Genomic DNA, 115,343 nt, shown 5'->3' with positions numbered 1-115,343 from the left:
CGTGGACAAGGCCTCCCCCGACCTGACCATGGTGGTGCACTTGACCTCCCCGGATCAGCGCTACGACATGCTGTACCTGTCCAACTACGCCTTGCTCAATGTGAAGGATGAGTTGGCGCGTCTGGGCGGTGTGGGTGACGTGCAACTGTTCGGTATGGGCGACTACTCCCTGCGTGTTTGGCTGGACCCGAACAAGACCGCTTCGCGCAACCTGACGGCCACTGACGTGGTGACGGCAATCCGTGAGCAGAACCGCCAAGTCGCCGCCGGTGCCCTGGGTGCACAACCTGCCCCGACCGCCACTGCGTTCCAGTTGTCGGTGAACACCCAAGGTCGCCTGGTGACCGAGGAAGAGTTCGAGAACATCATTATTCGCTCCGGCGATAACGGTGAAATCACCCGCCTCAAAGACATCGCACGGGTGGAGCTGGGCTCCAGCCAATACGCCCTGCGTTCGTTGCTGAACAACCAGCCGGCCGTGGCGATCCCGATCTTCCAGCGCCCTGGCTCCAACGCGATCGAGATCTCCAACGAAGTGCGCGGCAAAATGGAGGAGCTGAAAAAGAGCTTCCCGCAAGGCATGGACTACAGCATCGTCTATGACCCGACCATCTTCGTGCGCGGCTCCATCGAAGCGGTGGTGCACACCCTGTTCGAAGCGTTGATCCTGGTGGTGCTGGTGGTGATCCTGTTCCTGCAGACCTGGCGCGCCTCGATCATTCCCTTGGTGGCGGTGCCGGTATCGTTGATCGGTACGTTTGCGGTGATGCACCTGTTCGGCTTCTCGCTCAACGCGCTGTCGCTGTTCGGCCTGGTATTGGCGATCGGTATCGTGGTGGACGACGCCATCGTGGTGGTGGAGAACGTCGAGCGGAACATCGAGCTGGGATTGGAACCGTTCCCGGCCACTGAAAAAGCCATGAGCGAAGTGACCGGCCCGATCATCGCCACCGCGTTGGTGCTGTGTGCGGTGTTCGTGCCTGCGGCCTTCATCAGCGGCTTGACCGGGCAGTTCTATAAGCAGTTCGCCTTGACCATTGCGATCTCGACGGTGATCTCGGCGTTCAACTCACTGACCCTGTCCCCTGCCCTGGCTGCGGTATTGCTCAAGAGCCACAACGCGCCGAAGGATGGTTTCTCCAAGTTCCTCGACAAGTTGCTGGGCGGCTGGTTGTTCAAACCGTTCAACCGCTTCTTTGACAAGGCCAGCCATGGTTATGTCGGCACCGTGCGCCGCGTGATCCGTGGCAGTGGTATTGCGCTGTTCCTGTACGCCGGCCTGATGGTCCTGACCTGGCTGGGCTTTGCCCACACCCCGACCGGTTTCGTACCGGCCCAGGATAAGCAATACCTGGTGGCCTTCGCCCAATTGCCGGACGCCGCAAGCCTGGACCGCACCGAAGACGTGATCAAGCGCATGTCCGACATCGCGCTGAAACAGCCGGGCGTGGAAGCCGCCGTGGCCTTCCCAGGCCTGTCGATCAACGGTTTCACCAACAGCCCGAACAGCGGCATCGTGTTCGTGACCTTGAAACCGTTCGACGAGCGTAAAGACCCGAGCATGTCTGCCGGAGCGATTGCCGGTGCACTGAACGGCAAGTACAGCAGCATCCAGGAAGCCTACATGGCGATCTTCCCACCGCCGCCGGTACAGGGCCTGGGTACGATTGGTGGTTTCCGCCTGCAGATCGAAGACCGTGGCAACCTGGGTTACGACGAGCTGTACAAAGAAGTGCAGAACATCATCACCAAGAGCCGCACCACGCCGGAACTGTTCGGCCTGTTCACCAGCTACACGGTCAACGTGCCCCAGGTCGATGCCGCCATCGACCGTGAAAAGGCCAAGACCCACGGCGTGGCGATCAGCGACATCTTCGACACCCTGCAGATCTACTTGGGCTCGTTGTATGCCAACGACTTCAACCGCTTCGGCCGGACCTACCAGGTCAACGTGCAGGCTGAGCAGCAGTTCCGCCTGGACGAAGACCAGATCGGCCAGTTGAAAGTGCGCAACAACAAAGGCGAGATGATCCCGCTGGCGACCTTCATCAAGGTCAGCGACACCTCCGGGCCGGACCGCGTGATGCACTACAACGGCTTCATCACCGCAGAAATCAACGGCAACGCTGCACCGGGCTACAGCTCGGGCCAGGCTGAAGCGGCGATCGAGAAACTGCTGAAAGAAGAACTGCCCAACGGCATGACCTACGAGTGGACCGACCTGACTTATCAGCAAATCCTCTCGGGCAACACCGCACTGTTCGTGTTCCCGCTCTGCGTACTGCTGGCGTTCCTGGTACTGGCCGCCCAATACGAAAGCTGGAGCCTGCCATTGGCGGTGATCCTGATCGTACCGATGACCCTGCTGTCGGCGATTACCGGGGTGATCATCTCGGGTGGCGACAACAACATTTTCACCCAGATCGGCTTGATCGTACTGGTGGGCCTGGCGTGTAAGAACGCGATTCTGATCGTCGAGTTCGCCAAGGACAAACAGGCAGAAGGCCTCGACCCGCTCGCTGCGGTACTGGAAGCCTGCCGTCTGCGTCTGCGGCCGATCCTGATGACCTCGTTCGCCTTCATCATGGGTGTGGTGCCACTGGTGTTGTCCAGCGGTGCGGGTGCCGAGATGCGTCATGCCATGGGCGTGGCGGTGTTCTCCGGGATGATCGGTGTGACCTTCTTCGGTCTGTTGCTGACGCCAGTGTTCTACGTACTGATCCGTCGCTATGTGGAGCGCCAAGAGGCACGCAAAGCGGCCAAGGCCTTGAAGCTGGAGACACAGCAATGAGTGTGAAAGTATTCCTGCCGAGCTTGCTGGTACTGGCACTGAGCGCCTGTGCCGTAGGCCCGGACTACAAAGCCCAGACCCCGGAGGCGGCCAACATCACGGCCGCTGCCGATGCCAAGCAGTATGACCACGCCAAGTTCGAAGGCATCTGGTGGCAGCAGTTCGAAGACCCGACCCTCAACCAGTTGGTGACCCAGTCGCTGCAGGGCAACCGTGATCTACGCGTCGCCTTTGCCCGCCTGCGGGCGGCCCGTGCGATCCGCGATGACGCCAGCAATGACGCCATGCCGACCATCACCAGCCGGGTCAGCAGTGACCAGGGCAAAGGCCAGATCCCGGGCCAGACCACTAGCCGCGTCAAGACCGAGCGTTACGACCTCGGCCTGGACATGGCCTGGGAACTGGACCTGTTCGGCCGCATCCAGCGCAACCTGGAAGCCACCGACGCCGACCAGCAAGCCGCCGAGGCTGACTTGTACCAGCTGCAAGTCACCATGATTGCCGAACTGGTGGACGCCTATGGCCAATTGCGTGGCGTGCAACTGCGTGAACGCATTGCCCTGGACAACCTGAAGAACCAGCAGGAATCGCGCACCATCACGGTCAGCCTGCGGGATGCCGGTGTGGGCGACCAACTCGACGTGGAGCGTGCCGACGCACGCCTCGCGGCAGTCGAAGCCAGCGTGCCGCAACTACAGGCCGAACAAGTGCGCGAGCGTAACCGCATCGCCACCCTCCTCGGCCAGCGTCCGGACAAGCTGACCGTCGACCTGGGCCCTAAAGACCTGCCGGCGATTGCCAAGGCGTTGCCGATCGGCGATCCAGGGCAACTGCTGCAACGTCGCCCGGACATCCTCAGCGCCGAACGCAAACTGGCCGCCGCCACCGCGCGTATCGGCGTGGCCAAGGCCGACCTGTTCCCACGGGTCAGCCTCAGCGGCTTCCTCGGCTTCACCGCTGGGCGTGGTTCGCAGATCGGCTCGTCCGCCGCGAATGCCTGGGCCCTGGGCCCAAGCATCACCTGGGCAGCCTTCGACCTGGGCAGCGTGCGCGCCCGTTTGCGCGGCGCCGATGCCGAGGCAGATGGCGCCCTGGCAACCTACGAGCAGCAAGTGTTGTTGGCGCTGGAAGAGTCCGAGAACGCCTTCAGCGACTACGGCAAGCGCCAGCAACGTTTGGTTTCTCTGATTCGCCAAAGCGAATCCAGCCGCGCCGCCGCCGACCTGGCCGCGATCCGCTATCGCGAAGGCACCGTGGACTTCCTGGTATTGCTCGACGCGCAACGTGAACGCCTGGCCGCCGAAGACTCCCAGGCCCAGGCCGAAGTGGACTTGTATCGCGGCATTGTCGCGATCTACAAGGCGTTGGGCGGTGGCTGGCAGCCGGATACGGTGGTCGCCAGCGCCAAGTGATGTAAAGAGCTCCTTTGGTTGGTCGCATCCAGCCAATTTTTTGCCCCGTGATCCATTCGGTCACGGGGCTTTTTTTGGTCCTTGATTAACCAGCTTCACCCAGAATCAAACTCCGGTAATGCCCTGGATTCGACCCCGCCCACTTACGAAACGCCTTATAAAACGAACTCGTATCAGCAAACCCCAGCCGCGCCGCAATCTCGGCAAAGCTGATCTGCGGCTCCGCCAACCACACAATCGCCAATTCCTTACGCACGCTGTCCTTGAGCCCCTGATAGGTCTGCCCTTCTTCTGCCAGGCGACGGCGCAAGGTTGAGGCCGAGATGCACAGGCTGACCGCGAGGCCTTCGGTTTCCGGCCAGGTTTCGGGGGGCATTTGGCGTAAATCGTGTTTGATCCGCGTGGCGAAGCTGTCGGGGTCGCGGTACTTGACCAGGATATTAGCCGGTGCATGGGCCAGGAAACGCTTGAGTTCTTCCGGGGTGCGCTTGATCGGCAGGTCCAGGCAGTCGGCAGAGAAGATCATCCGCGTGCGGGGTCGGTCGAAACGCAGGTTGTCGGAAAACATCACCTGGTAGTCGTGACAGAATTCCGGCTTTGCGCAGCGCAGCTCAATCGCCAGGATTGGAATCCGTCGCCCTGCCAACCAGCACGCGACACCGTGGACGATCATCCAGTAAGTGAAGTAAGTGAAGGCCCGATTAGGTTCAGCCTCGGGCTCGACCAATACGATCTCCGCCAGACTTTGTTGACGCACCAACTCAGCGGGCAGTCGCTCCAGCATCAGTGACAGGAACTCCAGCCCGGCCTCCAGGGCGGTGGCAAGCGTTGGCTGCGCCATTGCAGCGCGGCAGAGAAACGCCAGGCTGCCGGACCTGAGCTTGCGCGGGTCCATACCGAAGAACTCATCATCGGTGCGCCGTGCCAAAAGACGCCACAGCCGTGCGTAGGTGGTGGCCGAAACCCGCGCGGCAGGCTCGGCCAGCCACTGCGGGTCAATCCCGGCTTTGTGCAGCACTTCGGCACTCGTCGCCCCAGGCGCGCAGCTTTGCAGCAAGGCTTCGCGCACAAGGTGAATAGAGATGGTGTCTTTTTCCGACATGGTGGACCGCGTATCCAGAGCTGCGCAAAGAATGGCACGCATCATAAGGGCGGATGCGCTTTGCCACCACCGTTCAGCCACTGTTCAGCAAACGTCAAGAATTGTTGTTTAGCAATGAGTATCATTATGTTACAACTTAGCACCCTATCTAGTTGTCACGCGGTGCCGAATGCTCGTTCCTTTCCTCATCATGCTGCGCGAAGGCATTGAAGCCGCATTGATCGTTGGCATTATCGCCAGCTACCTGCAACAGACCGGCCGTGGCCAGTGGATGCCGGCCGTATGGATCGGTGTATTTCTCGCCGCCGCACTGGCCCTGTTGGTCGGTGGTGGCCTGGAACTGGTCAGCGCCGAGTTCCCGCAAAAACAACAGGAATTGTTCGAAGGCATCGTCGGCCTGGTCGCCGTGGGCATCCTCAGCTCCATGGTGTTCTGGATGCGCAAGGTGGCGCGTTCCATCAAGCATTCCCTGCACGAATCTCTCGATCACGCGTTGGCCGGTTCCAAGCACCAGGTCACCGCGCTGATCCTCATGGTGTTTTTCGCCGTGGCCCGCGAAGGCCTGGAAACCGTGTTCTTCCTGCTGGCCGTGTTCCAACAGAGTGAAGGCCCAGGCGCGCCGATTGGCGCCCTGCTCGGCTTGATCCTGGCGATCATCGTCGGTTTCCTGATCTACACCGGCAGCATGCGCCTGAACCTGGGCGCGTTTTTCCGCTGGACCGGCTTGTTTATCCTCGTGGTGGCCGCCGGCATCCTGGCCAATTCGGTGCAAGCCCTGCACGAAGCGGGGGTATGGAATCACCTGCAAACCGTGCTGTTCGACTTCAGCGCCGCGCTGCCCATGGACAGCCCGTTGGGCTCGGTGCTGGCCGGGATGTTCGGCTATCAGGAAGCGCCCACCATCAGCACCCTCGGCGCCTACCTCATTTACCTGGTGGTAGCCCTGGTAATGTTCTTCCTGCCCACCGCACCGTCCAAGCCTGCCGCCTCACCTTCTTCTGTTGCCAACCAGTAAGGACCGCCTCTTGTCCAACCCTACTCCTCAACCGTCCTCGCCACCCCGCGCCCTGCGCTGGGCCGTGGCGGGCTCGGTGGTCGTGATGATCGCCGCCGGAGGCCTGTTCTATTACGCCTCGCAACTGGCGGCCAGCAAGCGCCAGACCAACCACAATGAAATCGCCGTGACCATCCATGGCCACGCCTGCGAACCGAATGAGCTGACCGTGCCCGCCGGCCGCGCCAGCTTTCGCATCATCAACCGCTCCGACCGTGCGGTGGAATGGGAAATCCTCGACGGCGTGCTAGTGGTCGAAGAGCGCGAAAATATCGCCCCCGGCCTGAGCCAGGTGATCAACGCTAACCTGCTGCCCGGCGACTACGCGATCACCTGCGGCCTGCTGAGCAACCCGCGCGGCACCTTGCACGTAACGCCGACCGCCGAGTCCGATGAGCAAGCCAAGGCCAAGCCGTCGATGGTGGCGTTTATCGGGCCACTGTCGGAATTCCGCGTGTACCTGAGCAGCCAAGGCAGCGCATTGATCAAGGCCGTCACCGCCTTGCAACAGGCCGTCGACGCCGGCGAACTGGCCCAGGCTCAAGCGCTCTATGTTCCGGCGCGCGAGGCTTACCAACGCCTGGCCCCCGCATCGCAACGCCTGGCCGAGCTGGACAACGCGATCAACGCCCGCGCCGACTACTTTGAAAAGCGCGAGCAGGACCCGGCCTTCAGCGGCTTCCATCGCCTGGAATACAGCCTGTTCCAGCAACGCAGTCTCGATGGCTTGGCGCCGGTTGCTCAGCGCCTGCTGACCGACGTCACCACCCTCAAGCAACAACTGCTCGCCCAGTCGCTGCCGCCGGAGCAGTTGGTCAGCATTGTGGTGCGCAACCTCAACAGCCTGGCCGATGTACGTGCCATCAGCGGTGAAGAAGAGCGCTACAGCCACGTCGACCTGAATGGTTTCGCCGCCAACCTGGAGGCCGCCCACAAAGTCGTCGACCTGATGCGCCCTTTGCTGACCAAGTCTGCCGCAGACCTGCTGCCTAAAGTCGACAGCGCTCTCACGGCCTTCGACAGCCAACTCAACGAATTGAAAGTCGACGGCCAGTACCGCCGCTACGACAGCGTAACCGCCGATCAGCGCAAGCAGATCGCCGACAAGGCCAAGGCTCTGGCCGCTGCACTCGATGGAATCGACCCCGCCCTTGGCCTCTCCGGCCTGCAGTGAAGACGACCGCAAACATGAGTGATTCAGAACAATTTGACCTTACTCGCCGCCGTGTCCTGCTGGGCATGGCCGCCACCGGCGCCGCCATTGCCGGCAGCACCCTGACCTGCCCGGCCATGGCCGCCGAACAAGTCACCACCGCACCGCGCAGCGACAAGACCCAGGACCACCACGATTTTTTTGGCAAGCACCAGAGCGGTATCGTCACGCCGCGCCCAGCCTGCGGCATGCTCGTGGCGTTCGACGTACTGGCCAGTGATCGTGAAGACCTGGAGCGCCTGTTCCGCACCTTGAACGAACGCATCGCCTTCCTGATGACCGGCGGCACCGTGCCGCAAGTCGACCCGAAACTGCCGCCGACCGACTCCGGCATCCTCGGCCCGGTGGTCACGCCGGACAACCTGACCATTACCGTGTCCGTCGGAGAATCACTGTTCGATGAGCGCTTCGGCCTCACCGCAGTCAAGCCCAAGCGCCTGAGCCGCATGGTTGGCTTCCCCAACGATGCACTGGAACCGGCGCAGTGCCACGGCGACCTGAGCCTGCAATTCAGCTCCAACACGCCGGACACCAATATCCACGCCCTGCGCGACATCGTGAAGAATCTTCCGGACTTGCTGCTGGTGCGCTGGAAGCAGGAAGGCAGCGTGCCGCCCCAGGCACCGAGCAAACCCGGCGAGCCTGCGCAAAGCGCGCGCAACTTCCTGGGTTTTCGTGACGGTTCGGCCAACCCGAACTCCAACGATGCCAAGGCCATGGACCAGATTGTGTGGGTACAACCGGGCAGCGACGAACCGGCCTGGGCGGCCAACGGCAGTTATCAGGCCGTGCGCATCATCCGCAACTTCGTCGAGCGCTGGGACCGTACCCCGCTGCAAGAACAGGAGAGCATCATCGGCCGCATCAAGCCGACCGGTGCGCCCATGGACGGCGACAAAGAGACCCAGGTGCCCGACTACAGCAAGGACCCCGAAGGCAAAGTGACCAAGCTCGATGCCCACATCCGCCTGGCCAACCCGCGCACCCCGCAGACTCAGGCCAACCTGATCCTGCGCCGGCCGTTCAACTACTCCAACGGCGTCAACAAAAACGGTCAGCTGGATATGGGGCTGTTGTTCATCTGCTACCAGGCTGACCTGGAGAAAGGCTTTATCAGCGTGCAAACCCGGCTCAATGGCGAGCCCCTGGAGGAATACCTAAAGCCAGTCGGTGGCGGGTACTTCTTCACCTTGCCGGGCGTCACGGGGCCGAAGGATTTCATCGGGCGCACGCTGCTGACTGCAACGCACCCTCAAACCACTGCCCAGACCTAAAACAAACCCAGAGCGGAAATCGTCCCATGAAAAAGTCGTCTATCGCGTTGTCGTTATTGCTGACCCTTTCGCCGCTGGCAGCCTTCGCCGCTACCGCGCCGCTGGACCTGGTAGGGCCGGTGTCGGACTACAAAATCTACGTCACCGAAGAAATCGGCGAGCTGGTCACCCAGACCCAAGCCTTCACTGACGCCATCAACAAAGGCGACCTGGCCACCGCCAAGAAGCTCTATGCACCGACCCGCGTGCACTATGAGTCCATCGAGCCGATCGCCGAGCTGTTCAGCGACCTTGATGCGTCCATCGACTCCCGCGTCGACGACCACGAAAAAGGCGTGACCGCCGAAGACTTCACCGGCTTCCACCGTATCGAATACGCGCTGTTCTCGCAGAACACCACCAAGGGCCTGGAAGCGCTGACCGCCAAGCTCAACACCGACGTCAACGACCTCAAGACCCGCGTCGATGGTCTGACCTTCCCGCCTGAGAAAGTCGTGGGCGGTGCCGCAGCATTGCTGGAAGAAGTCGCCGCCACCAAGATCTCCGGCGAAGAAGACCGCTACAGCCACACCGACCTGTATGACTTCCAGGGCAATATCGACGGCGCGAAGAAAATCGTCGACCTGTTCCGTGGCCAGATCGAGAAGCAAGACAAGGCCTTCCTGGCCAAGGTCGACAAGAACTTCGCCACCGTGGACAAGATCCTGGCCAAGTACAAGACCAAGGACGGTGGTTTCGAGACCTATGACAAGGTGAAGGACAATGACCGCAAGGCCTTGGTGGGGCCAGTCAATACCCTGGCTGAAGACCTGTCGACCCTGCGTGGCAAGCTAGGCCTGAACTGACCGTCGTAGCGCTCGCCCACGCTGTCGGGCGAGCGCTACGCGGCTCAAGCGCCCAGCCTGAAATCACGCAATGGCGTACCAAACGGTTGATTCGTTTTTGGATTGATCGCGTACCAATCGCCCCCGTGTCGTTGCGCCGATACCGGCACCCCCTGATACACACCGGACGAACCGGCCGACGCAGTCGGCGCTTTAGAGTCCCATGCGCCAGCAAGCCAGAAACTTCTCAACTTCTCCTCGACGGTTATCAGATGAGGAGCCGCGTTGCCAAGCCTCGTCGCACCACTGGCCAGCAACGGTAGTTTGATCAAGCCTTTGAGCGCAGAGTTGACCAGTTGCCCATATCCATCCGCCGGGTTCATGGCTGCACTGGTGAAAAGCGCCGACGCCTTGATGAAGTTGAATGCCCGATCACCGAAGCTCTCCACGGGTTTAGCCCAGGCGACTTTTGGCGCGAGGGGATGCACTACGCTGCCCAGCTTGCGAAGGGCGCCACCCAGCGGGTTGTGCGTGATTGATCTGCCCGCGCGTATCAACGCCCGTGCCCGACCTCCCGCGCCCAGGGCCAGCCCGACCAGGTCCAGCCCCAGGTTGAACAATCCCTTGCCGATATTGCCGGTGGCAAACTCCTGGTAGGCGCCCACAAATGGCACCAGCCCGAGCAAAATTGCTTTTTCAGCCCCCAGCGCCTCGCGTTGCTTTTCCAGGGGCAAACTCCCTTTGGCCCGGGCAAGCATGGCGTCATCGGCCTCATAGAAATTGAGCTCGGCAATACGCGACGCAATACTGTGTATCTTCGACGATGCATAAGTGCCAGGTACGTAGGTTTCCAGTGCCTCACCGGCCGCAAGTGAACGGCCAGCGATAGGCCCACCGAGTTTTCCAACAATGACTTTGGACGTGCTACCAGGCTTCGCTTCAGTGCCTTTAGCGTAGGCTTCATAGTCCACGCCCAGGCTGAATCCGCCCGTAAACGCGGTCACATAAATGCCACTCAAGCCCATAGGGTTGGATTTGCCACCCGAGGCATCGCCCAATTTGAGTTGTTTTGGCAGATTGCTGCGCTTGACGATCGTGCCGTTCGCAAACACTTCGTAATAATTCACCTTGCCATCCAGTTCGGCGCGCAACAGCGTACCTTGCCGACCCCGAGTCGCAGCCCGATCTGCGGCTGTCTCCGTGGCCGGGGGCAACCCGGTTTCCCCGCGTATGCCGTACAACTGGACCGTCCCCAGCTCCAACATTTGGCGATCCTCCAATGAAAGTTCGGAGAACATCAGCTTGAGCCGCGTGGTATAGACGGTCTGGAGCGATTGTCGGTGCTCATTGACCGCTGTTTGCAGCAGGGTGTCCAGCATCGGCAACTTGCGGATTCGTGCATCCAACGCATCGCGTTTCTCTTGCGGCGCTATGACTTCATGGCTCCGCTGATAGGGAGAAGTCCGGGGACGAACCGCAGTTTGCGGCATATCGTGGGTCAGCACCCACTTACCCGTCGTCAAGTCGCCGGTCATGTACGTTTCAACCAGAGAACGCGTACGCGGCTCGGAGACGCGCATGTTCCGCAATACGTCACTGTCGGCGATCACTACCTTCATCGCTTCCAACTGGCTGGCCGTGAAATCTGGAAATACCTTTAGCAACTCCTGGATTGCCATGGCTTTGCGATCCGGCATCGCCGTCACCGCGCTCAAGGCGGTGTTAACCTCTTCGCGCTGTTTGAAAAACGCTTCGCTGGCGGTCTTGAGCGCCTCTGGAGGGTGTTCCCCGTCAATCAGCGCTGGAATGACCCCGTTGAGCACCGCCCAATCCAGCAATAATTTCATCGCATGCAGTTGCATCAATGACGCCTGCGCCTCGCTGGTAGGCGCCAGCGTGGTCAGCTCGCTGACCTGCTCTTCAGTCATTCCACGGGACGTCCCGGGCGCTATGCGATCCGCCATCGCAGCCCCCAGGCGTAGCTCCACCCATGCAGGCGTACCGACGCGGATGGATGGAGGCACATCCCTCACCAGAAACTCGGGAGCGGCCTGCGCCAGGCCGATGTGGGCCACCAGCACGGCGAGTTTTGGATCGAGCCCTTGTGTGTCTTGCAGGTGCTGTTCAACATCGCGGCGTACCGCGCTGAAGGAGCGCCCCATATTCGCGGGTTGATAAACATTGTAGCCCGCGATGAAGCCTGGCTTCGCGGGTGCCTCGGCGTCCGAGTGCAGTGCGAGCGCAGCGAGAACCAACTGTTGGCTCACCGCTTTGGGCAACGGCGAATCCATCCATATCAAGTCGCGTGCCAAGGATTCGCCAAAGGCCAAGGCGTCGCGTCCGTTCAGCAGTTTTTCCAGCTGCTCAGTAGGGTTGTCTTGCAATGCCTGCACGGATATTTCGCTGAGATCGTAAAAACCCTGAGGAACTTCGCCGCCAAAACGCTGGCTGGCGCTGGCCTTAAGGATGGCTTTATCGTCCGAAGTCAATTGGCCAGGCGACCACTCCCTTGCCATCAGCGCGGCATAATTTCCCAACGGCGGCACGGGGGGCAAGGTCGCGGTGCGTAACCACTGGACCACGTTGCGTGTCTCACCGGCGGTGCGCGGTGAACCCAACCCTTTGTGATCCAGGTACTGGCGGATATCGCAGTAAGGCGTGGAGTACAAGGCGTTCCCCCAGGTGTGGCTCAGGGTGACCAACGGGCGAAATTCCTGGTCAAGTTCGGCAACATGGGTGATGTACGCGGTGAGATCAATCCACTCCCCTGCCGGGGTCTTGTGCTCGAACCGCCCCTCGGACACACGAAACGCTTGGCCCGGCCATATCAGGTCTTTGATCAATGCCTGCACGGCCGGCGATTCACTGAAGCGTTTCAACCGGGCCTGTGCAACCTCATCTCCCGCCGCCAGTGGCGTGCTCACCGACAACTGCGCTGGCTGGGTTGACCAGTCATAAGGAGTATCGTCAGGCAGGTCCTTGACGGCGCTCTCCAATTGGTCCGCCAGGAAGGCGCGCTCATCCAGATCACCAACGGATTGCCGGACGCGCTCAAGACTGACGCTGAGCTGCTGATACTGCTGCGCAGGCATCACCAGCCCGGAGGTACGCAAGGATGCCAACAACTCATCCCGGTCCTCTGTAAAGACGGGAAGTTGCAAGCCAAAGGCCTGCAAGACCAAGGAATGGGGCACCCAGGATTCACCTGCCTGCAAGTAAGGAAGCCCCTCGTCGGCCGGGTCCAACACATCTTTGATGCTGCGCAGCCTCACGCTGGCCTGCCCCCATCTGGAGCTGTCCGTGGTGCTGAATGTTACGGCCGTACGGACACCGTCACGGTAGACATAACCGCTGATACTGTCGCGGTGCAGTGTCAAGGTAGACATTTCCAGACCTTTGCTGGCGAACCATGCCTGTAACTGCGGATGAGCCAGTACTTTTGCGTAAATGTCGAGTGCAGGCGCCAAGGAGCTGTCCGCCGGGGCTTCTACTGTGGAATAACCGCCCTCCATGGAGGCCAGCAAGCGTTTCCCCAGCGCGGTATCTGCAGATGCCCGCCCAGAGTTAGCGGGAGGTGCGGCAGGCAAGGTCCAGCCGGGCGTAGAGTGTTGTTGCTCTACGCTGCCCGACTCACGCCGTAGACGTCGCACGGGGGCCTCTGGTACGGGAGATTGAGGGCCTATCGCTTCCTCAGCAACGATGGTAGCGCCGGGATAAACAGGGATTTGGGCCGCAGGCATTCGGGTCAACGCAGGACTTGCCAACATGGGTATGTTCTCTCAATTGCACCTTAAAGGATGAAACCGTAAGTCCATGAACGGTTTAGAGAGAGTAAGAAATCTATCGGCAGCCTAGCCTCCAGACTTTTCCGGAACGATGAGAAAAACAGCTCAGAGGACTGTAGGAAGCTCATAGAATCCGGTACAACAGCCGCTCGATCCGCACCCGGCTGACCCGACGAAGAAACTTGCCGACCGCCTCTGGATAGTCCAGCAGCGTTTGCAGATCCTGGTACCCCTCGATACGCGTGGTGTGCTGGAAAATCTGCGCCAGCTCGGTGCGTCGCGGCGCCAGCCACTCGCTCTTGGGATCATCGATCAACAAGGCGTTTTCCAGGTCGAGACGGAACGCGCGCGGGTTGAGGTTGTTGCCGGTAAGCAAGGTGTAGCGCTGGTCGACCCACATCCCCTTGAGGTGGTAAGTGTTATCGCCGTCGCGCCATAGGTGCAGGTTCAACTGGCCGCTGTCGATCATCGGCTGATGGCGCTTGGCAAAGCGGCGCAGGCTGATTTCGTAGAGGTAAGGCAGCGCCGCAATGACCTTGAACGGCTCGCTGGGCGGGATGTAGAAGTCGTTGGCGGTCTTGTCGCCGACGACGATGTCGATCTTCACCCCACGCGCCAGCGCGCGGTTGATTTCGCGGGTTACCGGCAGCGGCAGGTTGAAGTACGGGGTGCAGATAGTCAGCTGATGTTGGGCGCTGGCGATCAGTTCGAGAACCACGCGGTTCAGGGGGTTGTTCTTGCCGACCCCGAGCAAAGGGCTGACTGAGAGGTGACCATTGGGCAGTTGCCCGGCCGTGGTGTCGTAAGCCGCGTGTTTCAGGCGGCTGCGCAAATCGCCGATGTCGTTGCGCAGGCTGCGGGTGGTGGGCGGATTGGGCAGGTCCAGACGATTGACCGCCTTGGACGCCACCAGGCCGTGCTCCACCAGGTGCTGCATCGAGTCGGCGAGCGCTTTGCTGTGGATCAAGTGATACCGGTCGAAGCGGTACTTGTCGAATTTGTGCAGGTACACGTTGTTCAGGCTGGCGCCGCTGTACAGCACCGTGTCGTCAATCACGAAGCCCTTGAGGTGCAACACACCGAACAACTCGCGGGTTTGCACCGGCACGCCATACACCGGCACTTCGCTGCTATGGCTTTGAGTCATCGCCTGGTACCAGGCGCTGTTACCCGGTTGCTTGCCGGCACCGATCAAGCCGCGCTGGGCGCGCAACCAGTCGACCACCACCACGATGTCCAATTCCGGCCGCGCAGCCTTGGCGGCGTGCAGGGCGTCGTAGATCTCCTGCCCCGCTTCGTCCTGCTGCAAGTACAGCGCGACGATATAGATGCGCCGGGTGGCCTGGGCAATCTTCTCCAGCAGGCAACGACGATAGGCGTCGGCACCGGACAGCACCTCAAGGGCATCGGGAGTGAGGGGGAAACCGCGCAGTTTGGGCAACAGGGAGCGTTTGAAGAACGACGGCATAAGGCTCGCAATGGGTCGAATCCGAAGAGGCCCCGAGCTTACACCATGGGGGTGCTCAGGTCTCGCTGCGGCGCATGGAAAAATTTTAATTGACCAAGAAGAACGATCGTTCTACTGTTCTCGGCATGAACGACATGACCCGTAATGACACCCGCGACATTATCCTCGACGTCACTGAAAAGTTGATCTATCGCCATGGCATCGCCGCCACCGGCATGGACTTCCTGGTGAAAACCGCCGGCGTGTCGAGAAAAAGTATTTACCGCTACTTCGCCAATAAAGACGAGCTGGTGATTGCCGCGCTGCAACGTCGCGATGAACGCTGGATGCGGTGGCTGCGCACTGAAGTGGAACGCCGCGAAGACACCGGAGAACGCCTGCTGGCGCTGTTCAGCGCGCTCAAGGACTGGTTCGGCACTGCCGACTTCCGGGGCTGCGCGTTCATCAACACCAGTGGCGAAACCGGTGATCCGCACGACCCGGTGCGCCTGCTGGCCAAGGCGCACAAACAAAAACTGTTCGAGTACGCACTTGAACTGTGTCAAGCACATGGCACCCCCGATCCCGAGCGGCAGGCCGCGCAACTGCTGATCCTGATCGATGGCGCCATTACCGTTGCCCTGGTGATGGGCGATTCAACAGCTGCCGATAATGCGCAATGCATGGCGCAAACGTTATTGGGACTTTGAACCCGCAAGTAGGCGCAACTTCCGATACATCCTTATTCATTGAGGAACTGCCCAATGTCATCGACTGTAGAAACACGTCCGCCCCTGCCGCCGTTCACGCGCGCGTCGGCCATCGAGAAAGTCCGTCTGGCCGAAGACGGCTGGAACTCCCGTGATCCGCAGCGGGTGTCCCTGGCCTACACGCTGGACACAAAATGGCGTAACCGCGCCGAATTCGCGCATAACCGCGAAGAAGCCAAAGGTTTCCTCACCCGCAAATGGGCCAAGGAACTGGACTACCGCCTGATCAAGGAGTTGTGGGCATTCACCGATAACCGCATCGCGGTGCGTTATGCCTATGAGTGGCACGACGATTCGGGCAACTGGTTCCGTTCCTACGGCAATGAAAACTGGGAATTCGACGAGAACGGCCTGATGGCTAATCGTTTTGCCTGCATCAACGATCTGCCGATCAAGGAAAGCGAGCGCAAGTTCCACTGGCCGCTGGGTCGACGCCCGGATGATCATCCGGGGTTGTCTGAACTAGGCCTATGACCCCTCCCTTGTAGGAGCCCGGCTTGCCGGCGATGACGGTATCAAACTTGCCATCGCCGGCAAGCCGGGCGCCTACGGATTGTATGGAGCGTCAATCCTGGTTCAGGCCAACTCGATACAACACGCCATCATCCTCGTCCGTCAGCACATACAAAAAGCCATCTGGCCCTTGCCGTACATCACGGATCCGCGCTTTCAATCCACCGAGCAAGCGCTCCTCGTGGATCACCTTGTCGCCATCAAACTGCAAGCGGATCAACTCCTGGCTGACCAGCGCACCGATAAACACGTTGTGCTGCCAGGGCTTGAAGCGATCCGCATCGTAAAACGCCATGCCACTGATACCCGGCGACTTTTCCCACACATGATGGGGCGGCACTGTGCCTTCCACCGTTTTGCCCTTGGCTTCGGGAATCGGTGTCAGCGAGTAGTTGATGCCGTGGGTCGCCAATGGCCAACCGTAGTTCTTGCCGCGCTCGATGATGTTGATCTCATCACCTCCGCGCGGCCCGTGTTCGTTTTCCCAGATCGTGCCACTCCAAGGATTCAGCGCCAGCCCCTGAGGGTTACGCTGGCCATAGGACCATATCTCCGGGCGCACGCCTTGCTGACCGACGAAGGGGTTGTCATCCGGCACGCGGCCGTCCGGGTAGATGCGTACGACCTTGCCTTGCAACTTGTCCAGATCCTGGGCCGTCGGGCGATCGTTGTTTTCACCCAGGGTCACGAACAGGTAGCCATCGCGGTCGAACGCCAGGCGCGAGCCGAAGTGGTTACCGGTCGACAGCTTGGGCTCCTGGCGCAAGATCACCTTGAAGTCGGTCAAGCCACTGAGGTCTGCCGCCAGGCGCCCACGGCCCACTGCTGTGCCGGCGGTACCGCCTTTGCCCCCGCCTTCCGCGTAGGACAGGTAGACCATGCGGTCCTCTTTGAAGTCCGGCGACAACACCACATCCAGCAGACCACCCTGCCCTTTGGCCCAGACTTCCGGCACGCCCTTCAGTGGCGCGGACAGCTTGCCGTCGGGGCTGACAAAGCGCAGGTGGCCAGGACGCTCGGTCACCAGGAAGCCTTGCTGGTCCGGCAAGAAGGCCACCGCCCATGGGTGGTCCAGGCCTTTGGCGATTGGCGTCGCAGTGATGCTGCCCTGTTCGCTGGGGAACTGCTGGACGTCGGCGGCGTAAATGGCCGTCAACGGCAGCAGCGTGGTGGCGCAAAGGGCGGCTAGCAGGCTTTTGCGTAGAAACATAAGGCGAGATCCTTACCGGCGATTGCCGTTGGCATCATAAGTGGGGGCTTTGGTTTCGGTGGTCGGGCGGCTGGGGGCAGCGTCGCGTTTTGGATAGCTGTTGCCGATGCCGCCGTTTTCCAGGGTCGGTGTGCGCGTGGTCGGCCCGGTCTGGATACCGCGAACGGCCGGCGCATTCGGCTGGGTGCCCTGCATGCTGTTGGGATTGGCCCGGTGGATCGGGCCGTTGTTGCCGTTGTTGTTGCCGGGCAGGTTTTGCGCCTGGGCCACAGGCATAAGGGCCAGACCCAACAACAGCGCTGCTACGTGACGCGTACAACTGTTCATGACAAAGCCTCTCTGGGGCGAGGAGTACCAGCTTTCGATAACACGCTACGCCTTGGGTTCGGCTTTCGACACTAAATAGTTTCTCATCAGGTGTAACACGATCTGTCCGCGCATCTGCTTGGGGAAACTTTTCCCACATCATCCGAGTCACCAGAACACAGCCTCTTCGTAAGGAATCGCACCTATGCCACGGGCAATCTGGAAAGGCGCCATCAGCTTTGGCCTGGTGCATATCCCGGTCTCACTGGTTTCGGCCACCTCCTCTCAAGGCGTTGACTTTGACTGGCTGGACAAGCGCAGCATGGACCCGGTGGGTTACAAGCGCATCAACAAGACCACCGGTAAAGAAGTGACAAAGGACAACATCGTCAAAGGCGTTGCGTTCGAGAAAGGCCGCTATGTGGTGCTCAGCGAAGAAGAAATCCGCTCGGCCCACCCCAAATCGACCCAGACCATCGAGATCATCGCGTTTGTCGCCAGCGACCAGATCCCGTTGCAGAACATCGATACCCCCTACTTCCTCGCACCGGACAAACGTGGCGGCAAGGTCTACGCCTTGCTAAGGGAAACCCTTAGAAAAACCCGCAAGGTCGCCCTGGCCAATGTGGTGCTGCACACCAAGCAGCACCTGGCGGCGTTGATGCCCCTGGACTCGGCGCTGGTGCTGGTGATGCTGCGCTGGCCCGCCGAGGTGCGAAGCCTGGACGAACTGGAGCTGGGCAGTGACGTGACCAAACCGAGCCTGGCCAAGGGCGAATTGGACATGGCCAAGCGCCTGGTGGACGACATGAGCGCCGACTGGCAGCCGGACGACTACCGCGACAGCTTCCAGGAAAAAATCATGGCGCTGGTCGCCAAGAAGGCCAAGGCCGGCAAGATCGAGGATGTGGAGACCAGAGACAGCGAAGAGCGCAAGTCCGCCGATGTGATCGACCTGACGGAACTGCTCAAGCGCAGCCTGGCCGGCAAACCGGCGAAAAAGCCTGCCACGAAAAAATCCACCAAGGCCTCCTGAGTCATGCCCAAGCCCCTCAGCGACTACAACCGCAAGCGTGATTTCGGCATTACCGGCGAACCCGCAGGCAACTCGCCTGCACGCACGCGCAAAGCCTCGGCGCTGTCCTTCGTGATCCAGAAGCATGACGCACGCAACCTGCACTATGACTTTCGTCTGGAACTCGACGGCGTGCTGCTCAGTTGGGCCGTGCCCAAAGGGCCGAGCCTGGATCCCAGTCAGAAGCGTCTGGCCGTTCACGTCGAAGATCATCCCCTGAGCTACGGCGGCTTTGAAGGCAGCATTCCCGCCGGTCAATACGGCGCCGGTGACGTCATCGTGTGGGACCGTGGCATTTGGCAGCCCCATGACGAACCCCGCAAGGCCTACGCGGCCGGCAAGCTCAAATTCACCCTGGTAGGCGAGAAACTCTCCGGCGACTGGGCGCTGGTGCGTACCCGCTTGAAAGGCAGCGGCGACAAGGAACAATGGCTGCTGATCAAGGAAAAGGACCAGCAGGCGCGTGCGGCCGACGACTACGATATCGTCCAGGCCCAGCCGAACAGTGTGCTCAGCGATGCCTCGGTGGGTAAACCCAAGGCTCGAGCCAAAGTCAGAAAAGCCGCCCTCCCCGAGCAATTCAATCCGCAATTGGCCACCCTGGTGGATCGCGCCCCCGAAGGTGATTGGCAATACGAGATCAAATTCGACGGCTACCGCATGCTCGCTCGCATTCACGAGGGTGAAGTGCGACTGTTTACCCGCAACGGACACGACTGGACCGACCGTCTGCCCCGCCAGGTCAAGGCCTTGCAGGCTCTGAAGCTCAAGGACAGTTGGCTGGATGGCGAGGTGGTCAGCCTCAATGGCGATGGCCTGCCGGACTTCCAGGCGCTGCAAAATGCGTTTGATATCGGCCGCAGTTTGGACATCGTTTACTACCTGTTCGACGCGCCCTTTCTCAATGGCCAGGACCAGCGCCAGACGCCGGTGGAGGATCGCCGCGCCGCCCTCAAAGTCGCGCTGGCCGCTAGCCGCAGCCAATTGCTGCGGTTTTCCGAGGCATTTACCGCGCATCATCGCGACATCTTTGAAAGCGCCTGCGACTTGGCCCTCGAAGGCGTGATCGGCAAGCGCCTGGGCAGTCCGTACGTATCCAGTCGCAATGCCGACTGGATCAAACTCAAATGCCGGTTGCGCCAGGAGTTTGTGATTGTCGGTTATACCCGCCCCCAAGGCTCACGCACGGGGTTCGGCGCGTTATTGCTGGCGGTAAATGATGAGACTGGCCTGGTGTATGCAGGCCGCGTAGGCACGGGTTTTGATCAAGCGTCGCTCAAGACTATTTATGCGCAACTCACATCGTTGGAGCGCAAGACATCGCCGCTTGAGAAACCGCTGACCAGCACCCAAGCACGTGGCGTGCATTGGGTAGCGCCCACGTTGGTCGGTGAGGTGCAGTTTGCCGAGTGGACACGCGAGGGCGTGGTCCGCCAAGCCGCGTTCGTCGGGCTGCGCACCGACAAACCCGCAGCGCAGATCGTGCATGAACAACCGCGAACGGCCAGATCCATGAAACCCGCCAAAAAGACCCGCGGTGAAGTCAACATCACCCATCCAGACCGTGTGATCGACAAACAAAGTGGTACACAAAAACAGCAACTGGCGCAGTTCTACGACAGCATCAGCCAGTGGATTCTGCCCTTTTTACGCCACCGGCCGGTGTCCCTGCTGAGAGCGCCGGAGGGTATCGAGGGCGAGCAATTCTTCCAGAAACACTCGGAGCGCCTGGCCATCCTCAACATCAAGCAACTGGAACAGGCACTTGATCCCGGCCATGCGCGGCTGATGGAAATCGACAGCGTCGGCGCCCTGATAGGCTCGGTGCAAATGGGCGGCGTAGAGTTTCATACCTGGGGCGCCACCTCGGACAAGATCGAAACCCCGGACCTGTTTGTGCTCGATCTCGACCCGGACCCAGCGTTGCCTTGGAAAACCATGCTCGAAGCCGCGCAACTGACCCTGTCGGTACTGGATGAGTTGGGGCTGCAAGCATTCGTCAAGACCAGCGGCGGCAAAGGCCTGCACCTGATCGTGCCGTTGGCGCGCCGAGACAATTGGGACACCGTAAAAGCGTTCGCCAAGGCCATCGCCCAGTTCATGACCGAGCAATTGCCGGAACGCTTTACCGCGACATCGGGGCCCAAGAACCGGGTCGGCAAGATCTTTATCGATTACCTGCGCAATGCACGGGGAGCCAGCACCGTAGCCGCGTATTCCGTGCGAGCACGGCCAGGCTTGCCGGTGTCGGTGCCGATCAGTCGTGAGGAGTTGAAGGGGTTACGCGGTGCGCAGCAATGGACAGTCGCCAATCTGCAGCAGCGCTTGGACGCTTTGAAAACGGATCCCTGGGCGGGGTATGCCAATCGACAGAAGATCAGCAAGAAGATGTGGGACAAACTGGGCGCCCATCCACCGAAGTGAAAGGCGCCCGCACAGCGAAACTCAGATCAGCAGAAAAATCGCCGCCAACCCAGCAAAGATCGCCCATTTTTCCAGGTAGTAGCGCGTACGATTGCGCTTTTTCAGCTCTTTACCACGCAGACGAATCTTGTACAGGCGCGTGAACGCGCGGTTGAGCCCACCGGTCTTGTCACCGTCATCGTTGGGCGAACCTGCAGCCGCCATCACGTTACGGCTGAACCAGCGGTTGAACGCAGCGGCCCAGCGGTACTTCATCGGGCGCTCGACGTCGCAGAACAGAATGATGCGGTTCTGCTGCGTGGTGTTTTCGGCGTAGTGGATGTAGGTCTCGTCAAACATCACCGGCTCACCGTCACGCCAGTAGTAGTTTTCGCCGTCCACGTTGATGTAGCAGCCGGGGTCATTCGGGGTATCCAGGCCCAGGTGATAGCGGTACGAACCGGCATACGGATCACGATGGCGTACCAGTTTGGAACCGGGTGGCAGTTCGGCGAACATCGCGGCCTTGATCGAACCGATGCTTTGTACCAACTCAGTGGTGCGCGGGCACAGCTTCATCGCTGACGGATGGCTGTCGCCATACCATTTCAGGTAGAAACGCTTCCAGCCGGACTTGAAGAACGAGTTGAAACCCACGTCGTTGTATTGGTCCGAGCGCTTGATCTCGCCGGCACGCATCAAGTTCTGCCCTTCTAGGCGGATTTCTTCCCAGTGTTCCTGGAGCGGGCTCAGGTCAGGGAAATCGCTGGCCGACAGATACGGCCGGCTGGGTAGCTTGGAGAAGAGGTAGAGAAAGCAGTTGATCGGCGCCAGGAAGGTCGAATGATCACTGAGCTGGCGGCCCAGCTTGTGCCGTACCCGGCCACGCAGGTGTACATACGCAATCGAGGCAACGTAGAGAACAACGATGATGAGTTTCAAGAGATTTCGTCACATGTCAGAAGAGAACAGGCTGCTCCTACGTGCCCACAACGGCCGAGGTTGAATAGCAGCACCTGAAATCACGATTCACACAATCGGCTCGACCGGCTCAGTGACAACCCGGTTCGTGGCCCTTTGCTAGTTATTTAGCCACAGGTTGTAACTAAAAGTTAACTAGGAATTGTGAAAAGCTGTCTTGTGAATGTGATGCGCAATCAGCACTCAAATGATAAAAAGGGCGCCGCTTTGGCGTCGCCATCGACGATTTATCCTTCAGCAAAATGGAATTTGTATGTCATCCCTTGCAGACCCGGACTTTCAAGCCCTCCAAGGTGCGTGGGAGCAGACGTCACTCGAAGACAGCGGCGTGCTCAACCCCATCGATGCCCACAGCGCGCCTGGCGCGATCACCACGATCAGCGGCGACTGCTTCGAAGTGAAGACTGTCAGCGGCGAGGTGTTGCTGGCAGGACGTTTTTTCCTGGACAGCAGCACCGTGCCAAAGAGCATTACCTGGATTGACTCCATGGGAGATGACGCAGGCAAACACTTGCCCGCCAGCTATCGCCTTGACGGTGATGAATTTGCATTCATTGCAGCCGACGAAGGTATGCCCAGGCCGACCATTTTCAGTACGGACCCAGGGCAAACCATGCGCACGTTCCTGCGACGCCCCTGAAAAGCCCCTCAATCGGCACGTTTGGTGGCAGTCAACGTAAAACACATCGGCAATTGCGCAGGCTGCTGCTCGTACTGGTCGTACACCTCTTCACGGTTGGAATGCGGATACTCCTGCAGGTGGCTGATCTGCAACTGTGCGCAGATCGCGGCAGTGATCACGTCGCCCAACGTGTGCACGTACCAATAAGAAGTCGGCCCAGCAACCTCGCCCTGGCCTTCGTAGACAATTGACTCCTGCAGCACAAACGGCTCGCGCTGAAAGTAGGAACTGGCCGGCAGGAAAGGGTTCGGCGCCCGTGGATCAAACACCTCCAGGAACGGATGGGTTTCATACATCACCAAGGTGCCACCTGGCTTCAAGGTGCTGGCGACATGGCGCATGAATTGCCCCACATCCGGCATCCAGCCCAACACGCCAATGGTCACCAAAGCGATATCGAAGCGCGCCTGCAACTCTTGCGGCAACTGGTGGATATCACTTTCTATGAACTCAGGGTTGTGCGGTGAGACCTCGGCCAGTTCACGGGCCTGTTGCAGAAACGCACGGGATTGATCGACGCCCACCACTGAACGCGCGCCCAGGCCATACAGCGAAAGGCTTTCGCGGCCATTGTTGCAGCACAGTTGCACCACATCCTTACCGTCCACCCCCACTTCTTGCAGCACGCCGGTCAGCGTGGGGTCCAGGCAAGAAAAGTCAGCCGCGCCGACACTGTTGAGCAACGCGCTCCAGGTGTCAGTGGTTTTGTGCAAGTTGGCGGATTGGTCCCAGGCGTTCTTGTTGCTGGCAATCGCCTGTTGAGCTGAAGGCATGTCCATTGCTTCTCTAAGTATTCACGAAAGCGGGTGTCAGAAAATAAGCCAAGTGCCCTCGGATTAAAACCCGAGAAGCGCACGAAACTTAACGCAGGCTCTACAGGTCATTAACGCAATGCGTGTTCAGCCCTTGAACGCCATCTTCGAAGACCGCGCCGTGGCCAAACACTCCGATCTGCGCAACACCTTGTCCCTGGATAGCCTGAACTTCTTCCTGGCGGATGTGCGCGACGGCCTCGGCCCCTATCTGGCCATTTATTTGCTGGCCGTACACAAATGGGACCCGGCCAGCATCGGCGTGGTCATGACCCTGGCAGGCATCGCTGCCCTACTCACCCAAGGACCGGCCGGTGCACTGATCGACCGTACCCGCAGCAAGCGCGCGGTAGTCGCATTGGCCGCCATCGTGGTGACAGGCAGCTGCCTGCTGCTGCCCTTTGTCAGTTCCTTCAGCCTGGTGGCGTTGACCCAAGCCGCCAGCGCCGTCGCCGCGTCCGTGTTCGCACCGGCCATCAGCGCGATCTCCCTGGGCATCACCGGGCCACGCGCGTTCACCCGCCGTACCGGGCGCAACGAAACCTTCAACCACGCCGGCAATGCCGTGGCGGCGCTGTTGGCCGGTGGCTTGGCTTATCTGTTTGGACCGGTGGTGGTGTTCTACCTGATGGCGTTTATGGCGGTGGCCAGCGTCATCGCGATCAGTTGCGTGTCGGCCGAAGCGATTGACCATGAAGTCGCCCGGGGTTTTGACCCGGAGCATCACACCGACCACGAACAACCCTCTGGTATCCGCGTGTTGCTCGCCAACCGCCCACTGCTGCTGTTCGCCATCTGCTGCGCTCTGTTCCACCTGGCCAACGCCGCGATGCTGCCGCTGGTCAGCCAGAAACTCTCGCAGATCAACCTGCAGATGGCTACGCCGCTGACGTCGGCATGCATCGTCGCGGCGCAATTGGTGATGGTCCCGATGGCTTGGCTAGTCGGGCTCAAGGCCGACACCTGGGGACGCAAACCCTTGCTGATGGCTGGCTTCATGATCCTGCCGCTGCGTGGCGTGCTCTACACGCTGTCCAGCGATCCGTACTGGCTGGTGGCCGTGCAGATGCTCGACGGCATCGGCGCCGGGATCTTCGGTGCGCTATTCCCGGTGATCGTCAAGGACCTGACCCAGGGCACCGGACGTTTCAACGTCAGCCTGGGCGCCCTCTCCACCGTCTTCGGCCTGGGTGCGGCATTGAGCAGCAGCCTGGCCGGTTTCGTGGTGCAACAGGCCGGCTACAACGCGGCCTTCCTGACTCTGGCCGGCGTGGCGGCGCTGGCGTTGGCGCTGCTGTGGCTGGCGATGCCGGAGACCTTGGCGAAACCATCCTTCGCCGGACATACAACTGTCGCCTGACATATGCGACAATGCGCGCCAAATTCCAACACACATCCAAAATTTTCTGCTCAGCGACCGGGTTTCGCGCCTTGATGTCGCTGTTGACGCATGCCTGAAGGCTCCTGCCGCCACGCTCGCAACCCATTGATAGGTAAAGTAATTGATCTCCACAGCTAACATCACCATGCAGTTCGGCGCCAAGCCGCTCTTCGAGAACGTCTCGGTCAAGTTCGGCGCCGGCAACCGTTATGGTTTGATCGGTGCCAACGGTTGCGGCAAGTCGACCTTCATGAAAATCCTCGGCGGCGACCTCGATCCGTCCGGCGGCCAGGTCATGCTGGAGCCGAACGTACGCTTGGGTAAACTGCGCCAGGACCAGTTCGCCTACGAAGAATTCACCGTGCTCGACACCGTGATCATGGGTCACGAAGAGCTGTGGAAGGTCAAGGCCGAGCGCGACCGCATCTACTCGCTGCCGGAAATGAGCGAAGAAGACGGCATGGCCGTGGCCGAGCTGGAAACCGAGTTCGCCGAGATGGACGGCTACACCGCCGAATCCCGTGCCGGTGAACTGCTGCTGGGCCTGGGTATCCCGTTGGAGCAACACTTCGGCCCGATGAGCGAAGTGTCCCCAGGCTGGAAACTTCGTGTATTGCTGGCCCAGGCGCTGTTCTCCGATCCTGAAGTGCTGTTGCTCGACGAACCGACCAACCACTTGGACATCAACACCATTCGCTGGCTGGAAAACATCCTGACCCAGCGTTCCAGCCTGATGATCATCATCTCTCACGACCGTCACTTCCTGAACAGCGTGTGCACCCACATGGCTGACCTGGACTACGGCGAGCTGCGCCTGTTCCCGGGCAACTACGACGAGTACATGACCGTAGCGACCCAGTCCCGCGAGCAACTGCTGTCGGACAACGCCAAGAAGAAGGCGCAGATCTCCGAACTGCAATCCTTCGTCAGCCGCTTCTCGGCCAACGCCTCGAAAGCCAAGCAGGCCACTTCCCGTGCCAAGGCGATCGACAAGATCCAGTTGGCCGAAGTCAAGCCATCGAGCCGCGTGAGCCCGTTCATCCGTTTCGAGCAGAACAAAAAGCTGCACCGTCAGGCAGTCATGGTCGAAAAAATGGCCAAAGGCTTCGACGGCAAGCCGCTGTTCAAAGACTTCAGCTTCCAGGTTGAAGCCGGCGAGCGCGTGGCGATCATCGGCCCGAACGGTATCGGCAAGACCACCCTGCTGCGTACCCTGGTCAACGAGTTGACCCCGGACGCCGGCAGCATCAAGTGGACCGACGCTGCAGAACTGGGCTACTACGCCCAGGACCATGCCCACGACTTCGAAGACGACGTGACCCTGTTCGACTGGATGGGCCAGTGGACCCAAGGCGAGCAAATGATCCGTGGCACCCTGGGTCGCATGCTGTTCTCCAACGACGAGATCCAGAAGTCGGTGAAGGTGATTTCCGGTGGTGAGCAAGGCCGCATGCTGTTCGGCAAGCTGATCCTGCAAAAGCCGAACGTGCTGATCATGGACGAACCGACCAACCACTTGGACATGGAGTCCATCGAGGCGCTGAACCTGGCGCTGGAGAACTACCCGGGCACGCTGATCTTCGTCAGCCACGACCGTGAGTTCGTATCGTCCCTGGCCACCCGCATCATCGAACTGAGCGCCACAGGCGTGATCGACTTCAGCGGCACCTATGATGATTACCTGCGTAGCCAAGGCGTGGTGTTCTAAAACACCCCTCCAATAGCTGTGGTGAGCGGGCTTGCCCCGCGCTGGGGCGCGAAGCGGCCCTAAAAAAGAACACCGCGTTCTGTCCGACAGAACGCGGTGTTTTCTATTGGGGCCGCTTCGCAGCCCAGCGCGGGGTAAGCCCGCTCACCACAGCAAGCCCGCTCCCCACAACGCGCCTGTTCATCAGACAAAGTAGTTAGCCTGCTTTCTTTTCCCTTGGGCCCTTGCCATGATGCCCTCACCGCCCGCCCGCGAACGAGTGCCCATGCCTGCCGCCACCCCCAGCTCCCTGTCGATCACCTTGCAGATCGTCTCCATCGTCTTCTATACCTTCATCGCGTTTATCTGCATCGGCCTACCGATCGCAGTGATTCCGGGCTATGTGCATGAGCAACTGGGTTTCAGCGCCGTAGTGGCCGGGGTCACGATCGGTTCGCAATACCTGGCGACCTTGCTCAGCCGACCCATGGCCGGGCGCATGTCGGACAACGTCGGCACCAAGCGCGCGATTGTGTGGGGGTTGGCGGGGATTCTAGTCAGCGGCGTGCTGACGTTCTTCGCGACATTGCTACAGAGCATGCCCACCTTGAGCCTGGGCATTCTGATCGTCGGCCGACTGTTGCTGGGCGTGGCCCAAGGGCTGATCGGCGTGGGCACCATCAGTTGGTGCATGGGCGCGGTAGGTGCCGAACACACGGCGCGCTCGATCTCCTGGAACGGCATCGCGTCCTACGGCGCCATCGCCATTGGTGCGCCGCTCGGCGTGGTGATGGTGGCTGAATACAGCTACAACAGCCTCGGCATTGCGCTGGCCGTATTGTCCGCGCTGGGCCTGGTACTGATCCGCAATAAACCCTCAGTGCCGGTAGTGCGCGGTGAGCGTTTACCGTTCTGGGCGGTGTTCGGGCGTATCGCGCCCTTTGGCGCCAGCCTGTGTCTGGCCTCCATTGGCTACGGCACCCTCACCACCTTTATTACGCTGTACTACCTCAATCGCGGCTGGGCCGGTGCGGCGTACTGCCTGACAGTGTTTGGCGTGTGCTTTATCCTGTCGCGGCTGGTGTTTATCTCTGCCATCAGCCGGTTTGGCGGCTTTCGTGCCGCAATCGCCTGCATGACCATCGAGACCCTTGGCCTGACGCTGCTATGGCTGGCGCCATCGACGGGCGTGGCGTTGATTGGCGCAGGGCTGACCGGTTTTGGCTTGTCGCTGGTGTACCCGGCGCTCGGCGTAGAAGCCATCAAGCAGGTGCCCAATAGCAGCCGTGGTGCAGGCCTGAGTGCTTACGCGGTGTTCTTTGATTTGGCCCTGGCGATTGCAGGACCGTTGATCGGCGCCGTGGCACTGAACCTCGGCTATGGTTGGATCTTCTTCTGCGCCGCGCTGTTGTCGGTGACTGCCTTGGGCGTGACCGTTCTGCTCAAGCGTCGCGCTTACTGATCTGCCGTCTGCATCCCGGCGCGGGTGGATTGGCCGAGTGTGTGGCTGAAAAATCGTCCCGCCTCGGAAATCAGGTCACGGTGAATACCTTCGCGGTCGACACCATCGGCATCGGTGCAAATCGCGGGCATGGCCGCCAACTGATCGCTGTCACACGGCGCCATGAACACGAAGTGCCCTGCCCCGGCCAATAGCTTGAAGTCCGGCGGTTCCGGCAGTTTGCGCGCCAGCGCCGCAGCGTTCTTGTCCACGGCCACCAGCTTGTCGCCGTCGCCGCTGTAGAGCAGCACCGGCACATGCACGTCGGCCAGGGTGTGACGGCCGAACATCAGGCTCAACGGAGCCATCAACATCAACGCATGAATACGCGGATCGGATTGCGGTTGCAGGTCGTCGCGGTCCACCACCAGTTCGCCTTTGGTGGTGCAGGCGTCACGGTCTTCCGGGCGTTCCTGGCAGTAGCGGCGCAGGCGGTCGAAGTCCGGCTTGGCACCCGCCAGGATCAACGCAGTTTCGCCGCCTGCTGAATAACCGATCACGCCCACCTGATCGACATTGACGAACGGCGATAGCATCGGGTCGCCCAAGGTGGCGGTGATCGCTTCGGAAATCTGGATCGGCCGGCCATACAGGTTACTCACCGTGCCCAGGCGGCTGTGGTCTTTGTAGTTGTCGCCAGGATGCAGCACTGCCACCACCACAAAGCCTTTGCGCGCCAGCGAGGTGGCCAGGTCGTGCAAGGCCAGCGGCGTGCCGGTGTTGCCGTGGGACAGCATCAGCATCGGGAAACGGCCGATGGCAATCTTGGAATCTTCCGTGGCGGCGACGCGATAGGCGCCCAGCGGTGTGCTGTGCTCAAGCCCGGTGGAGGGATAGAAGGCGATGGCCTTCATCGGCTGCAAATCCAGCGGATCAAGGAAGGTCATGCGATGGAAGCCCACACTCCAATGCGGGTGCGGCGCAGGTGCGGCGTGCACTGAAACCAGGCCACCGAGCAAGGAAAGAACCATAACAGCACAAAGACGCATCATGAGGATGTCCACCTTTGCTGCATAAAGACCGGCATGTCGGGTTGAAAAGTCCATGGTTCAAGGCGCTCGACCGGGTGATAAACCCATGCGTGCATAACCTGGGCCAAAGTAATGACAGCGGGTAAACGAAAAAACTCCGTAGTCCGATCGTTTTGAGGCGATCAGAATACAGAGTTTAGACGTCCCGTTTCAGAATGAAACGGGGAACGGCACGGTTTTACCTAAGCTTTACGCAGCCGCGAACAATTGTTCGTTGATGAGTGCGTTGGCGTCGCTCAGGGACTTGCTGCGGAACTCATCGCCATACGCCAGGCCGTGGGCGCGGACGAACTCGATGTCGGTGATGCCGAGGAAGCCCAGCAGCACTTTCAGATAATCTTCATGGGCCACGCCGGTCGCTTGGCCGGCGTGCAGGCCGCCGGACGTCGACACAACGATGACTTTCTTGTTGCCGCACAGGCCTTCGGGGCCGGCTTCGGAGTAACGGAACGTCTGGCCGGCGACGGCAATGCGGTCGATCCAGGCCTTCAGTTGAGTCGGGATGGTGAAGTTGTACATAGGGGCGGCGATGACCACCGCGTCGGCGGCGAGGAATTCAGCCAGGGTCTTGGCGCTGAGCTCAGCTTCATGTTGCTGCGCAGCGCTACGCTGATCAGCCGGAGTGCCCAGGGCGCCCAGGGTCGCGCCGGAGAAGTGGTTGAAGCCTTCGGCGGCCACGTCACGGTAGGTCACTTCCACGCCCGGCTCAGCCGCTTGCCAAGCCTTGACCACACCAGCGCTGAGCTGACGGGACGCCGAGTTGTCGCCGAGGATGCTGGAATCGATATGCAACAGTTTCATGGGGAATCTCCAGTTAGGATCGTCAGTGCCGATCAGATGGAGGTGATACTACGTATGAAACCAATAGCCGATAAGACATCTGAAATGCGATAGTTCGTCCCACTGACAGGACAATAGGCCGCCCCATGCAAGACCTCAACGACCTCTACTATTTCGCCAAAGTGGTGGAAGCCGGTGGCTTCGCCGCCGCCGGCCGGCTACTGGGGATTCCCAAGTCACGGCTGTCGCGGCGCATCGCCGAACTGGAAGAACGCCTCGGCGCGCGGCTACTGCAACGCACTACCCGTCAACTCACCCTCACCGCCGTCGGGGAGCGCTACCTGCGCCATTGCCAGGCCATGCTGCTGGAAGCGGAAATGGCCGATGAGGCGGTCGCCAGCATGTCCAGCGAGCCCCGTGGACGGCTGCGTGTCAGTTGCCCGGTGGGCATGGCCCAGCACATCCTGCCGGAATTGGTGGCTGGGTTTCTGGCGGCTCATCCCCAGGTGCAATTGGAGATGACCCTGGTCAACCGCCGTGTCGATTTGGTCGCTGAAGGCATCGATGTCGCCCTGCGGGTGCGCGAGTTGGGTGATGAGGACCCGTTGCTGGTGACCAAGCGCCTGCGCCAGGCGCAGACCGTGCTGGTGGCCAGCCCTGTGCTCATGCACGGCCGTCAGGTGACCACCCTTGAGGATCTCAAGCAGTTACCGATCCTGGGGGCACTGGAGGCGGATCGCCTGGTGCATCAACGCATCCTCGACCCCCAGGGCAACACCCACGACCTGGCGATGGAAGCACGGCTGGGTATCGACGATTTCATCGTGCGCAAGGCCAGCGCCATCATGGGTCTGGGTTTTACCGTACTGCCGATGATGTATTGCGAAGAGGAATTGGCCAGCGGCCGGTTGGTGCAACTGCTGCCGGAGTGGTCCTTGCCCGGCGGCTGGTTACAGGCGGTGTACCCGCATCGTCGTGGCGTGTTGCCAGCCATTCGTGCCTGGATCGATTATCTGGAAGAAGGTTTCAAAGGCTGCGGAGACCGCCTGCTATGAAGATGACCGAAGAACAAGTCGCCGCGTTCTGCCTAAGCCTGCCCGGCGCACGGGAGGACTATAAATGGGGCGGTGTGCGCGTATTTTCGATTGCGGGCAACAAGATGTTTGCCCTGCAGAACCTGCGGGGAGAGTCGTTGGCGTTCAAGGTCGACAAGGAGTTGTTCCTCGGCCATGTGGACCGCCCAGGCATTCACCCGGCGCCGTACCTGGCGCGGGCGCAGTGGGTCATTATGAATACGCCCTATCCGTTGGGTGCTGAGGAGTTGCGTGGGTTGTTGCGACGTTCCCACCAGCTTGTCGTCAGCAAGTTGCCCAAGCGTACGCAGGTCGGGTTGCGCCTGGACGCATAGATGTTTGGATGCGGCGCTGTGCCTGTGGGTAAGGGGCCTGACAGGCGATCGCTTTCCAACTGTTGCACAGCGGTCAAAATGTGGGAGCGGGCTTGCCCGCGTCGGTATGCCCGTAATCCGACAGGGATTTGGGCCAGCGTGTTTAACGGGGCGCCTAAGATCAAAAGCAAGATCAAGAGCCGCTCGCTCCGCATTGTGGTTAGCAATGGTTGCTACGCAGTTGTGCGGATACCTACGCCAACTAGAGGAATGACCATAGAGTGCCCCCCAGGACCAACTGATCCAGCCAGAACACCTCATGCAGCAACACAATCACCCAAAACAGCACCTGGTAAGACACCTTGCGCGTCTTGTGCCGAAACACCTGCTGGGCAATCAACGCCCCCGGCCAGCCGCCCGCCAGTTCCACGGCGTGCAGGATATTTTCCGGGGTGCGCCAACTGTCGGTGCGCGCCTTGCGCTTGTCGCTCCAGTAAAGGAAGAACGCGATCACGCTGACCACGCCATAAGCCGCCAGCGGAATCACAGTCTCGCCGCGCTGCCACACCAGCACTGAGCCCAGCAACGGCGCTGCGCACAGCAGCACGAAGATCGCCGCCTTCAGGCGGGGGTGCTGGATCATCATGCCTTGGCGGCCGCCCAGTCGATCCAACCGAACTGCCAGGTCGCCAGGATCAGCAAACCGAACGCAATGCGGTACCACGCAAACACCGCGTAGCTGTGGCTGGCAATGAATTTGAGCAAGCCCTTCACTGCGATCATCGCGAAGATGAACGAGGTCACAAAGCCAATGGCGAACACCGGCAAGTCCGCAGGCTGGAACAGGTCACGGTACTTGTAGCCCGAATACACCGCCGCACCGACCATGGTCGGCATGGCCAGGAAAAACGAGAACTCGGTGGCGGTCTTGCGCGACAGCCCAAATAGCAAGCCACCAATGATGGTCGAGCCGGAACGCGAAGTCCCTGGGATCATCGCCAGGCACTGGGTCATGCCAACCTTGAGCGCGTCTTTCCAAGTGATGTCATCGACGGTTTCGGCATGCACTTCATGCTCGCGGCGCTCCGCCCACAACATGATGACGCCACCCACCACCAACGCCGTGGCTACGGTGATCGGGTTGAACAGGTAGTGGTGAATCAGGTCGGCAAAAATCACCCCCAGCACCACCGCCGGCAGGAAGGCGATCAGCAGGTTGACGGTAAACCGCTGGGCCTTGCGCTGGGTCGGCAGGCCGCTGACCACTTCGAAAATCTTGCCGCGAAACTCCCACACCACCGCCAGGATCGCGCCCAGCTGGATAATGATGTTGAACGCATTGAAGCGATCGCCGGTAAAGTCGAGCAAGTCGGCGACGATGATCTGGTGGCCGGTGCTGGAAATGGGCAGGAACTCGGTCAGCCCCTCCACAACGCCAAGAATCAAAGCCTGTATGGCGGTCCAAAAATCCATGCTTCCCCCAAAGGTCTTGCGCTATGGCAAGCCTCGTTAATCTTTTTAATGGTTCACTGACGACAAGACGCGGTGTTGAGTTTCAACCCCGACCTGCAAAAATCTTGTGAAAAATCAGACAGTACTCAGGTTTTCCGAATACAGGCCGAAAGCCTATCAGACAAGGCGGAAAAGTCGATGCAGCACCCACAATTATAAAAGCACGGAGTGACAGGACGATGAACAGTTTGCGCAATATGTCGATCAGCCGGCGCCTGTGGCTGATCCTGATAGTCGCCGTGCTGATGCTGCTGGCCTTGGGTTTGCTGATGCTCAAGCAGATTCATGACGACCTGTACCAGGCCAAGAGCCAGCAGACCCAGCACGTGGTCCAGACCGCCAGTGGGATCCTGACGTTTTATCATGGCCTCGAAACCACGGGCGTGATGACCCGTGAAGCCGCCCAGAAGCAAGCCTTGAGCGCCGTGCGTGGCTTGCGTTACGACCATGACGACTATTTCTGGATCAATGACCTCACGCCCGTGATGATCATGCACCCGGCCAACCCCAAGCTCGACGGCCAGAACCTCTCGGCCATCCGTGACCCTGACGGGTTTGCCGTGTTCAACGAGTTCGTGATCCTCGCCAAGGCCAAGGGCGCCGGCATCGTCAACTATCGTTGGCCAAAACCGGGCGCCGAAGCGCCGGTGGCCAAGACCTCGTATATCCAACTGTTCGAACCGTGGGGCTGGATCATCGGCTCCGGTGTGTACGTCGACAATGTGCAGGCCGAGTTCAGCGGCCAGGTCTGGAAAGCCTCGTTCATCGGCCTGGGGATCGCACTGGTGATGGCACTGCTGGTATCACTGATCGCCCGCAGTATTGTGCGGCCGTTGCAGGACGCGGTGAACGCCATGGGTAACATCGCCAGCGGCGAAAGCGACCTGACCCGCAGCCTCGATACCCACGGTCAGGACGAAGTCACCCAACTGTCCCGGCATTTCAACAGCTTCACCGCCAAGCTGCGCCAGGTGGTGAGCCAATTGCAGGTGTGCGCCAATGCACTGGGCCAGTCTTCCCAAGAACTGGGCAGCAACGCGACCCAGGCCCATGACCGCAGCCAGCAACAATCCCAGCAGATGGAACTGGTGGCCACCGCCATCAACGAAGTCACCTACGGCGTGCAGGACGTGGCCAAGAACGCCGAACACGCCGCCAGCGAAATGCGCGACGCCCAGGCTCAGGCGCAGCAAGGCCAAGTGAATATCGACGGCAGCCTGCAGCAGATTGACCAGCTCTCTAGCACCATCAGCCAGGCAGTGGAAGTGATTCGCACCCTGTCTGCGGAAAGTACCCAGATCGGCAGCGTGCTTGAAGTGATCCGCTCGATTGCCGACCAGACCAACCTGCTGGCCCTCAACGCCGCGATTGAAGCAGCCCGCGCCGGTGAACAAGGACGTGGCTTCGCCGTGGTGGCCGATGAAGTGCGGCTTTTGGCCCAGCGCACGCAAAAATCCACTGCCGAAATCCAGGTCATGATCGAACGCCTGCAAGGCCACTCGGAAGCCGCGGTCAAGGTGATCAGCGACAGTCACAGCGCCTCGCAACTGACCATCGAACAAGCCGGCCAGGCCGGGGCCAGCCTGACCGCCATCGGCCAGGCGCTGCGCAACCTCAACGGCCTCAATGCCTCGATTGCCAGCGCCACCCTGCAACAGGCCCACGTGGTGGAGGACATCAACCAAAACGTCACCCAAGCCGCGGGCTTGTCCCACAGCACGGCGTTGGCGGCAGAACAGTCGAGTGTGGCGAGTGCGCATTTACGTGGCCTGAGCGAACAACTCGACGGCCTGCTGCGCCAATTCAAGGTCTGACCCTGTGGTGGGCGGGCTTGTGGTGGCAAGGCTTGTTATGGTCTGTGGTGAGCGGGCTTGCCCGCTCACCACAACCACAGCAGTTAATTCCTACGCCAATCTTCTTTGGTTACAATCACCGCCCTCTTGCACTCTCCCAAGGAACCACCATGTCCGGGCTTGAACTGTTCGCCGCCGCCCTCGGGGTGATTGCCGTGTGGCTGACCGTCAAGCAAAACCCCTGGTGCTGGCCCATCGGCCTGGTGATGGTGTTGCTCTACACTTGGGTGTTTTTCGACGTAAAACTCTATTCCGACATGCTGTTGCAGGTGGTCTATGCCGCCTTGCAAGTCTACGGCTGGTGGCAGTGGACACGTGCCGGCGAGGTCAAGCAAGGGCGTCAGGTCAGCAGCCTCGGCGTGCCAGCGATCATGGCCAGCCTGGCGGTGGGCGCAGTTGGCAGCCTGTTGCTCGGCGCCGCTATGGCGCACTGGACGGATGCCGCCCAGCCCTGGCTCGACGCCGCCCTCACCGGCTTCAGCCTGGTGGCGCAGATGTGGATGGCGCAGAAACGCGTGCAGTGCTGGCCACTGTGGATCGCCGTGGATGTGATCTTCGTCGGACTGTTTCTCTACAAAGGTCTCTACCTTACCGCCGCGCTCTACGCGCTGTTCACCGTGATTGCCGTGCAAGGCTGGCGCGAATGGCGCGCCGACCCGGCGTTGCACGCATGAAGGTGGTGGTACTGGCGGGCCCCGAATCCAGCGGAAAAAGCTGGCTGGCGGCGGAACTGCAGGCGCATTTCGGCGGGTTGATGGTGGGTGAATACGTGCGTTATTTCATCGATCACCACCAACGCGACACCACCCTGGCCGACATCCCGGCCATCGCCCGTGGCCAACTGGCCTGGGAAGATGCCGCCCGCGCCCAGCGGCCAGAACTGTTGATCCTCGATACCCATCTGTTGACCAACAAGCTCTGGAGCCAGACCCTGTTCGGCGACTACCCGACCTGGCTCGACAGCGAACTGCTGGCCCGTCATTACGACCTGCACCTGTTGTTGTCACCGGATGATGTGGAGTGGACGGCCGACGGCCAGCGCTGCCAGCCGCAACTGGCGGATCGCCAGACGTTTTTCCAGCAAAGCCTCGCGTGGATGCAGCAGCATCTGCAGGCAGTCGTGGTGATCAAGGGGAATTGGGAAGAACGCCGAGTCGCGGCCTTCAAGTCCGTAGAAGAATTATTGTAGTGAGCGGGCTTGTCCCGCGCTGGGGGGCGAAGCCGCCCTAAAACCAAACACCGCGTTCTGACTGGCAGACCGCGGTGTTTTTATTGGGGCCGCTACGCAACCCAACGCGGGACAAGCCCGCTCACTACAGCGGTGCTCAGTAGCCCAGGGACAGACCCGTGTTGCGACGCGGGTCATTCGCGCCGTAGAAGCGGTTTTTACCGACAGGCTTGCCATCCAGGGACGGCGCACCGACCAGGATCGCCGCCAGGTGGTTGGCATCCTGAGGCCCGGCAAACTTGTGGCCCCAGCTTTCAAGGATCTTCTGGGTGTCCGGGCTCACCGCAAAGGTTTCGAGGTTGGTGGTTTCCGGCATCCATTGCTGGTGGAAACGCGGCGCATCCACGGCTTCCTGGATGTTCATCTTGTAGTCGATGACATTCAGGATGGTCAGCAAGGTCGCGGTAATGATGCGACTGCCACCCGGCGTACCGACCACCATCACGGCCTTGCCGTCCTTGGTCACGATGGTCGGGCTCATCGACGACAGCGGCGCCTTGCCTGGAGCGATGGCGTTGGCTTCACCCTGGACCAGGCCGTACATGTTCGGCACGCCGACCTTGACGGTGAAGTCGTCCATTTCATCGTTGAGGATCACCCCGGTCTTGCTCGCCATTACGCCCGCACCGAACCAGTCGTTGAGGGTGTAGGTGACCGAGACCGCGTTGCCCCACTTATCGACGATGGAATAGTGGGTGGTGTTATTGCCTTCATGGGGCGACACGCCCGGCTTGATCGCCTGGGAGTCACCGGCTTTTTGCGGTTCGATGGCGTCGCGCAGTTTCGCCGCGTAGTTTTTGTCCAGCAGGTGCTCGATCGGGTTCTTCACGAAGTCCGGGTCGCCGAGGTAGCTGTTGCGGTCCACGTAGGCGTGGCGCATGGCTTCAATCTGGTAGTGCAGGCCCTGGGCCGAGTGATAGCCGAGGTCGGCCATCGGGTAACCTTCGAGGATATTCATGATCTGGCAGATCACTACGCCGCCGGAGCTTGGAGGCGGTGCCGAGACCACGTGGTAGCCACGGTAGTCGCACTCGATGGGCGCCAGTTCGCGGGTTTTGTACTTGTCGAGGTCAGCCTGGGTGATGATGCCTTTGCCGGCCTGGCTGGAATCGACCAGGGCCTTGGCCACCCAGCCTTTATAGAAGCCGTCGCTGCCCTTGGCCGAAATTTCCTTGAGGGTTTTGGCCAGGTCTTTCTGCACCAGCTTCTGGCCGACCTGCATCGGCTGGCCGTTGTGCAAGAAGATCCCGCGCATGTCCTTGTCTTTTTCGAACTCGCCGGTGGCGGTGTGCAACAGGTCGATATCGCCCTGCTCCAGCTCGAAGCCGTTCTCCGCCAGTTTGATCGCCGGGGCGATGACTTGGGCGCGCTTGAGGGTCCCGTATTTGCTCAGGGCCAGTTCCATGCCCGAGACGGTGCCGGGCACACCAACGGCCAGGTGGCCCTTGGCGCTGAGGCCCTCAATGACATTGCCGTCTTTGTCCAGGTACATGTTGGCGGTGGCCGCCAGCGGGGCTTTCTCGCGGAAGTCGAGGAAGGTCTTGCGCCCGTCCGCCAGTTGCACGGTCATAAAGCCACCGCCGCCCAGGTTACCCGCCGCCGGGTACACCACGGCCAGTGCGTAGCCCACGGCCACCGCCGCATCGACCGCATTGCCGCCGGCCTTGAGCACATCCACGCCGACATGAGTTGCCAAATGCTGAGCCGTCACCACCATGCCATTTTCACCGGCCACCGGGGCCTGCGAAGCGGCGTGTACACCACTGACCGTCAACACCAGGGCGGTGGCAATCAGGGTACGGCTGAAGGGTTGGTATTTCATCCATGGCTACTCTAGTTATTGAGACGCACCAAAATAGCCCTTCGCGAATTTAATCCCCAGCGCAATGGCGTTTTTATTACAGAACTTGTCGGTCATAGAACGGACGCGAAAAAGCCCATGCTATATTTCGCGCCCAGACTGTCTTGCAAGGCCCCTTTGACATGGCGATCAAGAAGACCGGCATCCGCGCCCAACAGGCCGACCAGACCCGCGCGCGCATCCTCCAGGCGGCGGTCAAGGTGTTCACCCGCGACGGTTATTCCGGCGGGCGCGTCGACACCATCTCGAAGGAAGCCGACTCCAACGACCGCATGCTTTATTACTATTTCGGCAGCAAGGAACACCTGTTCGTCTGCGTGCTGGAGCACATCTACGAGCAATTCAACAAAGCCGAAAGCAAGCTCAAGCTGAACCTCGACGCACCGGAGCAGGCCCTGCGTGACTTGGTGGCGTTTATCTGGAACTACTACGTCAAGCACCCGGAATTCGTAGCGATCCTGAGCATCGAGAACCTGCATCAGGGCAAACATGCCCAGCAGTCTGGCGAGATGCGCAGGTTGTCGGGGGAAGCCGTGGGCGTGCTTAAGCCGATCATCGAAGCCGGCCAGGCCCAGGGCATGTTTCGCCAGGATGTGGACCTCAAGCACGTGTACTTGATGATTGCTTCGCTGTGCTACTTCTATAACTCCAACCGGCACACGCTGAGTTCGTTTCTTGGGGAAGACCTGTCGGACAAGGGGCAGCAGCAGGATTGGCTGTGGTTTATCAGTGATTTGGTGGTGCGTGGGGTCACCCCACCCTCCGACAGCAACGCAGCCTCTCTGTAGGAGCCCGGCTTGCCGGCGATGGGGCCGTCAAACTTAACGCCCGATCAAAGGACGCCATCGCCGGCAAGCCAGGCTCCTACAAGGTTAATGCGTACCGGGGTTGGCGCGCAGGTGGGCAACCTTCTGTTCCAGACCCTTCCACTGTGGCGCATTCGGCGCGAACTTGCCGCGCAGGTACGCCGCCAAATCCGCCACCTGGCTATTCGACAAACTGTCCTTGAACCCCGGCATATACCCCAGATCCTTGGTCGCCGGCGTGCTGATACCTTGCAAAATTACTTTGATCAAATTATCCGGCTGATCACTGTGCACATTGGTATTGGTTGCCAACGACGGGCTTACCCCAAACAATTTCGGCCCCAGGCCGTCGGCATGGCAGGCCTTGCATGATCCCTCGAACACCCGCCGGCCATTGGGATTTGGAACGGTAGCGGCAGCGGCCACCTGGGCCTCGGCCGCCGCTTCGCTGTTAAGTGACGCCAGGTACACCGCCATCGCACGAATGTCCGCCTTGGGCAATTTCGCCAACTCACTCACCACCGGCCCCATCGGGCCTGCGGCCACCCCGTGGGCATCGGAATAGCCGGTGCTCAGGTAAGTAAACAATTGGTCTTCGGTCCACGGCGTCGGCGCCTTCGACAGCCCCGTCAACGCCGGCGCCTCCCAGCCATCGACCCTGCCGCCCGCCAGGAACGCCTTACCGCCCTTCTCCGCCCCCATCAGGTTGCGCGGTGAATGGCACGCGGCGCAGTGGCCCAGGCCGTTGACCAGATAATTACCGCGATTCCATTGCTCACCGCGTTCAGGCTGCGGCGTGATTTCACCACGCCGCAAATTCAGGGCATTCCAGCCCGCCATCAACGGTCGCAGATTGAACGGAAAGCGCATCGCATTCGGCGTCGGCGCCCGGCTCACCGGGGCCTGGGACATCAAATAGGCATACAGTGCCTGCATGTCCGCGTCATTGATATTGCGAAACGCCGTATAGGGAAACGCCGGATACAGATTGCGCCCGTCACGACCAATGCCGTCCCGCATCGCCCGCTCGAACGCCGGGTAGGACCAAGCGCCGATGCCCGTCTGCACATCCGGCGTGATATTGCTGCTGTACAGCGTGCCGAACGGCGTCTGCATCGCCAGCCCACCGGCATTGGTCGCGCCACCGGGGGCCGTGTGGCACACCGCGCAGTCGCCCACCGCCGCCAACAACCGCCCGCGCTCCAAGGTGGCCTTGGACCAAGTGCCGGCGCTGGGGGGTGCAATTGGCGCGATTTCACTGTGGAACGGCCAGGCCGTCGCCAGCAACGCACCCAACGTGGCGAACAGTGCACCAAACCACCACTTGCGGCGTTTCTCCGGCGACTTGGCAGGCTCGCCCAAGCTGTCCGCGTTCAATGCCGCCAGCACCCGCTCCGGGGTGATCGGCAGTTCGCGAAAGCGGATGCCGGTGGCGTCATAGATCGCATTGGCAATCGCCGCCGCACTGGGTACCGACGCCGACTCACCGGCACCCATGGGTGGCTGGTCCTGGCGCGGCATCATCATCACGTCGATCTTTGGCACTTCGGGGAAGGTCAGGATCGGATAACCGCCCCACTCCTTGCTCGCCACCGTCGACTCTTCAAAGGTCACCCGCTCCTTCAACACACGGCTGGTGGACTGGATCACATTGCCGTGGATCTGGTGCTGCACCCCGGCCGGGTTGATCATCATCCCCGAGTCATGCCCGATCACCACGCGGGTCACCGACACATCGCCGGTCTGTTTGTCGATGGCCACATCCGCTACCCACGCCGCCCAGGCCGCACCGAAACCAGGGAATTTGCTATGGATATAGCGCGCATAGGCGAAGCCACGGCCACGCAACAGGTGATCCTCGTTCGCGGTTTGCATCGGCGCCGTGCGCGGCACCCAGTTGGCGCGTTCGGCGGTGGATTTCACCAGGTCAATGGCGCGCTCGTCCTTGAGGTAACGCAGCCGGTATTCCACCGGGTCGACGCCGGCGGCGAAAGCCAGTTCGTCGATGTAGGACTCGTGGGCAAAGGTGTTAGGCAAGGCCGACACGCCGCGCATCCACGAGGCGCGCACGATGGGCGCCATGTCGTTGATGGTCACGCGAAGGTTGTCGATGTCATAGGGCGGGATCGAGGTGCGGTCGCCCATCTCGAACATCGCCGCCACCGGCTCGACGCGGCCGGTCAGCAACAGCGCCAGGGTCGGCGCGCCATTGGAGGGGTAGCTGGTTTCAAAGTCGTAGGCGGCGATGCTGCCATCGGCGTTGAGGCCGCCGTCGACATCCATCAGTTGCGCCGTGCCCTTTGGCTCCCACAGGTGTTCCTGCTCGCGGGTCAATTGCACGCGAACCGGCTTGCCCACCGCACGGGACAGCAGCAAGGCATCGGCGCAGACGTCATCCGCGCAATTGCGCCCATAACAACCGGCGGCCTCCATGCGTATCACATCGATCAGCGCTTCATCGCACTCCAGCAGCCATGCCAGGTCGGCCCTCAGCAGGTGCGGATTCTGGCTGCCTGACCACACCCGGCTGCCGGCTGGCGAATAATCCGCCACGCCGCAGGAGGGACCGATCGAACCGTGCATCTGGTACGGCCAGAGATAACTGCGCGGCATGCGCTGGCTGGCGCCTGCCAGGGCTTCGTCGACTTTGCCCTGGTCAAGCACGGTGCGGCGTACGCGGGGATTGTCGCGGATCGCCTGTTCGACATTGCTCATGTCCGGTAACGCGTGGTGCCAGGGTTTCCAGTGCACCTGCAACTCGCTGGCAGCCTTGACGGCCTGCTCTTCACGCAGCGCCACCACGCCGACAAAATCCCGGATCACCACCACCGCAACGATACCGGGGATATGCGCGATAGACGCTTCATCCACACTCAACAAGCTGTTGCCGACAAAGTCGCCGCAATCAAGCCCTGCATACGGCGGGCGAATCACCCGGCCATGCAGCATGCCCGGCACGCGCATGTCATGCACATACGTCAGCTCGCCAGTGGCTTTGCCGGGGATGTCCACCCGAGCGGCGCCCTTGCCCACCAGGCGATAGTCCTCGATGGCCTTCAGTGGTGCATCACCGCTGATGCGCAGTTGGTCATGCTGGCCGCTGACCAGTTCGGCATATGTCGTGGAGCGCCCATCTGCCGCGTAAATGACGCCGGCGTCGACCTTCAGACTGGCCGTGCTCACACCCAGGCGCCCCGCCGCCCGCGCCAACAGGAACCGCCGCGCTTCGGCTGCGGCATTACGCAGGGGCACTGCGGATATTTGCAAAGTTGCGCTGGCGATGGTCGCCCCTTGGTTGGGCACACGCTCGGTGTCGCCGAGCACCATCTTCACCTGCTCCATCGCCAGGTCGAGCTCTTCGGCGACGATCTGCGCCAACGACGTGCGAATGCCGGTGCCCAGGTCCACATGGCCATTGAACGCGTACACCAGACCATCATCGTTTACCGCAATAAACAGCCCAAGTTCCTTGGGTTTCACAGTGGGCGAGCCGCCCTTGGCCACCGGCCCCGAAGGCGGCAACACATCATCGACGATCAACAAAACGCCAGCCTTGGCCAGCCACTGGTCACGGGTAAGGGGGGTGTCGGTCATGGTCATCAATCCACGGTCATCAGGCGGGCCGCACGCAGCACGGCGCGCAGGATTTCGATATGGGTGCCGCAACGGCAGAGGTTGCCCGACAGCTCGTTGCGCACCTCGGCTTCGCTGGGGTTGGGGTTACGGTCGAGCAAGGCCTTGGTGGTCATGATCATGCCGTTGAGGCAGTAGCCACATTGCGCGGCCTGCTCGTCGATAAAGGCTTGTTGCACCGGGTGCGGCGCCTGGCGCGTGCCCAGGCCTTCCAGGGTGACAATCTCGCGGCCTGCGGCACCCGACAACGGAAACACACAGGAACGGGCCGCCACTCCATCGATGATCACGGTGCACGCACCGCACTCCCCCAGGCCGCAGCCGTATTTGGGGCCATTGAGTTCCAGGTCATTGCGCAGCACCAGCAACAGCGGCGTGTCCGCCATGGCGCTGACGTCGCTTTTTTGCCCATTGACCTCAAGCGTTACCGTGATGTGCTGGCTGATCATTCGCTTCGCCCGTAACAGTTGGTGAAGTAGGCACTACATCAAATAGTCAAAAAAAAGCGTCGTGGACCTGGGGTCTCACGACACACTTGATGGATGAAGTGGCTACTACATGAACTCAGAGCAAGATCGATGCCAAAGGGGGGGATGGGCGGGCTTGTTGTGGTGATTGGGCTTGTTGTGGTGAGCGGGCTTGCCCCGCGCTGGGGCGCGAAGCGTCCCTGAAACCAGGCACCGCAAATCATCTGGAAGGACGCGGTGGCATTATTGGGGCGGCTGCGCCACCCAGCGCGGGGCAAGCCCGCTCACTACAACAAGTCTCCTGCAACAATTATTCCTGCGGGTCGTCGATCATTTTGCGCAACAGGAACAGCACCGCAACCCGTTCTGCCGGGTTGAGATTGCTCAGGGTCAATTCGCTGATCTGCGCGGCGCGCGGCGCAGTCTGGGCGACCAGTTCGGCGCCTGCCGGGGACAGGTCGACCACCACTTTGCGCTTGTCCTGCGGGTCCGGTTCCAGGCTGATCAGTTCCTTGGCCTTGAGTCGCTCGACGATGCCACGAATGGTCGCCTGGTCCACGGCCGTCGCCTTGACCAGCTCGGTCAGCGAACTTGCACCGTGATCGCGCAACGCGCACAGGGTGACGAACTGCACGGCGGTGAGCTGGGAGTCGCCGACATTCTGCTGAAAGATCGCCAAGTGGCGCTGGTAGGCCTTGCGCAACAGGTGGCCGACTTGTTCAGAAAAGACGTAGGAATCTGGCACGGCGGGGCTCGGTGGGTGACTGACAATGGGGAGGCATGATAACGGGATGTGCCGCAAACACCTACCCATGTAGGAGCCGGCTTGCCGGCGATGAGGCTCTTGAATCTTGCGCTAGGCTCAGGGACGCCATCGCCGGCAAGCCGGCTCCTACAGGGGGATGTCAGCGGGCCAGGGAGGCTGGCGGCGCAACCACATCACCGGCGATGACCACCGCCTCATCATCCAGGTACACGTCGCAATTACGCAGCGGAATATCCATATGGCACGGCGTCTTGCGCGTCCCGCCCACTTCGGTATTCGGCCCGGTGGAGAACAGGAAATTGCCATAGAACGCCCGTGCGTCCATGCACATGCCGTCGTTCTTGTCATGCAAGCCCATCGCCGTCCACTGCGCCCGTGGCTGCAGGCCCCAGCCGATATGGGAGATGCCGTACACCTCAGGGTCGTTGAAGTACTTCATGTAGTCACGCAGGTACTCGGCCTCGAATCCCCCGTGGATCTTGGTGATGAAGCCCTTCTCGATCTCCAGGGTGATCTTCTCGCGGGTGTAGGTCTTGAACGGCAGCAGGATGTCGCCGATGTCCAGCACCAGCGCGCCTTCGGCGGTTTCTTCGTTGGGCCAGGAGAACAGGAAACCACTCGGCCAATGATCCCAGCGCCCCGGCTCATCGGCAAAACCGTATTCGGTCACCGACGGGTACTGCCCCAAGGCGGCGCGGAAGTCACTGCCGGCGCGGGATTTCACGTGGATCGAACGGGCCTTTTTCAGCAACTGCTCGGCCGCCAGCACGCGCACTTTGTCTTCTTCGGTCGGCAGCATGCGCGCCAGCACTTCCGGCGGCTCCACCGCCAGCAGAATGCGCGTGCCGGTCTTGAGGATCTGCTCCTGCTCCGGCGAGTGCAGCAGCATCATGGTGTCGACGATCAGGTCGGCGGCCTCCAGGGCACGCTGGGCGGCGATATTGCCGGTAAGCGCGGTGTCGCCGCAGTAGGCGGTCATGTCGTTGCCCATCGCCCTGGGATGATTGAACGACGGCAACTCCACCGCATACACCTTGGCCCCCAGGCGCTGCGCAGCGTCCATCGCGGCACGCACGGTGCGCGGGTCGGAGTAATGGCTCTTGAGCACGGCAACGCTCTGGGTCGGGTCGACCTTGGACAGCGTCAACACGTGTTCAAACATCTGGGTCAGTTCGCAATCGCTTACCGGCATTTTCCTGTCTCCTGTGGGCCTGCACCAAGTTCAGGCACTGCGCTTCACTCTAGTGCATTTTTATAGCGTATACGCCATTTCATAACGATAAGACCCGAATTATCGGCAGACTGCAAGCGGCACACAAAAACGTTACCTATCGAAACAAACCCAGCATTTACTAATCACAACACGTTACACAGGACAAATACGGCCAAAAAATAAATTTGCAAACACAGGCTTCCCATTTCAAAAAATGAGCGTATACACTTTAAAAACCTTGCGGACAGACACCGCCAAAAATCAAAAAGAGAGAGGAATACGCCCCATGGGAAGCACTCAGAAAATCGCCATCGTCGGCGCAGGCCTGGGCGGAGCCGCCGCGGCCACCCTGTTGCAGCAAGCCGGCTTCGACGTGGACGTCTACGAGCAGGCGCCGGAGTTTTCCCGATTGGGCGCAGGGATCCACATGGGCCCCAACATCATGAAAATCTTCCGCCGCATGGGCATCGAAAAGCAGCTGGACCTGATGGGCTCGCACCCCGAGCACTGGTTCAGCCGTTGCGGCGAAAGCGGTGACTACCTCTCGCGCATCCCGCTCACCGGCTACGGCGCCTCCTACATCACCGTGCACCGTGGCGACCTGCATGCGCTGCAGATGTCCACCCTCAAGCCCGGCACCTTGCACTTCAACAAGCGCCTGGAAACCCTTGAAGAAACCGACACCCAGGTGCGCCTGACCTTCGCTGACGGCCAGGTGACCTACGCCGACATCGTGATCGGTGCCGACGGCATCAACTCCAAGATCCGCGAAGAACTGCTCGGTGTGGAAAAACCGCTGTACAGCGGCTGGGTCGCACACCGTGCGCTGATCCGGGGTGACCAGCTCGCCAAGTACGACCTGAAGTTCGAAGACTGCATCAAGTGGTGGACCGAAGACCGCCACATGATGGTCTACTACACCACCGGCAAGCGCGACGAGTACTACTACGTGACCGGTGTGCCCCATGCCGAATGGGACTTCCAGGGCGCGTTCGTCGACAGCAGCCGCGAAGAGATGTTCGACGCCTTCAAGGGCTACCATCCCACCGTCCAGGCCCTGATCGAGTCCACAGAAAGCGTGACCAAATGGCCGCTGCGCAACCGCAACCCGCTGCCGTTGTGGAGCCGTGGCCGCCTGGTACTCCTCGGCGATGCCTGCCACCCGATGAAACCGCACATGGCCCAGGGCGCCGGCATGGCCATCGAAGACGCCGCCATGCTCACCCGTTGCCTGCAGGAAACCGGCATCAGCGACTACCGCACCGCGTTCCAGCTCTACGAAGCCAACCGCAAGGAGCGCGCATCCCGCGTGCAGGCCGTGTCCAACGCCAACACCTGGCTGCGCACCCAGGAAGATCCGGCCTGGGTCTACGGCTATGACCTGTACGCCCAGGAACTCAAATCAGGAGTGGCCGCGTGAGCACTTTTCTCTATGGCGGCAACGTGCAGGCCAACGGCATTCGCCAACACTACCTGCGTTACGGCGGCAAAGGCCCGGCGCTGATCCTGATCCCCGGCATCACCAGCCCGGCCATCACCTGGGGCTTTGTCGCCGAGCGCCTCGGCGCGCAGTTCGACACCTATGTGCTGGATGTGCGCGGTCGCGGCCTGTCTTCGACCGGTCCCGAGCTGGATTACAGCGCGGACGCCTGCGCCGAGGACATCGCTGCCTTTGCCAACGCATTGAACCTGGACAGCTACCACCTGATGGGCCACTCCATGGGTGCACGCTTTGCCGTGCGCAGTGCAGTCAAACACCCTCAAGGCGTGAAGCGCGTGGTGCTGATCGACCCACCGGTCTCCGGCCCGGGCCGACGTGAATACCCGAGCAAGCTGCAGTGGTACCTCGATTCGATCCGCCAATCCCTGGTGGGTATGGACGCGGAGGCGATGCGCGCCTTCTGCGCCACCTGGACCCAGGAACAACTGCAACTGCGCGCCGAATGGCTGCACACCTGCTACGAGCCCGCCATCGTGCGTGCCTTCAATGACTTCCACGAAGTGGATTTCCATCAGGACCTGCCCCACCTCAAGGCCCCGGCCCTGTTGATGGTGGCCGGGCGCGGCGGCGTGATCCTCGATGAGGACATTGCCGAGATTCAGGCGCTGCAGCCGAGCATCCAAGTCGCCCGCGTGCCGAACGCCGGCCACATGATCCCGTGGGATGACCTCGACGGCTTCTTCATCGCCCTCGGCGACTTCCTCACACAATAAGAACGGAGACCACCATGCAGAAGCCTTACCGCATCGGCCAGATCGTGCCGAGCTCCAACACCACCATGGAAACCGAGATCCCGGCGATGCTCACCGCGCGCCAGGCGATTCGCCCCGAGCGCTTCACCTTTCACTCCAGCCGCATGCGCATGAAGCAAGTGCGCAAGGAAGAACTGGCGGCCATGGACGGCGAATCCGACCGTTGCGCCGTCGAGCTGTCCGACGCCAAAGTCGATGTGCTGGGTTATGCGTGCCTGGTGGCGATCATGGCCATGGGCTTGGGCTACCACCGCAACTCCGAACAGCGCTTGCGCAAAGCTACTGCCGACAACGACGCCAACGCGCCCGTGATCACCAGCGCCGGCGCGTTGATCGAAGGCCTCAAAGTGATGGGCGCCAAGCGCATCGCCATCGTCGCGCCGTACATGAAACCGCTGACTGAGCTGGTGGTGAACTACATCCGTGAAGAAGGCTTTGAAGTCGTCGATTGGCGAGCCCTGGAGATCCCCGACAACCTTGAAGTAGCCCGCCACGACCCGGCCAACCTGCCAGCCATCGTCGCCGGCATGAACCTGGAAGGCGTCGACGTGATCGTGCTGTCGGCCTGCGTGCAAATGCAGTCGCTGCCGGTAGTGGCCAAGGTCGAGGCACAAACCGGCAAACCGGTGCTGACCGCCGCCATTGCCACCACCTACGCGATGCTTAAGGCATTGGACCTGGAGCCCATCGTGCCAGGCGCCGGCGCCCTGCTTTCCGGTGCTTATTAACGGGAGCGGAAAGTCCCTTTGTGGTGAGCGGGCTTCTGTGGTGAGCGAGCTTGCTCGCGCTGGAGTGCGAAGCGCTCCCGGCTTTTTAGGGGCTGCTGCGCAGCCCAGCGCGGGGCAAGCCCGCTCACCACAAAAAAGAGCGCTCACGACGGACATGAATGAGGGGTTGAAAGATGAGTGAACAATCCGCCGACGCCAACTACCAGGGCGTGTGGGGCAACCGCATCGGCTTTGGCAAAAAGGCCGCACTGCTGATGATCGACTTCATGCAGGGCTACACCACCGAAGGCGCGCCGCTGTTCGCGCCCGGCGTGGTCACGGCCGTGGCGCAAAGCGTCGAGCTGCTCGCCACCGCACGCCAACACGGGATTGCGGTAGTCCACACCAATATCCGCTACCATCCCGGCCATTTCGTCGATGGCGGGATCTGGGTGAAAAAAGCCCCGGTGATGAAAGACATGGTCGAAGGCAACCCACTCGCGGCCTTCTGTGCCGAGGTGTTGCCGCTGGCCGAGGAAGTCGTCATTACCAAACAGTACGCCAGTGCGTTTTTCGGCAGCAGCCTGGCGCCGATGCTGCATGCCCAGGGCATCGACACCGTCGTGCTGGCCGGCTGTTCCACCAGCGGTTGCATCCGCGCCACGGCGGTGGATGCGGTGCAGCACGGGTTTCGCACCATCGTCGTGCGCGAATGCGTCGGCGATCGACACCCGGCGCCCCATGAGGCCAACCTGTTCGATATCGACAGCAAGTATGGCGACGTGGTGAGTAAGCAGGAGGCAATGCGTAAGTTCAGGGAGCAATAAGGATTCATGAGAACCGTGCCAAAGAGCACGGTCTTGAAAAAACTGAGCGTCCACTTTGGAATGCAATCCAATGTGGGAGCGGGCTTGCTCGCTCCCACACTTGATCACCTCCAGCAGGACCGACTCAGTCTTCTGACACTGCCTTTGGAAGTCGCTTCTACAGCACTCCGAAGTGCTGGAACAAAAGCGGCTGTATAAAAACCATAAGTCACCGCCAGGAGACACCCAATGCCCATTGCGAATGCAGCGCCCGCGACCACGGTCGCAGACCCCGTCAACACGCTTTACCACAAGATCACCTGGAAGCTGATTCCCTTCCTGTGCTTCTGCTACCTGGCCGCCTACCTGGACCGCATCAACATCGGCTTCGCCAAGTTGCAGATGCTCGACCAGTTGCAGTTCAGCGAAACCGCGTTCGGCCTCGGCGCCGGGCTGTTCTTTGTCGGCTATATCATCTTTGAGGTCCCAAGCAACCTGATTCTGGAGCGGGTCGGCGCGAAGATCTGGATCGCGCGGATCATGATCACTTGGGGCCTGCTCTCTGCCTGCACCATGCTGGTCACCTCCACGACCCAGTTCTACATCCTGCGTTTCCTGCTCGGCGCCGCCGAGGCGGGCTTTCTGCCGGGCGTGCTGTACTACCTGACCACCTGGTTTCCCACCCACCGACGCGGGCGCATCATTGCGTTGTTCATGATCGGCCTGCCGCTCTCCAGCGTGATCGGCGGCCCGCTGTCCGGCTGGATCATGGGCCACTTCGACCATGTCGGCGGCCTGCGTGGCTGGCAGTGGCTGTTCCTGATCGAAGCAGTGCCGAGCGTACTGCTTGGCGTGCTGACCTTCTGGGCCTTGCCCAACACCTACCAGCAAGCCAAATGGCTGTCGGACGAGGAAAAGGCCCTGCTGGAAACCGAGTTGCGCAAGGACGACGCCGACGGCACCGCCAGCAAGCACAGTTTCCGTGACGGCTTCTTCAACCTCAAGGTCTGGATGCTTGGCGGTATCGACTTCTCGATCCTGCTCAGCGCCTACGCCATGGGCTTCTGGATGCCGACGTTCATCCGCAACGCCGGGGTCACCGACACCTTCCATATCGGCGTCCTCACTGCACTACCGAGCGTCGCCGCCCTGCTCGGCATGCTGCTGATCGGCGCCAGCTCCGACAAGCACCGCGAACGCCGCTGGCACATCATCGTGCCGTTTTTCATCGGCGCGGCGGCCATGGCCACGAGCACGTTCTTCACCCATAACGTGGCGGCCACGGTAGCGCTGTTTGCGATTGCTTCGGCGGCGATCATCGGCGCGGTGCCGGTGTTCTTCAGCCTGCCGGCGACCTTTCTCAAAGGCACCGCGGCGGCCACCGGCTTTGCCTTGGCCTGTTCGGTGGCGAATATCGCAGGCTTGGTGAGCAACTCGTTGATGGGCGTTGCGATCGACGTCACAGGCAGCAGCGCGGGTGCCTTGTGGTTTTTCGCCGGCTGCCTGATCCTCAGCAGCTTCCTGGTCATCGCCTTGCCGGCGAAACTGGTGAACCGTTAACAACAGTAATTTTCGGATGAATCACCATGCAAGGTTTCCTGAAAAGCTGCGCACTGCTTGTTGCCGTCGCCCTGTGTGCCGCCACCGCCCAGGCCGCGGAGAAAGTCATTTTTGATACCGACTTCAACGTGCTCAACGATGACGGCCAGGCCTTCATCATGCTCGCCCAGCTCCACGCGCAAAAACGCATCGAACTGCTGGGCATGACCCTGGTCAGCGGCAACGCCTGGGTCGACCAGGAGCAGGTCGATGCACTAAAGGCCGTGGAACGCATGGGCGTGGAGAAAGAGGTCGGCGTCTACTCCGGCGCCGCCTACCCGCTGCTGCATGACTACGCCACCTACGAGGCGGAAAAGGCGCTGTTCGGCTCCGGCTGGCCGGGGGCATTCAAGACCCCCCGTCCTACTTCGCCCAAGCAGTTGATCGCACCACCCGATGGCCTGGCGACACACACCCAATTGCGCAAGGAAACCGCCGCGCAGTTCATCGTCGACAGCGTGCGCGCCAACCCGCACCAGGTAACAATTCTGGCCGTGGGGCCGCTGACCAACATCGCCCTGGCGATACGTTCGGCGCCGGATATCGTGCCGTTGATCAAGCGCATTGTGTACATGGGCGGTGCCCTGGAGATTCCGGGCAACACCACGCCAGCGGCGGAATTCAACTGGTGGTTCGACCCGGAGGCCGCGAAGATCGTATTGCGCTCGCCGATCGAACACGTGATTTTCCCCAATGATGTGTGCGAGAAAGTCACCTTCGACAAAACGGTGTACCAGCGCGTGATTGCCCAGAAAGGCGCGATTGCCGATCTGTACAAGCACGAGTTCGGCCCCTTGTTCGACAAGGACCCGAGCTACCACAGCTTTACCTGGGACAGCTTGCCGGCGCTGTATCTGGTCAATCCGGGTATCGTCACCGAATCACGGGAACTGTGGGTGGATGTGGATGCCACCTTTGGCGCCGACTACGGCCGCGCACTGGGCTACCAGAAAGGCGCCCCTGTGGGCACGCAGAAAGCCAAGGTGGTGTTCGGCGTGGACCAGAAGAAATTCTGGGATGGCTACGTCAACCTGGTGACCTTGCCAACGCCGGTCAAGCACTGACCGGCCAAGCGCTCCCACGCAAGGTGGGAGCGCTTTTTCTGCCTCAACCCGCTAGCGCAAACCCGCGATGGGTTGCCGCGGTTGCCGGAGGTGACGTATTGCCTTTGGGTTTGGCCGAATACGGCGAATCCGATTGCCAGGAAGGCTTATGATTTGATTCGGGGGAGTCGGGGAGTGGTGTGAAGCAAAGGCAAACGCGGTTTCTGTAGGAGCTGGCTTGCCTGCGATGGTCGTTAACGATGACGCGGGAAACCAGAATGAACGCGGCGTTCTCACGTTTTTCGCCGGCAAGCCGGCTCCTACAGTGAACAGCGTATCCACGATGCGAAGCGAGTCGCTTTTGATCTTGATCTTAGGCGCCCCGTCAAACACGCTGGCCGAACGCAGGCTTGAGTCCGTGGGTAACCCGGCAGGACGCCGGGTTAGCCGCGCTGGGCCAAGGATGGCCCATCGCGGCGGCCCACGGATTCAAGCCGGAGTGAGGGCACACCGAGCCTAGGCGAGGTGCCGAGTGTTGGGGCGAAGCGTTTTTGGTTACTTTTTGCGCTCTTCAAAAAGTGACCCGCTGTAAGAGCGGAACCAATAGCAGCCGTGACCGCAGCAACGGATATGTACTCAACAATAACCCCCACGCACGACACACTCCCTGATCATGCCCCAACCCACGTGTCCAATCATGCCCCTGTCCCTAACCAACCATACCCACAACAATGGCATATCCCTCACCACACAAAGCCCCCCCACCATGAATGACCACACCGAATTCGTCCACCTGGCATCCGACGCCGACCTCATCGCCAGCTTCCCAGTCATGCACCAACTGCGCCCTCACCTCACCGACGCCACCGCATTCGCCGAACAAATCCACCGCCAACGGCAAAACGGCTATCACCTGCTGGCAGCAAAAGAGCACGGCAAGGTAATAGGCCTGGCCGGCTATCGCTTGACCGAAAACACCCTGTATGGCCGCTTCATCTACGTGGATGACCTGGTGATAGACGCCACGCAACAACGACGCCGCCTGGGCGAACAACTGCTGGACCGCGTACGCGAAGAAACCCGCGCCCGAGGCTACCGCTGGCTGGTACTGGACACCGGCATGCACATGGCCCTGGCCCAACGCTTCTATTTCCGCCAGGGCCTGTTGCCCCTGGGCATGCACTTTTCCCAGGACCTGAGCCAATGACCCGCGCCCTGCTCCTCAGTTTCAGCCCCCACGGCAAAGCCGCGCAGACCTTCAATCTGGCCCGCGCCTTGTTGCGCGACCTGGCCCCCGACGCCGAGGTGACCGAGCGTGACTACGGCGCCCAGGCACTGCCGCCCTTGACCCGTGAATATGCCAACGCGCTGACCACCCCCGGCGCAATCACCAGCAGCGCCACGGCACTCTCGGAACAGTTGATCGTCGAATTGGAAGCCTGTGACCTGCTGATCCTATGCACCCCCGTGCATAATTTCACCGTGCCGGCGGCACTCAAGGCCTGGATCGACCATGTGGTGCGCATCCAGCGCAGTTTTACGGTGAATGAACAGTTCGCCAAAGTCGGCTTGCTGCAGGACCGGCGCACCTTTGTCCTGGTCAGTTCAGGAAACGCCCGCAAGGGCCATGAGCCGGACTTCCTGACCCCGTACATGAGCGCCATCCTGTCGACGGTGGGCATCCACTCGGTGGATTTCGTCTACCTGCCGGCCATGGTGCGCGGTGAAGAAGCGGTCAACCGCGCCCTGGAACAGGCGCACCGGCAACTCGCGGTGGCAATCAGCTCTGGCCTATAAAAATAATGGCGCTAGAATCAGCGCCATTCTTGCGCCTGACTTCCTGATACGAGCCCCCCATGAGCTTTGATTTCGACACGATCCACCCCCGCCTCGGCACCGGCAGCACCAAGTGGAACCGCTACCCGCAAGACGTGTTGCCGATGTGGATCGCCGACATGGACATCGCCGCCCCGCCCGCCGTCCTGCAAGCCCTGCACGCGCGCCTCGACCAGCAGGTGCTGGGCTACAGCGTCGCCGGGCCGGATGTGCGCGAGGCGATCATCGCCGACCTGTGGGCCAAGTACGCCTGGCGTGTGCAACCGGATGAGCTGCTGTTTCTGCCCGGCGTCGAGCCCGGCTTCAATATGGCGCTGCACGCGTTTGTCCAGCCGGGCCAGGCCGTGGTGCTGCAAACCCCCAACTACCGGCCGATTCGCCTGGCACCGGGCCACTGGAACCTGCCGCGCATCGAAGTACCGTTCGAGCTGTTGAACGACGAATACCTGACGCCAATGCCCGCGATGCGCCAGGCGCTCAACGGCGCTGGCGCGCTGTTGCTGAGCAACCCGCATAACCCCATCGGCAAAGTCTTCCCTCGCGAAGAACTGCTGGCCGTGGCCAACGCCTGCCTGGAACACGGCGCGCTGATCATCTCCGACGAGATCCATGCCGAACTGTGCTTCGACGGCCGCCGTCACATTCCCACCGCCAGCCTCAGCCCCGAGATCGCCCAGCGCACCATTACCCTGATGTCGGCGAGCAAGGCCTACAACGTCGCCGGCCTGAAGACCTGCTTCGCGGTGATCCAGAACGCCGAGATCCGCGAGCGCTTCAACAATGCCCGTTGCGGCATGGTCGACAGCGTCAGCCCCCTGGGCCTGGAAGCCACCCGCGCGGCCTACAGCCAGTGCAGTGACTGGCTCGACGCGCTGATGCAGTACCTGCAAAGCAACCGTGACTACCTGCTCGACGCCGTGCAAACCCGCCTGCCTGGTGTGGTGATGCACGCGCCACAAGGCACCTACCTGGCTTGGCTGGATTGCAGCGCCCTGGGTCTGGATGACCCGCAGCAGTTCTTCCTGGAGCAAGCCAAGGTCGGCTTGAGCGCCGGTATCGAGTTCGGTGACGACAGCCAGCAATTCGTGCGCCTGAACTTCGGCTGCCCACGGGCCATGCTGGAAGAAGGCCTGCACCGCATGGAGCGTGCCCTGCGTAACCGTCAGGCCTAATTCACAACTTTTCGCAACGAGTGCCGAACCCCTGCTGTTACTGTTTTTGCCGACCGCCACAATCGGCTACAGCAGGAGTTCCATGGCATGACGACCCAGCCCCTCGATCGCTCGTCCGACCCCAAAGCCCTTCCCCGCACGCCGCCCAAGTCCGGCGCGCAGTTCCATGTGCTGCTCAAGAACAGCGCCAATAACAAGAAGGTAGAGGCCCACGACAAGACGCCGTCCGGGTTGGATGCCAGTAAGAAGGACGGCTACGAACTGGCCGCCAAGGATGCAACACCACCTCCTGCCCTCGCCGACTACAAGGCCATCGGCCCACCCGATGAAGTCGGCCCGGGGCTGATTCGTTATGAGACCCAGGACGGCAAGAAAGTCATCGTCAGCGAGCAAGACAGCCCCGAGTTGTTCAAGCAGGTCAGTACCGACTTCAAATCCCTCTCCGGCGTGGTCGCCAGCCAGAATGCCGGCTACCAGAGCCTCGGCGCCGACGGCAGCGCCCCGGCGAAGCTCGCGGACTACAAATCCCTCGGCCCACCCGATGAAACCGGCCCGGGGGTGATCCGCTACGAGACCCAGGACGGTACCAAGGTCGTCATCAGCCAGCGCGACAACCCCGAGGCGTTCCAGAAAGCCAAGGACGCCTATGCCAGCTTCACCGGCCTGTCCAGCAGCGAAGACGCCGGCTACAAGCGCGCCAGCGACAATGAAGTGTGGCCACCCTACGGCGGCACGGCGGTTGGCCCGGTCGATGAAGTCGGTCCGGGGCTGATCCGCTTCGAAAGCAATGGCCAAAAAATGGTGGTAGCCCGCGACGACAACCCCAAACTGTTCGACTACCTGGCCGGCCTGCACGAGGTCTACACCGACCCTGGCAAGAAAGCCGTGGTGGAAGGCGAGCTGAACAACGGTGCAGTGCTGGCCGACGCCAATACGCCGGTGCCGGGCCTCAAGGATTACAAGAATTTCAACTGGAACAACGACCAGAAAGACAACCTCCTCACCTACGAACTGCATGACGGCACCAAGGTTGTGGTATCGGCCGACGTCAGCCCCGAGCTGTTCAAAAGCGTCGCCACCGCCAATGACACCTGGGCCAAGATCCACACCAGCGAAGGCGAAGGCTACAAGCTGGCCGGGCCGAATGACTTCCTGAAGAACACCGACATCACCTTCGGCTCCCCGGATGAACTGGGCGACGGCCTGATCCGCTATGAAACCAGCGAAGGCAAGGTCATCGTTTCCAAGGAACTCAGCCCGCAGCTCTACGACGACGTGGCGGCCAAGTGGGAAGCCTGGAGCGCCAGCTCGGTGGACGACACCCGCGCCAAGCACAACCTGCCCAAGGCCGATGAGCTGGATGTGCTGAACCTCGACACAGGCGTGCATGCCGATGAGAAGGACGACAAGTCGCCCACCCTCAGCGTCAGCGAGTTGGCCACCACCCAACTGATCGACACCTACCGTGAAGGCGTGAAAAACGGCTCGATCCCTAAAGACGACCCGCGTGCCAAGCTGGTCCGGGCCCTCGAAGCCCAGGCGGCCTATCAGAACGGCCACGGCATCACCGGCTACGAAGAGGCCAAGCGCCCGTTCAACACCACCTGGCGCGAGTTCGATGACAAGCAGACCGAGCTGACCTCGGCCGACATGCACGACATCATCGACGGCAAGGCCGTGCAAAAGCAGATCGGCGAGCTGTTCAACGACCCGACCGTGCAGGCTGATTACAAGTCGAAAATGGACGAGGCGATCAACAAGCTGCCGAACAAGGACGAGATCAAGCAGAAGCTGCTGGACCTCACTTCCAACCCGGATTACGTGCTGTACCTCAAGGACCTGCAGAGCCAGGGCAAGACCTACGAGGCGCAGAAAGACCTCAGCGACACCCTGACGTCGTTGTCGCTGTTCGACCCGGAAGCCGCGAGCAAAGCTGCGCAGAACATCCAGGCCGATGGTTTGACCACCGACCTCAATGCGATCCTGTCGGACCCGAGCAAGATCTCCGACGAGAACAAGGAACTGGCGACCAAGGACCTGTTCGGCCTGCTCAAAGGCGTGCTCAAGGGCAACGTGCTGGACTTGCCGCGCCGCACCCAGGAAACCCTGGAAAAATTCCTCAACGAGGGCCTGCAAGGCAAGGAAAAATCCGCCGCCGTCACCAAGGCCCTGGAAGAGCTGGGTGCCGTGTACCAGAAAAACGGTGCGATCAGCGAAGCCGACCTGAAAACCGCCTTGAGCAAACCCTACATTCCGGTGGCCGATCGCGGCATGCTCGGCGAGGTGTTCAACACCCTCAACAGCAAGGGCATCCTCGGTTCCCTGGGTGCCGGTGTGAGCCTGTTCTCCGGGATTTACCAACTGGTGGGCAAAGGCGGCAAGCTCGGTGAAACCCCGGCGCAACGCATGACCATCGCCAAGGACTTCCTGAGCTTTGCCGGCGGCTCCAGCCACTTCGTGCGCCTGGGCGACAAGATCGGCGAAGCCTTGGGCAAAGGTGGGCTGGTGGACTTTCTGGGGCTGGACAAGACGCTGCCTGAGATCTGGGGCAAGACCGGCATGCAGGAGCCGAACTTCGAGTTTCGCGTCAGTGAATTGCCCTCCGACGTCAAATCCAAGATCGCCACTGCCCTCGATGCTGTGCCGGACAGCCAATACGACGGCATCGCCAAGATGTTCGGCGACGGCGACAAGGCCGTCACCGAGGCCACCGAAGGCCTGGCCACGCACTTGGATGACGGCCTCGCGGCTGCGGGCGCGGCCAAGCTGGGCGCGTCCAAATCGGCGAAGATCGCCGGGTCCGTGATCAAGGTACTCGGCCCCGCCACGGACATTGCCGGCGGCTTTGCCGACATCGTGTTGGGTGCGCTGGCGATCAAGAGCGGCGTGAAGGATAAGGATCCCCTGGCCCAGGCGGCCGGTGGCCTGCAAGTGGCCGGCGGTGCATTCGGTGCCTCGGCGGGCGTGCTGGGGGCTGCGGCGCTGTTTGGCGCGGGCACGGCGGCGGCGTTGACCGGGCCGTTGTTCCTGGTGGGTGTGGTGTTGGCGGTGGTCGGCGGGATCATTGGCTACTTCGTCGACCACAACAAAAAGCAGAAGGCTACCGAGAAGGAAAACGACTGGTACCGCGACCTGGCCGGCGACGGTCTATTGCAGGACAACTGGGCTGACAAGGTCGAATACGCCCACTACGAGATCCACCATTACGGTGGCCGTGACGCGCCGACCGACGACAGTATCTTCCGTTTCCAGCAGTCGGAATGGGAACACTTCGACGAGACCCCGCAAAAAGGCGGCTCGTCGAGCAATCGGCTGGATGGGGGCTTGCACAAGGATTACAAAGACCCGAACGAGAAACCGAAGAATCTGCCCAGCGATGCCCCGCCGGAAAGACCGCAGCCTCATCCACCCGGCGGTTCAGGCCCGAAAATAGCCTGAGTGTACGCAAAGCAAAATGTGGGAGCGGGCTTGCTCGCGAATGCGGAGTGTCAGTCGGTGCATTCATCACTGATATAGCGCTTTCGCGAGCAAGCCCGCTCCCACATTGGGATTGGGTTCACAGTTTGGCGATGGACACTTCGGTGGACTTCACAAAGGCAATCACTTCACTGCCCACTTTCAATTCCAAGTCACGCACCGAGCGGGTGGTGATCACCGAAGTGACAATGCCTGACGCGGTCTGCACGTCGATTTCCGACACCACTTCCCCCAGCAGGATTTCCTTGATCACGCCCTTGAACTGGTTGCGCACGTTGATCGCTTTAATGGTCATGTCGGCTTTCCTTTTGGCTGTTGGGTCAATCCGCACGAATGCGCAGGCCCTCAAAATGCGCCATCGACGCGAATATTAAAAGGAATATATAACTCTTTATTTATTCGATACAGATATATAAGAACTGTTGCCCAGCCAACAGTGCTTCAACAATCTGCTCTCTGCCACCACAGCATTCAGCCCCTACACCCCCGCAAATACGCCTTCCAGGCACATGGCACAGAGACTGCATATTCCTATAAAGCATGATGGAACATGCAAACCAAATTTTCTGAATATAAGAAAAGCCTTCTCTCAACGCCTTGCCGGAGCTGTTCCATGAAAGCCTTCACCCAACGCTTATTCGGCGCCTGCGCCCTCGCACTGTGCCTGCCAACCCTGGTCCACGCCGCCGACACCGATCCCGCCGAAGTCAACCTCGACTACGCCTATTACTCGCCCGTGAGCCTGGTGCTCAAGCACTTCGGCTGGCTGGAACAAGCCTTGCCGCAATCCAAGGTGGGCTGGGTGTTGAGCCAGGGCAGCAACCGTTCGCTGGAGTACCTCAACAGTGGCGGTGTGGACTTTGCCTCGTCGGCCAGCCTGTCGGCAGTACTGAGTCGCGCCAACGGCAGCCCGATCAAATCGGTGTACGTGTACAGCCGCGCCGAATGGACCGCGTTGGTGGTGCGCAAAGACTCGCCGCTCAACAGCGTCACCGACCTCAAGGGCAAGAAAATCGCCGCCACCAAAGGCACCGACCCGTACCTCTTCACCCTGCGCAGCCTGCAACAGGCCGGGCTGAAAAAGGACGACGTAGAACTGGTGCACCTGCAACATCCGGACGGCCGCACTGCGCTGGAAAAAGGTGACGTGGACGCCTGGGCCGGTCTGGACCCGCACATGGCCGCCAGTGAAATCCAGGCCGGTTCGCGCCTGCTGTACCGCAATAAAGACTTCAACAGCTACGGCGTGGTCAGCGTCACCGAGAAGTTCGCCAAGGCGCATCCGCAGACCATCACCAAGGTGCTCGGCGCCTATGAAAAGGCTCGGGATTGGGCGGTGAAGCACCCGGGTGAATTCGCCAAACTGCTGGCCGACGAGTCCGGCCTGCCGCTGGAAGTGGCCAAGCTGCAACTCTCGCGCACCGACCTGAGCACGCCGTTCCTGAGCAGCAAGGATGTAGTGGCGTCGAAGGCGGCCGCGCCGATCCTGGTGTCCGAAGAACTGGTGCGCAAAGGCGTGAATGTGGACCAGGTGATCGACCAGTTGATCGACACCTCGTTCGGCCATTAAGGAGCCCGTGATGACCAGCAAAACCCAAGCATTGCCCCTTGCCGCACCGGTGGTGATCAACCGCAGCGCTTGGCCGCGGCGGCTCAAGGGCCTGGTGTTGCCGGTGCTGATCCTGCTGGTGCTGGAGGTGGTGGTGCGCGTGGGTTGGCTGCCGTCGTACCAGATGCCGGCACCCAGCGAGATCGCGGTGACCCTCACCGACCTGGCCGAAGGCGCATTGTGGAAACACATCAGCGCCAGCCTCGGCCGGGTGCTGCTGGGCTTCGCCATTGGCGCCAGCCTGGCCTTGGTGTTTGCCGCCTGGGTCGGCTTGAGTCGTGAGGCGGAGGCCTACCTCGAACCGACCTTTGCAGGGCTACGTTCGATCCCGAGCCTGGCTTGGGTACCGCTGTTGCTGCTGTGGCTGGGCATCGACGAAACGTCGAAGATTGTGCTGATCGCGATTGGCGCATTTTTTCCGGTGTACCTCAACGGCGTCGCGGCCATTCGTGATATCGACCGCAAGCTGGTGGAAGTCGGGCAAATGTACGGTTTCAGCCGGCGGCGGCTGGTGCGTCGAATCCTGCTGCCCGCCGCGCTGCCGGGCCTGTTCACCGGGTTGCGCAGTGGCTTGAGCCTGGCCTGGATGTTCCTGGTGGCGGCTGAGTTGATTGCGGCCACTAAGGGGCTGGGTTACCTGCTCAGTGATGGGCGGGAAACCTCGCGGCCGGATATCGTGCTGGCGGCGATTATCGTGTTGGCACTGTTGGGCAAGGTCAGCGATGGCCTGCTTGCGACGTTGGAGAGGCGTTGCCTGGCCTGGCGCGACACGTTCCAGGGAGCAGGACAATGAGCGTAAAACCGCTGTTGGATATTCACGTCGCGCGTAAAAGTTTCACCAGCACCACCGTGTTGAAAGACGTGCGCCTGGTGCTGCAACCACGCGAAGCCGTGAGCCTGCTCGGGCCAAGCGGCTGCGGCAAAAGCACCTTGCTGCGCATCGTCGCCGGCCTGGAACAGGACTTCCAGGGCGAACTGCGCAGCCCCGATGGCGAAGTAGCCTTTGTGTTCCAGGAACCCCGGCTGATGCCCTGGCTCACGGTGGAACAGAACATCGGCTTCAGCGATGACAGCCACTACGACAAGGCCTGGGTCGCGCAGTTGATCGAGGAAGTCGGCCTGAAGGGTTTTGCCCAGGCGCTGCCCAAGGCGTTGTCCGGCGGCATGGCGCAACGGGTAGCGATTGCGCGGGGCCTGTATTCACGGCCGCAGGTGTTACTGCTGGATGAGCCGTTCAGCGCAGTCGATGCGTTTACCCGGATGAAGCTGCAGGATTTGCTGCTGCAACTGGCCGAACATCATGCCATCGCCTTGTTGCTGGTGACCCATGATGTGGACGAGGCACTGTACCTGAGTGACCGGGTGCTGGTGATGGACAACCGACCGAGCAGCATTCGCCAGGAATTGGCGGTGAACCTGCCGCACCCGCGTGACCGGCGTGATCCGTTGCTGGCGCAGCTCAAGGCGCAATCCCTGACTGAGCTGCAACGTGCCCACGTGATCTAGACGACCTTGCGCAAGGTCACCCAATACCGCGTCCGCGCCTGCACCTCCAGCCCCAGGGTCGAGGCCAGCAGGTTGAGGATGCGGTCGGTGTCGTCCAGGCGGAAACTGCCGGTGACCCGCAACGACTCCAGGCTCGGCTCCCACCGCAACACACCCGACCGATAACGCTCCAGCTCCCGCAGGAAGTCACCCAGCGCCTGGTTCTGCGCGGTCAGCACGCCATCGCGCCAGCCTAGTTGCAACACATCGAAAGGCACCCAGGCCCCTAGTCCGCTGGCTTTGAGCGGCGCTTGCTGCCCACCTTGCAAAGTCGCCATCTGCCCGTTCAAGTCGCGCACCTGGACGGAGCCTTCAAGCACCGACACCAGACAACCGGCGGCCAGCTGCCGTACACACACTTCAGCCTGACTGACGCGCAGCTCGCCGTAGCGCGTCTGCACGGCCATCGCCGCCGTGCCTGGCACATCCAGCGCCAGCTCGCCCTCCACCAGACTGATGCGGCGCTGCGCCAGGTCCACGTCTACCGCCGTCGCCGTATTGAGCTGCAAGCTGGCGCCATCGGCCAGCCCCATGCGCTTACGCTCGCCGGTGGCGGTGTGCACGTCGGCACGCCAGGCCTCGATGGGCAATTGGCGGCTGACCAACCAAGCGGTCGGCACCAGCGCAGCGATACCCAGCGCACGCTTGAGCACGGCACGGCGTCCCGGTTGCGGACGGTCGAGGCTGGCCATCGCCAAGGCCTGGGGCAAGTCGCTGAAACGCTGGCGCAGGGTCTGGGCTTTTTGCCAGGTCTGTTCGTGCTGGGGGTGGCTGTCACGCCAATGCTGCAATGCGGCGTAATCACGCTCAGTGGCCGCGCCGGACTCCAGCAGCGCCAACCATTGCGCGGCGGCGCGGGCAACGTCGCGGCTCACAGGTCCACCAGCAGGCAATGTTCGTAGGCCTGGGCCATGTAGCGTTTGACCGTTCGCTCCGACACGTCGAGGCGCTCGGCAATCTCCCGGTAACCCAGCCCTTCCAGTTGGCTCCACAGGAAGGCGCGGCGGACCAGCACCGGCAAGCCATCCAGCAATTCATCCAGGGCTTGCAAGGTTTCCAGCACCAGCCAGCGCTGTTCAGGCGACGGCACGCAGGTTTCCGGGAGGCTCGCCAAGGCATTCAGATAGGCCTGTTCAAGGCTGCGCCGCTGATGAAAATTCACTAATAGACGCTTGCCGACGGTCACCAGGTAGGCGCGCGGCTCCTGCATCTGTGCAATCGGCTGGGCGCTGGCCAGCACGCGCAAGAAGGTATCCTGGCTCAGGTCGGCCGCATCCCAGGCATTGCCCAGACGCCGGCGCAGCCAGCTTTCCAGCCAGCTACGGTGGTCACGGTACAGGCTCGACAGCGTCAGTTCGGGGGCGTGGGTCGGAACAACAGCATCATTCATGGCAAGCGACCTGCGCGGCGCGAGTGAGTCTCAAATGAGATTCATTCTATTTAATATCGTGCCGACACACCATGCCCTTTACACATCACGTTCAGAGCATCGCAGCCTTCTTTCGCAACAAGTCGATAAACAACCCCAGTTCACGGCTCACCACCTCGCCTTTGCGCAGCAACATGCCAAATGGCGCCAGTCGTACTTCCAAGGCCACCGGCAGTGCGACGACCAGGCCCATTTTCAGGTAATCACGCAGCGCACTTTCGGACAGCACCATCACTGCGTCAGTGAGCTGGATCAACTGCTGCATGGAGTACACCGAGCTGCATTCGATGATGTCCGCCGGGCTGGGCAGCGCCAGATCCTGCAGCGCCTGGTCGAAGCCGATGCGCGCCGGGCTGGTTTGCGGTTGCAGGATCCATGGCCAGTCGCGCACCAATTCATCCAGCATCAACTGCTCACGCTGGGCCAGGGGGTGGCCCGCGTGCACCACCACCAGCAAGCGTTCGTTGCCCAGGGGTTCGAAGCTGTAGTGCTCGTTGTCGGTGGCAGCATTACGGCGCGAGATGGCCAGGTCGATGCGTCCCTGTTCAAGCAACTGGATCACCTGATCACTGGTGTCACCCATGATGCGGATACGCAGTTGCGGGTTCAGCGATTTAATCTGCGCGATGGAATCCATCACCAGGTCCGGTGCGGCGCCCATGATGGTGCCGATCGACAGGTAGCCGTAACCGCCCTGCTGCCGCGCCATTAAGTCTTCGGCACACCGGTCCAATCCGCTCAGGGCGGATTCGGCAAAGCGAATCAACTCCTGGCCAAGTGCCGTAGGACGCATCCCCCTCGGCAACCGCTCAAACAGATCACAGGCGAACATGTCCTCGATCTCACGCAGCATGCGCGTGGCAGCAGGCTGCGACATGTTCAGCGCCTGTGACGCACGGTGCAGGTTTTGGCTGGAGCTCAGCGCGACGAGCATATGCAGATGCTTGTAGCGCAGGCGGTTGAACAGGCTGGGAGAGATCGCGGGACTGCGCATTTTTATCCTTGTTATCGATACCCTGAGGTTATCACTTGTAAGCGAGATTCGATTTGTAGCGCATTGCTCGGCCGCCGTACAGTCCGTCCCATAAGAACAAAACATCGGACGCCACTATGAAAACCCTCCCCGCGCCCCTGCTCGCCAAGATTTCCTGGCGACTGCTGCCCTTCCTGCTGTTGATGTACATCATGGCCTTTCTCGACCGCGCCAATGTCGGGTTCGCCAAACAAGCTTTCCAAGCCGACACTGGCTTAAGCGACGCCGCCTTTGCGTTTGGCGCTGGCGTGTTTTTTGTCGGCTACGCGCTGCTGGAAGTGCCGAGCAACCTGATCCTGCACCGTGTCGGCGCCCGTCTGTGGATGTGCCGCATCATGGTCAGTTGGGGCCTGATCTCGGCCGCCATGGTGTTTGCCCACAGCGAAACCAGCTTCTATGTGCTGCGTTTTTTACTCGGCGTGGCCGAAGCCGGATTTTTCCCCGGCGTCATTCTTTACCTCACCTACTGGTTCCCCCAGGCCGTGCGCGGCAAAGCCATGGGCTTCTTCTATTTCGGCGCGCCACTGGCCTTCATCTTCGGCAGCCCGTTGTCCGGTTTGCTGCTGGAAATGGACGGTTTTGGCGGCATCCACGGCTGGCAGTGGCTGTTTGCAGTGGAAGGCCTGATGGCAACCGCGGTGGGCATCTGGGCCTACTGGTATCTGGACAATCGCCCCGCCGACGCCAAGTGGCTGACCCCGGCTGAGCGTGAGCAAGTGCAGAGCCTGCTGGATCAGGAAGACCAGCACAAAACCTCCCACGGTCGCAGCCTGCTCACCGTGCTGTGCCAACCGCCGGTGTTGTACCTGTGCCTGGTGTACCTGCTGATCCAGGCCAGCGTCTACGGCGTGGTGTTTTACCTGCCGACCCAAGTGGGCGATCTGCTCGGCACCAAGGTCGGCTTGATGGTCGGGCTGGTCTCGGCCATTCCCTGGCTCTGCGCACTGTTTGCAGCTTGGTGGATTCCCAGCTACAGCGACCGTACCGGCCTGCGTCGCCAGACCGCCTGCCTGACCCTGCTGATGGCTGCCGCCGGCATTGCCTGCTCAGTGACCTTCGCCAACCCGCTGCTGGGCATGCTCGCGCTGTGTTTTGCCGCCTCGGGTTTCATCGCCGTGCAGCCGGTGTTCTGGACCTTTCCCTCCAGCTACCTGGCCGGCAGCGCTGCCGCAGCCGGCATTGCACTGATCAATTCCTTCGGCGCCCTCGGTGGCTTCATCGCCCCGGTCATCAAGCACTGGGCCGAAGGTGCCTTCGCGTCCCCGGCAGCCGGCCTGTACCTGCTGTCCGCCACCACGGTACTGGCTGCATTGCTGGTGCTGGGCATCCATTCACCCGGCCGCACCGCGTCGAAAACGCCGGCCACTGTTTAACGCCAGGAGTCACACCATGGGTCATCTCACCATCAAACACGTCCGCGCCTTTGTACTGCGAGGCGGCGGCGCCGATTACCACGACCAGGCCGATGGGCATTGGATCGACGACCATATTTCCACGCCGATGAGCAAATACCCCGAGTACCGCCAGAGCCGCCGCAGTTTTGGCATCAACGTGCTCGGCACCCTGGTGGTGGAGATCGAAGCCAGCGACGGCACCGTCGGTTTCGCTGTGACCACTGGCGGTGAACCGGCGGCTTACATCGTCGAGAAACACCTGGCGCGCTTTCTCGAAGGCGCCCGCGTCACCGACATCGAAAAAATCTGGGACCAGATGTACCAGTCCACCCTCTACTACGGGCGTAAGGGTCTGGTGATCAACACGATTTCCGGCGTCGACCTGGCGTTGTGGGACCTGCTCGGCAAAATCCGCCAGGAACCCGTGCACCAACTGCTCGGCGGCGCGGTGCGTGATGAGCTGCAGTTCTACGCCACCGGCGCGCGCCCGGACCTCGCGCAGAAAATGGGTTTTATCGGCGGCAAAATGCCCCTGCATCACGGCCCCAGCGAAGGCGAAGAAGGCCTGCGCAAGAACCTCGAAGCACTGGCGACCATGCGTGAACGGGTCGGCCCGGACTTCTGGCTGATGCTCGACTGCTGGATGAGCCTGGATTTGAACTACGCCACCAAGCTGGCGATCGGCGCCCATGAGCATGGCCTGAAGTGGATCGAAGAAGCGTTGTCCCCAGACGATTATTGGGGCTATGCCGCCCTGCGCAAGAACGTGCCCAAAGGCATGCTGGTGACGACGGGCGAACACGAAGCCACCCGCTGGGGGTTCCGTATGCTGTTGGAAATGGGCTGCTGCGACATCATCCAGCCCGACGTCGGCTGGTGCGGCGGCCTCACCGAACTGGTGAAAATCTCGGCGTTGGCCGATGCGCATAACGCAATGGTCGTGCCCCACGGTTCGTCGGTGTACAGCTACCACTTTGTCGCCACCCGCCATAACAGCCCATTCGCCGAGTTCCTGATGATGGCGCCCAAAGCGGATGAAGTCGTGCCGATGTTCCACCCGCAATTGTTGGGCGAACCGGTGCCTGTGAATGGCCGCATGCGTTTGTCGGCGCTGGACAAGCCGGGCTTCGGCGTTGACCTGAACCCCGACTGCCAACTGCACCGTCCCTACAACCGCTGAGGAACCCGCCATGAATATGCCCTTCAATGGCTTCAAGGCCGCCCTCGCCAAGGACGCCACCCAATACGGCATCTGGGCCGGTTTCGCCACCGGCTACGCTGCCGAGATCGTCGCCAGCCTGGGATACGACTGGATGCTGATCGACGGCGAACATGCACCCAACACGGTTCCGAGCATCCTCAACCAGTTGCAGACGGTCGCGCCGTACAGCACCGCGCCAGTGGTGCGCGCCGTCAACAGTGACGCCAGCCTGATCAAGCAACTGCTCGATATCGGCGCCCAGACCTTGATGATCCCCATGGTCGAAACCGCCGAACAGGCCCAGGCCCTGGTGCGTGCCATGCGTTACCCGCCCCACGGCATCCGTGGCGTCGGCGGCGGTCTGACCCGTGCCACGCGCTGGGACGGCGTGGACAACTACCTGAACACCGCCCATGAAGAGCTGTGCCTGATCGTGCAGGTGGAATCGCGCCTTGGCGTGGAAAACGTCGCCGCGATTGCCGCCGTAGAAGGCGTTGACGCTGTGTTCATCGGCCCCGCCGACCTGTCCATCGGCCTTGGTCACGCCGGCAACCCCGGCCATCCTGAGGTCCAGGAGCGCATCAAGCACGCCATCGACGCCACCCTCGCCGCCGGCAAGGTCAGCGGCATCCTGGCGCCCAACGAAGACGATGCACGCCGCTATCAGGCCTGGGGTTGCCGCTTTATCGCGGTGGCCATCGACATCAGCCTGCTGCGCCAGAGTGCCCTGGCCACCCTTGCCCGCTATCGCCCTGCCGCCGAAACGAAAGCGCCTGCGCGTACTTATTGAGGAACCTGCCCATGTCATCCGTTCCCGTTTACCAGAACTTCATCAATGGCCGCTTCAGCTCCAGCGAAGCGCACATTGACGTGCTCAACCCGGCCACCGGTGCGCTGCTGTCGAAGGTGCCGGCGTCCACCACCGCCGAGGTCGACCAGGCCCTGGCCGCCGCACGCCAGGCGCAAAAGACGTGGGCGCGCAAACCCGCCATCGAACGTGCCGGGCACCTGCGCCGCATCGCCGCCAAGCTGCGCGAGAACGTTGCGCACCTGGCGCGCACCATCACCCTGGAACAAGGCAAAGTCAGCGGTTTGGCGGAGGTGGAAGTGAATTTCACCGCCGACTATCTCGACTACATGGCCGAGTGGGCACGACGCATCGAAGGCGAGATCATCACCAGCGACCGTCCCAATGAAAATATCTTCCTGTTCCGCAAGCCGTTGGGCGTGGTGGCCGGCATCCTGCCGTGGAATTTTCCGTTCTTCCTGATCGCGCGCAAAATGGCGCCGGCGCTGCTCACCGGCAACACCATCGTGATCAAGCCCAGCGAAGAAACCCCGAACAACTGCTTCGAGTTCGCCAAGCTCGTCGCCGAAACCGACCTACCCGCCGGGGTGTTCAACGTGGTCTGCGGCGACGGCCGGGTCGGCGGCGCGCTCACAGCGCACACCGGCGTCGACATGATCAGCTTCACCGGCAGCGTGGCGACCGGCTCGCGGATCATGACGGCCGCCGCACCGAACATCACCAAGCTCAACCTGGAACTGGGCGGCAAGGCACCGGCCATCGTACTGGCGGATGCCGACCTGGAGCTGGCCGTCAAAGCCATCCGCGATTCGCGCATCATCAATACCGGCCAGGTGTGCAACTGCGCCGAGCGGGTATACGTGGAGCGCAAGGTTGCCGACCCGTTTATCGAACGCATCAGCGCAGCCATGTCCGCCACCCGCTATGGCGACCCTATCGCCCAGACCGACGTGGAAATGGGCCCGCTGATCAACCGCCAGGGCCTGGACAGCGTCAACCGCAAAGTACGCACCGCCCTGAGCCAGGGCGCAACGTTGGTCAGCGGCGGGCAGATTGCCGACCTGGGTGCGGGTTTTCACTTCCAGCCGACGGTATTGGCTGGATGCCGCGCCGACATGGAGATCATGCGCGAAGAGATCTTCGGTCCGGTGCTGCCGATCCAGATCGTCGACGACCTCGACGAAGCCATCGCCCTGGCCAACGATTGCGACTACGGCCTGACTTCGTCGATCTACACCCGCGACCTGGGCAAGGCCATGCACGCGGTGCGCGAAATCGACTTTGGTGAAACCTACGTCAACCGTGAAAACTTCGAGGCCATGCAGGGCTTCCATGCCGGCGTGCGCAAATCCGGCATTGGCGGCGCCGACGGCAAGCACGGCCTGTATGAGTACACCCATACCCATGTGGTGTACCTGCAAGGCTGAGCTGGTTAATCGGGGCCGGGCGCGCTAGCGTGCTGGCCCCTCCGAATTTGCTTTTGATAAGGACTGCGTCATGCCCCTGACTGCCTACAGCGGCCCGATCATCGACAGCCATTTGCACCTGTTCGACCCACGTCGCCCCGAGGGCATTCCATGGCCTGAACCTGGTAACCGGCTGTATGCCGCGCACCTGCCGACGGATTACTGGGCCCTGGCCGCGCCGCACAATGTGGTCGGCGCGATTGCCGTGGAAGCCAGCCCGTGGCGCGACGATAACCGCTGGCTGCTCGACATCCTGCGCAGCGAACCGCGCATGCTTGGCTTTGTCGGCAACCTGGATCCGCTGCACTCAAGCTTTGCCGTCGACCTCGACGCGTTGGTCAATGAGCCGCTGTTTCTCGGCCTGCGCTACGGCAACCTGTGGGATCGCGACCTGCTGCAAGACCAGGCGCGCCCGGGCTTTATCGACGGCCTGCGCCAACTCGCCGCCAGCGGCCGTGGCCTGGACAGTGCCAACCCAAATCCGCGTCTTATCAAAGGCCTGTTGCAGTTGAGCGATAGGCTGCCCGAGCTGCGCATCATCATCGACCACCTGCCCAACGCCCAGGTGCCATCAGGCGAAGAAGCGGCCTATCACGCCGACCTGCTGCGCCTGGCCGAACGCCCGAATCTGTTCGCCAAACTGGCGGAGATTCCCCAGCTCGGCCCTCAAGGCTTGATCACCGACACGGCGTTCTATAACGATCGCTTGGCGGTGTTGTGGGAAGCCTTTGGCGAAGACCGCTGCTTTTTCGGCAGCGACTGGCCCAACAGCGATCACCTGGCGGATTTTGCCACCACCCTGGGCCTGGTCAAGCGCTGCGTGGCCGGTAAACCCGAGGCTGTACAAGCCAAATTCTTCCTGCACAACGCGGTGCGGATCTACACGCCCAACCATGGAGCGCCGTAATGCAGACCCGTGCCTTTCGCATGAACCTCAACCCCGGCCAGGCCGATGAATACCGCAAGCGCCACGACGACATCTGGCCCGAACTGGCCCAGGCCTTGCTCAATGCGGGTGTGGTGGATTACCGGATTTTCTTCGATAAACCGGGCAATGCGCTGTTCGCCGTGCTGACCCACGAAGACGTCCACGGCCTGGACGAACTGCCCGGTACAGCACTGATGCAGCGCTGGTGGGCCTACATGCAGGACATCATGCCCAGCCACGCAGACGCCTCGCCGATCAGTGTTGACCTGCTGCCCATGTTCCAACTGACGCGCCCCTGATCCAACCGACGCACAACAACAATAAAAAAAGGATTCGACTACGTGGAAATCATTCTCCTTGGTGTGATTCTGCACTTTATCGGCGGCTTCGCTTCCGGCAGTTTCTACATCCCTTACAAGAAGGTCCGCGGCTGGGCCTGGGAAAGTTATTGGATCACCGGCGGCCTGGTGTCCTGGCTGATCGTGCCGCTGATCGCGGCGCAACTGACGGTGCCCGGCTGGGTGGACATCCTGCGCAACGCCGACACCAGCACCCTGCTCTGGACCTACCTGTTCGGCGTGTTGTGGGGCATCGGCGGGCTGACATTTGGCCTGACCATGCGCTACCTCGGCTTGTCCCTGGGCATGTCGCTGATCATGGGCCTCACCTCGGCCCTCGGCGCATTGATGCCGGCGCTGTACCGCGACCTCTTCACCACGGAGACCGAAGGTACGCTGACCTCGATGCTGGCCTCGCAAGGCGGGCATTGGGTGTTGTGGGGCGTGGCCGTATCGCTGGTCGGCATTGCAGTGTGCGGCAAGGCCGGGCTGATCAAGGAACGAGAAGTGCCCCAGGCGGTGAAGTTCGCCAGTGTCAGCGAATTCTCCCTGGGCAAGGGCATGCTGGTGGCGGTGATCTCCGGAGTACTGAGTGCGTGTTTCAGCTACGGCATTTCCGCCGGACGACCGCTGGCCGCCGCTGCTGTAGAGCACGGCGCCAACAGTCTGTTCCAGAACAACGTGACCTTCATGGTGATCATGTGGGGCGGCCTCACCACCAACGGTATCTGGTGCTTGTGGCTGAATTGGCGCAACCGCACCTTCCATAACTACACCGACCGCAGCACCCCACTGTTGGGCAACTACCTGTTGGTGGCGATTGCCGGCACCCTGTGGTTTCTGCAGTTTTTCTTCTACGGCATGGGCGAAAGCCGCCTGCAGAACGACGCCAGCTCTTGGGTACTGCACATGTCATTCATCATCATCGTGTCCAACTGCTGGGGCCTGTATTTCCGCGAATGGCACGGCACCAGTACTGCCAACAAAGGCGTGCTGGTGGCGGGTATCGCAGTGATCCTCGGCGCAATCGCCATGGTCGGCTACGGCAATTACCTGGGCTGATGTCGCTTATTTCTTGAAGGAGAGTTTTTATGTTGCTTGCAGACAAAACCGTGATCATCACCGGCGCCTCCCGTGGCATCGGCCGCGCCGCCGCCCGTGAATGTGCGCGCCAGGGGGCCCGCGTGGTCATCGGCCACAGCGGCAGCGGCCAAGGTACGGAGGCTGCGTATTCGTTGATCGAGGAGATCAAGTCCTTCGGCGGCCAGGCCATCGAAGTGGGCGGCGACGCCGCCGACCCGGACACCGGCGACAAGCTGGTGGCCGGCGCAGTAAAAGCCTTCGGCAGCGTCGACGTGTTCGTCAACAATGCCGGTATCTGCCCGTTCCACTCGTTCCTCGACATGCCCCGCGAGGTCTACCTGAAAACCGTCAACACCAACCTCAACGGTGCCTATTTCGCCGTACAGGCGGCGGCCAACCAGATGAAAAACCAGGGTCGCGGCGGCGCGATCATCGCCGTCAGCTCCATCAGCGCCCTGGTCGGCGGCGGCATGCAGACCCACTACACACCCACCAAGGCCGGCCTGCATTCGTTGATGCAATCCTGCGCAATTGCCCTGGGACCGTACGGCATTCGCTGCAACTCGGTACTGCCGGGCACCATCGCCACAGACATCAACAAGGACGACCTGGCCGATGAGGAAAAACTCGCCTACATGACCGCGCGCACGCCGCTGGGTCGCCTAGGTGAGCCGGATGATGTGGCCGGGCCCATCGTATTCCTGGCCTCGGACATGGCGCGCTACGTAACCGGCGCCTCGTTGCTGGTGGATGGCGGGTTGTACGTAAACCTGCAGTAACACCCCGCTCCTCCAACCACCACAGTTCCAATGTGGGAACGGGCTTGCTCGCGAATGCAGTGTGTCAGACACAGGATTCATGCCTGAACCACTGCTTTCACGAGCAAGCCCGCTCCCACAGGGGCCTCTGTGTGCCTGAAGTTCGAGTTCCACCCCAATAAAAACAACAATCCCAGGAGCTTTTCCATGCGCACCACCCTCCCCCTGGCCCTGCTCTGCAGCGCCATGTCGACCTGCGCCCACAGCGCCGGTTTGCTGGACCCAAACTCACCCGCCATGCTCGGCGACTGGAACGGCCTGCGTCCACAACTGGCCGAGCAAGGCTATGACTTCACCCTCAAATATGTCGGCGAGGTCGGTTCCAACCTCGGCGGCGGCTACAACTCGCACACCACCGCACGCTGGAGCGACCAGTTGATTCTCGGTGTGAGCATGGACCTGCAAAAACTGCTCGGCTGGCAGGACGCGACCTTTCGCATCGGCATCGGCGAGCGTCACGGCAAAGACATCACCAACGACCGCGTGCATCAGCCGAACGCCACCGGACTGACCTCCACCATGGAAGTGTTTGGCGGCGGTAATGCCTGGCGGCTTTCGCAGTTCTGGTACGAGCAGAAATTCTTCGAGCGCAAATTCGCCTTGAAACTGGGGCGCTTCGGCCATGGCGAAGACTTCGATCAGTTCCCCTGTGAATTCCAGAACGTGACCCTGTGCGGCTCCCAGGAAGGCAACTGGAACGGCGTATGGAATAGCTTCCCCATCAGCCAGTGGGCGGTGCGTGCCAAGTACCAGTTCACCGATGAGTTCGCGGTGCAAGTGGGTGCCTATGACAAAAACCCTGGCAATGCCGAAGCCAGCAATGGCTTCAAACCCTTCATCAGCGGCTCCCAGGGCACCAGTTTTCCCATCGAGGCCATCTGGAAAGGCCAGGTTGCCGGGCTGAGTTCCGAATACCACGTGGGTTACTACTACGACAACGCCAATACCAAGGACATGCTCAAGGACGCCGACGGTAACTTTGCCGCCAGTCGCAAAAGCCTTATCGGATGTATTCCAGCAATGACGGTTGGTGGCTGTCGGGCCAGCAGCAGTTGACCACGATCGACGGCAACAATAAGCGCGGGCTCAACCTGTTTGCCAACCTGACGATGAATGATCCGGACAAGAGCGTGATCAAAAACCTGATCCAGGTCGGCCTGATCTACCGCGGCCCGTTTGACTCACGTCCGCACGACACCGTTGGCATAGGCGCGTCTAAATTGCAGGTCAGTGACCGCTATACCCGTAACACGCAGATGCTCAACGCTGCCAATGGCGTGACCGCCCTCGACGACCCGCTGTATGTGCCCGAACAGCGTCGCGAATACAGCTACGAAATCAACTACGGCGTACAAGCGACAAAATGGCTGATGGTGCGGCCCAACCTGCAATACGTGAAGTACCCCGGCGGGCTGACGCAAACCACCGGCGCAGTCGTCGGCGGCGTGCAGTTTATCGCCGACTTCTAGTCTTTCTCTGCATCAAACACCTGCCCGCGCCCCACCACGCTGGCAGGCTTGAGCAGCGCACCGGGCGCCAATACCGCATTGGCGCCGATCCGGCACTGGTCACCGAGCAACGCGCCAAACTTATCGCAACCGGTGCGCTGCAATGCCCCGTCCACTCGTACCAACACTTCTTTGTCATCGCGCTCATTGCGGTAGTTGGCGACGATGCTCCCCGCTTCCAGATTGATCACCTGCCCCAACACCGAATCACCGACAAAGTTGAAATGCGCCAGCTTGCTGCCGCTGAACACGAAGGACGTCTTCAACTCAGCGCCGGGGCCGATGATGCAGTGTTCATCCAGCCAGCAACCGCCACGCAGCAGTGAACCGCTGGCAATGAAACAATGCGCACCGACAATCAATGGCGGCTTGAGCAAGGCACCGACCTCGACGGTGGCAGTCCGGTGGACCGCGATTTCATCCTGGATGACGTACTCGTCGGCCGGCAGTTCGGCTAGCAATTGGCGAACGATGGCGGGCGCCTGGGTGACCAGCGCCCAGGGCGTAAGGTCAGCCCAGGGCGCCAGGGCAGAATCGGAAAAAACGGCGATGTAGTCAGCAAGTCGAATCAACGTCGAACCCTCGAGCGGTCAGCGAAGTCCGAAAACCTAGCATTACTGGCCGTCGAGTAACACCGGTTTGCCCAGTTCACCGATCTTTTCCAGGCGGGCCCGCACGATATTGCGGCTGATATTCAGCAGGCGGCCGGTCTGCAATTGATTGCCGTGGCAGTAGCGATAAGCCGCGCGGAAAATCGTTTCCTCGATGTGTTCGTAGAGGTCTGGAATGTTCTGTTCGAACAATGCGTTCAGCGCACTTTCCAGGTCGACCGGACCGCTCAGGGCGGGCGGCGCGTGGCTGGCTTGGTCCTGGCGAATGCCCGAAGAGCGCATGTCCACCAAATGCAGATCCGCCGGTTGCACGCGCTGGTTGCGGCACACCAGCAAGGCGTGGTGAATGGCGTTTTCCAGCTCGCGAATATTGCCCGGCCAGCTGTGTTCGAGCATCTTGCGCTCGGCCTCGATGCTCAGGCTTGCGCGGTTGTATCCCAGGCGCTGACAGTGTTCTTCAAGGAAGAATTCGGCCAGCGGCAGGATATCGCCCGGCCGTTCGCGCAGCGGGGGCAGGCGGATGGTTGCGACGTGCAGACGGTAAAACAAGTCCTCGCGAAAATGCCCGGCCACTACCGCGTCAGCCAAGTTGACGTTGGTGGCCGCCACCAGCCGCACATTGATCGGGATCGGCGTGCGCGAACCCAGACGCACCACTTCACGCTCCTGCAAAACCCGCAGCAATTTCACCTGCATGTTCAGCGGCAAATCGCCGATCTCATCGAGGAACAGCGTGCCGCCATTGGCCGCTTCAAACCAGCCGGCCTTGTGGGTGGTAGCACCGGTGAACGCGCCTTTTTCATGGCCGAACAGTTCGCTTTCCACCAGGGTTTCGGCAAACGCACCGCAATTCACCGCCACAAAGGGCTCACGCCCGCGACGGCTCAGATTGTGGATATGCCGTGCGACCAATTCCTTGCCGGTGCCGGTCTCGCCAATGATCAAGGTGTTGGCTTCACTGGGGGCCAGGCGCTCGATACGCGCCAGCAATTCCTGGGAGCGCGGGTCCTTGAAGACCAGCACGGTGGCACGCACCGACTTGGTCAATTCGCGGGCATTGGGATGGGTGATCAGCGACATGGTGCATTCCTGGCAGTAAAAGCGCGTGCTCAATAGTGCATGAAGTTTTCTATACCATTTAATTATTAATTAATATTTATATATACCAATTTAGAATATACCAACACCCCTGCCCTTGACTGCTGCTGGAGCAGCAATCGGCCAGCACTTGCGTGTTTGCACATCAGCAGCCGAGACAGGATCACCTCCCTGTCACCACCGCTGAAACCCTTGTAGTACGCGGTCTAGAGCGATTGTTACAGCGACTGGCATGCAATCTGCTCTCTCCCTGCCAACACGATCCCCGTGTAGAAGCTGGCTTGCCGGCGATGAGGCCCCTGAGCCTTGCAGCGCTCAAATGGACGCTATCGCCGGCAAGCCGGCTCCTACAGGGGATTGCCAATTCAAGTAGGGAGAAGCCCCATGAAAAATGTATGGCGCAGCTGCATTGCCGCCCTGTTCGCCCTTTTTGCGAGTACCGCCATTCAGGCCGCACCGGCCTCAGTGAAAATCGCCATCGTCGCTTACACCCAAGGCGGCAAGCCGGTATTCGGCGGCATCGCCGGGCGCGTGATCGAGGACGGCTGGCTGGAAGCGCAATTGCGCGAACGCGGGGTGAAACTCGAGTGGATCGCCCTGCCCCACGCCGGTGCCGGCCCGCAGATCAACGAAGGCTTCAGCAACAACAGCCTGGACTTCGCGGTTCGCGGCGACCTGCCATCGGTGATCGCGGGAGCCGGTGGTGTGCCGGGCAAGCTGATCGTGCCCGGCGGCAGCGGCAACAACATCTATCTGGTGGTGCCCGAAGGCTCCAGCGCCCAGACCATCGAAGACCTCAAGGGCAAACGCCTGGCCCTGCACCGTGGCCGGCCGTGGGAGTTTGCGTTCAGCAACTTCCTGGCCAGCAAGGGCCTGAAACTCGATGACTTCAAGATTGCCAACCTCAACCCACAGGTGGGCGCGGCGGCGGTATCGGCCGGCAAGGTCGATGCAGCAGTGCTGCTCAGCGAGGCCTATGCACTGGAAGACAAAGGTGTGGGCAAGATCATTTGGTCGACCAAGCAAGGCAGCAACGACTGGCGATTGGTCTCTGACCTGTGGGGCACCGACACCTTTGTAAAACAGTATCCGCAGATCACCCAACTGCTGGCCACCGCTTGGGTCAAGGCCGCGTGGTGGATTTCTCAGCCGCAGAACCAGGACGCCTATTACCAACTGTCCTCCCGCGCCGGCACCGCCGAAAGCGTGCTGCGTCGCGACGACCAGAACGACCCGGTGGCCTGGAAAGAACGCTGGGCGCCAAAAAGTGATGCGCAGCTCAAGGCCCATTACCAGGCTCTGACGGCCTATGCGCTGGCCAACCACCTGATTCGCGACACCTATGACATCGGCCCGTCACTGGCTACCGGCTTTACCCACCAGGCCCTGATCGACCTGAAACTCACCGACTACTGGCCGGCCCTGCGTGGCCAGGTCAGCACGAATCCTTGATAGGGAAATGATTGATGAAACTGCCCCATTCCTTCGCTTTCGGCCTCAGCGTATTGGCCTTGTCCATGAGTGCGTTCGCGGCTGACGTGTATGCACCCAAGCCCGACCCGCTGCAAGGCGATGGTCGCGTCTCGGCGTTCTACACCTGGGAACAAGCCATTCCCGCCGTTCCCGGCAAATTGCTGCGCAGCGAGCCGCTGGATAGCACCATCAGCCTGGCGAATGCCGCCAGTGCCCGGCGCATCCTGTACACCTCCACCGACGGCATCGACAACAAGACGCCCATCGTGGTCTCCGGCGCCTTGTTCCTGCCTAAAGGCAAGCCACCTGCCGGCGGATGGCCGGTGGCAAGCTGGGGCCATGGCACCGTCGGCGTGGCGGATGTGTGCGCGCCGTCCTGGCAGGGCCGTTCCTACCGTGACGTGGCTTACCTCAACCGCTGGCTGGAAGAAGGCTTTGCCGTGGTCGCCACCGACTACCAGGGCCTTGGCGTGCCCGGTGGCCACCCATTACTCAACAGCCGTATGGCCGCCTACGGCATCCTCGACGCCGCCAAGGCTGTGGTGGCCGGGGTACCAGGGCTGGCCGATAAAGTGTTGATCGTCGGTCAGTCCCAGGGGGGCGCGGGCGCCTTTGCCGCGGCGGCCTACGCGGCAACCTATGCGCCGGACCTGGGCGTCAAGGGCAGCATCGGCACCGGCGTGATCTACACCCTCGACTACGCGAAAAACCCCAGTGAGGCAGTGCGCAACAAAGTCGACCCGACGTTGGCCTACGGCTTCTACACCTTGCTTGCCGCCCAGCAATACGACCCGAGCATCAACCCGGCGGACTTCTACACCGACAAGGCGCTGCCGATCTTCGAACAGGCCCGCACCAGTTGCCTGTTCGCCCTGGAAGGCGACGTAGAAGGTCTCGGCCTGAGCATCGCCAACACCAAGAAAGACTACAAGGGCAAGCAGCTCGCGCCGTGGCTGGCGCAGGTTTCGTACCCGACCTTGAAGACCTCCAAGCCGATCTTCATCGGCACCGGCGCCGAAGACACCACCCCCGCCGCCGCGACCCAGGTGAAGCTGATGCAGGACGCCTGCAACGCCGGCTCCGTGGTGGAAGGCCATCTGTACAAAGGCCTGGGCCACAGCGCGACGGTCAATGCGTCGCTCAAGGACTCGATCCCGTTCGCCCACAAAGTCATCAACGACCAGACGATCACCCCGATCTGCGCCCCGACCGCCCAGTAGGCAGGAGGCTTCATGAGCATCGAATTCTTCACCCGCCTGCCGTTGCACGGCGAAACCCAGTTCCTGCCCGGCGATCCGCGTAACCGGGGCGACTGGCACCGTGGCGGCGCCAACAGTACCGGTGCAGTCTCCGGGTTCAGCGTGGGCGACCACTTTACCTACATCGACTACCTGGGCCAGATTGCCAAGGCCGCCGAGATCAATGGGTTTGGCGGTGCGTTGATGGTCAATGCGCCGACCGGCGAAGAACCCTGGACCGTCTGCTCATTGCTGGCCCGCGAGACGCGCACCCTGCAGTTCGTCACTGCGTTCCAGCCCTACCACTACACCCCTTGGGTCGCTGTGCAACAAGCGGCGACGTACCAGCGCGCCACCGGCAATCGTTTGGTGTGGAACATCATCAACGGTGGCTCGGACGCGATCCAGCGCCAGGTCGGTGACTACAGCGAGCACGATGAACGCTACGAACGCGCCACCGAGTTCATGGACGTGGTCAAGGGCTATTGGCACAACGAGACCTTCCACTACGATGGAAAATTCTACAAAGCCGACGGCGGCGGCCTGCGTGGGCCGCTGAAGAAGGCCGAGCTGCCGCTGATCTGCACCGCCGGTTCGTCGATTGCCGCACGGGAATTCGCCGCCAAGCACGCCGACTTCTACCTGATGCGCGCCGAGCATCCGGATGAAATCGCCGCGCTGATCGCCGACCTGCGCCAGCGCGCACTGAAATGGGGGCGTACCGACATCCGTTTCGGCCTGTCAATCGACGTGATCACTCGCGAGACCGAAGCGCTGGCGCGCACCGAGGCCAAGCGTTTCTTCGACGAAGGCATCGCCCGTGGCGCGGTCAAGGCCGTGGCGGCGCATGCCGGGCTGCGCACAGCGCGCAAACTGAGCTACGAACAGGGTTTTGCCGAGAAGAACGAAGCCCAGGGTTTCGACGACTTCTTCATTCACCCGAATGTGTGGACCGGCTTCGGCTATATCGGCATTCCACCGGGCTGCGCACTGGTGGGCAGCTACGAGAACGTGGTGGCGCGGATTCGCGAGTACAACAGCATCGGCATCGACCTGTTCTTCCTCGCGGGCTACCCGCACCTGGAAGAAGCCTATCGCCTCGGCGAGCACATCCTGCCGCATTTTCGCAGCGAGCGCGTCGAGCTGAGCCGACCCCAGGAGCCGCTGCGCGAGCTGCATTCGGCCAACGGCGGAGCCTGAGACCATGACCTTTCTGCTGAGCCGCCGGGACTTTCTCGGCTACAGCGCCACCGTCGGCGGTGGCCTGCTGCTGACCGGCTGCGGCCCGAGCGACACACCGGCCGGCGTGACCGGCAACGACCAGCCGCGTTATGGCGGACGCTTGCGCCTGGGCATTCTCGACGGCAACCAGAGCGGCAACCTGGACGCGCATAAACCGGTGGGCAGCGGCATCGTTCGCGGGTTTGCGCTGTACAGCAAGTTGTGGGAGTGGGACGAGCACATGCAACCGCGCCTGGCCCTGGCCGAACTGGCCGAGCCAAATGCCGATGCCAGCGCCTGGACCCTGCGCCTGCGCCCGGGCCTGGAGTTCCACAACGGCAAGACCATCGATGCCGACGACCTGATCTTCTCGATCCGCCGCCTCACCGACCCGCAACTGGCTTCGCCCTATGCTGCGCTGTTGCACTGGGTGGATCGCGACAATCTGGTCAAGCTGGACCATCGCACCGTGCGCCTGAGCTTTCGCGAAGGCCGCAGCTACATGCCGCTGGCGGAAACCTGGGTCAACTTCGGCGGCATCGTCCCGGTGGATTACCATCCAGTCACCAACCCGGTGGGTGCCGGCCCCTACAAGTTGAAAAGCTTTACCCCCGGCCAGCGTTCGTTGTTCACCCGCTTTGAGAATTACTACAAAGACGGCAAGCCCTACGCGGATGAACTTGAAATCATCGACTTCAAGGACCAAGTCTCCCGCCTCGCCGCCCTGCGTGCCGGGCAGATCGACATGGCCAATGTGCTGCCCACCGAGCAATTGCCGATCCTGCAAAAAGACCCGCGCCTGCAGGTGATCAAGTCGGTGTCTGGCAATTGGCTGTCCTTCGACATGAACCTGGAAAAGCCGCCGTTCAACGACCCACGGGTACGCGAGGCGTTTCGTTTGCTGGCGGACCGGGAGGAGTTGGTACGCCGCGCGCTGAACGGCCAGGGTCGCGTAGCCAACGACTTGTATGCACCCAGCGATCCGACCTTCAACCACAGCCTCGGCCCACGCGCTTACGACCCGCAACGCGCAGCGCAATTGCTCAAGGACGCCGGCCAGGAAAACCTCGAGGTGGAATTGATCACTACACCGGGACAGGGTTTGAGTTCAGCGCTGGTCCTTGCCGAACAAGCCAAGCGCATCGGCGTGACCCTGAAGGTCAAACAAGTCGACCTTGCCACCTTCCAGGGCCCGCTGAAAAACGACTGGACCCTGAGCACTGGCGGCAGCATTGGCGCACCGTTTCTGGCCAGCGCGATACACACCGACGCGCCGTTTGCGGTGTCAAACAAGACCCACTTCAACGACCCGCACTTCAGTGAACTGTTCCTTGCCGCCATGGCCCAGCCCGACCTGGAAAAACGCAAGGCCCTGGTGCATCAGGTGCAGCAGATCCAGTACGAACGCGGTGGCATGTTGATCTGGGGCTACGCCGACCTGCTCGACAGCGTATCGACCCGCGTGGGTGGCATCCAGGCCGAAGAGTCGCTGTTCAGCACCTGGCGATTCGAGAAGCTCTGGCTCAAAGACACGGCCTGACCCAATGAAACCGCCCCCCCTCTGTAGGAGCCCGGCTTGCCGGCGGTGGGGCCCTCAAGCCCTGCGCCGATCAAACGGACGCCATCGCCGGTAAGCCGGCTCCTACGAGGGTCGTGCGCCCTTCACTCTTTTTTATGGGGCATTTCTGCCATGCACGCTATCGCCTTGCGTTTAACCCTGTTGCTGGCCGCAACCCTGCCGCTGCAGGCCTTTGCCGCTGATACCCAACTGCAGACCGTGACGGTGCAAGCCAGTAGCGCCGAGTCGGATGACGACGCCCTGCCCACCCGGCCGCCGACCTCGGTGTACGGCGGCACCGAAACCAAAGTGCTCGACACCCCACGCTCGGTGGTGCAGATCAATGCCGAGCAATTGGCCAACGGCTCGATCCACAGCGCTGATGACCTGGTCAAATACGCACCTGGCATCACCCGTGGCGGCGGCCAGAACGCCGGGATCGCCCCGCAGTTCCGCGCCCAGGGTTCGGAGATTTTCCAGGACGGCCAGCGCGGTTATGCGGTGCGCCATCCGGCCAACTTCAACGCCTATGAAGGCGCCGATATCGTGGCTGGCCCATCCTCGGTGACCTACGGCTCAGTGTCCGGCAGCGGCGGTTACGTCAATTACCTGAGCAAAAAACCGAACTTCAATGAGTTCAAGACCAAACTCAGCGGTGAATTGGGGTCATGGGTGCCGGACGGCACGTCACGCAGCTCGAATAAATTCAGCCTCGACAACACCGGCCCGCTGAGCGACAACCTGGCCTACCGCGTCAGCATCACCAAGCAGCGCCAGCAGGATTTCTACGACAACGTCGACAATAATTTCGATGCGTTCTACGGCGCCCTCGCCTGGCGCAACGACAACGTTCGCGTCGATTGGAACGCCAGCTACGACAACTATTACGACTACAACATCACCCACGGCTGGAACCGCGCCACGCAGAACCTGGTGGACCACGGCAAGTACTACGCCGGCCGTGCCACGCCCATCATCCAGAACGGCAACACCCTATGGTCACCGGTGCTGGCGTCCGGCGCTGCAGACGCGCCGACCTTGGGCTGGGTCAAGCGCCAGCGCAATGCACAAGGCCAATACAGCGTGGTCGACGGCAGCTTCCAGGCCGCCTCGCCGAACACCCAGACCAACCCCGGCAGCCTGCGCGGTTGGGTGTATGACCCGACGCTGGCCGGCAATGGCGAACAGTCGCTGTCGTCGCAGACCGGGCAGCGCAAGGAGGATGAAAGCAGCTCGCGGCGCTTTACCACGCAACTGCGCATCGAGGCCGACCTGTCGCCGAGCATTACCGTGGCCAACAGCACGTTCTATGAACGCTCCAAGGACATCACCGACGCGGTGGGCGCGTTCCAGGTGCAGTCCAAGGACAACATTTTCGACAACCGTTTCGAGTTTCGCTCACGCAATGAAACCCGATTGGGCGGCTGGACCCTGCGCGACGACAGCAACACCGGCCTGATCTACCGCCGCGAATTCAACCAATCGATTGCCGCCAATAACAGCTTTGGCTCAACCATCAACGCCTACGACTTGACCCAGAATCCTTCCGGCAAGAACCCCGGCGACCTGCTCGGCCTGGACGGCAGTAACCCTGCTGGCGGCAATGCTGCGTGGATCGGCCAACCCGGGGTGCCGCAATACTCCAACAACTACGGCTGGCTCAACCTGCCGCCGATGTACGCGGCAGGGCATGGCCTGTACACCGAATCCGTAGCGCCCTACACCGCTGAAAGCACCTGGACCACCAAGACCCTGTTCAGCCAGCACAACCTCAAGTACGGCGAGTATTTCGGCCTGAACATTGGCGCCAGCCGCAGCTGGATCCAGGCCGAAATCGACAACCCGTTCGTGCTCGCAGGCGGCAACAGGCGCAAGGACAGCGACAACTACCGGCTATTTGCATTTCAAGTCAGCCCTTACGTGAAGCCCACCGAAAACACCACGCTGTACTACACCTTCGACCGCTCGCTGGCGGTCAATACCGGGTTCTTTTCCAACGGTTTGGGTTGGGGCAGCGGCACCGGTGCCAACCAACTCAACCCGCTGGCATTCCAGAGCCTGAGTGTGCTGCACGAAGTCGGCGTCAAGGTCGAAGCCGTGCCCAACCAGTTGTTCATGACCTTGGCCGCGTTCAAGCAGGCCCGCGACCAGGCACCCGACAGCAATAACAACATCGCCCGGCTGATGATCAAGGGCGTGGAAGCCACCGTGCGCTACCAACCGGATGACCACCTGCGCAGCGGCTTGAACCTGTCCAAGCTCAACGCCTACAACGAGTTCACCTCACAGGCGGGCTTTGCTTCAGCAGGCTTCATTCCCGACAACGGCACTGTGTTTGGCGACAACAACAGCCTCAACCAGCGGCCCTCCGGGCGTTACGACGCGGTACAGATTCCTGAGTACACCGCCAGCGGCTACGTGGACTATCGCTTCGATTCTGGCTTCGGTGCCGAACTCTCCGGCTGGTGGACCAGCAGTTGGTACCTGAACCTGAGCAAGACGGTGAAGATCCCCGACGAATACAACCTCGATCTCGCCGTGTATTACCGCCAGCCGCAGTGGAGCACCACCTTGCGCGTGCTGAACCTGACCAATGAACTGAATTTCGTCAGCGGCCTGGCCGGTTCCACCAATACCTTCTTGCAACCCATGCCTGGCCGCACCTTGCTGGCACAGGTCGACTATCAATTCTGATCCAGGAGCACCGTATGTCCATTGAATTTGTCGGCATGATTTTCCCCCGCCAGTGGTCCGAAACCCGTGGCGTGCGCAGCCCGGATTTCGACCTCGACTTTATCCGTCACCACGCCCGCGCCCATGAACATGCCGGCTTCGACCGCGTGCTCATCGCCAGCGGCCCCGGCAGCGCCGACAGCTTGCAGATCGCCGCCTACGCGGCGGCGCATACCGAGCGGCTGGGCTTCATGATCGCCCACCGTCCGGGCCTCACGGCGCCGACCGTCGCTGCGCGGTCCTTCGCCACGCTGGACCACACCACCGGCGGCGGGCGTATTCGCCTGCACGCGATCACCGGTATCACCGCCGAGCCGCAGGAAGGTGACTTCCTGCTGGACAAGACCGAGCGCTACCAACGCACCGATGAATACCTGCAGATCGTGCGACGCACCTGGACCGCGGAGGAACCCTTCGATTTCGAGGGCAAGTACTTCAACATCAAGGGAGCCTTTTCACCGGTCAAGCCGCTGCAACAGCCGCACATCCCGATCTCGTTTGGCGGCTCATCGGACATCGCCTACCAGATCGCGGTGAAACACGCAGACTTGTATGCGCTGTGGGGCGAGCCGTTGAATGGCGTGGCGGAGCAGATTGCCAAGCTCAAGGCCGCGGCACAGGCGGCGGGGGTTACAGCGCCGCGGGTGAGTTTGTCGGTGCGCTTGATCCTGGGCGCGACCGAAGAACTGGCCTGGCAGCGTGCGGAACAGATCCTCGCACAGATCAAGGCCAACCCGCAGTTCGCAGCCGGCAGCCCGTGGCAAAAGCGCATCAAGGGCACCGGTTCGGAACGTTTGCTCGCGGCGGCGGCACGGGGTGATCGTCACGATCGTGCACTGTGGATGCCAACCGCCACGGCCGTTGGCGCCTATGGCGACACCACCGCCTTGGTCGGCACGCCGGAGACGGTGGCGCAGGCGTTGTTGGATTACGTGGATTTGGGCGTGACGACGTTTTTGAACCGGGGGTATGACCCGCTGTATGACACCGTGGATTATGGGCGGTGGATCATTCCGGCGGTGCGTGAAGAAGCACGGCGCAGGCAGGCCAGGGTTGCGTAAGGGCGTATGACGCCATCGCCGGCAAGCCGGCTCCTACAGTAGATCGCGTGTATAGGTGTGCGGCACAAACCTGTAGGAGCCGGCTTGTCGAATCGTCGCATCGCGCAGCGGTGCCCGTCACCCCAATGACGGCGAATGCTCAAGCAACGCCCGCGTATACGCCGCCTGCGGCCTATCCAGCACCTCATCAACCACGCCTTGCTCCACCACCCTACCCGTCTTCAACACCAGTACCCGATCTGCAATCGCACGCACCACGCCGAGGTCATGGGTGACAAACAGCAGCGTCAGCCCTTCGCGCTGCAACTGGCGCAGCAGGTCCAGTATCGAGGCCTGCACCGAAACGTCCAGCGCCGAGGTGATCTCGTCGCAGATCAACAGCCTCGGCTCGCACAACAGCGCACGGGCGATGGCTACGCGCTGGCGCTCGCCGCCTGACAGGCTATGGGGATAGACATCGGCCACTGAAGCCGGCAGTGACACACGTTCAAGCACCGCATCAACCCGCTGTCGCGCAGCTGCGCCCTTGATCTTGAAGAAGTGTTCCAACGGCGCACTCAGGGTCTGGTACACCGTTTGCCGTGGGTTCAAGGCCCGATACGGGTTCTGGAAGATGTACTGAATCTGGTGCCGCAAGCCCGCATCACGCTGGCGAGACTGCAGGGGCAGCGGTCGACCGGCGTAACTCAACGCCCCTTCGGCGTTTTCGCCAAGGCCTGCCACTGCCCGCGCCAGGCTGGTCTTGCCAGAACCGGACTCGCCGACCAATGCCAGGCACTCACCCGGCTGCACCTGCAGCGTGATATCGAATAAAACCTGGCGGTCATAGGCGACATTCAAGCCGCTGATCGTTAAAAGTGCTGGTGCAATCTGGGCCGAGGCTATCGCAATTGGCGCCAGCGCAATCGCTTGCAGTGGCTGAACGTGGGGCGCGATACACGCCACCTCATGGCCAACGTCCAGTGCGTGCAATTGCGGCTCCAGCGCCTGGCATGCTGCGCTGAACCGCTCACAACGCGGCCCGAAACTGCACCCTGGCGGCCGCTGCCCCGGCGCCGGGGCATGCCCGGCAATCGCTTTCAACTCACGCCGCCCGGCCACGTCCGGTATCGCCCCCAGCAAGCCACGGGTGTACGGATGGGATGGCCGACTGAATAATCTATCTCGCGACGCCATTTCAACAATGCGCCCGGCGTACATCACCATCACCCGGTCTACCAGGTCCTTGATCACCGCCAGGTCATGGGACACATACACCGCCGCCACACCCTGGCTTTTGCACAGTCGACGCAGGGTCGCGAGGATATGCGCCTGGGTGCTGACGTCGAGGGCGGTGGTCGGTTCATCCAGTACGATCAGGCGCGGGCGCAGCACAAAGGCCAGCGCGAGCATCACCCGTTGTTGCTGGCCGCCGGACAATTGATGAGGGAAACGGCGCAGGAACTCAGGGTCTTGCGGCAAACCGACGTCACGCAAGGTCTCGCTGATACGGTGTTGCTGCGCCGCACGGTCGAGCCCCGAGGGATGCACCGCCAGGGTTTCGCGCAGCAGGTGACCGATGCGCAGCGCAGGGTTCAACGCCGTCGCCGGGTCCTGTGCCACATAGCCGATCAGGCTGCCGCGTGCACGACGCAACGCCTCACCCTCCAGGCTCAACAAGGCCTGCCCTGCCACCTGCACCTGCCCATCGACAATCCGTGCACCCCGTCGTGCATGGGCCAGCAACGCGGTCGCCAGGGTGGTCTTGCCCGACCCCGACTCCCCCACCAGCCCAAGAATCTCACCGGCCTGCAGGCTGAACGAGATGCCCGACACCACATCCACCTGCCCCGGCAACTCCACACGCAGGTCAAGGACCTGCAGGACCCCAGTGTCGATCTCCGTTATCGCGTTCATGGCTGCTTGTCTCCCATCCGTGCGCTGCGCCGGCCGATGCCTTCGGCGAGGATATTGGTGCCGTAGGCAAACACACCGATCAGTATCGCCGGGGCCAGTACCGCCCACGGCTGCACCAGCAAGCCGGCCTGGTTTTCATTGATCATCAAGCCCCAGTCCGCCGTGGGCGGCGCCACGCCGTACCCGAGAAAGCTCAAGCCCGAGAGCATGCCCACGCCCCAGGTCAACATATTGCCGAAGTGCACCAGCAGCGGTGTGAGGATGTTCGGCAGAATCTCCTTGAACAGGATTCTGCGCCGCGAATAGCCCATCATCTGCGCCGCCTCGACAAACTCCTGCCCCGCCACCGCCACGGCACTCGCGCGCGCCAGGCGAATCACGCCCGGGATGAAGGCGATGGACACGGTCAACACAATCAGCCACGGCGCGCGGCCCAGCATCGAGACGATCAACAGCACCAGAATCAGGTCGGGAAAGGCCAGGGACACATCCGCCGACCACGTGATCAACTGGTCCAGGCGACGCCGTGATAGCCCCGCCAGCAAGCCCAGCGTGCTGCCGATGGCCAACGCGATACTCGCCGCCGCCACCGACATCCACAGCACCGACAAGCCGCCGTTGAGCAAGCGCGACAGCACGTCATGCCCCAAAAAGTCATACCCCAGCCACGCCGACCCCGTAGGCGCGCCATACACCGGCCCCACCATATCGGTCGAACCCTGGGGCGCCAGCCAAGGGCCAAGCAACGCGAAAGCAATCACCAGCGCCGTGACCAGTGCACCGTTGCGGATTTGCGGCTCGTTCATGCATCACCTCGCGAACGCCGCCACCACGGCGTGATGCCCCGGCGGTTGCGTTGAATCATCGTGACCCGGCGCGCCGTGCGCAGCTTGGGCGTGAGCAGCACGGTCAACAGGTCGGCCAACAGGTTGATCAGCACCACCGCCAGGGTGATCACCAGCACGATTGCCTGGATCATCGGCAGGTCGCGCATCTGGATTGCCGCGTTGAGGGCCGTCCCGATGCCGGGGTAGCTGAAGATCACCTCGGCCAGTACTGCGCCGCCGATCAGCGTGCGCAGGGTCAGCGCCACGCCCTGGATCGCGGGGACCAATGCGTTGGGCAAGGTGTGCCCCCACACGATGCGCCGGTAAGGAATGCCGCGCAGGCGCGCCGCCACCACGTAATCGGAATCGAGCGCTTCGATCATCGCAGCACGCACCATGCGCGTGAGGTATGGCAGCGCGGTGAGGCTCAGGGCCAATACCGGCAGCACCAGGAACTTGAGCTGGCGCAGCAGCGACTGATCGGGGTCGAGGATCGACACGGCGGGCAGCCAGTCCATGTGCGGCATGGAAAACAGCAGCACCAGGCCAATGGCCAACAAAAAGCCTGGCGTGGCCTTGAGAAAGATCAGCAGCGACAGGCTCCAACGGTCCAGTCGACTGTCCCGGCGCAGCGCCAAGGCAACGCCGAGCGCCAGTGCGGCGGGCACCACGACCAGGATCACCCCCGTCAGCAACACCAGCGTGTAGCCCAATCGGCCCCACAGGATGTCGCTGACCGGCGCATTCGAATCCAGCGACTCGCCGAGATCGCCGCTCAAGGCTGAGCCGAACCAGCGCAGGTATTGCCAGAGGATCGGCTGGTCCAGGCCCAACTGGTGCTGGAGTGTGAGGATGCTTTCCAGCGGCGCATCCGGGCCGAGGATCACCCGCGCCGGGTCCGAGGGCAGCGCCTGGGTAGCGATGAACACCACCAGGCTGATCACCCAGGCGGTGAGCAGGCCATAACCCAGGCGCCCGATAAACCACGACAGCCACGCAGGTGTGCGCGGGGACTTGCAGGACGGCTCAGACATGGTTCAACCACAACTCGTCAAAACGCCAGGAAGCGAAGGTGGTCTGCTCCGGCGTCAGGCCGCCGACCTTCACGGACGCCGCGTCCAGCACATCGTTAAAGCCCCAGATCAACAGGCCGCCACGCTCGTGCTGGATTTGCTGGGCTTCATGCACCAAGCTTTTGCGCAGCTCCAGATCGGGCTGAGCCAGGGCCTGGCGATAGAGGTCGTCGAAACGCCGATCATGAAAATTGCTGCGGTTATAGATCGCCAGCGGCGCGTCGTTGTGCAGCGCCGACGCCAGAAAGCCTCGGGCCGGTGTAGAGCCTGGCGACAGTTGCCATTGTTCGCGTTGCGGACCATTGAAGACCGCGCCGTCAACCTGGGTGACACGCACGTCCACACCGGCTTTTTTTGCTTGCTGGGCAAATACCAAGGCGGCATTCACACCGGGTCCTGGTGGGGTGGTCAACGCCACCCGCAAATCGGTCTGCCCGGCCTGGCGCAGCAGCGAGCGCGCCTGTTCAAGGTCGTAAGGACGTTGCGCGATAGCGTGGTTGTAAGTGGGGTCGTGGGGCGAATACAGATCGTTGGCGACCCGCCCGAACCCGGTCAGGCCACGGTCTACCAGCTCTTGTCGATCCGCCAGCAAGCGGAAGGCCTGCCGCACCCGCACGTCATCAAACGGTGGTTTGGCCAGGTTCAGGTTGAAGCCAGTAAACGAGGTACTCGGCGATACGCACAGCGACAACCGCGAATCGGCCTTGAGCAATGCGCTGTGCTCAGCCTGCACGCCACTGGCGACATCGATCTGCCCGGCGCGCAAGGCGGCGACGCGGGACACCTGGTCCTTGAATTCGATGATTTCCAGCTCATCGGCGTAAGGTTGGCCGGGCTTGTAGTAGTTCTCGAAACGTTCGTACAGCGAGCGCTGGCCAGGCACGAAACGTTTGAGTTTGTAGGGGCCGGCGCCCACCGGGTTGGTGATCGGGTCGTAGTCCGTCGGTACGATGCCGCCAAAGCTGATCAGGGTTTCATCCAGTGGAAAGAAACTCTGGCCCTGCTTGAAACGGATTTCGATGGTGCGCTCATCCAGCTTGCGCAACGCGTTGCGGTCGATGGCACCGACCAACCCAGCAAACGGCGAGGCCAGTTTCGGATCGGTGAGGCGTAGCAACGAAAACAGCATGTCATCGGCGCCGATGGTCTTGCCGTGGTGGAATTCCAGGCCCGGCTTGATGCGGATGGTCCAGGCGCTGGCATCGGCATTCGGCTCGGCAAACTCGGCCAGGGCCAGGCGTGTGCTGACGTCTGTGTTCCATTCCCAGAACTTGCTGTATAGCGCCCAACCGCGAATGATCCCGCCGCCCACCGGTTTATGCGCATCCAGGTTGCCGGACTGGTCGCCGTCGATAATGCCGACGCGCAGGCGGCCGCCGCTCACCGGTTTGCGGGTGAGCACCGCCGCGCCCTGGGAGGCTGCGCCGCTGTCACAACCGGCGAGCAGCAAGCCGCCGCCAATGGCCAGGCTATGGCCGAGAAACGCTCGGCGGGAAAATCCATCATTCATCGATCAAGCCTCTTCGCGCTGTTCAGTCGTTTGCGTGACACCCAGGCGCGGTACTTCAAAACCGTGGTCCAGGTCCAGCAGTGGAAACAGCAGGTCTGCCACGCGGTGGGCTTCGTCAATCAGCGGGAAACCGGAGAGGATGAAGGCCGAGGTGCCCTGGGCTTCATATTCGCGAATACGTTCGGCGACTTGTTCAGCGCTGCCCACCAGGTAGGTACCCGCCGCCGGGCCGAGGATGTTGAAACCGAACAGGCTCGGGCCCAACCACACGTTGGGGTAGACCTCCAGCTCACGCGCGGAGGGCAAACGCCCGGCGCGGATGGTCTCGACGTTGCGCTGGGTTTGTGGGTCGTCGCTGTGGAACTCCTCGAAGCTCACACCGGGCGGCAACTGGCGCTCAATCGCATTTCGCGCGGTGTGCAGCGAAGTGCGTTGCAGCAGCTTTTCGGCGTGGGCCCAGGCTTCTTCCTCGGTCTCGCGCACGATGATCTGCAGGCGGGTGCCAAAGGTCAGCTCGCGGCCGATCTTCGCGGCTTCGGCCGCCACCTTGCGGAACTTGTCACCGAGTTTCGGCGGTGTGTTGGCGAAACTCAGGTACACATCCAGCAGTTGTACCGAATGCTCGACGCCCGGCCCCGAGGTGCCGGCGCCCCAGAGCGGGATACCCGGTTTCTGGTAAGGCGGATGCCAGCCACCCAAGGGATGGCTGGCGGCGCCCGGCGTCCGGGGGGCGAGCTTGACGTAATCACCGTCATAGCCCCGCGTATCACCCGCATAGAAGCCCTGGAACGCTCGCCAGTATTCGAGGCTGAATGCATAACGCTCGTCATGGGGATAGTGCACGCCGAGGGTGGCGAGGCCGGCGTCATTGCCGTTGACCACGTTGAACAGCAGGCGACCGTTGGAGAACTGGTCGAACGTCAGCGCCCACTTGGCCAGAACCGCCGGCGACAGCTCGCCCGGGTGTTGCGCCACCAAAAAGCGCAGGCGTTGGGTGGCGTCGATCAGCGAGGCGGCAACCGCAAGGCTTTCGTTGGGGCTGGAGCCGAGCAGCGAGCCGTAGTAGCCGAGGCGATCGCTGGCGACCGCGAGTTGTTTGAGGTGTTGAAAGTCGGTTTTCCAGCGACCTTCGGGTTCCCACGGATAAGGTCCGTCAGGCGTAGTGAGGTACCAGAGAATTTTTACAGCCATGACAAACATCCTTGAATATATAGCCATCCCTGTAGGAGCCGGCTTGCCGGCGATAGCGGTGCATCAGGCAACATCAATGTTGGATGTACCGCCGCCATCGCCGGCAAGCCGGCTCCTACAAGGGGTTCGCGGTGTGTTTAGTTTTTGCGGTCGATGGCGGGTACAAGGCCCAGCGCGGTGGCCTGTTCAAACAGCCCGCTCATCTTCCACTGCTGGGTCAACACGCCCGGTCCATAAGCGCGGGAACCACCCAGTGCATCGGCGAGCAATTGCAGCTGTGCGCCCTCCTCCAGCAACAGGATGAATTCCGCTGTGGCGCGCAGCCCTTGCTTGCCCCACACGGTGGAGCCGCCGTTGGCTTCAAGGATCGCCAGGTTGAAGGGGTTCTCGGCGATCTTGTCGAGGATGAAGTCCACTTCCTGCTGGCGACGGTCGATGTACACCGGCAGTTCACGGGCCAATTGATAGCGCTGGACCGGAACGTAATGGAACGGCAATGTGCGGTGGGTCTGGGCCCAGGCCCCCAGGTACGGCGAATGCACGTGGGACACGGTGGTCACGTCCGGGTGTTGCTGGAACAGCTTGGTGTAGCGCCCCAGGCCACCTTTGCCCTTGCCGAGGATCACATTGCCGGCAAAGTCGGTGACGGTGGCTTGCAGCGGTTTACGGTAGTTCCACGGGCCGCCGTAGTTCACCGACACCAGCAGTTCCTGGCCGGGCACGCGCTCGATAAAACCGACGGTGCCATTGGCAGTGATGGTGTTGGTTTCACGGAATACGGTGAAAGCCTCCTCGGCCTCCAGCAGCACTTTGTCGACAAAGGCCTGCAGTTCGAGGCTGATCGGTTGAGCGTGGGCAATGGCAGTCATGTGAGTTCTCCGGTTTCAGGCGCGGCGCTTGGCCAACAGTTCATGGGCAGCTTGCAGAGGGCGCGGATCGACCCAGTCGACGATAGAAAAATCGCGTTCCAGGAAGCCGTGCAGGTAGAGAAAGTCTTTTTGGGTGGTGAGGAATTCCAGGCGCAGTGCCGACAGATCCGGCGCCAGGGTGGTGTGGAAATCGCCGCGATAGGCTTCGGCGACTCCGGCACTGCCGGCGCGGGTTTCCTCTTCGAGAATCGCGTTGAGGCTGTCGCGATGGTTCGCCGCCCAATCTGCCGCGCTGAGGGTTTGCGCAAGGAAACGCACCACCAGGTCAAAGTGGTTGTCCAGCAAGCTCTGGTGCACGGTGATTGGCCGAGGCGTGCCGTTGTTGATGCGATAACGCGGTTCGGCGATCAGATCCAGGTCGATCCCCACCACCAGGCCCAACCGGCGCGCCGCATCGGCCGCCGAAGCGCCCTTGACGTAGACCGCGTCCACCTCGCCGCGCACCAGGTAATCCAGGCCCGACCACAGGCGCTGAAGCCCTTGTTGCGGGTCCGGCGCTTGCTCTTGGTCGTGCAACGCCACTTCCACCAGCTCCACGTCATCAAACCCCAGGCCGGCAAGGCTCAATGCACCCTTGTAGCCGTGCAGGGTCATGGCTCGAGCGATGCTGCCGGGGCGACTGTCGCCCCAGGCCGGCAGGGCCAGGCGCTTGCCTTTCAGGTCTTCGGGCCGGGTGATGCCGGAGTCCGGACGGACCAGAATGGTCTGCCACTCCTCGATCCAGGTCAGGCCGATCAATCGGCTTGGCGCACCTGCAGCACGTGCTGCCAATGCGGGGACATTGCCGCCTTCGCGAAACAGCCCCGGCAGATCATGATCGTAATGGTGGCGACCCAGTTGGCGAGCCTCCTGCAACGTGGACACCGGCAGGCCATCCGGGGCGAACTCTTCGGTCAACCACCCCAGTTTGTAGGCGATGCCGGACGCAGTGGGCACCGGGCAGCGGGTGAACCAGATCTGCTCAAGCTCAGGCGTGGGCAGGACAGCGGAAAGGGTCATGGGCAGCTCCATTGAGTTGGGCAAGTCAGTGGAGGGAGGTATTGCAGAGGCCGTGCCAATCGGCGTGAGCCCCGGTTTGCGGGGGTATTGGTGCTTGCTGGAGCAGGCGACTGCTGACCTGCCAACAGCACTGTTGCTGCGCCAGCAGCCACTTGCTCGAGCTGCTTCTCCAGCAGCACCCCAGCCTGCGCAGCCCCTGTACAGCATGGCTTTTCACATTGGCTTGGAACTTGCTCAAGCCCATTCCAACACCGCACCCCCTTGTAGGAGCCCGGCTTGCCGGCGATGGCGTTCTTGAAAACACCATCGCCGGCAAGCCGGGCTCCTACAGGATGCGAACCAAACCAGAAGGATGAATGCATGACTACATTTGAACAGGCGCCCGTTCGCCAACTGCATAGCGAAGCCGAGGCCATTGCTGCCGCCAAGGACATCGCGGTGGAAATCGCCGCCATCGCTGCCGACAGCCAGCAGAACGGCCAACTGCCCTGGCGCCAGGCGCAACTGCTGTCCGAAAGCGGCATCACCGCCATCGGCGTGCCCAAGGCCTTTGGCGGGCTCGGCGCTTCGGTGCAAACCATCGTTGAAACCGTGCGCATCATCTCGGTGGCCGATGGCGGCGTCGGGCAACTGCTGCAGATCCACAACGTGATGCTGCGCGGGGTTTTCACCGGCTACCCGGAGGCGGTGCGTGATCGCCTGGTCAGTGACGTGCTGGCAGGCAAACGCTTCGGCAATGCGCTGGCCGAGGTGGGCGGCAAGAGCAAATTCGCGCTCAAGACCCGCGTCGACCGCCGCGAAGATGGCGCGCTGGTGCTCAATGGCAGCAAGTTCTACTCCACGGGCTCCTATCTGGCCGAATGGATCTCGCTCACGGCCGCCTCCGATGACGGCGGCGCCGGCGTGCTACTCAACCGCAATGCACCGGGACTCACGCTGGTGGATGACTGGGAAGCCTTCGGCCAGAAGAACTCGGTCAGCGGCACGGTGAAGTTCGACAACATCGTGCTGGACGAAGACTACGTGTCACGTCGCAAAGGCCCGATGAAACGCACAGGGCTGACCTTCCCGCAGATCCTCCACGCCGCTATCGACACCGGCATCGCCGCCGGCGCCCTGGCCGCGGCAGTCGACTATCTCAAGCACAACGCCCGGCCGTGGGTGGAAAGCGGCGTCGAACACGCCAATGAAGAGCCGCATATCATCAAGCAGATCGGCGAATACGCGGTGGCCCTGCGAGCGGCTGAATCCCTGTTGCGTGATGCGGCGCGGGTGTTCGACCTGCATGAACTGAATCCGGAGAACAAGGAACTGCAGGATGAGTTGATCCTCTCGGTGGCCACCGCCCGCGCGCATTCCGACAGCGCTTCGCTGAAGATCTCCAGCGATATCTTCTCGCTGCTAGGCGCCAGTTCCTCGCTGAGCAAGTGGAACCTGGATCGCTTCTGGCGCAACGCCCGCGTGCACACCACCCACGACCCGATCCGCTGGCGCTTGCACCATGTGGGTAACTACTACCTCAACGGTGTGGACCCAGGCGAATACACCGCGATCCTGAATGCCAAGGAAACCCAGGGCGCCACCCGAAAATAAGCCATTCGGGCCGTCCGCGGCCCTTTCCTGTTTTTGCCTGATGAGCTTTTCATGATCGAACAACACCCTCTTCTACGCAGCCTGGCGATCTACCGGGAAATGCCCTGGCGATTCACCCTGGTGGCTGCGCTGTACGTGGCCATCAACTTGGGGCTGGTCTGGCAACAATGGCTGATCGGGCATGCGGTGAATGATGTCAGCGCCGGCCGCGCCGTGGTCCATAACGCCGACGGTAGCCTGGACGCGAGCCTTGGCTGGTATTGGCTGGGGCTGATGCTCGCCGTGGCGCTTGGGCGCGGTGTGCTGCAATACATCGCCAGCGTGCTTTCGCTGGTGATCAGCCAGGCACTGCTGACGCGCCTGCGCGAACGCATCCTGGCCCAGGTGCAAAGCCTGCACCTGGGCTATCACTGGCAGCACGGCATGGGCGAGATGATCACCCGGACCACCCGCGACGCGGACAAGGTGCGCGATGCGCTGATCACCTTCTGGCGCCAGTTGGTAGAAACCCCGCTGGTGGTGCTCGCCACGGTGGGCCTATTGAGCTGGTACCACCCGTTGCTGGGGCTGGTGCCGCTACTGTTGACGGTCACCGGGTTGTGGATTTTCGTGCGCCAGACCGAACGATTGGTAAGCCTGGACCGCGCCGTAGGCAGCGCCTATGACCGGGTCAACCAGGACCTGAGCGAAGGCATTGGCGGCGTGCGCGTGATCAAGTCATTTGCCCTCGAACAGCCACGTATCCAGGGGTTTTCCGATCAGGTCGCGGTGTTCGCTGCATTGGCCCGCCAGGCACTGGCGTATTCCAGCTCACGCATCCCGCTGCCGCAGGCGGTCGTTGCATTGGGGCATGTGTGGATCCTGGTGTACGGCGCGCACTTGGTCGCAGCCGGGCAATTGGGGATTGGCGAACTGGTGACCTCACTGCTGATCGCCACCACCCTGGTATTTCGTATCGAGGGCATCGGCCGGGTCATGCAGACCTTCGCCGATGCCCGCGCCAGCGCCGAGCGAATCTGGCAATTGCTCGACGCCCCGGCCGAGATCCGCAACGGTACTGCCACCCTGCCCGCCGGTCCCCTGGGGCTCAAGCTGGAACAGGTCAGCGTGACGGCGCCAGGCGGTGGCCGTGACATCCTTCACGACTGCTCACTGACCTTGCAGCCCGGTGAAATCATCGCCTTGGTCGGCGCCACCGGCACCGGCAAAAGCCTGCTGGCGGGCCTGCTGCCGCGCTTGAGTGACGTCACCGCCGGGCGTCTGCTGCTGGGTTCAGACAGCGCCGGCTGGCAAGATATCCGCGAGCTGCAACTGGGCCCGCTGCGCAAGCGTGTGCACGTGGTGCCCCAGGAAAGCTTTCTGTTCGCCGGTACCCTGGCCGCCAATCTGCGCCTCAGCGCGCCCGCTGCCACCGACGAGGAACTGCGCGAGGCGCTACGGCTCGCCGCCGCTTCAGACGTGTTGCAGCGCCTGCCCCTCGGCCTGGAAACCCCGTTGGGCGATCGCGGCGTGACGCTATCCGGCGGTCAGCGCCAAAGGTTATGCCTGGCCCGCGCGCTGCTGGGCAAACCGGACATCCTATGCCTGGACGACGCCACCAGCGCGCTTGATGCCATCAGCGAGCGCCAGGTGCTGCACAACCTGCGGCAATTGCATGGCACCACGGTGTTGGTGATCTCCAGCAAGCTCTCGACCCTCCTACTGGCGGACCGCGTGTTAGTGCTCGAAAACGGCAAGATCTGCGCCGAAGGCCCGCACGCCGACCTGCAATCATCCAATCCGTACTACCGCGACTTGCTGGGGATCGACCATGGCTAACCCGCTGCCAGGCAAAGCCTTGAGCGACATCGAAATCGAAGAAATGCTGGCCAAAAAAACCCTGGATCGCAGCATGTTCAAGCGCTTGCTGCCTTTACTGAGGCCCATCCGCCGGCAGATCCTGGCGGTGATCAGCATCGAAATCCTGCTGGTGTTCACCGTTTTCCTACGGCCGTGGTTCGTGCGCGAACTGCTGGATCGCGGGCTGATTCAACAGGACGACCACTGGCTGCTGGACGAGCGTCTGGTGGTATGGCTGGGGCTGGGCTTGGCGGCCAGTTGGCTGGCGCGCTTCCTGCTGGCCGGGGTCTCGCAGTTCATTGCCGGAAGCGCCGCGATCCGGGTGTTGAATGCCTTGCGCGTGAAGGTGTTCGCCCATGTGCAAAGCCTGAGCGTGAGCTACTTCGACCAGACCCGTGCAGGGCGCATCATTTCCCGGGTCGACCGCGACGTCGACGCCCTCGAACCCTTGGTGATCCAGGGCCCACCGGAACTGCTGGGCGCGGTGCTGCGCTGTGGCCTGGCCTCGCTGATGCTGTGGCGCATCGACCCACGATTCTTCTTGAGCCTGGTGGCGACGGTGCCGTTGCTGGTGCTCGCTACGTGGAGCTTCAAACGCATTTCCCAGCGTAACTGGGCCACGGTTGCGGAGAACCGCAGCCGCTTTACCGCGCACCTGGTGGAAAGCGTCAGCGGCGCGCGCCTGTTGCAGCAATGCGCCCAGGAAGCACCGAACCTGCGGCGTTATCGGGGTTTGCTGGATGACTTTAACCTGGCATTGATTCGCGGCAGCGTGCGTTCGTCATGGTTTGCACCGTTCACCGCGCTGCTCAGCTCGGCGGGTATTGCGGTGCTGCTGTTGGTGGGCGCGTATGGATTGGCGGCGGGTGATGTGAGTGTCGGCCAGGTCGCGGAAAGTCTGTTCTATGTGTTTTTGTTCCTCGGGCCCTTGCAGGAGCTGTCGGACCTGTTTGAACGCTACGCGACCGGCTCGGCCTCGGCCCAGCGGATTTTCCTGCTGCTGGATACCACGCCGCTGATCGTAGACCGTGAGAGGCCCCAGCCGTTGGAGCATGCGCGCGGCGAAGTGCATTTTGACAACGTGGGCTTCAGCTACGGGCAGGCGCCCGTGATCACGGGCCTGGACCTGCATATACCGGCCGGTGAAGTGCTGGCGATTGTCGGCCCCTCCGGACACGGAAAAAGCACGCTGGTGCAGTTGCTGACGCGGTTTTACGAAGCGCAGAGTGGCACCGTGCGGCTGGACGCCATTGACGTACGCGATCTGGCCCAGCACACCTTGCGCCGTCACGTTGGCGTGGTGTTGCAGGACAATGTGCTGTTCAGTGGCAGCATCCTCGACAACCTGCGCCTGGCCGCGCCCCGGGCCGACGACAGTACGCTGATCGCTGCCGCCCGTGAGTTGGGTGCCGACGAAGTGTTGGAGCGTCTGCCTCATCAGTACCACACTGAAGTTGGCCCTCTGGGGGCGCACTTGAGCCACGGTCAACGGCAGCTGGTGTGTCTGGTTCGCGCTTACTTGGCGGATCCTGCGGTGTTGGTGCTGGATGAGGCGACGTCGGCAGTGGATATTCATACGGAGCGGCGGATTCAGCGGGCGTTGCGGCGGCTGTGTGAGGGGCGTACGGCGATCATCATTGCGCATCGACTGGCGACGATTCGTGATGCGGACCGGATTGCGGTGGTGAGGCATGGGCAGGTGGTGGAGTTGGGGCCGCATACGGCTCTTATCGCGCGGGGTGGCGCGTACGCTGCGTTGTATCAGACGTATTTGCGTGGTGTCGGAAGCCGTGAGGTTGGGGCGCTTTTGTTGTAGGTGATGGGTTGGGGGCATATCCATTATTTGGGTAACGGCCACCTATGGTTCCGCTCTTACAGCGGCTCACTTTGGAAAAGCCCCAAAGTAAGCAAAGGGCTCTTGCCCCAACACTCGGTACCTCGCCTAGGCTCGGTATGCCCGTAATCCGACAGTGATTTGGGGGGCCGCCGCCACGCGCCATCCATGGCGCGGGGCGGCTAAACCGGCATCCCTGCCGGTTTACCCCCCAAATCCCTGCCGAATTCCGGCCAGCGTGTTTGACGGGGCGCCTAAGATCAAAATCAAAAGCACAGCGGCCTGACAGCCGGCTTGAGTGGTGTGGAGCAAAGGCAAAAGCAAACGCGGTCCTGTAGGAGCCGGGGGGACGCCTAGTTCTTGCCGGCGATGGTCTTCAACGATGACGCGGGGAATCAGACAAAACGCGGCGTTCTCACGTTTTTCGCCGGCAAGCCGGCTCCTACAAGGTCCGCGTATCCACGATGCGAAGCGAGTCGCTCTTGATCTTGATCTGAGGCGCCCCGTCAAACACGCTGGCCGAACGCAGGCTTGAATCCGTGGGTAACCCGGCAGGACGCCGGGTTAGCCGCGCTGGGCCAAGGATGGCCCATCGCGGCGGCCCACGGATTCAAGCCGGAGTGAGGGCACACCGAGCCTAAGCGAGGTGCCGAGTGTTGGGGCAAGAGCCTTTTGGTTACTTTTGGGCTCTTTTCAAAAGTGAGCCGCCGTAAGGGCGGAACCATAAGCAGCCGTTACCGCAGCAACGGATATGTCCCCAACCCCACCCCACCCCACCCCCCACCTGCTGCCCCCCCAACACCCACTGCTGCAAGACTGCTGCCACAGCAGCACCCCCAAAAAAAACACACCCCAGCCCCCCCGAAACCATTACCCCCAACCCCCATGGCATGCCCGTTGCACACATCCCCACCATCAGGTCCAAGCACCCCGCACGACTCAAATCAGGAGCACCCATGAGCACTGAATTTTTCTGGCGTCTGCCACTGGGCACCGACGGCCCGCAACTCACCACCGACAAGCACAACCGCGGCAACCCCAATTACCGTCCCGGCCATATCGCCCCAGGCCGCCTGCCCAACGGCGAACCCGACGACTTCACCTACATCGACTACATCGCCCAAGTCGCCAAGGCCGCCGAACTCGCCGGCTTCGAAGGCGCCCTGTTGCCCACCGGCCCCGAGCCCTGGATCGCCGCCGCCGCACTGGCCCGTGAAACCCGGCGCATCAAGTTCCTGATCGCCTTCCAGGCCACCTGGACCCTGCCCGCCTACGCCGCCCAGCAGGCCGCGATCCTGCAGAACCTCAGTCGCGGCCGCCTGGAATGGAACATCATCACCGGCGGCAACCCCGCCAGCCAACGCGCCAACGGCGACTTCCTCGAACACGACCTGCGCTACAAGCGCACCGGCGAGTTCCTCGACATCATCCAGGGCCTCTGGGAAAACGAAAAATTCTCCTACGACGGCGATATCTACCAACTGGAAAACGGCGCCCTGCCGGCCGGCCTGCATAACGAGCGCAAGCCTGGGGTGTATTTCTCCGGGTTCTCCGACGCGGCACTGGATGTGGCCGCCAAGCATGCCGACGTGTACCTCAACTGGGCCGAACCGATCGACAAGCTCAAGCCACATATCGACCGGGTACGTGAGTTGGCCGACAAACAGGGCCGTACCGTGCGTTTCGGTTTGCGAGTGGACCTGTTCGCCCGCGAGACCGAAGAGCTGGCCTGGAAAGACCTGCGCCGTCAGTTCGACAAGCTCGAAGGCAAGACCAGTGCGGTCGCCAAGGGTTTTACCAGCGGTTCGGATTCGGTGGGCGCCGCGCGGCAAACCGCCTACCACCAAAACGTCGATCGCTTTGAAGACCTGATCATCGGCCCCAACCTGTGGGCCGGTTTTGCCAAGGCCAAGCCGGGGCCGACCGTTGGCCTGGTGGGCAGCCACGAAAACATCGCCGAGCGCCTGGTGGAATACCGCGACGCCGGCTTCTCGACCTTTATCCTCGCCGGCAACCCGCACCTGGAAGAAGCCCTGCGCATCGGCCAGGAAGTCTTGCCCTTGGTGCACCAACGCCCGGCAATCCAACCCTTGAAAGCCAGCGCCTGACTGCTGGGGAGACTCCTTGATGGCACAACCTCTCGACACCCTCTGGTACACCCGTTGCCCCGTCCCCACCGGCCTGGGCATTGCGGTGCAAAAAGGCTGGCTGCAAGACACGGTCGGTGCCCTCGGCACTGAGGTGCAGTCCTTGCGCGAATCGAATGACAAGGCAGTGCGCGAGTCGCACTTCGACCACACCCTGCAAAACTCTGTACGCCACGGCGGCAATATCCCGGCCATCTGGGCGCGTGCCCAAGGCCGCGAAACCCGCGTGATCGGTTTGTCCTGGGCGGATGAAGTGCAGTTGATCCTGACTCGCTCGGACAGCGGCATCAAGACCGTCAAGGACCTCAAGGGCCGCACCTTTGGCCTGCCGGACTGGGCCGGCGCGCAGATTGATTTCACCCGTGCCCAAGCCCTGCGCGGGCTGGAAAACGCGTTGTCGCTGGAAGGCCTCAAGGTCGGCGATGTGAAGCTCGTCAACTTCAGCTATGGCGGTACCTTCAGCGACAGTGCCGTGCAGAATGTGGCAGGCACGCCCGTGACGACTCGGGCCAGCCAGCGCAACCTGGAGCTGATCGGACTGCTGCGAGGCGAAGTCGATGCGATCTTCCTCAAGGGCGCCAGCGCCGCACAGCACGCCCATGATTTCGGTCTGCACACGGTGATCGACACCGGTTCCCATCCCGACCCACTGATCCGTAGCAACAACGGCACGCCGCGCACCCTGGCGGTGGACCTGAACCTGCTCGACCAGCATTTCGACGTGGCCACCGGCATTCTCGACTCGGTGCTGCGTGCCGAACAATGGGCTCACACTCATCCAGAAGACACCCGCCGTTACCTGGCCCGTGAAACCAACAGCAGCGAGTACTGGGTCACGGCCGCCTACGGCGACGACGCGCACCTGCGCCTGCGTACTGAACTGGATGAGCAAGCCATCGCCGCCCTACAGGACTTCACCCGCTTCCTGCACCGCTGGCGCTTTATTGCGCAAAGCTTTGATGTGCGTGAATGGATCGATGCACGGCCGTTGAATGCGTTGCTCAATGGCAACACCGCGCTGGCAGGCTGAGCCGCCAGGCTTCATGGATTTGAACGAAGAATTTTATGAGCAAACCACTCGATACTCTCTGGTACACCCACAGCCCCGTCCCCACCGGGCTGGGCATTGCGGTGCAGTCCGGGCGACTGGCCGAAGCCTTCCTGCCCTATGGCACCAACATCCAATCGCTGCGCGAATCCACCGAGCGCGAAGTACGCGAAGCCCACTATGACCATCACCTGCAGAACTCGGTACGCCACGGCGGTAACATCCCGGCGATCTGGGCCTACGCCAGCGGCGTGCAAACCCGTGTGCTGGGCTTGTCGTGGAGTGATGAAGTGCAATTAATCCTGACCACCGCCGAGAGCGGTGTGAAGAGCGTTCGCGACCTGAAAAACCGGCGCTTCGGCCTGCCAAAATGGGCCAACGTGCAGATCGATTTCACCCGCGCCCAGGCCCTGCGCGGCCTGGAAAACGCGCTCAAGCTCGAAGGCCTGAACGTGTCGGACGTGGAATTGGTGGACTACCCTTACGGCGGCACCTACAGCGATAACCAGACCTCGTATGTCTACGGCCCGGAAGTCAGCCTGGGCGTCAGCCGCTTCAGCCGCCGCAACAACGAACTGATCGGCCTGCTGCGCGGCGATATCGACGCGATCTTCCTCAAGGGCGCCCACGCCGTGCACCTGGCCAATGAGTTCGGGCTGCATGTAGTGGTCGACACGGGTTCCCATCCGGACCCGCTGATCCGCTCCAACAACGGCACGCCACGTACGCTCACGGTGGATACGCACCTGCTGACGGAGCATTTCGACGCCAGTGTGAAGATCGTCGACACGGTGCTGCGCACTGAGCAATGGGCCTGGGCCAACCCGGAGGAAACCCGGCGCTTTCTCGCCAAGGAACTCAATACCAGTGAGTACTGGGTCACGGCGGCGTATGGCGAGGATGCCCACCGGCGCTTGCGCACGACGCTCGACTCGCGCTCGATCGAGGCGCTGCAGGATTTCACCGATTTCCTGTTTCGCTGGAACTTCATTCCAAAGCGCTTTGATGTGCGCGACTGGATCGACTTCAGCGTGTTGGAAAAAGTCATCGGTTCCACCTCCCGCGTCGCCGTCTAATCCTGGCATCACACATCACCCTTGTAGGAGCCCGGCTTGCCGGCGATGGCGATCTCCACGACGCCATCGCCCGCAAGCCGGGCGCCTACAATGTTGGCTAGGCAACACCTCCATTGCTGCTCCAGCAGCACCCTCCAAGCACTTTCTGCTGATTGTTCCACAGGCCTTTTCCAAGGCTCTCATCTGCCTGCAAAACTTCACCTTCAAATAATTTTTAAGCGTTTATATTCAATAAGTTACATACATGCATCCACCCTGAAATCCTATTGGCACGATCTCTGCTCTACCCCCTTCAATGACACATTTTCCGGGGGAGACTGCCATGCATAAAATCAATCCAATCACCAAGGGCCTGTGGCTCGCTTTGCTGGTTGCCGGTGGCGCCCATGCCGCCGAAGACGACACCAGCACAACCGAGCCATCACTCAAGACCGTCACCGTCACCGCACAACACCGCGAGCAAACCCTGCAAGAGGTTCCGGTGGCGGTGTCGGCGGTCCAGGGCACCAACATCGTCGCCGACGGCGTACGCAACATGGGCGACATCACCACCTTCATTCCCAACGCGTCGGCCAAAAACCCGGACGGTGACGGCCGCCCGCGCTGGTACATCCGTGGCCTGGGCACCGGCGATACCGGGGCGGCCACCGTGTACCCGGTGGGCATCTACGCCGATGATGTGTACCTGAACGCGCCGATTGCCGGCGGCAGTCCGCTGTGGGACCTGGAGCGTATAGAAATCCTGCGCGGGCCGCAGGGCACGCTGTATGGCAAGAACACCACGGCCGGCGCGGTGAATATCATTTCCAAGAAGCCGACCTTCGACACCGACGGTTTCGGCACGATCGGCTTTGGCAGCAAGAACGAACGCATCCTCAGCGGCGCGTTGGGCGGTGCGCTGGTCGATGAAAAACTCGCCGCGCGGATCTCGCTGTACTCCGAAGAGCGCGACGGATTCCAGAAGAACCTGGTGGACGATCACACCTACGGCGACGTCAACAAAAAGGCCGTGCGCCTGCAATTCTTCGCCCAGCTCAACGACGACCTGGATGCGCTGTGGAAGATCCACAGCCGCGAATTCAAAGGCGACGGTGCCAACGGTGCGTTGACCCTGGGGCGTTATTACAACGTGGGCTATCAACGCCCGCTGGGGCGCAATATCGCGCTCAACGTGAAGGACGATTCCAAGCTGGACCACGACGGCACGTCGCTGACGCTCAATTGGCACCTGGGCGATTACACGCTGACGTCGATCAGCGCCTATGACTACATTCGCGGCCAGTCCAGCAGCGATGGCGACTACACGCCCTATGAAGTCAACGGCACCTCCACCGCCGACAACAAATACACCCAGTACTCCCAGGAAATCCGCCTGGCCTCGCCCCAACAGGAAACCCTGCGTTGGCTGGCGGGTGCGCACTATTTCCATGAGGACCTGGACAGCACGGCCGGGCGCTTCATCCAGCCAGGCCCGACACCGAACGGCACCGGTTCGAACCAGATCAACGGCGCCACGGATTTGCGAGACCTGAGCTACGACCACAAGACCGACAGTTACGCGCTGTTTGGCAACCTGACCTACGACTTCACCGACAATTTCAGCGTCACCGGTGGCCTGCGCTGGACCCAGGAAAAGAAAGACATCGACCTCAGCCTCACCCAGCTCACCCGCGCCACCGCCAACGGCCCGCTGATTCCGCTGGCCGCCGCCGGCAGCAACGGCAATCGCCAGGAAAACAAGACCTGGGAAGCCTGGACCTACGACCTGACGCCGGAATACCGCATCAACGACAACGTGCGTGTGTTCTTCCGCTACGCCCACGGCTTCCGGTCCGGCGGGTTCAACACCGGCTTGTCCACTAGCCTCTCGCAACTGACCACGGTGGACCCGGAACAACTCGATGCCTATGAGTTCGGCGTCAAGTCGGAGTGGTTCAACCACCGCCTGACGGCTAACGCGAACATCTTCTATTACGACTACTCGGACATTCAAGTGAACCTGCTCACGGTCAACAACGGCGTGCTGACCACGGCGTTGACCAACGGCGCCAAGGGCAAGGTCAAAGGTGCTGAGCTGGAGCTGGAGGGTCAACCCACCGACTACCTGCACCTGCGCGCGGCCATCTCATTCCTCGACACCGAATACACCGACTTCAAGAACACCAACCCCAACACCGGTGCAGTTACCGGTGACTACAGCGGCAACAGCTTCGTGCGTTCGCCGCGCAACGTGGTGTCCCTGGGTGGCGACTACACCATCCCGTTGGAAATCGGCGGCAAGCTGGTGGCCGGTGCGGACGTTAGCTTTCGCGATAAGGAATACTTCCTTGCCGACCGCCAGAGCAGCGCCGACAAAGACCTCAGCCAGCCGCACTACACCTTGGCCAACAGTCGCCTGACCTGGTACAGCCCGGACGAAAAACTCAGCGTTACCGGTTTCGTCAATAACCTCACCGACCGCCGCTACCAAGTCCATGGCCGGCCGAACGGTGGCCTGGGCCAATACGTGATCACCTATGGCGACCCGCGCACCGTGGGCCTGAGCGTGACCAGCCGCTTCTAACCTCCAATTCCCACCACCACCCACTGTAGGCGTCCGGCTTGCCGGCGATGAGGCACTGTAGCCATACATCGCCCATCCGGACGCCAACTCGCTTGGTGGTTTTCTGAAAGGACCTAGTTATGTTCCAACGCACTCCGTTGGCCGGCGCCATTGCGCTGGTCATGGGCAGCCTTGCCGTGCCTGTCTTTGCGGCAGACGACAGCCAGCCCACTGCAAAAAAAGATCACCTGGACACCGTGGTGGTACTCGGCACCCGCCGCAGCGACTTGACCGCCCTGCAAAGCGCGGCGCCGGTAGATGTGCTGTCTGGCGAGCAATTGCAACAGACCGGGGCCACCGACCTGTCCGGCGCCCTCACCGCCCTGTCGCCTTCGTTCAATTTCCCGCAGTCGCCTCAGGGGGCATTCTCCGGATCCATCGCCCAGGGCGCCTCATTGCGCGGGCTGGCCTCGGACCAGGTGCTGGTGCTGGTCAACGGCAAACGTCGGCACAGCAGCGCCAACATCACCCGCCAGAGCCTGGTAAATGGCCGTGGCGCGGCGGCAGTGGATTTGAGCCTGATCCCACTCAGTGCGATCCAGCGCGTGGAGATCCTGCGTGACGGCGCTGCCGCGCAATACGGCTCCGACGCCATCGCCGGGGTGATCAACATTGTGCTCAAGGAAAACGACGACGGCGGTAACCTCGGCTACCGCTTCGGCGGCTATGACAAAGGCGATGGCATCCAGCGCAAACTCAGCGGCTGGAAAGGTTTCGCCCTGCCCAACGACGGTTTCCTCACCCTCAGTTTCGATGCCGGCAGCCAGGACCCGGCCAGCGACACCAACCCTGACAACCGGATCTTTTACCCCGGCGACACCAGCGTGAACACGCCGCGCGAGCAGAACAACCGCTACCGCACCTGGCGCTGGGGCTCGGGCAATGTCTCGGACCAATACAACGTCGTGGCCAACAGCGAAATCGGCATTGGCGAGGGGCTGACGGCCTACGGGTTTGCCACCTACGCCCACAAGAATACCGACGCCGAAGGCTTCTTCGACCCGCCCACGACCCTGCGCAACAACTACGGCAGCAATGCATTGGCACGTTATCCGAACGGACGCTTGCCGATCACCCGCTACGGGCTCGAGGACTACGCCGTTACCGGCGGTTTGCGCTTCGAGAATGATCAACTGGGCAAATTCGACCTGGCGTTGAACCATGGCAACAACACCCTCAAGTCCAACGACAGCAACGCGATCAACCCCAGCTACGGCGCCAGCAGCCCGTCGAGTATCTACACCGGCAAGCGCGAAAACGACCAGACCAGCCTGACCCTGGACTGGCTGCGCGACTTCCCCACCGACCTGTTGTTCAAGCCGCTGACCGTGTCGGCCGGCCTGGCTTGGCGCAAGGAGAACTATCAGTTGAGCGCGGGTGAAGCTGCCGGCTGGCAGAACGGACCGCTGTTCAACACGGTCGACCCGATCACCGGGCGACGCGTTCCCGGTTATTACTCGGGCATCACCCAAGTGGATGCGGCGTCCTTGGACCGCAAAGTGCTGGGTGCGTATATCGACGTCGAAGGCCAGATCACCGAGAAGTTCCAGGCCGGGGTGGCGGTGCGCACTGAGCATTACTCGGACTTTGGCGACACCACCAACGGCAAGCTCTCGCTGCGCTATGACTTCACCCCGCAGATCGCCGCGCGGGCCACCGCCAGCACGGGCTATCGCGCGCCGTCACTGGTGCAGAGCGGCATGTCGTCGTTCAGTGTGCAGGTGGTGGAACAGCCGCCGGGCAGTGGCAATTACGTCGAAGTGCAACAGCGCACGTTGCGCGCCAACAGCCCGGAAGCCCAGGCACTCGGCGGCAAGGCGCTCAAGCCGGAAGAGTCGACCAACTACTCCCTCGGCCTGGTCTGGCGCCCCCTGGAACACGCCTCGGTGACGGTGGACGCCTATCGCATCAACATCGACAACCGCATCACCCTCTCTGACCAGTTGCCCGCGAGCGTGGTCACGCCGATCTTCGCCGGCACGCCCTACGCCAATATCCAGAGCGCGGCGTTCTACACCAACGTCGCCGACACCCGCACCGATGGGATCGAGCTGACCGGCAACTACCAATGGGACTTGCAACGCTGGGGCCGCTTGAACCTAAGCAGCGGGTTTGCCAAGAACAATACGACCATCACCGGCCTGCGCGATGTGGGCAACATCAAGGGCTCGCAGATCGTCGGGCGCAATACCCAGGGCCTGATTGAAGACGGTACGCCGGACTCCAAGCTGACCCTGAGCGCCAACTGGCTGTATGAAAGCTGGGCCGTCACTGTGGCCCAGCGCCGCTATGGCGAATGGAAAAGCCTCAACGCCACCAACCCCAACCTGGACCAGACCTACAGCCCGCAATGGGTGACCGACCTGGACGTGTCGTACACCTTCTACAAAGGCGTGAAGGTCTCAGTGGGCGCGATCAACCTGTTCGACACCCACCCGGACAAGGCCGATGGCGCGCAACTGTATGGCGTGCCGAAGTACTCGATCACCAGCCCGGAGGGTGCCCAGGGCGCGTTCTACTACACCAGTGTGAGCTACGACTTCTGAGGGGATTGCTGAATGGGTGCTGCTGTAGCAGCACCCATTCACCATTTCTGCGATTCCCCCCTGTAGGAGCCCGGCTTGCCGGCGATGGCGTTCTCTGTTTATGCACCCGTCTCAAGGGCTCATCGCCGGCAAGCCGGGCTCCTACGGTTTGTGGCACATGTCTTGCGATAGCTGCCAGGTACTTAGCCCAATTAAGACCTGCCATGCGCCTCCTTCGACAACTCTCCTGGCTTATCTCGCCCCTCGCCCTGCTCGCCACCTGGGCGCTGGTGGCCCATCTCGGTATCTTCCCGCGCAACCTGCTGGTGCCTCCGGCCCAGGTGTTGCAAACCTTTGAAGAGCTGCTCGCCAGTGGTGAACTACTCGAGCACTTGGGCAACAGCCTGTCGCGCCTCGGTCTCGGCTTTGGCATCGGCTCACTGTGCGGCCTGGCATTCGGCGTGCTGATGGCCACGTCGAAGAACGTAGAAGTGTATTGCGGGCCGCTGTTCCACACCTTGCGCCAGATCCCCAGCATCGCCTTGATCCCGATGTTCGTGCTGCTGTTCGGTATCGACGAAACCTTCAAGATCATCATTGTCGCCAAGACCGCCTTTTTCCCCGTGGCCCTGGCGGCCGGCGAAGGCGTGCGTGGCATTCCGCGCAGTTACTTCGAGGTGGCCGACGTATACCGCCTGCGCTGGCCGACCTTTGTGCACCTGGTCGCTCTGCCCGCGGCGGCGCCGCCGATCATCACCGGCTTTCGCATCAGCCTGACCCGCGCCTGGGTGGTGCTGGTAGCCACCGAACTGCTCGCGGCCGACAGCGGCCTCGGCCAGATGATCGAAATGGCCCGGCAGATGCTGCGTATTGATGTGGTGATGGTTGGCGTGGTGGTCACGGGGGTGATCGGTTTTGCCCTTGACTACGGCTTGCGACGTATCGAACAACACCTCTTCCGTTGGCAGACCCGCTAGGAGCCCATCCATGTTGCCTCTCTTGAAAAAATCCCGGGGGCTGTTGCTGCCGCTGCTGTTGGTGCTCGCCTGGGAATACGCCTCACGCCAGGACGCCGCAGGCGCCTATGCGTTTGTGCCGTTGTCGGCGATTGGCACAGCGTTGCTGGAAATGCTCGGCAACGGCGAACTGCTGGTCAACCTGCTCGCCAGCCTGGCGCGCACCAGCAGCGGCCTGGTGCTGGGCATTCTGTTCGGCGTGACGCTGGGGGTGATGATGGCGCTGTCCAGCGTGGCCAACCGCCTGATCGGCCCGCTGTTCCATTCGATCCGCCAGGTGCCGATGCTCGGCTGGATCCCGCTCATCGCCATGTGGTTCGGCAACGGCGAGTTCTCCAAGGTGCTGATCGTCAGCCTCGCCGCGTTTTACCCGATGGTGCTTAACACCTACCAGGGCTTCAGCCATGTGGAGCGGCGTTACCGCGAAGTCGGCCAGGTGCTGGTGCTGACGCCCGTGCAGCAATTCACCCAAGTGCTGCTGCCAGCGGCGTTGCCGAGCATCGCCACGGGTGTGCTGCATGCCCTGGCGTTTGCCTGGGTCACAGCGATCGGCAGCGAGTTGTTTCTGTCCTCAGGGGCAGGCCTGGGCAACCTGATGATGAACGCCGAAGCCGGCTCGCGCATGGAAGTGATCGTGCTGAGCGTGCTGTGTATCGGCTTGCTCGGCTACCTGATGACCCTGTTGTTCACCCGTTTGAGCCGCCACCTGCTGCGCTGGCGCAACCTCCGTTGAAAGGCCCTGCTATGAATGCAATCGCTCACCCCGCTCATGTGCACACCGGCGCCCTGCAGATCCGTGGCCTGAACAAGGCTTACCAGATTGAAGGCCGCGACCTGCCCGTTCTGCAAAATATCCAGCTGGATGTGCGCCCTGGCGAATTCGTCAGCATTGTCGGCGCCAGCGGCTGTGGCAAATCCACCCTGCTGCGGTTGATCGTCGGGCTGGAAGCCGAATACAACGGTGACATCCTGCTGGACGGCCAACGCATTGCGGCTACCAGCCTGGAACGCGGTATCGTGTTCCAGGACCATCGTCTGTTCCCGTGGATGACTGTCAGCCAGAACATTGCCCTGGCCCTGAAAAACCACAAGCTGCCTCAGGCCGAGAAGGACCGCTTGGTGGCCGAACACATCGCACTGGTCAACCTCGCCGGCTTTGAAAATGCTTACCCCCACCAACTGTCCGGCGGCATGGCGCAACGCGCCGCCATTGCCCGGGCGCTGATCAACAAGCCCAAGGTGTTGCTACTGGATGAGCCGCTGGGAGCGCTGGACGCCCTGACCCGCGTGCACCTGCAACGGGAACTGCAGCGCATCTGGGTGCAGCAGCGCTGCACGGTGATCATGGTCACCCACGACATCGAGGAGGCGCTGTACCTCGGTGACCGGGTGATTGTGATGGACGCCCACCCCGGGCGGATCAAGCATGAGATCCGGGTTGAGCTGCCTCACCCTCGGGACCGCGCCTCCCCGAAACTGCAAGGCTATAAGGAGCAATTGCTGGAGGAACTGGTGGGTCACTGAACCCAGGCAGACCTTTACAACTTGTCTTGATGTGGATATTTTATCCAAACACGATAACGAGGTCCGCCCATGCCATCGCCCACTTACCACGACGTCATCGACGCTGCCCAACGCCTGGAAGGCATTGCCCACACCACGCCGGTATTCACGTCGCGCACCCTCGACGCGCTGACCGGTGCCCAGGTATTCATCAAGTGTGAAAACCTGCAAAGGGCGGGTTCCTTCAAGTTTCGCGGCGCCTTCAACGCGTTGTCGCGCTTCGATGATCAGCAGCGCAAGGCCGGTGTGGTGGCGTTTTCCTCCGGCAACCACGCCCAGGGGATTGCCCTGGCGGCGCAGTTGCTGGGCATACCGGCGACCATCGTGATGCCCACCGATGCGCCTGCCGCCAAGGTCGCGGCCACCCGCGAATATGGCGCCCGCGTGGTGCTGTATGACCGCTTCACCGAAGACCGCGAGCAGATCGGCCGTGACCTGGCGACTGAACACGGCCTGACCCTGATCCCGCCCTATGACCACCCGCACATCCTTGCCGGACAAGGCACGGCCGCCAAGGAGTTGCTGGAATCCACCGGCCCGCTGGATGCGATGTTCGTCGGCCTTGGCGGCGGCGGAATGCTCTCGGGTACCGCACTGAGCACCCGCGCCCTGGCGCCTGACTGCCTGCTGTATGGCGTCGAGCCCGAAGCCGGTAATGACGGCCAGCGCTCATTTCGCAGCGGCAGCATCGTGCATATCGACACCCCGGCAACCATTGCCGATGGTGCGCAGACCCAGCACTTGGGCGACTACACCTTCCCGATCATCCGCGACAGAGTGAACGACATCCTCACCGTGACGGATGCCGAGCTGGTTGGAGCGATGAAGTTCTTCATGCAGCGCATGAAATTGGTGGTCGAGCCTACCGGCTGCCTGGGGCTGGCGGCATTGCTCAATGAGGGTGACCGGTTCAAGGGTCAGCGCGTGGGCATTATCGTCACCGGTGGCAACGTCGACATCCAGAAGTATGCCGCGCTGCTCAGCGAGGCCTCATGAAGATCATCCAGACAGCGAATGCGGCCAGGCCCGCAGGCCATTACGCGCAAGCCGTCCGCCATGGGGACACGCTGTACATCTCCGGGCAATTGCCGGTCAGCCCGGATGGGCAGCATAACCTGTCGGCGTCGTTTGCCGAACAGGCGCGGATAACCCTGAACAATCTGCTGGAGATCTTGAAAGCGGCCGGCGCGGCGCCAGAGGATCTGGTCAAAGTCACGGTGTACGTGGCCGGCGTCGAACACTGGCCGGCGTTCGATAGCGTGTACGCCGCCGCGCTGGGCGACCACCGTCCTGCCCGCGCGGTGGTGCCGGTGCCCGAGTTGCATCACGGGTACCTCGTGGAGATTGAAGCCGTGGCGCGCTACTTGGCGTAGGTGTAGACCGCCGCGCGCGACACGCCCAAGTGGGAAGCCACGGTTTCCATGGCCCGGCGAATATCCAGGCAGCCCGAGTCTTTGAGCTCCTGCATCAGCACACGCCGGTCTGCCGTTTTCAGCGCACGCGGGGTGGTGGCCAGGCGGGCGGCGAACTGGTCGATACGCGCACGGATGACATCGGCGCCGGAAGGGTCCAGGGATTCGATGAGCTTGTCGCCGCTGACCGAACCGAACTGTTCCAGCATGCCCTGCAAGCCACGGAACAATGAGAGATCGACGTTCATGCACAAGGCCGCGACGTACTCGCCACTCGCACCCTTGATGCCGATCGAGGTGCTTTTGACCTGGCGGCCGTCGCTGAACTGGTTCTGGTAGTTGGCGATGACTTGCGGGTAGTCCGGGTCGGCAATCCGCGCCAGGCCCAACTCGGTGGTCGGGTCTCCCGACGCGCGTCCGGACAGGTTGTTATGGATGGCCAGGATCGAGTGCTGCGGGTCGCGCAAGTCGTGCAGCACCACTTCGCAGAACGGGCTGAAGGTCTTGCTCAAGCCTTCGGCAATCTGTTCGAGTTGGCTGATCAGGTGAGTATCGTTGGGAGAGGTGTTTTTCATGCAAGACAACATATCCAGTCCTGGACAGGGCGTCAATTTCAGCGCCGTCCCCTCTAGTGGAGTTGCAACTTTGGACACGCCAGCAGCACTGATCGATACCGAGAAAATGCAACGCAATATCCAGCGCATGCAACAGCGCGCCAACAGCCTTGGCGTGCAACTTCGCCCCCATGTCAAAACCCACAAGTGCGCTGAAGTGGTAGCGGCGCAGATCGCAGCGGGCGCGCGTGGCATCACGGTTTCGACCTTGAAGGAAGCCGAGTATTTTTTCGACTTGGGCATCGCCGACATCCTCTACGCCGTAGCCATGGCGCCGCACAAATTGCCCCAGGCCCTGGCGTTGCGTCGTCGGGGTTGCGCCTTGACGCTGATCACCGACAGCCTGGCCGGCGCCCAGGCCATTGTTGATTTTGGCCGGGAGCATGGCGAACGCTTTGCGGTGATGATCGAGATCGACTGCGACGGCCATCGTTCCGGGGTCAAGCCGCAGGACCCGCTGCTGCTGGACATCGCCCGCTTGCTTGGCGACAGCCTCAGCGGTGTGTTGACCCATGCAGGTGAAAGCTACGGCCTGGACACGCCTGAAGCGCTGCAAGCCATCGCGGAGCAAGAACGTGCGCGCTGTGTGGAAGCGGCCGAACGAATTCGTGCCGCCGGGATGCCTTGCGCGCAGGTCAGCGTAGGCTCGACACCCACTGCGTTGTCGGCGCTCAACCTGGAAGGTGTGACTGAGCTGCGCGCCGGGGTCTATGCCTTCTTCGATCTGGTGATGCACAACATCGGCGTGTGCCGTATCGATGAACTGGCCTTGAGCGTGCTGACTACCGTGATCGGCCATCAGCCGGAAAAAGGCTGGATCATCACCGATGCCGGTTGGATGGCAATGAGCCGGGATCGCGGCACTCAATCCCAGCAGCAGGATTTTGGTTACGGGCAGGTCTGTGATGAACACGGTGAGCCGATTGAGGGACTGCTGTTAAGCAGCGCCAATCAGGAGCATGGCGTGGCGCAGTTCCAAGGCCGCGACGTGGATGTGGTCACACAATTCCCGCTGGGCAAACGCCTGCGCATCCTGCCCAACCATGCATGCGCCACCGGCACCCAGTTCGGCAGCTACCACGTACTGCTGGAAGGCGGTGGCGTGCAGGTATGGGAGCGCCTGCGCGGCTGGTAACCCAGATGCGGCCCGCAGAGGTTGCACGGGCCCTCAGTTCTGAGAAGATAGCCGGTTACTGGATGCCCATGCCCTTTTCGACAGGAGTGAAATGCATGACCGTCGCCGCTCTGTTATTCGGTGAAACGTTCCCGATCGCCATCACCGACAATCTAATCAGCTCCAACCATGTGCCCGAAGCATCGCCCACCACGCCCTTGACCGGCCAGGAAGCGCGCCCCGCAGCGGATGGAAGCACTTACCCGGCAGGGATGGCAAGCAAGGTCTGGGAGTCGCCACTTGACGTGCATATGCTGTATGCAGGGGCGGTGGGTCACGCCCAACTGATTTTCACCAAGGTGCAGCAGGCAGCGGAATACGACGATAGTTATTCGCTGAAACGGCACAAGAACATCGTCCAGGACGCCATCAATGATGGCCTGGCGGCGAGCTTTATCGTAGTGGACCTGCGAGAGGGCCATATCCACCACGCAGGGCATCCCGATTGGCAAACGGAATGCAGAAACGGCAGTTTTGGCAAAGCCCTAGTGATCGGTTCAGGGCGTCATGCCTTGCTGCAGGTCATGAACAGGCTGAGCACCGAACAGATCGCCAAGACATTGCCATGCTTTGAGTGCGAGCTTGAGAAACACGTGTGCACCGCCGTCGCCAACGCCTTATTGATCATTGCCAACGCTAGTGTCGAATACATGCGCCCGCACTCAGAATTTGCCAGGCAATCAACCGGCGGGCTGTTTACCCTTTCCTTTTTCCCCGGCCTGTATGGCTGGACGCAAGACGATCTTCCCCCCGCTTACCTGAATAATCGACTTTGCCAGATGTTTACTCAGCGTGACGGAGATACCCTCTATCTGAAGCGCTTGATACTCACCCTCAAGCCGATCGGGTCTGAGTTTCTGGAGGTGATCGTCTTCGACGGATCGCTCGCCCTGAATATCGATAGCTGCACCTTGACGCTGAAATTTAAGGATCTGAGCCTCAGTCGTATTGCAGCCGTGCGCAACGACAGCACGGTCGAACCCATGACATGTTTGACCGAGGCGTTGGATGTCTATCAGACAATCACTTACGGGCAATTCCCCTCCACGTCAGAAGCAGAACCGTTGACTCACAAAAGTGTGGTTTTCGACTCCAGAAGGCCGGTGCTGACCCTGATGAATGACCCGGTTACCGCTGATGCCATATGCATCACATTCAACCAACCCTTATTTGCAAATATCTGGCCCAAATTGAAGAGAGCGTGAGCGAATCGTCAAGTCCGATATTTTTTCAGCCTTCGTCAGGCTCACCGACTGAAGGCTGACCCCGCCAAAACCGTAGCCTTGAGCCTTTCCGAGCCCTGCCAGTGCGACAAAATGGATCTTTGCCTCGCGTTGACCGGCTCAAACGAACCCCATATAGTGTGCCGCACACAAGAAAACACCACTACATAGTGTGCGACCTTGCATTTTCGCGGCTACGCTAGATTGAACATCGACCGCCTTTGGCCTGGCGTTGGCCCCCTCATTTTTACAGGCAGGGTGATCAGCAATCGCCCGCCGTCAGAACAGACCAGGAAGGAGAATTTCAATGCTGAGTTGGGATGAAGTCGACAACGAAGACACCGGTGCAGCGGTGATCAAGGGCGCCAACGCCGGCCACGCCAGCGAAGCCAACATGGACCGCCTCGACGGTGCCGGCGCCGCCGCCGCGCTGGAAGCCCGTAACGTGACCGCCAACGACTCCGCCGCGATCATCCGCGCCAAGGCCGCCCTCGACAAACTCGACGTCGCCGAAGGCCTCGCCGAGCTGGAAGGCTCCGCCGCCCGTGTCGCCGTTGACGAAAAGCGCATGATCAACTGCCGCGCCGACCTCAACCAGCTCGTACCCTTCAAGTACGACTGGGCCTGGCAGAAGTACCTCGACGGCTGCGCCAACCACTGGATGCCGCAAGAGGTCAACATGACCGCCGACATCGCGCTGTGGAAAAACCCTGAAGGCCTGACCGACGACGAGCGTCGCATCGTCATGCGCAACCTGGGCTTCTTCTCCACCGCCGACTCCCTGGTCGCCAATAACCTGGTGCTGGCCGTGTACCGCCTGATCACCAACCCGGAGTGCCGCCAGTACATCCTGCGCCAGGCCTTCGAAGAAGCGATCCACACCCACGCCTACCAATACTGCATCGAATCGTTGGCCATGGATGAAGGCGAGATCTTCAACATGTACCACGAGATCCCATCGGTCGCTAAGAAAGCCGCCTGGGGCCTGAAGTACACCCGTTCGATCTCCGATCCGAAGTTCGAAACCGGCACCGTCGAGACCGACAAAGAGCTGCTGCGCAACCTGGTCGCCTACTACTGCGTGCTGGAAGGCATCTTCTTCTATTGCGGCTTCACCCAGATCCTGTCCATGGGCCGTCGCAACAAAATGACCGGCGTGGCCGAGCAGTTCCAGTACATCCTGCGTGACGAGTCGATGCACCTGAACTTCGGTATCGACGTGATCAACCAGATCAAAATCGAAAACCCACACCTGTGGGATGCCGAGATGAAGGAAGAAGCGACCCAGATGATCCTGCAAGGGACTCAGCTGGAGATCGAATACGCGCGCGACACCATGCCACGCGGTGTGCTGGGCATGAACGCGGCGATGATGGAGGACTACCTCAAGTTCATCGCCAACCGTCGTCTGTCGCAGATTGGTCTGAAAGAAGAGTATCCGGGGAC

At 61.6% G+C, this 115,343-nt stretch carries 95 protein-coding genes and 1 pseudogene (1 of these 96 running past the window's edge); 66 read left to right on the top strand and 30 right to left on the bottom strand.

Annotated features, from left to right (window positions below; genetic code table 11):
• Both U367_RS0105665 and U367_RS0105660 read left to right on the top strand, forming a co-directional pair.
• Positions 1–2,791, top strand: partial view of an efflux RND transporter permease subunit gene (locus U367_RS0105665; RefSeq protein WP_028616062.1) — the 3' portion only. It extends 389 nt beyond the left edge of the window; 2,791 of the gene's 3,180 nt are visible here — the last part of the coding sequence; its start codon lies off the left edge, out of view; its stop codon occupies positions 2,789–2,791.
• Entirely contained in the window at positions 2,788–4,203 is a 1,416-nt protein-coding gene (locus U367_RS0105660; RefSeq protein WP_028616061.1) for an efflux transporter outer membrane subunit, read from the top strand. Before U367_RS0105665 ends, U367_RS0105660 begins: the two co-directional genes overlap by 4 nt.
• Positions 4,204–4,288: 85 nt before the next feature.
• Here the strand turns inward: U367_RS0105660 and U367_RS0105655 are convergent, their stop codons facing one another.
• Positions 4,289–5,305, bottom strand: coding sequence for an AraC family transcriptional regulator (locus tag U367_RS0105655; RefSeq protein ID WP_028616060.1), 1,017 nt, complete (start codon positions 5,303–5,305; stop codon positions 4,289–4,291).
• Between the two features lie 169 nt (positions 5,306–5,474).
• Between U367_RS0105655 and efeU the strand changes: the two genes are divergently transcribed.
• From efeU to efeO (U367_RS0105635), 4 genes are read left to right on the top strand one after another with little or no spacing between them, the layout of a single operon-like run.
• On the top strand, positions 5,475–6,320 hold the full coding sequence (gene efeU, locus U367_RS0105650) for an iron uptake transporter permease EfeU (protein WP_028616059.1): 846 nt from the start codon (positions 5,475–5,477) through the stop codon (positions 6,318–6,320).
• A 10-nt stretch (positions 6,321–6,330) separates the two neighbouring features.
• The gene (gene efeO / locus U367_RS0105645) at positions 6,331–7,533 is read left to right on the top strand and encodes an iron uptake system protein EfeO (RefSeq protein WP_028616058.1); all 1,203 of its coding nucleotides are present in this window, start codon (positions 6,331–6,333) and stop codon (positions 7,531–7,533) included.
• 14 nt (positions 7,534–7,547) lie between these two features.
• Complete coding sequence (gene efeB / locus U367_RS0105640) at positions 7,548–8,846, top strand: iron uptake transporter deferrochelatase/peroxidase subunit (RefSeq protein WP_028616057.1); 1,299 nt, start codon at positions 7,548–7,550, stop codon at positions 8,844–8,846.
• A 26-nt stretch (positions 8,847–8,872) separates the two neighbouring features.
• Positions 8,873–9,691, top strand: a complete 819-nt coding sequence (gene efeO / locus U367_RS0105635) for an iron uptake system protein EfeO (RefSeq protein WP_028616056.1) — start codon at positions 8,873–8,875, stop codon at positions 9,689–9,691.
• A gap of 44 nt (positions 9,692–9,735) precedes the next feature.
• On the opposite strand, the gene U367_RS0105630 is transcribed toward efeO (U367_RS0105635), so the two are convergent.
• The gene (locus U367_RS0105630) at positions 9,736–13,194 is read right to left on the bottom strand and encodes a hypothetical protein (RefSeq protein WP_028616055.1); all 3,459 of its coding nucleotides are present in this window, start codon (positions 13,192–13,194) and stop codon (positions 9,736–9,738) included.
• Positions 13,195–13,579: 385 nt separating this feature from the next.
• Positions 13,580–14,923 carry a CDP-diacylglycerol--serine O-phosphatidyltransferase gene (gene pssA, locus U367_RS0105625; RefSeq protein ID WP_028616054.1) on the bottom strand — a complete coding sequence of 448 codons (1,344 nt, stop codon included), beginning with the start codon at positions 14,921–14,923 and terminating at the stop codon, positions 13,580–13,582.
• Between the two features lie 125 nt (positions 14,924–15,048).
• Between pssA and U367_RS0105620 the strand changes: the two genes are divergently transcribed.
• On the top strand, positions 15,049–15,612 hold the full coding sequence (locus U367_RS0105620) for a TetR/AcrR family transcriptional regulator (protein WP_028616053.1): 564 nt from the start codon (positions 15,049–15,051) through the stop codon (positions 15,610–15,612).
• A 54-nt stretch (positions 15,613–15,666) separates the two neighbouring features.
• Positions 15,667–16,146 carry a nuclear transport factor 2 family protein gene (locus U367_RS0105615; RefSeq protein ID WP_028616052.1) on the top strand — a complete coding sequence of 160 codons (480 nt, stop codon included), beginning with the start codon at positions 15,667–15,669 and terminating at the stop codon, positions 16,144–16,146.
• A 91-nt stretch (positions 16,147–16,237) separates the two neighbouring features.
• Here U367_RS0105615 and U367_RS0105610 read toward each other — a convergent pair whose 3' ends face one another.
• Both U367_RS0105610 and U367_RS0105605 read right to left on the bottom strand, forming a co-directional pair.
• Positions 16,238–17,395, bottom strand: coding sequence for a PQQ-dependent sugar dehydrogenase (locus U367_RS0105610; protein ID WP_028616051.1), 1,158 nt, complete (start codon positions 17,393–17,395; stop codon positions 16,238–16,240).
• Between the two features lie 12 nt (positions 17,396–17,407).
• Positions 17,408–17,722: a hypothetical protein gene (locus U367_RS0105605; protein ID WP_028616050.1), complete on the bottom strand. Its 315-nt coding sequence runs from the start codon at positions 17,720–17,722 to the stop codon at positions 17,408–17,410.
• A 184-nt stretch (positions 17,723–17,906) separates the two neighbouring features.
• On the opposite strand from U367_RS0105605, the gene ku reads away from it, so the two are divergent.
• Positions 17,907–18,737, top strand: a complete 831-nt coding sequence (gene ku, locus U367_RS0105600) for a non-homologous end joining protein Ku (RefSeq protein WP_028616049.1) — start codon at positions 17,907–17,909, stop codon at positions 18,735–18,737.
• 3 nt (positions 18,738–18,740) lie between these two features.
• Entirely contained in the window at positions 18,741–21,200 is a 2,460-nt protein-coding gene (gene ligD / locus U367_RS0105595) for a DNA ligase D (protein ID WP_028616048.1), read from the top strand.
• A gap of 21 nt (positions 21,201–21,221) precedes the next feature.
• Here the strand turns inward: ligD and lpxO are convergent, their stop codons facing one another.
• Complete coding sequence (gene lpxO, locus U367_RS0105590) at positions 21,222–22,121, bottom strand: lipid A hydroxylase LpxO (protein ID WP_028616047.1); 900 nt, start codon at positions 22,119–22,121, stop codon at positions 21,222–21,224.
• Between the two features lie 292 nt (positions 22,122–22,413).
• On the opposite strand from lpxO, the gene U367_RS0105585 reads away from it, so the two are divergent.
• On the top strand, positions 22,414–22,800 hold the full coding sequence (locus U367_RS0105585; protein ID WP_028616046.1) for a TIGR03067 domain-containing protein: 387 nt from the start codon (positions 22,414–22,416) through the stop codon (positions 22,798–22,800).
• A gap of 8 nt (positions 22,801–22,808) precedes the next feature.
• Here the strand turns inward: U367_RS0105585 and U367_RS0105580 are convergent, their stop codons facing one another.
• Positions 22,809–23,621 (bottom strand): class I SAM-dependent methyltransferase, encoded by an 813-nt coding sequence (locus tag U367_RS0105580; protein WP_028616045.1) that lies wholly within the window; start codon positions 23,619–23,621, stop codon positions 22,809–22,811.
• Positions 23,622–23,775: 154 nt separating this feature from the next.
• Between U367_RS0105580 and U367_RS0105575 the strand changes: the two genes are divergently transcribed.
• The 3 genes from U367_RS0105575 to U367_RS0105565 all read left to right on the top strand — a co-directional run bounded on the left by U367_RS0105575 (position 23,776) and on the right by U367_RS0105565 (position 28,184).
• Entirely contained in the window at positions 23,776–25,014 is a 1,239-nt protein-coding gene (locus U367_RS0105575) for an MFS transporter (protein ID WP_028616044.1), read from the top strand.
• 142 nt (positions 25,015–25,156) lie between these two features.
• Positions 25,157–26,743 carry an ABC-F family ATPase gene (locus U367_RS0105570; protein WP_028616043.1) on the top strand — a complete coding sequence of 529 codons (1,587 nt, stop codon included), beginning with the start codon at positions 25,157–25,159 and terminating at the stop codon, positions 26,741–26,743.
• Positions 26,744–27,008: 265 nt separating this feature from the next.
• Positions 27,009–28,184 carry an MFS transporter gene (locus tag U367_RS0105565; RefSeq protein ID WP_028616042.1) on the top strand — a complete coding sequence of 392 codons (1,176 nt, stop codon included), beginning with the start codon at positions 27,009–27,011 and terminating at the stop codon, positions 28,182–28,184.
• On the opposite strand, the gene U367_RS0105560 is transcribed toward U367_RS0105565, so the two are convergent.
• Both U367_RS0105560 and U367_RS0105555 read right to left on the bottom strand, forming a co-directional pair.
• The gene (locus tag U367_RS0105560; RefSeq protein WP_028616041.1) at positions 28,178–29,215 is read right to left on the bottom strand and encodes an alpha/beta hydrolase family protein; all 1,038 of its coding nucleotides are present in this window, start codon (positions 29,213–29,215) and stop codon (positions 28,178–28,180) included. The two genes, U367_RS0105565 and U367_RS0105560, sit on opposite strands and share 7 nt — an antisense overlap.
• Positions 29,216–29,443: 228 nt before the next feature.
• On the bottom strand, positions 29,444–30,055 hold the full coding sequence (locus tag U367_RS0105555; protein ID WP_028616040.1) for an FMN-dependent NADH-azoreductase: 612 nt from the start codon (positions 30,053–30,055) through the stop codon (positions 29,444–29,446).
• Positions 30,056–30,180: 125 nt separating this feature from the next.
• Here U367_RS0105555 and U367_RS0105550 point away from each other — a divergent pair, with 125 nt between their 5' ends.
• Positions 30,181–31,089: a LysR substrate-binding domain-containing protein gene (locus U367_RS0105550; RefSeq protein ID WP_028616039.1), complete on the top strand. Its 909-nt coding sequence runs from the start codon at positions 30,181–30,183 to the stop codon at positions 31,087–31,089.
• Positions 31,086–31,442 carry an MmcQ/YjbR family DNA-binding protein gene (locus U367_RS0105545; protein WP_028616038.1) on the top strand — a complete coding sequence of 119 codons (357 nt, stop codon included), beginning with the start codon at positions 31,086–31,088 and terminating at the stop codon, positions 31,440–31,442. The genes U367_RS0105550 and U367_RS0105545 overlap by 4 nt, the downstream gene beginning before the upstream one ends.
• 241 nt (positions 31,443–31,683) lie before the next feature.
• Here U367_RS0105545 and U367_RS0105540 read toward each other — a convergent pair whose 3' ends face one another.
• Both U367_RS0105540 and U367_RS0105535 read right to left on the bottom strand, forming a co-directional pair.
• Positions 31,684–32,067, bottom strand: coding sequence for a DUF1294 domain-containing protein (locus U367_RS0105540; RefSeq protein WP_028616037.1), 384 nt, complete (start codon positions 32,065–32,067; stop codon positions 31,684–31,686).
• Complete coding sequence (locus U367_RS0105535; RefSeq protein WP_028616036.1) at positions 32,064–32,894, bottom strand: undecaprenyl-diphosphate phosphatase; 831 nt, start codon at positions 32,892–32,894, stop codon at positions 32,064–32,066. The genes U367_RS0105540 and U367_RS0105535 overlap by 4 nt, the downstream gene beginning before the upstream one ends.
• Before the next feature lie 218 nt (positions 32,895–33,112).
• On the opposite strand from U367_RS0105535, the gene U367_RS0105530 reads away from it, so the two are divergent.
• From U367_RS0105530 to U367_RS0105520, 3 genes are all read left to right on the top strand, one after another.
• Complete coding sequence (locus U367_RS0105530; protein WP_028616035.1) at positions 33,113–34,747, top strand: methyl-accepting chemotaxis protein; 1,635 nt, start codon at positions 33,113–33,115, stop codon at positions 34,745–34,747.
• Positions 34,748–34,896: 149 nt separating this feature from the next.
• The gene (gene pnuC, locus U367_RS0105525; RefSeq protein ID WP_016977988.1) at positions 34,897–35,460 is read left to right on the top strand and encodes a nicotinamide riboside transporter PnuC; all 564 of its coding nucleotides are present in this window, start codon (positions 34,897–34,899) and stop codon (positions 35,458–35,460) included.
• On the top strand, positions 35,457–35,975 hold the full coding sequence (locus tag U367_RS0105520) for an AAA family ATPase (protein ID WP_028616034.1): 519 nt from the start codon (positions 35,457–35,459) through the stop codon (positions 35,973–35,975). Before pnuC ends, U367_RS0105520 begins: the two co-directional genes overlap by 4 nt.
• Before the next feature lie 136 nt (positions 35,976–36,111).
• On the opposite strand, the gene ggt is transcribed toward U367_RS0105520, so the two are convergent.
• Positions 36,112–37,836 carry a gamma-glutamyltransferase gene (ggt, locus tag U367_RS0105515; RefSeq protein ID WP_028616033.1) on the bottom strand — a complete coding sequence of 575 codons (1,725 nt, stop codon included), beginning with the start codon at positions 37,834–37,836 and terminating at the stop codon, positions 36,112–36,114.
• Between the two features lie 161 nt (positions 37,837–37,997).
• On the opposite strand from ggt, the gene U367_RS0105510 reads away from it, so the two are divergent.
• Complete coding sequence (locus U367_RS0105510) at positions 37,998–38,663, top strand: TetR/AcrR family transcriptional regulator (RefSeq protein ID WP_028616032.1); 666 nt, start codon at positions 37,998–38,000, stop codon at positions 38,661–38,663.
• 84 nt (positions 38,664–38,747) lie between these two features.
• On the opposite strand, the gene U367_RS0105505 is transcribed toward U367_RS0105510, so the two are convergent.
• From U367_RS0105505 to U367_RS0105490, 4 genes are all read right to left on the bottom strand, one after another.
• Complete coding sequence (locus U367_RS0105505; protein WP_028616031.1) at positions 38,748–42,275, bottom strand: molybdopterin cofactor-binding domain-containing protein; 3,528 nt, start codon at positions 42,273–42,275, stop codon at positions 38,748–38,750.
• Positions 42,276–42,280: 5 nt separating this feature from the next.
• Complete coding sequence (locus U367_RS0105500; protein WP_028616030.1) at positions 42,281–42,763, bottom strand: (2Fe-2S)-binding protein; 483 nt, start codon at positions 42,761–42,763, stop codon at positions 42,281–42,283.
• 328 nt (positions 42,764–43,091) lie between these two features.
• Positions 43,092–43,526: a MarR family winged helix-turn-helix transcriptional regulator gene (locus U367_RS0105495; RefSeq protein ID WP_016977981.1), complete on the bottom strand. Its 435-nt coding sequence runs from the start codon at positions 43,524–43,526 to the stop codon at positions 43,092–43,094.
• A gap of 160 nt (positions 43,527–43,686) precedes the next feature.
• Positions 43,687–44,739 carry a 2,5-dihydroxypyridine 5,6-dioxygenase gene (locus tag U367_RS0105490; RefSeq protein ID WP_028616029.1) on the bottom strand — a complete coding sequence of 351 codons (1,053 nt, stop codon included), beginning with the start codon at positions 44,737–44,739 and terminating at the stop codon, positions 43,687–43,689.
• A gap of 307 nt (positions 44,740–45,046) precedes the next feature.
• Between U367_RS0105490 and U367_RS0105485 the strand changes: the two genes are divergently transcribed.
• The 11 genes and pseudogenes from U367_RS0105485 (at position 45,047) to U367_RS0105440 (ending at position 57,614) form a co-directional block, all read left to right on the top strand.
• Positions 45,047–46,180, top strand: a complete 1,134-nt coding sequence (locus U367_RS0105485; RefSeq protein ID WP_016977979.1) for an FAD-dependent monooxygenase — start codon at positions 45,047–45,049, stop codon at positions 46,178–46,180.
• The gene (locus tag U367_RS0105480) at positions 46,177–46,974 is read left to right on the top strand and encodes an alpha/beta fold hydrolase (protein WP_028616028.1); all 798 of its coding nucleotides are present in this window, start codon (positions 46,177–46,179) and stop codon (positions 46,972–46,974) included. The genes U367_RS0105485 and U367_RS0105480 overlap by 4 nt, the downstream gene beginning before the upstream one ends.
• Positions 46,975–46,988: 14 nt before the next feature.
• Positions 46,989–47,741 (top strand): maleate cis-trans isomerase family protein, encoded by a 753-nt coding sequence (locus U367_RS0105475; RefSeq protein WP_010210656.1) that lies wholly within the window; start codon positions 46,989–46,991, stop codon positions 47,739–47,741.
• A 173-nt stretch (positions 47,742–47,914) separates the two neighbouring features.
• A complete protein-coding gene (locus U367_RS0105470) occupies positions 47,915–48,547 on the top strand; it encodes an N-carbamoylsarcosine amidohydrolase (protein ID WP_028616027.1) in 633 nt (210 codons plus the stop codon).
• A gap of 228 nt (positions 48,548–48,775) precedes the next feature.
• On the top strand, positions 48,776–50,086 hold the full coding sequence (locus tag U367_RS0105465) for an MFS transporter (RefSeq protein ID WP_028616026.1): 1,311 nt from the start codon (positions 48,776–48,778) through the stop codon (positions 50,084–50,086).
• Between the two features lie 26 nt (positions 50,087–50,112).
• Complete coding sequence (locus tag U367_RS0105460) at positions 50,113–51,189, top strand: nucleoside hydrolase (RefSeq protein WP_028616025.1); 1,077 nt, start codon at positions 50,113–50,115, stop codon at positions 51,187–51,189.
• A gap of 66 nt (positions 51,190–51,255) precedes the next feature.
• Positions 51,256–51,372: pseudogene (locus tag U367_RS1000000132290) on the top strand (LysR substrate-binding domain-containing protein); the annotation flags it as partial.
• A gap of 562 nt (positions 51,373–51,934) precedes the next feature.
• Positions 51,935–52,375 carry a GNAT family N-acetyltransferase gene (locus U367_RS0105455; RefSeq protein WP_028616024.1) on the top strand — a complete coding sequence of 147 codons (441 nt, stop codon included), beginning with the start codon at positions 51,935–51,937 and terminating at the stop codon, positions 52,373–52,375.
• Complete coding sequence (locus U367_RS0105450; protein WP_028616023.1) at positions 52,372–52,965, top strand: FMN-dependent NADH-azoreductase; 594 nt, start codon at positions 52,372–52,374, stop codon at positions 52,963–52,965. Before U367_RS0105455 ends, U367_RS0105450 begins: the two co-directional genes overlap by 4 nt.
• Positions 52,966–53,024: 59 nt before the next feature.
• Positions 53,025–54,176, top strand: coding sequence for a MalY/PatB family protein (locus U367_RS0105445; RefSeq protein WP_028616022.1), 1,152 nt, complete (start codon positions 53,025–53,027; stop codon positions 54,174–54,176).
• Between the two features lie 87 nt (positions 54,177–54,263).
• Positions 54,264–57,614, top strand: a complete 3,351-nt coding sequence (locus tag U367_RS0105440) for a hypothetical protein (RefSeq protein WP_028616021.1) — start codon at positions 54,264–54,266, stop codon at positions 57,612–57,614.
• Between the two features lie 118 nt (positions 57,615–57,732).
• On the opposite strand, the gene U367_RS0105435 is transcribed toward U367_RS0105440, so the two are convergent.
• Positions 57,733–57,948, bottom strand: coding sequence for a TOBE domain-containing protein (locus tag U367_RS0105435; RefSeq protein WP_003173733.1), 216 nt, complete (start codon positions 57,946–57,948; stop codon positions 57,733–57,735).
• A gap of 318 nt (positions 57,949–58,266) precedes the next feature.
• Here U367_RS0105435 and U367_RS0105430 point away from each other — a divergent pair, with 318 nt between their 5' ends.
• Genes U367_RS0105430 through U367_RS0105420 form a run of 3 tightly spaced genes read left to right on the top strand, consistent with a single transcriptional unit; the run spans position 58,267 to position 60,768 of the window.
• Positions 58,267–59,223: an aliphatic sulfonate ABC transporter substrate-binding protein gene (locus U367_RS0105430; RefSeq protein WP_028616020.1), complete on the top strand. Its 957-nt coding sequence runs from the start codon at positions 58,267–58,269 to the stop codon at positions 59,221–59,223.
• Positions 59,224–59,233: 10 nt separating this feature from the next.
• Positions 59,234–60,055, top strand: a complete 822-nt coding sequence (locus U367_RS0105425; protein WP_028616019.1) for an ABC transporter permease — start codon at positions 59,234–59,236, stop codon at positions 60,053–60,055.
• Positions 60,052–60,768, top strand: coding sequence for an ABC transporter ATP-binding protein (locus tag U367_RS0105420; protein ID WP_028616018.1), 717 nt, complete (start codon positions 60,052–60,054; stop codon positions 60,766–60,768). The genes U367_RS0105425 and U367_RS0105420 overlap by 4 nt, the downstream gene beginning before the upstream one ends.
• Here the strand turns inward: U367_RS0105420 and U367_RS0105415 are convergent.
• The 3 genes from U367_RS0105415 to U367_RS0105405 all read right to left on the bottom strand — a co-directional run bounded on the left by U367_RS0105415 (position 60,765) and on the right by U367_RS0105405 (position 63,230).
• Positions 60,765–61,682 (bottom strand): FecR domain-containing protein, encoded by a 918-nt coding sequence (locus tag U367_RS0105415; RefSeq protein ID WP_028616017.1) that lies wholly within the window; start codon positions 61,680–61,682, stop codon positions 60,765–60,767. The genes U367_RS0105420 and U367_RS0105415 overlap by 4 nt on opposite strands.
• The gene (locus U367_RS0105410) at positions 61,679–62,197 is read right to left on the bottom strand and encodes a sigma-70 family RNA polymerase sigma factor (RefSeq protein ID WP_028616016.1); all 519 of its coding nucleotides are present in this window, start codon (positions 62,195–62,197) and stop codon (positions 61,679–61,681) included. Before U367_RS0105410 ends, U367_RS0105415 begins: the two co-directional genes overlap by 4 nt.
• A 91-nt stretch (positions 62,198–62,288) precedes the next feature.
• Positions 62,289–63,230, bottom strand: a complete 942-nt coding sequence (locus U367_RS0105405; protein WP_028616015.1) for a LysR family transcriptional regulator — start codon at positions 63,228–63,230, stop codon at positions 62,289–62,291.
• 116 nt (positions 63,231–63,346) lie between these two features.
• On the opposite strand from U367_RS0105405, the gene U367_RS0105400 reads away from it, so the two are divergent.
• The 10 genes from U367_RS0105400 (at position 63,347) to U367_RS1000000132515 (ending at position 72,774) form a co-directional block, all read left to right on the top strand.
• A complete protein-coding gene (locus U367_RS0105400) occupies positions 63,347–64,642 on the top strand; it encodes an MFS transporter (RefSeq protein WP_028616014.1) in 1,296 nt (431 codons plus the stop codon).
• Positions 64,643–64,658: 16 nt separating this feature from the next.
• Complete coding sequence (gene rhmD, locus U367_RS0105395) at positions 64,659–65,843, top strand: L-rhamnonate dehydratase (RefSeq protein WP_028616013.1); 1,185 nt, start codon at positions 64,659–64,661, stop codon at positions 65,841–65,843.
• 10 nt (positions 65,844–65,853) lie between these two features.
• Positions 65,854–66,654 (top strand): aldolase/citrate lyase family protein, encoded by an 801-nt coding sequence (locus U367_RS0105390; protein ID WP_028616012.1) that lies wholly within the window; start codon positions 65,854–65,856, stop codon positions 66,652–66,654.
• Between the two features lie 11 nt (positions 66,655–66,665).
• Positions 66,666–68,099: an aldehyde dehydrogenase gene (gene aldA, locus U367_RS0105385; protein ID WP_028616011.1), complete on the top strand. Its 1,434-nt coding sequence runs from the start codon at positions 66,666–66,668 to the stop codon at positions 68,097–68,099.
• Positions 68,100–68,169: 70 nt separating this feature from the next.
• Positions 68,170–69,045, top strand: a complete 876-nt coding sequence (locus tag U367_RS0105380; protein ID WP_028616010.1) for an amidohydrolase family protein — start codon at positions 68,170–68,172, stop codon at positions 69,043–69,045.
• A complete protein-coding gene (gene rhaM / locus U367_RS0105375) occupies positions 69,045–69,365 on the top strand; it encodes an L-rhamnose mutarotase (protein ID WP_028616009.1) in 321 nt (106 codons plus the stop codon). Before U367_RS0105380 ends, rhaM begins: the two co-directional genes overlap by 1 nt.
• A 42-nt stretch (positions 69,366–69,407) precedes the next feature.
• Positions 69,408–70,466, top strand: a complete 1,059-nt coding sequence (gene rhaT, locus U367_RS0105370) for an L-rhamnose/proton symporter RhaT (RefSeq protein WP_028616008.1) — start codon at positions 69,408–69,410, stop codon at positions 70,464–70,466.
• Positions 70,467–70,495: 29 nt separating this feature from the next.
• The gene (locus U367_RS0105365) at positions 70,496–71,266 is read left to right on the top strand and encodes an SDR family NAD(P)-dependent oxidoreductase (RefSeq protein WP_028616007.1); all 771 of its coding nucleotides are present in this window, start codon (positions 70,496–70,498) and stop codon (positions 71,264–71,266) included.
• A 186-nt stretch (positions 71,267–71,452) separates the two neighbouring features.
• On the top strand, positions 71,453–72,361 hold the full coding sequence (locus tag U367_RS1000000132520) for a carbohydrate porin (RefSeq protein ID WP_050587838.1): 909 nt from the start codon (positions 71,453–71,455) through the stop codon (positions 72,359–72,361).
• Positions 72,313–72,774 carry a carbohydrate porin gene (locus U367_RS1000000132515; protein ID WP_050587837.1) on the top strand — a complete coding sequence of 154 codons (462 nt, stop codon included), beginning with the start codon at positions 72,313–72,315 and terminating at the stop codon, positions 72,772–72,774. The genes U367_RS1000000132520 and U367_RS1000000132515 overlap by 49 nt, the downstream gene beginning before the upstream one ends.
• Here the strand turns inward: U367_RS1000000132515 and U367_RS0105355 are convergent.
• Both U367_RS0105355 and U367_RS0105350 read right to left on the bottom strand, forming a co-directional pair.
• Positions 72,771–73,385 (bottom strand): LbetaH domain-containing protein, encoded by a 615-nt coding sequence (locus tag U367_RS0105355; protein ID WP_028616006.1) that lies wholly within the window; start codon positions 73,383–73,385, stop codon positions 72,771–72,773. The genes U367_RS1000000132515 and U367_RS0105355 overlap by 4 nt on opposite strands.
• A gap of 42 nt (positions 73,386–73,427) precedes the next feature.
• The gene (locus tag U367_RS0105350; RefSeq protein ID WP_028616005.1) at positions 73,428–74,504 is read right to left on the bottom strand and encodes a sigma-54 interaction domain-containing protein; all 1,077 of its coding nucleotides are present in this window, start codon (positions 74,502–74,504) and stop codon (positions 73,428–73,430) included.
• 402 nt (positions 74,505–74,906) lie between these two features.
• On the opposite strand from U367_RS0105350, the gene U367_RS0105345 reads away from it, so the two are divergent.
• From U367_RS0105345 to U367_RS0105320, 6 genes are all read left to right on the top strand, one after another.
• Positions 74,907–75,974, top strand: a complete 1,068-nt coding sequence (locus U367_RS0105345; RefSeq protein ID WP_028616004.1) for an ABC transporter substrate-binding protein — start codon at positions 74,907–74,909, stop codon at positions 75,972–75,974.
• A 14-nt stretch (positions 75,975–75,988) separates the two neighbouring features.
• Positions 75,989–77,215 (top strand): alpha/beta hydrolase family protein, encoded by a 1,227-nt coding sequence (locus U367_RS0105340; RefSeq protein ID WP_028616003.1) that lies wholly within the window; start codon positions 75,989–75,991, stop codon positions 77,213–77,215.
• 12 nt (positions 77,216–77,227) lie between these two features.
• The gene (locus U367_RS0105335; protein ID WP_028616002.1) at positions 77,228–78,433 is read left to right on the top strand and encodes an LLM class flavin-dependent oxidoreductase; all 1,206 of its coding nucleotides are present in this window, start codon (positions 77,228–77,230) and stop codon (positions 78,431–78,433) included.
• A gap of 4 nt (positions 78,434–78,437) precedes the next feature.
• A complete protein-coding gene (locus U367_RS0105330) occupies positions 78,438–79,994 on the top strand; it encodes an ABC transporter substrate-binding protein (protein ID WP_028616001.1) in 1,557 nt (518 codons plus the stop codon).
• 150 nt (positions 79,995–80,144) lie between these two features.
• On the top strand, positions 80,145–82,706 hold the full coding sequence (locus U367_RS0105325) for a TonB-dependent receptor plug domain-containing protein (protein ID WP_028616000.1): 2,562 nt from the start codon (positions 80,145–80,147) through the stop codon (positions 82,704–82,706).
• Positions 82,707–82,720: 14 nt separating this feature from the next.
• The gene (locus U367_RS0105320) at positions 82,721–83,806 is read left to right on the top strand and encodes an LLM class flavin-dependent oxidoreductase (RefSeq protein ID WP_028615999.1); all 1,086 of its coding nucleotides are present in this window, start codon (positions 82,721–82,723) and stop codon (positions 83,804–83,806) included.
• 117 nt (positions 83,807–83,923) lie between these two features.
• Here U367_RS0105320 and U367_RS0105315 read toward each other — a convergent pair whose 3' ends face one another.
• From U367_RS0105315 to U367_RS0105285, 7 genes are all read right to left on the bottom strand, one after another.
• Positions 83,924–85,702 carry a dipeptide ABC transporter ATP-binding protein gene (locus U367_RS0105315; protein WP_028615998.1) on the bottom strand — a complete coding sequence of 593 codons (1,779 nt, stop codon included), beginning with the start codon at positions 85,700–85,702 and terminating at the stop codon, positions 83,924–83,926.
• Positions 85,699–86,508, bottom strand: a complete 810-nt coding sequence (locus U367_RS0105310; RefSeq protein ID WP_028615997.1) for an ABC transporter permease — start codon at positions 86,506–86,508, stop codon at positions 85,699–85,701. Before U367_RS0105310 ends, U367_RS0105315 begins: the two co-directional genes overlap by 4 nt.
• Positions 86,505–87,563, bottom strand: coding sequence for an ABC transporter permease (locus U367_RS0105305; RefSeq protein WP_028615996.1), 1,059 nt, complete (start codon positions 87,561–87,563; stop codon positions 86,505–86,507). Before U367_RS0105305 ends, U367_RS0105310 begins: the two co-directional genes overlap by 4 nt.
• Positions 87,556–89,112, bottom strand: a complete 1,557-nt coding sequence (locus U367_RS0105300; protein ID WP_028615995.1) for an ABC transporter substrate-binding protein — start codon at positions 89,110–89,112, stop codon at positions 87,556–87,558. The genes U367_RS0105305 and U367_RS0105300 overlap by 8 nt, the downstream gene beginning before the upstream one ends.
• Before the next feature lie 3 nt (positions 89,113–89,115).
• Positions 89,116–90,303: an LLM class flavin-dependent oxidoreductase gene (locus U367_RS0105295; RefSeq protein ID WP_028615994.1), complete on the bottom strand. Its 1,188-nt coding sequence runs from the start codon at positions 90,301–90,303 to the stop codon at positions 89,116–89,118.
• 137 nt (positions 90,304–90,440) lie between these two features.
• Complete coding sequence (locus U367_RS0105290; protein WP_028615993.1) at positions 90,441–91,172, bottom strand: class II aldolase/adducin family protein; 732 nt, start codon at positions 91,170–91,172, stop codon at positions 90,441–90,443.
• Between the two features lie 15 nt (positions 91,173–91,187).
• On the bottom strand, positions 91,188–92,231 hold the full coding sequence (locus tag U367_RS0105285; RefSeq protein ID WP_028615992.1) for an ABC transporter substrate-binding protein: 1,044 nt from the start codon (positions 92,229–92,231) through the stop codon (positions 91,188–91,190).
• 360 nt (positions 92,232–92,591) lie between these two features.
• On the opposite strand from U367_RS0105285, the gene U367_RS0105280 reads away from it, so the two are divergent.
• The 13 genes from U367_RS0105280 to U367_RS0105215 all read left to right on the top strand — a co-directional run bounded on the left by U367_RS0105280 (position 92,592) and on the right by U367_RS0105215 (position 110,847).
• Positions 92,592–93,824, top strand: coding sequence for an acyl-CoA dehydrogenase family protein (locus U367_RS0105280; protein WP_028615991.1), 1,233 nt, complete (start codon positions 92,592–92,594; stop codon positions 93,822–93,824).
• Positions 93,825–93,875: 51 nt separating this feature from the next.
• The gene (locus U367_RS0105275) at positions 93,876–95,642 is read left to right on the top strand and encodes an ABC transporter ATP-binding protein (RefSeq protein ID WP_028615990.1); all 1,767 of its coding nucleotides are present in this window, start codon (positions 93,876–93,878) and stop codon (positions 95,640–95,642) included.
• Complete coding sequence (locus U367_RS0105270) at positions 95,635–97,479, top strand: ABC transporter ATP-binding protein (RefSeq protein ID WP_028615989.1); 1,845 nt, start codon at positions 95,635–95,637, stop codon at positions 97,477–97,479. Before U367_RS0105275 ends, U367_RS0105270 begins: the two co-directional genes overlap by 8 nt.
• A gap of 974 nt (positions 97,480–98,453) precedes the next feature.
• Positions 98,454–99,605, top strand: a complete 1,152-nt coding sequence (locus U367_RS0105265; protein ID WP_028615988.1) for an LLM class flavin-dependent oxidoreductase — start codon at positions 98,454–98,456, stop codon at positions 99,603–99,605.
• 19 nt (positions 99,606–99,624) lie between these two features.
• Positions 99,625–100,674 (top strand): ABC transporter substrate-binding protein, encoded by a 1,050-nt coding sequence (locus U367_RS0105260; RefSeq protein WP_028615987.1) that lies wholly within the window; start codon positions 99,625–99,627, stop codon positions 100,672–100,674.
• Positions 100,675–100,709: 35 nt separating this feature from the next.
• A complete protein-coding gene (locus U367_RS0105255; protein ID WP_028615986.1) occupies positions 100,710–101,768 on the top strand; it encodes an ABC transporter substrate-binding protein in 1,059 nt (352 codons plus the stop codon).
• A gap of 322 nt (positions 101,769–102,090) precedes the next feature.
• Positions 102,091–104,331 carry a TonB-dependent receptor gene (locus U367_RS0105245; protein ID WP_028615985.1) on the top strand — a complete coding sequence of 747 codons (2,241 nt, stop codon included), beginning with the start codon at positions 102,091–102,093 and terminating at the stop codon, positions 104,329–104,331.
• A 119-nt stretch (positions 104,332–104,450) separates the two neighbouring features.
• Positions 104,451–106,916, top strand: coding sequence for a TonB-dependent receptor plug domain-containing protein (locus U367_RS0105240; RefSeq protein ID WP_028615984.1), 2,466 nt, complete (start codon positions 104,451–104,453; stop codon positions 106,914–106,916).
• A 203-nt stretch (positions 106,917–107,119) separates the two neighbouring features.
• Complete coding sequence (locus tag U367_RS0105235; protein ID WP_028615983.1) at positions 107,120–107,872, top strand: ABC transporter permease; 753 nt, start codon at positions 107,120–107,122, stop codon at positions 107,870–107,872.
• Between the two features lie 10 nt (positions 107,873–107,882).
• On the top strand, positions 107,883–108,644 hold the full coding sequence (locus U367_RS0105230; protein WP_028615982.1) for an ABC transporter permease: 762 nt from the start codon (positions 107,883–107,885) through the stop codon (positions 108,642–108,644).
• Between the two features lie 11 nt (positions 108,645–108,655).
• The gene (locus U367_RS0105225) at positions 108,656–109,435 is read left to right on the top strand and encodes an ABC transporter ATP-binding protein (protein WP_028615981.1); all 780 of its coding nucleotides are present in this window, start codon (positions 108,656–108,658) and stop codon (positions 109,433–109,435) included.
• A 69-nt stretch (positions 109,436–109,504) separates the two neighbouring features.
• Positions 109,505–110,470, top strand: coding sequence for a threo-3-hydroxy-L-aspartate ammonia-lyase (locus tag U367_RS0105220; RefSeq protein ID WP_028615980.1), 966 nt, complete (start codon positions 109,505–109,507; stop codon positions 110,468–110,470).
• Positions 110,467–110,847, top strand: coding sequence for a RidA family protein (locus U367_RS0105215; protein WP_028615979.1), 381 nt, complete (start codon positions 110,467–110,469; stop codon positions 110,845–110,847). The genes U367_RS0105220 and U367_RS0105215 overlap by 4 nt, the downstream gene beginning before the upstream one ends.
• Here the strand turns inward: U367_RS0105215 and U367_RS0105210 are convergent.
• On the bottom strand, positions 110,835–111,461 hold the full coding sequence (locus U367_RS0105210; RefSeq protein ID WP_028615978.1) for a helix-turn-helix transcriptional regulator: 627 nt from the start codon (positions 111,459–111,461) through the stop codon (positions 110,835–110,837). The genes U367_RS0105215 and U367_RS0105210 overlap by 13 nt on opposite strands.
• Before the next feature lie 70 nt (positions 111,462–111,531).
• Between U367_RS0105210 and U367_RS0105205 the strand changes: the two genes are divergently transcribed.
• The 3 genes from U367_RS0105205 to U367_RS0105195 all read left to right on the top strand — a co-directional run.
• Positions 111,532–112,635: a DSD1 family PLP-dependent enzyme gene (locus U367_RS0105205; RefSeq protein WP_028615977.1), complete on the top strand. Its 1,104-nt coding sequence runs from the start codon at positions 111,532–111,534 to the stop codon at positions 112,633–112,635.
• A gap of 95 nt (positions 112,636–112,730) precedes the next feature.
• Complete coding sequence (locus tag U367_RS0105200) at positions 112,731–113,879, top strand: hypothetical protein (protein WP_028615976.1); 1,149 nt, start codon at positions 112,731–112,733, stop codon at positions 113,877–113,879.
• 325 nt (positions 113,880–114,204) lie between these two features.
• The coding region (locus U367_RS0105195) for a ribonucleotide-diphosphate reductase subunit beta (protein ID WP_028615975.1) at positions 114,205–115,343 on the top strand (1,139 nt) is incomplete at its 3' end.

The sequence above is a fragment of the Pseudomonas canadensis genome (assembly GCF_000503215.1).
GTDB classification, from domain to species: Bacteria; Pseudomonadota; Gammaproteobacteria; order Pseudomonadales; family Pseudomonadaceae; genus Aquipseudomonas; species Aquipseudomonas canadensis.
The sequence above is the reverse complement of the archived record's forward strand: the minus strand, read 5'-3'. Positions and strand labels throughout refer to the sequence as shown.

Excerpts from the sequence above, each read along its gene's own strand:
- U367_RS0105660 (WP_028616061.1), top strand. The coding sequence starts at position 2,788 with ATGAGTGTGAAAGTATTCCTGCCGAGCTTGCTGGTACTGGCACTGAGC.
- U367_RS0105655 (WP_028616060.1), bottom strand. The coding sequence starts at position 5,305 with ATGTCGGAAAAAGACACCATCTCTATTCACCTTGTGCGCGAAGCCTTG.
- efeU (WP_028616059.1), top strand. The coding sequence starts at position 5,475 with ATGCTCGTTCCTTTCCTCATCATGCTGCGCGAAGGCATTGAAGCCGCA.
- efeB (WP_028616057.1), top strand. The coding sequence starts at position 7,548 with ATGAGTGATTCAGAACAATTTGACCTTACTCGCCGCCGTGTCCTGCTG.
- efeO (WP_028616056.1), top strand. The coding sequence starts at position 8,873 with ATGAAAAAGTCGTCTATCGCGTTGTCGTTATTGCTGACCCTTTCGCCG.
- pssA (WP_028616054.1), bottom strand. The coding sequence starts at position 14,923 with ATGCCGTCGTTCTTCAAACGCTCCCTGTTGCCCAAACTGCGCGGTTTC.
- U367_RS0105620 (WP_028616053.1), top strand. The coding sequence starts at position 15,049 with ATGAACGACATGACCCGTAATGACACCCGCGACATTATCCTCGACGTC.
- U367_RS0105615 (WP_028616052.1), top strand. The coding sequence starts at position 15,667 with ATGTCATCGACTGTAGAAACACGTCCGCCCCTGCCGCCGTTCACGCGC.
- U367_RS0105610 (WP_028616051.1), bottom strand. The coding sequence starts at position 17,395 with ATGTTTCTACGCAAAAGCCTGCTAGCCGCCCTTTGCGCCACCACGCTG.
- U367_RS0105605 (WP_028616050.1), bottom strand. The coding sequence starts at position 17,722 with ATGAACAGTTGTACGCGTCACGTAGCAGCGCTGTTGTTGGGTCTGGCC.
- ku (WP_028616049.1), top strand. The coding sequence starts at position 17,907 with ATGCCACGGGCAATCTGGAAAGGCGCCATCAGCTTTGGCCTGGTGCAT.
- ligD (WP_028616048.1), top strand. The coding sequence starts at position 18,741 with ATGCCCAAGCCCCTCAGCGACTACAACCGCAAGCGTGATTTCGGCATT.
- U367_RS0105585 (WP_028616046.1), top strand. The coding sequence starts at position 22,414 with ATGTCATCCCTTGCAGACCCGGACTTTCAAGCCCTCCAAGGTGCGTGG.
- U367_RS0105580 (WP_028616045.1), bottom strand. The coding sequence starts at position 23,621 with ATGGACATGCCTTCAGCTCAACAGGCGATTGCCAGCAACAAGAACGCC.
- U367_RS0105565 (WP_028616042.1), top strand. The coding sequence starts at position 27,009 with ATGCCTGCCGCCACCCCCAGCTCCCTGTCGATCACCTTGCAGATCGTC.
- U367_RS0105560 (WP_028616041.1), bottom strand. The coding sequence starts at position 29,215 with ATGATGCGTCTTTGTGCTGTTATGGTTCTTTCCTTGCTCGGTGGCCTG.
- U367_RS0105555 (WP_028616040.1), bottom strand. The coding sequence starts at position 30,055 with ATGAAACTGTTGCATATCGATTCCAGCATCCTCGGCGACAACTCGGCG.
- U367_RS0105550 (WP_028616039.1), top strand. The coding sequence starts at position 30,181 with ATGCAAGACCTCAACGACCTCTACTATTTCGCCAAAGTGGTGGAAGCC.
- U367_RS0105545 (WP_028616038.1), top strand. The coding sequence starts at position 31,086 with ATGAAGATGACCGAAGAACAAGTCGCCGCGTTCTGCCTAAGCCTGCCC.
- U367_RS0105540 (WP_028616037.1), bottom strand. The coding sequence starts at position 32,067 with ATGATGATCCAGCACCCCCGCCTGAAGGCGGCGATCTTCGTGCTGCTG.
- U367_RS0105535 (WP_028616036.1), bottom strand. The coding sequence starts at position 32,894 with ATGGATTTTTGGACCGCCATACAGGCTTTGATTCTTGGCGTTGTGGAG.
- U367_RS0105530 (WP_028616035.1), top strand. The coding sequence starts at position 33,113 with ATGAACAGTTTGCGCAATATGTCGATCAGCCGGCGCCTGTGGCTGATC.
- pnuC (WP_016977988.1), top strand. The coding sequence starts at position 34,897 with ATGTCCGGGCTTGAACTGTTCGCCGCCGCCCTCGGGGTGATTGCCGTG.
- U367_RS0105520 (WP_028616034.1), top strand. The coding sequence starts at position 35,457 with ATGAAGGTGGTGGTACTGGCGGGCCCCGAATCCAGCGGAAAAAGCTGG.
- ggt (WP_028616033.1), bottom strand. The coding sequence starts at position 37,836 with ATGAAATACCAACCCTTCAGCCGTACCCTGATTGCCACCGCCCTGGTG.
- U367_RS0105510 (WP_028616032.1), top strand. The coding sequence starts at position 37,998 with ATGGCGATCAAGAAGACCGGCATCCGCGCCCAACAGGCCGACCAGACC.
- U367_RS0105505 (WP_028616031.1), bottom strand. The coding sequence starts at position 42,275 with ATGACCGACACCCCCCTTACCCGTGACCAGTGGCTGGCCAAGGCTGGC.
- U367_RS0105500 (WP_028616030.1), bottom strand. The coding sequence starts at position 42,763 with ATGATCAGCCAGCACATCACGGTAACGCTTGAGGTCAATGGGCAAAAA.
- U367_RS0105490 (WP_028616029.1), bottom strand. The coding sequence starts at position 44,739 with ATGCCGGTAAGCGATTGCGAACTGACCCAGATGTTTGAACACGTGTTG.
- U367_RS0105485 (WP_016977979.1), top strand. The coding sequence starts at position 45,047 with ATGGGAAGCACTCAGAAAATCGCCATCGTCGGCGCAGGCCTGGGCGGA.
- U367_RS0105475 (WP_010210656.1), top strand. The coding sequence starts at position 46,989 with ATGCAGAAGCCTTACCGCATCGGCCAGATCGTGCCGAGCTCCAACACC.
- U367_RS0105470 (WP_028616027.1), top strand. The coding sequence starts at position 47,915 with ATGAGTGAACAATCCGCCGACGCCAACTACCAGGGCGTGTGGGGCAAC.
- U367_RS0105465 (WP_028616026.1), top strand. The coding sequence starts at position 48,776 with ATGCCCATTGCGAATGCAGCGCCCGCGACCACGGTCGCAGACCCCGTC.
- U367_RS0105460 (WP_028616025.1), top strand. The coding sequence starts at position 50,113 with ATGCAAGGTTTCCTGAAAAGCTGCGCACTGCTTGTTGCCGTCGCCCTG.
- U367_RS0105455 (WP_028616024.1), top strand. The coding sequence starts at position 51,935 with ATGAATGACCACACCGAATTCGTCCACCTGGCATCCGACGCCGACCTC.
- U367_RS0105450 (WP_028616023.1), top strand. The coding sequence starts at position 52,372 with ATGACCCGCGCCCTGCTCCTCAGTTTCAGCCCCCACGGCAAAGCCGCG.
- U367_RS0105445 (WP_028616022.1), top strand. The coding sequence starts at position 53,025 with ATGAGCTTTGATTTCGACACGATCCACCCCCGCCTCGGCACCGGCAGC.
- U367_RS0105440 (WP_028616021.1), top strand. The coding sequence starts at position 54,264 with ATGACGACCCAGCCCCTCGATCGCTCGTCCGACCCCAAAGCCCTTCCC.
- U367_RS0105435 (WP_003173733.1), bottom strand. The coding sequence starts at position 57,948 with ATGACCATTAAAGCGATCAACGTGCGCAACCAGTTCAAGGGCGTGATC.
- U367_RS0105430 (WP_028616020.1), top strand. The coding sequence starts at position 58,267 with ATGAAAGCCTTCACCCAACGCTTATTCGGCGCCTGCGCCCTCGCACTG.
- U367_RS0105425 (WP_028616019.1), top strand. The coding sequence starts at position 59,234 with ATGACCAGCAAAACCCAAGCATTGCCCCTTGCCGCACCGGTGGTGATC.
- U367_RS0105420 (WP_028616018.1), top strand. The coding sequence starts at position 60,052 with ATGAGCGTAAAACCGCTGTTGGATATTCACGTCGCGCGTAAAAGTTTC.
- U367_RS0105410 (WP_028616016.1), bottom strand. The coding sequence starts at position 62,197 with ATGAATGATGCTGTTGTTCCGACCCACGCCCCCGAACTGACGCTGTCG.
- U367_RS0105405 (WP_028616015.1), bottom strand. The coding sequence starts at position 63,230 with ATGCGCAGTCCCGCGATCTCTCCCAGCCTGTTCAACCGCCTGCGCTAC.
- U367_RS0105400 (WP_028616014.1), top strand. The coding sequence starts at position 63,347 with ATGAAAACCCTCCCCGCGCCCCTGCTCGCCAAGATTTCCTGGCGACTG.
- rhmD (WP_028616013.1), top strand. The coding sequence starts at position 64,659 with ATGGGTCATCTCACCATCAAACACGTCCGCGCCTTTGTACTGCGAGGC.
- U367_RS0105390 (WP_028616012.1), top strand. The coding sequence starts at position 65,854 with ATGAATATGCCCTTCAATGGCTTCAAGGCCGCCCTCGCCAAGGACGCC.
- aldA (WP_028616011.1), top strand. The coding sequence starts at position 66,666 with ATGTCATCCGTTCCCGTTTACCAGAACTTCATCAATGGCCGCTTCAGC.
- U367_RS0105380 (WP_028616010.1), top strand. The coding sequence starts at position 68,170 with ATGCCCCTGACTGCCTACAGCGGCCCGATCATCGACAGCCATTTGCAC.
- rhaM (WP_028616009.1), top strand. The coding sequence starts at position 69,045 with ATGCAGACCCGTGCCTTTCGCATGAACCTCAACCCCGGCCAGGCCGAT.
- U367_RS0105365 (WP_028616007.1), top strand. The coding sequence starts at position 70,496 with ATGTTGCTTGCAGACAAAACCGTGATCATCACCGGCGCCTCCCGTGGC.
- U367_RS1000000132520 (WP_050587838.1), top strand. The coding sequence starts at position 71,453 with ATGCGCACCACCCTCCCCCTGGCCCTGCTCTGCAGCGCCATGTCGACC.
- U367_RS1000000132515 (WP_050587837.1), top strand. The coding sequence starts at position 72,313 with ATGTATTCCAGCAATGACGGTTGGTGGCTGTCGGGCCAGCAGCAGTTG.
- U367_RS0105350 (WP_028616005.1), bottom strand. The coding sequence starts at position 74,504 with ATGTCGCTGATCACCCATCCCAATGCCCGCGAATTGACCAAGTCGGTG.
- U367_RS0105345 (WP_028616004.1), top strand. The coding sequence starts at position 74,907 with ATGAAAAATGTATGGCGCAGCTGCATTGCCGCCCTGTTCGCCCTTTTT.
- U367_RS0105340 (WP_028616003.1), top strand. The coding sequence starts at position 75,989 with ATGAAACTGCCCCATTCCTTCGCTTTCGGCCTCAGCGTATTGGCCTTG.
- U367_RS0105335 (WP_028616002.1), top strand. The coding sequence starts at position 77,228 with ATGAGCATCGAATTCTTCACCCGCCTGCCGTTGCACGGCGAAACCCAG.
- U367_RS0105330 (WP_028616001.1), top strand. The coding sequence starts at position 78,438 with ATGACCTTTCTGCTGAGCCGCCGGGACTTTCTCGGCTACAGCGCCACC.
- U367_RS0105325 (WP_028616000.1), top strand. The coding sequence starts at position 80,145 with ATGCACGCTATCGCCTTGCGTTTAACCCTGTTGCTGGCCGCAACCCTG.
- U367_RS0105320 (WP_028615999.1), top strand. The coding sequence starts at position 82,721 with ATGTCCATTGAATTTGTCGGCATGATTTTCCCCCGCCAGTGGTCCGAA.
- U367_RS0105315 (WP_028615998.1), bottom strand. The coding sequence starts at position 85,702 with ATGAACGCGATAACGGAGATCGACACTGGGGTCCTGCAGGTCCTTGAC.
- U367_RS0105310 (WP_028615997.1), bottom strand. The coding sequence starts at position 86,508 with ATGAACGAGCCGCAAATCCGCAACGGTGCACTGGTCACGGCGCTGGTG.
- U367_RS0105305 (WP_028615996.1), bottom strand. The coding sequence starts at position 87,563 with ATGTCTGAGCCGTCCTGCAAGTCCCCGCGCACACCTGCGTGGCTGTCG.
- U367_RS0105300 (WP_028615995.1), bottom strand. The coding sequence starts at position 89,112 with ATGAATGATGGATTTTCCCGCCGAGCGTTTCTCGGCCATAGCCTGGCC.
- U367_RS0105295 (WP_028615994.1), bottom strand. The coding sequence starts at position 90,303 with ATGGCTGTAAAAATTCTCTGGTACCTCACTACGCCTGACGGACCTTAT.
- U367_RS0105290 (WP_028615993.1), bottom strand. The coding sequence starts at position 91,172 with ATGACTGCCATTGCCCACGCTCAACCGATCAGCCTCGAACTGCAGGCC.
- U367_RS0105285 (WP_028615992.1), bottom strand. The coding sequence starts at position 92,231 with ATGACCCTTTCCGCTGTCCTGCCCACGCCTGAGCTTGAGCAGATCTGG.
- U367_RS0105280 (WP_028615991.1), top strand. The coding sequence starts at position 92,592 with ATGACTACATTTGAACAGGCGCCCGTTCGCCAACTGCATAGCGAAGCC.
- U367_RS0105275 (WP_028615990.1), top strand. The coding sequence starts at position 93,876 with ATGATCGAACAACACCCTCTTCTACGCAGCCTGGCGATCTACCGGGAA.
- U367_RS0105270 (WP_028615989.1), top strand. The coding sequence starts at position 95,635 with ATGGCTAACCCGCTGCCAGGCAAAGCCTTGAGCGACATCGAAATCGAA.
- U367_RS0105265 (WP_028615988.1), top strand. The coding sequence starts at position 98,454 with ATGAGCACTGAATTTTTCTGGCGTCTGCCACTGGGCACCGACGGCCCG.
- U367_RS0105260 (WP_028615987.1), top strand. The coding sequence starts at position 99,625 with ATGGCACAACCTCTCGACACCCTCTGGTACACCCGTTGCCCCGTCCCC.
- U367_RS0105255 (WP_028615986.1), top strand. The coding sequence starts at position 100,710 with ATGAGCAAACCACTCGATACTCTCTGGTACACCCACAGCCCCGTCCCC.
- U367_RS0105245 (WP_028615985.1), top strand. The coding sequence starts at position 102,091 with ATGCATAAAATCAATCCAATCACCAAGGGCCTGTGGCTCGCTTTGCTG.
- U367_RS0105240 (WP_028615984.1), top strand. The coding sequence starts at position 104,451 with ATGTTCCAACGCACTCCGTTGGCCGGCGCCATTGCGCTGGTCATGGGC.
- U367_RS0105235 (WP_028615983.1), top strand. The coding sequence starts at position 107,120 with ATGCGCCTCCTTCGACAACTCTCCTGGCTTATCTCGCCCCTCGCCCTG.
- U367_RS0105230 (WP_028615982.1), top strand. The coding sequence starts at position 107,883 with ATGTTGCCTCTCTTGAAAAAATCCCGGGGGCTGTTGCTGCCGCTGCTG.
- U367_RS0105225 (WP_028615981.1), top strand. The coding sequence starts at position 108,656 with ATGAATGCAATCGCTCACCCCGCTCATGTGCACACCGGCGCCCTGCAG.
- U367_RS0105220 (WP_028615980.1), top strand. The coding sequence starts at position 109,505 with ATGCCATCGCCCACTTACCACGACGTCATCGACGCTGCCCAACGCCTG.
- U367_RS0105215 (WP_028615979.1), top strand. The coding sequence starts at position 110,467 with ATGAAGATCATCCAGACAGCGAATGCGGCCAGGCCCGCAGGCCATTAC.
- U367_RS0105210 (WP_028615978.1), bottom strand. The coding sequence starts at position 111,461 with ATGAAAAACACCTCTCCCAACGATACTCACCTGATCAGCCAACTCGAA.
- U367_RS0105200 (WP_028615976.1), top strand. The coding sequence starts at position 112,731 with ATGACCGTCGCCGCTCTGTTATTCGGTGAAACGTTCCCGATCGCCATC.